Here is a 115,343-nt window from a genome sequence, read left to right as displayed (position 1 = left end):
GCTCCGCGTCCGGTGGCATCATCGCGACCAAGACTACCGCCAAGTGGAATCGGTTTGCCGGTAATGACACCCGGCGTGCGTCGCCGCTGGATGGTGGAATACTCGTCCATCATCCAGCCCATAATCATGGAGTTCGTATAAACATCGGGAGCCGGAATGTCCGTGTCAGGACCAATGAAATCGGCAAGTTGCTGGACGAAGCCTCGGCTGAGTCGTTCCAGTTCCATGCGGGAAAGCTCTTTCGGGTTAACAATCACGCCGCCCTTGCCACCACCAAACGGTATGCCCGCCACCGCACACTTGCACGTCATCCAGAACGCCAGTGCCTTGACCTCGCCAAGATGCACTTGCGGGTGAAAACGAATTCCACCTTTGGTCGGACCACGAGTGTCGTCGTGACGAACACGGTAGCCTTTAAAGATTCGCAGCGATCCGTCGTCCATCCGAACCGGAATGCTGACATACACGACCGACTTCGGATGTTTCAGACGATCCAGAGCTTCGGCGCCAATGTTTGCAAACTGAGCCGCACGGTCGAGCCGCAAAAGTGCGTTCTCGAAGATGTTGTCACGATTCGACATAGCAGCCTTTCAGATTCACGTTGGGTAAACGACACGCAGCCCGCACACCAGGCGCACCTCCGTGAGCTTTGATGCACGAGCCAGTCGATTCTTCACCGCGATGCTCAAGTAGAATCACTTGTGTTGACTGTGCTTCTCGTGATCGCCAGCCATGGTGGCAACCACGAACATGGCATCTTCACCGCACTTGCCGCAGACATGCTTGACTTCCTGATGCTTGCCTTCGCCCTTGCCAGTGCCTTGCACAGTCACCTCCCCGCTACACAACGCACAGGTATGCGTCTGGCCGACCGTCAGCATCTTCACGTGCGATTTGTCGTTGCCGACGGGATGCACGGTGACGATCTTGCACATGCTGCACACCATCGCGATCGAATCGCCGGGCTTAAGTGCTTCTGCCTCGGCCTGCGTTTTGATGTGCGTCATTTTCGTCATCTTCATCACGTGGGCATGGTCGTGTGACTTGCCGTGCGAATCGTGTTTCTGGTCCTGAGCGTGTGCCAGTCCGGTGAATGCGATCGCCATGCCAAGGACGATTGCTCCAACCACACTGACTCCACCGATCAATTTGCTTTTCGTTTGCATAGGGTTCTCCTTTTCTGTTTGGTTCAGTCACTATTTCGTCTGTACGACTCGGCCTTACTTCTATCGCTCCCCAACTAGCGTCTGACGCTGCTCTTTCGTCAGTACGTTGGCCGCTTCACCGACCGAGCGAATGAATGCGATTCGAGTCTCAACTTCGATCTGCGCAATCTGCTTAGCTTTTGCTTCGATCTTTTTAATGTCCGGCTCATCGGCAGCAGTCAGCTTCCACAATTCCTGCTCGGCTTCTGCGATCTCGCGTTCAGCCGTTGAAGTTGCCAGCAGCGATGACTCCTTGATCGAGTTGAGCTTCTTTTGTTGCTCGTCGGTCAGCGTGATGTGTTTAGGATGGTCGAGAAAGAACCCGGTCTGGCCGATGTGATAGACATGCGACGCCCCGGGGAATCCGGGCAAAGCCGAGGGCATATCCATCGCGGCCATTGAGTCGGATGACATGGCGGGGTTCATTCCCATCATCCCCATGCCCATCATTCCTTTCTTGCCTTTCATCCCGGACATCATTCCCATGCCACCCATGCCACCCATGCCATTACCCATCATTCCCATGCCCGACATTTGGCTTTCCGAATCCTGAGGCATGCCTTTCATGCCGCTCATTTTTCCCATACCACCCATCACCTTCATGGATTTCATCTTTGACTGATCGGCAGCGGTGGTTGTGCCGTACTTCTCGCGGTGCTCAGCGGCAAGAGCGGCTTCCAATTCCGCGACCTTTCCCCGCAGTTGTCGCAGCTCCGTTCCAAGATCAGCGGGGGCAGACGTTGAGCCTGCGTCACTATGCTGATGCTTGTCCGAGGACTGCGCACATGCAGGGGAAACCAGCAGGGCAGACGCCAATAAGCCCCACACGAATGCTGTTCTGTTGGGTGTTTTCATGGATAATCCTCCTTTTGATCAGGACTATTGCGTACCGATTCGGGCACGGCAAAACGGTGAATTCAGGCACACCCTCCAATACCCTGACAGGGTATGCTACCCTTATGATTTCAAGCAGTTACGCCAGCGACGCCCGTTTTTGCGGCGCGGCGACGAGCGTGCGTACATTCCTGATGATGCACATGGGTTTTTCGACGGTGGCCAATTCGGCAACCAATGCGCGACTGTCGAATCACAGCCGGTCGAAGACCGCTGCGCTCTCGCGTGACATCAACAATGCTGGAAACTTCGATGCCCTAGTTTCGGATTTCTTCACTCGAAAATCTGAGAATGCTCAGGCGACTGAGCAATGTTCTTCTCGAAAGCACACGTTCGATGCGAATGTCACGGGAGGTCATGCGTTTGGATGAAGCAAGCCAAGAGAACGGAGACACAACGATTCGCGAATCGACTTCGATTGCTTCCACTCAGCAATTGGTCGATGCCTGTCTCGCCGGTGATCGCTGCGCAATGCAGCAGCTTTACGAGCAATGCAGCGACCATGTCTACGGCTTGATGATCCGTATGGTCGGCAGGCAGGATGCCGACGATCTGACGCAGCACGTCTTCCTAACGATGTTTCGCAAGCTGGAGCAATTCAACGGGCAGTCAAAGCTGGAAACGTGGCTGTACCGACTGGCAACCAACGAAGCATTGCAGCACCTTCGTCGATGCAAACGACGTGCTACAGCTCCCCTTGTCGCCGAACCAGAGACAAGCGATCCGGACCGAATCGGTGCAACCGAAGAAGCCGAGCTGCTTGAAACCGCCATATCACGTCTGGAACCGGAGCTCAGAGCCGTGCTGCTCCTTAAAGAACAGCGGGGGCTTTCTTATCAAGAGATCGCTGAATCCGTCGGCATCCCGGAAGGCACTGTTGGTTCGCGACTGAACCGGGCACGAAAAGAGCTTCGCCAAAAGCTAGCGAAGCTCGGTTGGGAATGACTCAGTTGCACGGGCCGGTCAACGGGGCTTTCTACGGCAAAGTGGCCTCGTCTTACGTGAGTGGGAGATCACCGAGGATGGGGCGCGTTTCTCTAACCCTCTCCGCCGTATGGGCAGCCGACCGTGCGTTCAATTTGAGCGATCGTTCCGGCCAGCGTGGCTTCGATACGTGCCAATTGTGTCTCAAACATTAGCAATTCGCGGTAGGTCTCAATTAAAGTGAAGAAGTCGGTTCGCTTGCCACGATAATCGGCGATCGACAACTTGAGCGTGTCTTCGGTTCGCGGAATGATTCGGTCCTCGTAGATTCCTTCCTGCTCAACCAAGGCATCTGCCTGCGCCATCAAGCGGCGAAGTTTACCCTGAATCGCATCACGCTCGGCTTCCAGCCGTTGCGTCGTGCTGCTTGTTCGATGAGATGCCTCGCGGATGCCCGCGTTGATCTTTTCACGCCAGATAGGAAGCGTCACGCCGACAACGAAGCTGATGTTGTCGTGACCATTGGCAACCGGACTAATAACGTTCGTGTCATCGTTGATGATCGAGTAATTTAGGCCAAGGTTGAAATCGGGATACTTCTGAAGGCAGGCAAGTCGCTGCTTTTCTCTGTCTCGTTGAATTTCCCAAGCTAACGCACGAAGTTCCGGACTGCACTGTTCCGCAAGGCCGAGCAGTTCGTCAAGTTGCTTGGGAACATTGGTCAGGCCGATGTCCTGTTGCGTTTCGGGAATCAGCGACACCGGTTGCTGCAACAACGCAGCCAGATCAGCTTGGGCTTGTTTCTTCTGCTTTCGCAAAACGACAAGCTGGTCATCCAGTCGATCCGCTTCGAGTTGTGCTCGAAGCACATCCTGCTGTGTTCCACCACTCTTGTAACGGGCTTCAGCCACTTGGGTCAGATCATCGACCAACTCGCGAGTCTCTTCGATAATTGTGATGGCCCGCGTTGCGAACCAGACTTCGTAGTAGGCCAACCGAACGGATTCGGTGATTTCGCGCTCAATCCGTTGCACCTCCGCCTGAGCCATCTGGACTTCTCGGCTGGCAATCGCAGCCTTCGCACTCAGCTTTTCAGGCCACGGCACGCCCTGCGAAAGCTGGAACTGATGTCCCACGCGACCGCCTGCGGTCTGCAAAGCCTGATCTTGAATAGGCCAGAACGTGTTGTTGAATTTCGGGTCGGGCAGAGCACGTGCCTGCGGAATCACATTCGACGTAGCCGCGACTCGATTGCGAGCTGCCCGAATCTTGGGATGATTAGCCAGTGCTGTGGACACGAAGTAGTTGACGGGCTGCTGAGTGACATGGACATTACTGGCAACGCCCATTGAAATCGGTTCAGCAAGTTCGTCCGAACCATTTTTGACCGCTTCGCCTTCGTCCGTTGTAGCCTCATTCGACGCTTCGTCTACAGCTTCATGATCATCAGTGCCTGAGACCTCACCGCCCTCGGTTTGCAAAGCGAGACGCAACGGTGACGAAATGGCCAGCTCTTCGTCGTATCCAACGGTTTCCACAGGGGATGCTATCTTGGGTGCGGAGTGCTCGGCATCGTCCTGCGCATCAATAACATTCCCACTGTTGGCTACAGCCCGTGGCACTTGCCTTGTGTGCGATAGATCGCTCTGCAAAACGTCACGAGATGTCGCACAGCCACCAACGGAGAATGCCATCACTACCACGAGCAATCGCCGCTTCCGGCTTTTTGCAGATGGATTTGTTTGTCGAACTTCCATGATTTGCTGCTCCGCAAATTACAATAAGGTGGCATTCTTGCCGGTTCTGACAAATTGGACTTGTACCAATCGGCCAAAATTCCGATATACTCCGTATACCGTCACAGGGTATATCATCGGATCGGATTGAAGGAAACTTCCGAACAACTCACATGGCCCGCGTAAACCACATCGCCGTCAATCTTTTACTCATCGTCGTCGTGACAATGCAGCCGAGCTTGGCGTACGTACTTCAGCAGGACTGTTCCGCTGGTGTCGCGACGGGATTTACGTGCCAAGGTTGCGGTTGTTGCGCGGTTCAATCGGAAACAGCGAAGTGCCCCTGTTGCAGCGGTGAAGCGACGAGCGAAGAAGATGAATGCTGTGGACATGGCCGCAAGAATCAGCACCATCTCTCTACTTTTGCCGACGATCCCTTTGAAGGGATGGAGTTGCAGGAAGGTCCCGTTCCCGTAGACAGCGAGCAGCCAACGGGCGAACACGCTTCGCGCATTCAAGTTGCTGCTCTTGCAGCGGCCTGCCATTGCGTGACGGCTCCGAAGCCTTTTGATGCACCTGTGCCTCGCTCTCCCGCTACGGAGCTGCGAGAGGTATTGACGGTCAACATTGCCTGTGTCGTTGATTTTGCAACCTCAGTCCAGCCACCGCTCTCGGGTTCCTTCGAGTTCGCTCGTCGCCCGATTCAGCCTCACTTCTCGCAGATTGCTTTCTGCGTTTGGCGGTTATAGATCCGCTGATCTTGTGGAATTGTGCGCGCTCGTCGTAGCAGACTTCCGCCTCACGAACTGCACTAAAGACCGTTGCCGCTGCACGTATCCGCACGCGACCGAGTCTGCTCAATGCAGCTTTCCTCAACGCAATGAATGCCGCTCGTTGCTGCGCGACAAGGATCGCCGTTGTCCAATCGCGTAACACCGGGTCATCCGCACGATCACTTCGTGTAACGGACACGTACGTCACGAGAATTGCCATGAAACACGACAAAAAACCAGCTCTGGATGATGAGCAGGACGCCGTCAATCCATCAGAAGACCAACACACCGAAGCAGTTTCTGATGCGACGACAGAGGCAGAAAGCTCAGAACCAAAAGACGTTCAAGAACCGCTCGGTGAAAGCAGTCAGGAAAGCAACGCTGACGACGCAGCCGCCCGAACCAACGCTTCAGCGGTACAACGCTCGCCCGCAAAAGTCAAAACCCAGCTTGGCGGTTGGTCATGGCTGACTCGCTTCGGCGTGAAATCGGCGGGAGTTGTTGCCGTCGGAGCGTTGCTGTTGTTTCTGATCGGTGTCGCTCAGCGAACTGAGTGGGTGACGGCTTACGGCTTCTCCGGTTCATCAGGTGAAACCGCCGCTGAATCAGGTGGTGGTGGCCAAGACAAACGCTACATCTGTCCCATGATGTGTACGCCTCCATCGACCGAGCCGGGTCGTTGTCCAGTGTGTGCGATGGAACTTGTCGAAGCAACCAGCAGTGGTGGAGGCGACGGAATCTCTGTCACCATCGAAGCATCGGCTCGCAGGCTGGTCGGGATTCAGACGGCCATGTCCAAGATGGGCGAAATGACGCGAACGATTCGTACGATCGGCTCAATTGATTTTGATGAAAGTCGGCTTTCGACAATTTCAGCCTACATCGACGGACGGCTGGAAAATATGTACGCGGACTACGTTGGCGTGGAAGTCGTAGAAGGTGAAGACCTCGCGTTGATTTACAGTCCCCAACTTTATTCTGCACAAACCGAGTTCGTCACCAGCCTTGAAGGCAGTTCGTCCAAGCGATTCCAGATTGGAGACAGCAACTTACAGGACATGGCTCGCGAAAACCTTAGCGAGCTAGGTATGACCCAAGCGCAAATCGCTTCACTCAAATCGAGTCGCAATCCGCAATCTCGAATTCGTATCAAGTCACCACAAAGCGGAACTGTCATTGAGAAGACGGCGGTTGAAGGTGACTACCTGAAGACAGGCCAAAAGCTGTTTCGCATTGCTGACCTGACGAGCGTGTGGATGATGCTTGATCTGTTTCCCGACGATGCCGCCAACGTGCGGTTCGGCCAGCAAGTCGAAGCGGAAATTCAGTCGATACCGGGAGAAGTGTTTACGGGACGCGTCGCGTTCATCGATCCCACGGTCAACAAGCGTACCCGCACCGTTCGCGTGCGAGTTGAAGTGATGAATTTCGATGGCAAGCTGCGACCGGGCGACTATGCGACCGCCCGCGTTACTGTTCCCGCCGTGCCGATGGACGCGATCTACGATCCGGCATTGGCTGGTAAGTACATCAGCCCCATGCATCCGCAAGTCATTCGCGAACAACCCGGCAAGTGCCCCCTGTGCGCAAGAGACCTTGTGCCGACAAGCCAGCTTGGTTACGCGACCGAGCCGCAGCCAGAGCAACGAGTTGTCACTGTGCCGCGTGATTCAGTCCTGCTGACCGGTGACAATGGAGTGATCTATGTGGAAACCGAACCGGGACGATTTGAGATTCGCCGTGTTTCGGTAGGCTCGATGAACGACGACGAAGCGGTGATTATCGAAGGGCTGGCCGCAGGTGAAACAGTTGCTACCGGTGGCAACTTCCTGATCGACTCACAGATGCAGCTTGCGGGGAACCCCTCGCTGATGGACCCGAGTAAAGCGCCAAGTCATTCACCGGGGCCACTCGAACTTCCCAACAGCCAACCGATCATGCTGGCTGACAATGCGGCCAGCGACTTCGACAAAGCCTACGATGCTTACTTCGAAATCCAATGTGCAATGGCTGCGGACATGACTCCGCCACCGGTTGCGCTCAACACAATGTTGGATTCGCTGTCACGTCTGGAAATGTCTGCCGAGGTGCCCGACGACGCGCAGATGCAACTAGCCAAGTCTCGCAGAGCCGCGTTGCGAATGGATGGCTCGCTGGAGACGGCTCGCGAGGCTTATCGGGCTGTCAGTCATGGCATGCTGCGGGCCGCAATCATCGCTCGCGGACCCAAAACCGCCAAGGCACTCACCCACTACTACTGCCCCATGGTTCCGGGCGGTGGCGGCGACTGGATGCAACCCGGTGGCGAACTTGCCAATCCGTATTGGGGAGATGAAATGCTTCGCTGCGGCGAAGTGGTGAGAGACATGGCGGTCGCTGAGCCTGATTCGGCTCCCTCCATCGCACGAATGCCGAATTAGGAGAAGCACGATGCTAAACATTATCATTCGATTTTGTGTTAAAGAGCCTTGGCTTGTCCTGCTGCTTGCAGTCGGGATGAGTGTCGGTGGCTGGTTTGCCTATCAGGCCGTACCGATTGATGCGATTCCCAACGTCGGTGAAAACCAAGTCATCGTTCTGACGCCTTGGCCCGGACGTTCGCCGAAAGATATCGAGGACCAGGTCACATACCCACTGAGTGTTTCATTGCTGGCTGTTCCCGGTGCGGAATCAGTTCGCGGCAAAAGCATGTTCGGCTACAGCTTTGTGCAGGTGACGTTCAAGGATGAGATCGACTTCTATTGGGCACGAAGTCGCGTCTCAGAACAGCTTGGGACCGCCGCATCGCAATTGCCCGATGGGGTTGTTCCTCAACTGGGACCAGACGCTACCGGTTTAGGGCAAGTCTACTACTACACATTGCAACCACCCAAAGACGGGATGGGTTTGGCCGACCTGCGAAGCATGCAGGACTTCGTTATTAAGTACGAATTGCAGGCAGTCGAAGGTGTCAGCGAAGTCGCCTCCATTGGTGGTTATGTTCGCCAATATCAGATTGAAGTCGATCCCGACAAACTTCGCTTTCACGATGTGCCACTCGATGCGTTGGCGATGGCCATAAAAGGTTCCAACTTGGATGTTGGGGCTAAGACCGTTGAAACGACCGGTATGGAATACATCGTTCGTGGCAAGGGATTCCTTGGGACCGACGGCGATCAGCGAAAAGCAATCCGCGATATCGAGGAAACCGTAATCACTCAGCGTGATGGCGTTCCCGTTCGCGTTCAGGACGTGGCCAAAGTTCAGCTTGGACCGGACTTCCGCCGGGGAGCACTCGACTACAACGGAGCCGAAGCGGTCGGCGGCGTCGTGGTGATGCGTTATGGCGAGAACCCTCGCGTGGTCATTGACCGTGTGAAAGAGAAGATTGCTGCAATCACGCCAGCGCTCAAGGGAGTTACGATTCACGGCGTATATGACCGCACAGGGCTGATCAATGAAACGATGGCAACACTCACGCATGCCCTGCGTGACGAGATTCTGATCACCGCAATCATCATCCTGCTATTCCTGCTGCACATTCGCAGCAGTTTCATCGTCGCAATCTGTCTCCCCGCTGCCGTGCTGATGTCGTTCATCGCGATGCACGTTGTCGGCGTCGAATCGAACATCATGTCGCTAGCGGGAATCGCCATTGCCATCGGAACGATGGTCGATATGGGGATCATTGTTTCGGAGAACATCTACCAGCACCTTGCCGACTGGGAGAAAGAACAGGCTGATGGTGAGGCAATGACTGTTGAGAGTCGCAAGAGCCGCGTTGATGTCGTTTACGAGGCAGCGATCGAAGTTGCTCCAGCGGTTGTCACCGCAGTTGCCACGACCATTGTCAGTTTTCTACCGGTGTTTTTCCTCACAGGCCGTGACTATCGACTCTTCTCCCCACTGGCCTACACCAAGACGTTTGCAATCGCAGCAGCGATGATCACTGCCGTGACGATCGTTCCTGCGATGTCACGACTGATGCTTCGCAGTGCGAAGTACCGGAAGCGAACCGCGTCGGTGGCGGGAGTCAGTTTTGCGGCATTGCTGGGAGCAGCCGCTCACTTCATGTGGGGAGGACGACTTGCCGAGCACTTCGGAATCGACTCATGGATGGTCACTTTTGCCGCAACAATCGTTGGCTTCATCTTTGCATGGCAGTTATTGCGGGAACGCATTCGCCCAATCGAGGAAATTCCGTCCAGCCGATTCGTCCGCTGGCTCTACGCCGCTCGCCTTCGGCAGGCACTCAACCACAAGGTGTTTGCTCTTTCGTTTCCCGCACTGTTGTTAGTCGTTGGCCTCGGGGCATGGATTGGGATGCCAGCAGTGCTGCGGCCAGTTGAAAAGGTCGCCAACGTTTTCGGAGCGGACCTGAATCAGTTTCCCGGCTACGTCGATGCCAAGCACGTTTTCACCGGACTGCAAAGTGATGACTGGATTGCACTGGATGAAGGCAGTTGGTTCTACATGCCGACGCTCTATCCGGCTGCCAGTTTCTCGCAGGCGATGCAGGTGTTGCAGACTCAGGATGTACTGATCGGGCAGATTCCCGAAGTCAAAGATGTGTTGGGGAAAATTGGGCGTGTCGAATCGGCACTCGACCCGGCTCCCGCCGCGATGGTCGAAACCTATGTCATGCTCAAACCGGAAAGCGAGTGGCGTGAAGGCGTCACGCCTCGTGACGTGTGGGATGAGATCAACAAAGTCGCTACGTTGCCCGGTGTGACACCTGCTTCCGCCTTGCAACCAATCGAAGGTCGAGTCGTGATGCTGCAATCGGGGATTAAAGCACCGATGGCCATTCGCGTCTACGGCGACAAGCTCGACACACTGGCAGATGCCGCGATGGATGTTGCCGCCACGCTCAAGACGTCACCGCTGGTCAACGCAGGAACCGTTAACCCCGATATCGTACTCGGCAAACCGTACATCGAATTCACCGTCAACCGCGAGGCGGCATCCCGCTACGGCATGAGTGCTTCGATGGTCAACCAAGTCATCGAGACCGCCCTTGGTGGAATGAACCTGATCAAGACCGTCGAGGGCCGTGAGCGTTATCCGGTTCGACTTCGATACAACAGAGACCTTCGAGAACGAATCGACCAACTCAGCCGATTGCCAGTCGTGACGCACAGCGGAGCTGTTGTTCCGCTTGAGGAACTCGCAACACTAGAGACGACGTGGGGGCCGGGTGCGATCAACAGCGAAAACGGACGCTTAGTTGCTCACGTGTCGTTTATGACTAATGGCGCCAAGGGTGATTTGGAATCGGTCACCGCGATTGAAAAACAACTTCGCGAAGCTCAACTGCTACCGCCATCTGATCCCAACCGGCTTGCTTTACCCGCAGGCTATTCGCTCGAAGCTGTGGGCAGCTTTCGCAACCAAATCGAAGCCAACACGAGGCTCATGTGGATCATTCCCGTTGTCATCATGATCAATCTGCTTCTGATCTACTTCGAGTTTCGCAACCTGCCAATTGCGATGGCAGTCTTCACTGGAATTCCCGTCGCTTTCGCCGGTGGCATGGTGCTCGTGGCATGGATGGAAGTGGAACTGAACACCGCTGTCTGGGTCGGGTTTATCGCTCTGTTCGGATTGGCCGTTGACGACGGCGTTGTAATGGCGACTTACATCCACCAATTGCTAAAGCGACGCAAGGTCAGCAGCGTCGAAGACATTCGCAATACGGTCTATGACGCCGGACTCAAGCGAATTCGACCGTGCGTGATGACTACGGTCACAACACTTGCGGCACTCGTGCCTGTGTTGATTGCAACCGGACGCGGAGCCGACGTGGCTCGTGCGATGGCCATTCCCGTTTTCGGTGGGATGCTGGCTGAACCATTTACGTCCTTCATCGTGCCCACGCTCTATTCCGCTTACTTGGAAACCAAGATGCGCTTCGGATTTAGCGATCCGCTTTGGGAAGGCACAGAAGAAATACCCTCAGACCAACAGGAGGACCTAATGAATGCCGCCTGAAAAACTTTCGACTCATCGTGAAGGAAACATTCCTTCAAGCATCCAAGTGTCTCGGAGGCCCTTGGATCACTTTCACGCTCACACAATTACCGGGAGAACAAGGATGAAAACTCACTCGATCACACAGCTTGTACTGGCAGGGATGCTGATTGCCGCTGCCCCTTTCACAGCCCATGCACAAACTCACCACGAAGCCCACGGTCACAAGCACGCGATGCCGCATCAGGCATCAGCTCCACAGCGTGGCCCCAACGGTGGCACAATGAAGCAGGCTAGTGGCCTGCAATTCGAGACGCTCGTTTCGCAAGGCGGTATCAAGATGTTCGTCTTCGACCGCAGCGGTCAGAGAATTTCCGTTGAACAAGGTCGCGGTGCGGCATCGCTGCGAGTCGAAGGGAACGCCAAACGCTATCGCTACGACCTGTTGCCTGACGGAAAAGGAGCACTGACAGCTCCCGTCAACCTTTCACAAATCGCCGGACAGCAAATCGAAGTTGAAATGCAACTTGTCGGACTGCCGGGCATGGGCAGTCGCCCGCTTACGCTTCAAGAGGTAGCCACGATCCCGGCCAGCCAGCATCAGCTTGCCGCCGCTGCGATTGCACGGCAGAAAATCTGCCCGGTTAGTGGCAAGCCGCTCGGCAGCATGGGACAGCCCGTTGCCGTCGATGTGAATGGACAAACGGTTTATGCCTGTTGCGGTGGCTGTGTGAACGCCATCAAATCCGACCCAGCCAAATACGCGGCGGGCCGACCACAGATAACGGTCGCAACCTCGACAGCCGCCGACGCCGCTGCGATCGCCGCTCAGAAAGTTTGCCCCGTGATGGATGAACCACTCGGGGGCATGGGGACGCCAATCAAAGTCATGGTCGGAGACAAGCCGATCTACTTGTGCTGCAAAGGTTGCATCAAGAAGGTTCAAGCGGAACCCGCCAAATACTTGGCGATGGTTTACGGCAACCAACCTCGAAGCAATTCGATTGCGGCTGCTGGTGAACAAGCTCGGCCCGGCGTCTTCAAAGTCACTGCCGCCGACGCTCCGTTTGTCGCTGCACAGAAGAAGTGTCCCGTGATGGACGAACCACTCAACGCGATGGGCGGACCGTACCGGGTGAACGCCAACGGTAAAGCGATCTACATTTGCTGCCCCGGTTGTGCAAAGAAGATCGCCGCCGAGCCACAAAAATATCTCGACGTGCTGGCTCGACAAGGCGTGAACCCACCTGCTTTGCAAACGCAGAACACAGCGGCTGTTGTTCCGGCAGGAACAAATCAGGTGCGACCCGGTGTATTCGCAGTCACATCGGCGGACGCTCCGTTTGTCGCTGCACAAAAGAAGTGCCCGGTGATGGACGAACCTCTCGATGCGATGGGAGGACCTTACAAAGTCAACGCCAACGGAAAGGCTGTCTACATCTGTTGCCCCGGTTGTGCCAAGAAGATCGCAGCGGAGCCTCAGAAGTACCTTGCGGTTCTTGCTCAGCAAGGAGTCAATGCACCAATCATCAGGTAACGAAATACGGCGGGTTCGCCCGTCGAACGTTTTGCGGGGGCGGTGTCCTGTGGACTCAAGCTTTCGGGCGTGATAAAGCAGCACGCCGTCCCTGCCCTTTTTTACACGACCAACGACAAGGATGTCAGTCATGTCAGTTCAATCACTCCACATCGGGTTCGTTCTCATCGCAGTTTCCCTTCTCAGTGCAAATGGCTGCTCATCACCTCCATGGCGAAAACAGCAAGCTGTGAGTCAACAAGCAAAGGACGCTTACTTAAAACAGGCGGTTGAAAGGGTTCAGTACGACGACGTAGAGACCGACCCGAATGGATTCCAGTCGAAATCTGTTCCGGAATCAAACTACGCTGCTAACCCGCCGGTCTCACGCAGCACAAACAGTGGGTCCGCAAGCTGTTGCCACTAGTGTCCATGCGGAAAGTTGTTTGCAGCATCGCCGGGGCCTCCTCTCAGCGATACGAAGAACGGCTCATTGCTGAATTCTTCACGGGATTGCCGGATGATGGCACCTCACATGCTGGTCAATTCTGCAGCAAGTAACGTCGTATCATCAAAAGGTGGTCGAGATTGACGAAATCTGGCGAGCGCCTTGGAGAAGTCGTCGACGAGCTGTCGGACATCGGTTGCGGACGAGTTTTCCATAACTTGCCGAACCCGCTCAGTACCAAACTGGGTCTCATCTTGATCAAACATCTCTGTCACTCCGTCAGACACCAGTACAATTCTTGTTCCACTTGCAACAGGAACAGTTTCCTCCGCGTAAGTCACGCTCTCATCGACACCCAACAAGAGATCGCTAGCTTGGAGTCGATGCACAGTCTTCCCCGACTCCTGAATAAAAGGATGCTCGTGTCCTGCGTTGGAACAAGTGAGCGTCATCTTTTGGCGGTCGACTAATACGACCACCATCGTGGCGAAATGCCCCTCTATGATGATCTCCGCGTATCGGCGATTGATGCGGTTGAGAATCTCTGCTGGACTGTTCGTTACCTCAACGGCCTCCAAGACCAGGGCTTTGATGACTGTCGCAGCCATTGCCGCCGGTACTCCGTGGCCGGACACATCGGCAAGACACAATAAACACTGATATTCGCCCAGCGGTATCACGTCGTAGTAATCGCCTCCAACATCGTCTGCCGGTTCAAACAACTCAGCAGTGTCGATGCCTCTTACCTTTCCATTGGTCGGACGTAGATTCTGCTGAATGTCACGGGCCTTCTTCATGTGAAGACGTCGGTCTCGGTCTGCCGCCGCCAGCTTCTTGGTCATCGCATTGACCTGTTCCGAGAGGTAACTCAGTTCTTCACAACTGCGTTCTTCCGCTTTAGGGTCCAGATCACCGTCACCAATGCGCCCCAGAGTTGTGACCAGTCGCCGCAGTGGTTTGGTCACGACCCGCCTCAGGACAAGATTGACCATCAAGCCAGCCAACGCACCAGCAAGAAGCACGGCAACAATTTGGCGAAGCAGTTCATGACGAGCATTCCGCAGCACCGACTCTTCTGCCTCAGAGATATAGATCGTGCCAAGAGGCCCCTCAAATTTCGCGACGACCAGTGCATGTGAATCGGATGGCTGGCCACTGCCTCCTCGGGATGCCGCCCGCATAGCTTGAAACATGTCGTGCGAAGCTCGGCCATGAGACTTAGCCTGCATTGAACTTCCCTGCCACTCGACGGCAATGTGATGCCCCGGCGATTCGGTCGTATTCATTCGAGCGCAAACGTCGTCAATCAATTGCTGAATCGATTCATTGCCTCGATTGGCGATTGCATCCACTGACTCGTAAATCGTCTTAGCTTCTTCGACCAACGCGATTCGCTTTTCCTGTTTCGCATCACGGATTCGTAACCCGTGGCCGACGATCAGAAACAGGACGACGACCATCAGCAGCAGTCCGTTGACAGCCAACATCAACTGCCGACGAATTGGTAATCGCTTCCAGAATTCGAGACTCATCAAAAACCGACTCTCCTGATCTCATGGCACATGGTTCCACACCGTTTGATGCACGAGACTTCCGTTTCTTCGTCTTGCCAAGAATTTCAGTCGGAATTGTGGTGGCAATGCGGAGAAGTCATGGTGCATTGCTCCAGAGAGGCCAGATCGTTGGACCATTTGTGGCAACTGGACGAGTAGGCGGAGGCAAAAGTGTCCGGATCAAGCGTCGATTGATAGGAAACAATCGAACGAACCTGATCCGAAAATCGTCTGGCCAGAGACAGGTCTACTTCATCACGAGAAACTCGGCAGATCACGAAGTGCTTCTTGGCATCCTCCAGCATTTGCAGACTCGCGTGCCAGAGTCGTTCTGTCGCTTCAGAATTTACCGGCGACCGATTGGCTTGCACTTCACTGATTGCATGTAAGAGCGATGCCGTTTCCAAACAGAATCGCAGCATGCGACTCATCGCGTATCTTGGCTCGCTGAAACGAAAGTAGTGCAGTGCCGGATAGAAATGATGCGATTCAAGAAGGTCGGCCAGTTTGGATGCCAGGTCGCACAGGTCTTGGTTAAGCAGTGCCCGATCATCACTGGCGAGATGGAGCTGCAAATACGCCAGCGTGTCCCCGGTTCTTCCGGTGCGGTAGTCGATCTCCGACGCGAATTGATTGCGTCTACCAAGGGCGCTATAGACCGAAATGATGTACGCCAAAACCAGCGTAAAAAAGCTGAAGCCAATGGCTGCTGAGGTGATCGTCACCATTCGAGCAAACGCGGTCTTGGGAACTAGGTCGCCGACGCCCAGCGTCGTCACCGAGAATCCTGCGTAGTATATCGCCGTGACAAAGCCTGTTTCCGTTGGCGAGGCATTGGATCCGACAATGCCGACCCCCAATTGTGGCCAAACAATCAGAGTGACACCAAGCAGCAGAAGTGTGGCCCAGACTGTGGCTTGAGTCACAATCAACACCGGTCCGCTCAACAGGAGCAGCCTACTTTTCGGGCCAAGAATACGCCGCGATATGTGGTGATAAATGCGGTAGGTCAACGCCGTGATTGGCCCGGACACCGCACGCGGATACAGCACGGCCATCCAAGTTTCAAAGATACTGGTCGATGTCAGTAGCAGCCCGACAATCGTACACAACAAAGTTCCGAAGCCGCTCAATCAATCACACCGGCGTACTTGCGAAAAAGCTTGATCAGCTCTTCAAGCTTCTGATCGCGGTCTGCATTGTCGTCATTCTTCATAGCTTCCATGACGCAGGTTTTTAGATGATTTTCCAGTACAATTTGTCCGACTTTGGCCAATGCGCCAGTCGCTGCTGAAATCTGCATCAAGACATCAACGCAGTATTCCTCGTCGTCAATCATCCGACCGACCGCCTCAACTTGGCCGCTGATACGCTTGATGCGGTTCAGCACCTTCTTCTTTTCATCGGACTTCAGCATGTTCCCTACCGGTGACACCGTTTTCCTCGTGTTTCGCTTTACAACCATGACACACAGGTAGCGTTCAGCGAACGTCAAATACTAGCGTATTCTTGCGATTGAGGACAGGATTAGCTCTTCATGTTCATCATCGAGTGCTTCGGTGCTGGCTCGTAGTGGTCCGGATCACCGAACCGCCGGACGATTTCCGAAAACACAGCTCCTTTTTTAACCGGCTAGTCAGTTTCCATGACCAAATGGTAGGGATCATCCGGAAGCACCCGCGTAACGGTCATCAGCACCTTCACCGCCATCAGGTAGTTCGAACGCATTCCCTGTACTTCGCCTCGGTTCCAGTAAATCTTTATCTCGTCTTCGCTCATCGACATCCCCATCATCTTTTGCGGGTAGCCGGGCGTGTTGAAACCAGCGACCTGCGGGAGTTCGACCGGCGGTCTGCCGACCAACTGCCCGAGACTGCCGCGAAGCGACATTTCTGCATGTCTCTTTGCGATCTCAGGTATTCGTCCATGAAATCCCCTACGACTTAATTCGCCGGATACCCTCCTTGGGTATAGAGGATTTCGCTCGGTTTAGCAAAATTGTTCGTTCTTGAACGGTAATGCGGGCAGGGAAGTTGGTAACAAATCTGGTCCGCTACACCAACTTGGCAGCTCGCAAACGAAGTGCATTGGCGATGACTGACACACTGCTAAAACTCATCGCAGCAGCAGCAAGCATCGGACTGAGCAGGACGCCGGAGAATGGATACAGCAGCCCAGCTGCCACCGGAACGCCCAGCGCGTTATAGATGAAGGCGAAGAAAAGGTTTTGGCGAATGTTACTCATTGTCTTGCGGCTCAGGTTGTTTGCCGCGGCAACTCCTCGTAGATCACCGCCGACCAGCGTTATTCCAGCTGACTCGATCGCAACTCCGGTTCCCGTTCCCATAGCAATACCAACATTCGATTCCGCCAAGGCTGGGGCGTCATTGATTCCATCACCGGCCATGGCGACCACCTTTCCCTCTTCTTTTAGACGTTTCACAAAGTTGTGTTTGTCTTGTGGTGAAACACCGGCGTGAAATTCATCGATCCCAAGTTTTTCGGCGACAGCTTTCGCGGTCGGTTGTGCGTCACCGGTCAGCATGACAACCTTCAAACCAAGTTCATGCAGTGTTTTCAGAGCTGCAGGCGTGCTTTCTTTGATGGGGTCAGTGATCGCCATGATAGCGGCCAATTTTCCGTCAACGGCAACAAAAATCACAGTCGCCCCTTCGGATTGACGCTGTGTTGCTTGCTCCCGCCCTACATCAACACCAGTAATCGATTCGTTGTCAAGCAAGTCAGCTTTCCCGATTAAGACTTCGTGCCTATCAACGTTCGCGCTAACTCCGCCACCGGTAATGCTGCTGAAATCAGTTGCATCAGCAACCGGCAACTCGTCGTTTTTCGCTCGCCGAACGACGGCTTGGGCCAACGGATGTTCGCTCTGTGCTTCTACGGCGGCAGCCAGCATCAGCACGTCGTCCTCGCTCCAGTCCCCAATGGGCTTGATCTCCGTTAACTCAGGGCGACCCTGTGTGAGAGTTCCAGTCTTATCGACGACTACCGTGTCTACGTTCTCCATCACTTCCAACACTTCAGCGTTTTTGATCAAAACACCTTCTTTCGCACCGCGTCCAACGCCAACCATCACCGACATTGGTGTGGCCAAGCCCAGAGCACAAGGGCAAGCGATAATCAAAACAGCCACCGCCGCGACAAAGGCATGAGCCAAGCGAGGCTCCGGGCCAAACATAGCCCAACCAATGAAGGCAACTATAGAACAGACAATGACCGCCGGCACAAAGTATCGTGAAACAACATCAACCAGTTTTTGAATTGGGGCACGACTTCGTTGAGCCTCCGCAACCATTTGCACAATGCGATGAAGCACGGTATCGCCGCCAACGCCTACCGCTTCCATAACCAACGCACCGGTCTGGTTCAGCGTGCCGCCCGTGATCTCGTCACCCTCACCCTTCTTCACGGGAATTGGCTCACCCGTCAGCATAGACTCGTCGACACTGCTACTACCGCTGACAACCCGTCCGTCCACCGGTACCTTCTCGCCCGGACGCACGCGAAGCCTGTCGCCTTGATGCACGTCCCCAAGGGCAACCTCCTCTTCGCCATCGTCCGTGATGCGATGAGCCGTCTCGGGTGCAAGTTGCATGAGTTCGCGAATTGCCCCGCCAGTCTGCTGCCGAGCACGCAGTTCCAATACCTGTCCCAACAACACCAGCGTGATGATCACCGCCGCAGCCTCAAAATACAGCGGCGGTTTCCCGTTCTCGAAGAACGCTTCGGGTATCATCGCCGGAAACAGCACAACGAACAGGCTGAACAGAAACGCAGCCAACGTTCCCACTGCAATCAACGAGAACATATTGAGGTTCATCGTACGAAACGACCTCACTCCGCGCACCAGCAGCGGCCATCCACACCAGAACACGACCGGAGTTGCCAATGCGAGCTGCGTCCAACCGAAAACCCGATCAGACATCGCTTCAGCGAGATTCAAGCCAACCATTGGTCCCATCGCCAGTACCAGCAAAGGCATTGACAAGACCACTCCGACCCAGAACCGACGTTTCATGTCCCGGTACTGTTGCTCGTCACCTTCATCCGATAGGTCGACGAACTTCGGTTCAAGGTCCATGCCACAGATGGGACAGTCCCCCGGACCAACCTGCTCTATTTCGGTGTGCATCGGACAGGTGTAGATGGCTGTCGGATCGCTGGCGGCCTTCTTAGCGTCGGACTCCTTTTCTTCGTGCGAACAGCAGCTATGTTCGCTATGAGCAACCTCGTGCGGCTTCGATTCCCTCCGGGCAGCTTTCGAGAGCACCGCAGATGGATCATCGTCAAACTTCTGCTGGCAGGATTCGCTGCAAAAGAAGAATCTCTCGCCCTGGTGGCTAGACGACCGCGCTGATTCCGAATCGACCGCCATTCCGCAGACGGGGTCAATTGTTTGAGTGTCCGTTTTTCTCATTTTATCACCCTATGATCTGGCTCATGGCTCTTCTAAAGCTCTGATGCTAATCCTACAGCGGATACCCCTATACGGTATGCCGTTTACACCGAAAAGCCAAGGGCTGAGCGAACGGTTTGCTTAGACGAAACGCTGGTGCTTTGCGTTTTTTTCGCACGAACAGCCGATGAGATTTCGGAGCGAATTAGTCAGCAAACCGTTCTCTGGCTGACGGTAACAGGGCATGATACGGTTAAGCAGAAAAACTTTGCTTTGGAGCTACATGAAACGTTACTTGGCTGGATTACTACTCGGTGTTTTGATCTCGATTGCCCTTCCCCTACTGGTGATCTCCGCTGGTGTTATCAATTTTGCCGCTACAACGCCCCCCAGTGAAGCTGAGGTCGCCATGGCCAAGTTTGCGATCGATCGCTCAATGGCATGGAGAGTCCCCAAGATGTCCAACCCTTTTGCTGGTGATGCGCAAGCCACTGCTTCTGGCTTTCATCACTACTCCGATACATGCCTTGCATGTCATGGCGCTCCTGGTGTTTCACCAAAAGAATTCGCCAAGGGTCTCAATCCTCCAGCACCAAATCTGACAAAATCGCTCGGCCAACGCAGCGATGCTGAACTGTTTTGGATCATCAAGAACGGCTTTCGCATGACCGGAATGCCAGCACTTGGTCCAACACATACTGATGATGACATCTGGAAAATCGTCAGCTTTGTGCGCAGCCTACCCGACCTCTCGGACCAACAGAAAACAATACTCAGGGAATCACTTGGATCAGGTCATAAACACGGAGACTCTGATCACAATTCAAAGCCTAAGGATCATCACGACCATCCTAGCGGCCACGCACACTGACAGCGGCGAGATTTGCAGTCGCTCATTGAAGATCGCTTGCCGAAATGCAAACAGCTAGTTTGGGTAAACACAGCACTCCTTATCGGCCAAACGGCTTGACGATTTTGCGTTTCAAGGGAAGGATTTCAGTTGGCAGCGGAGGCTTGCCAGCTTTTTTCCTAATACGATTTACTTCGCGATGGATCATGAGCAGCTGGCGACGGATCGGCGCATACGGAGCAATCGGCAGCCGATAGAACGCCAATGCAAGTGCCTTGGGTGAATCTCGGCGGGCACGTTCTGCAAACCAGGCTTTTAGCTCAAGATATTGTCGACGCTCCATCGCGACATGTGAATGCCATTTGTCATCGCGGCTGCCGTCTTTCTTTCGACCGCCGGGTCTGTAACTGATCGAGTAACCGGCGTAACGAATGGGCACACGCCGGATGTCGCGGATGAGTTTAGATTCCTCATCAAAGAACTTGTGTTTCCCTTTGGTCGCCATCATGACGAACAACGATTCGTGTCGAATGTACTGGAGATTGGCAAACCCAGATTTTTTGCGTCGTGCCCGAGTGGATTCGGAGATGGCAATTCCGTATTTCTCGATAAGCTTGGTGTCGATGATGGCCGGGTCTTTGTCCCTCGGGATTCTCCCCAACACGTAGAACCAGTAGCCATGCCGCAGATACGAGCATGCTATCTGTTGAACAAATCCATCCACTGAAGTTACAACCGCTCGATACCCGCCCACACTCGAACCTCCTCGCAAGAATAGAAGATGGGAGCCTGATTCATCGGCACAAGCTCCCGCAAAGCCGAAACGCAGTTTTTCAAAGAACGCAGCGAGTACGCGAAGAAAGCATCGCCGGAGTGCATCCTGGCATCAAAGCCAAAGCACTATGGTGAGCTTCATGGCAGGATTCCATTTCAGTTGCCGGAACTACATTCATTGAATTGTGCCCCGCCAATTCATGGAACCACTCACACAAAAAACCTGCGACGGCACCGCCGGAGTCCAAACGCACTCCGAGGTACCGCCGTTGGCTCGCCGCCACAACTGGCCAGTGCTCCCACACTAGCCAACTGTGACCGCTTGGCGCCCTTCCAAGGACCGGCGATTTCAAAAACGAGATCGCCCGTACAGAACTTCAACAGCTACATGCTGCCCGTCAGCCCTTTCGTCGTGACATTGCCGCCAGCACCACCTGATGCGACGTCAACGACCTCCCACTGCCTTGCAGGAAAAATCGCTCAAGCCGAATCCCCGCTCCCGCGAAGAAACCACCTGACTTTCTACTCAGGCCACACTCCCACTCTATGGCTTTTGAAACACCTGGATGACTCATACCCAGGCACCGGTAACCAGCCGGCAACCACAGAGCTTCCTGCGTTAGTCATAACCTCCACCTTGCGATTCACGTCGCTATCCCGCGCAAAACGGGAGGAACGTTGGCCGTATGTTGGTTTGCCAAAACCAGCACAGTTTGCATCATGAACACAGTTCATGACGATTTCTGGGGACCGAACGTAGAAGCATCCCCTTACCCATCGACCAAGGTCTTTCGCAATTCGGCACCGTCTCTCGCAAGATTCACCGGCAAGCCTTTGCAGGCCTTTCATGGTTGAGCTATTCGCAGCCGTGAGATTTGCCCACGGTCTCCGGAGAAAGTCCGCTCCGGTTCGGCCTGTTGCCAGGCTCGAAACTCCCCACGCCGGACAAGTTGAACGAAGTCCGAGACTTCGAACCCCTTGTGCAGGATTACGCATTTTCATCGAAAACACCTCACCTACTTCGGTTTATGACGGCCTAACAAATTACCTACGAAGTAACTCGCTAGGTTTTTCCGCATCGCCCTCGCCCAAGGCGCACGCCTTGAGACAAGATGTCACTGCATCGGATCGAATTGTCGGATTACTCGTTTCTACAATCTGCCGGCTTACGAATGTCGGCAGCAAGAAAACGGATTACTCGACAAAGCCTCCGTCGAACCGGACAAGCACCTCTCGATGCATCCGGCTCTACGGGCCAGTTGCGTAGCAGGTGGTTAACTCCTGCTCTCTTAGGCCAAGTGGTGAGCTTGGCTTTACCAAGTGCAACTGTCTGCTAAAGTCTGTCATGCCCGTCACCACGTGAGAGCTGAATTTGCAGCTCACTTGCAGCAACGCGTTTGACGTAATCAACAGCCACGGAATCAGGGATCCGATCCCAAATCCGCGCAGAAAAAATTACCGTACAGGATGCAATTCGCAAGCAAGAATACACTCGACGGTTCCTGGGAAAATCAGGGCGCCCAAAGCGTGTGCTTGGAATGCTAAACAGTATGCATTGGGGATCAATAGGCAACTGGATTCTGAGAGTGTTGGCAACAAACGCGACGACTACAATCGGTCTCGTGTTATCCACAGGCGAGGGGAGTAGCGCCTGTGGATAACACGACCTAGTAGGTGTCGGTATCGTCACACATTGGATGGCAAAAGACGTGTCGCAGTCGTCGCAGTTCCAGCAAAAAGCGTGTCGGTCCCGTCACGTTTTTTTGATTCACATCAAGAACCGTTTTCCATAACCCACTGAAGTAACTTGGGATTTTGCCCGTTAGGGAAGGGGAGTCGGTGAGTGTACAAAGTACTTGTACAAGAGTACCTGTACAAACAAAGATATTTTGCTTGTAGGGATTTGTTTTTCTTTTTGAATCGGTCATGGGATGGTTGATGAGATCCTAGCCTTTGAATAGCTCACTAATGTGCGTCACTTTGGTGTTACTGGCTGGGGCTTTTGGGGAATCGGCAACACCACCGAAGAGCTCGGTGCGGATTCGGGAAAACAACTTCTCACTGGCCGCATTCATCTCGTGCTTTTGACGCTCTGAACGATTCAGTTCGTGCCACCAGTCAGGTGCTGAGCGATTGCCTTCTGTCGCCTTAGATACGGAATCAACCAAATATGCCATTGGGCTCTTGTGAAAAAACTCATTGCCGAAGCGTTCTTGAGCTGCCTGGGTAATGTCTGCCCATTCAGCCAGAACGCGGGTAGGGAAGCGGTTGATCAATCTCGCCGCCGCCGCATCTTCAAAGCCGATTGCCTGCAGAGTTTCAAATAGAGGGGAGTCTTGCGGGGCCGGTGCGTAACTGTGCTTTTGCTTCTGAGCAAAGTATGGGCCCCGAGAGAGGCGAACGAAGTACTTACCAGGTGAAGTCTTGAATATCTCAACATCAGCCAGCACGTGCAGCTCTACGAGCTTCTTGAGGCATCGGCTGACCTTGGCTTTCATCTCCCGAGTTTGGAGTGAGGAGCTAAATCCAAGCAGATTCACCGCGACATGCTCTAATCGCAATGCGTTGACTCGCGTTCTGCGCGAGAGAATTTTGCTGACAAACAAAAACAGCCGTCTGCTTGCAGCATCCAACTCACGGTAGACGGCTAGGTCAAAGCGAAAGTGCCCTGCCGAGTCCTTGACCATTTCAAAGAAGATCGGGTCCCAGCTGATTCGCCATGCCCGGCAAGACTTCAGGTCGACTGGTAGGCTGTAACTGAAGAAGCGAAAACTGACTCGGCGATGCTCTCCACGCACAGGATCGTAGAATCCGTCATTCAAGTAGGTCACAGCCGACAAGCGTTTGATCGCTTCCGCAAACTGCTTGTATTGGCGCCCGCCACGCTTGCTATTTTGATTGATGACACCAAGTTGTCTTAGAAACCAGTGCGGTGTCGCAAAAAGCTCAGATTCTGGCTCTGGCTGGAGCATTGTCAGGGCAAGCAGGCCCCAAAGGTAGAGTTCATCCGAGGCGGACAATCCCAGTGGACAGAACACGCGAGCTAGGGCAGCTTTTCGAGTCTTGCCATAGCTGTAGAAATACTCGGCATCGTAGACAAGATTTTCGACTAAAGAATTGCGGGAATCGAGTGGGCAGAGGGCATGCTCGACCAGTGAGAGCTGACCGACGCCGGTGGTTCTTTGTTGTTGTTTTTTAAGTTTAGCCATGTCCCCTGCTGATGCACTTTAATCCAGTTAAAGGAAGTAGCATCTTGCAGGCGATTTTGAAACCAGTTTTTTGCCGACCCTTCCGACTAAATGTACCGAGAATTGGAAGCGAATCAGGAACTTACGCGGAATTGCATAATGCAATTCAGTCTGCAGGTGGTAGCGCGTCGACTCCCGAGAAGGAGGTTCATTCGTCAGCGTCAGAGGAGTTGCCTACGGAGGTCCGGGGTTGACGCTTGAGCGTTTGCCTTGTCTAGGCAGAATCGCCACAGGCTGGCCTTGCAAGTTCCTTTTGCGTTTCTAGGTACGTGCTTGAATAACCGTTGATGCGAACCCGGCATGCTTTTGAGTTGCACAAAGTGCGACGCAAACGACACGTACATACTCCCTGGCACCAAGAATTTGCTTGACGACCCTTACCTGCTTATGCCAGCGTATCGAAAGTGATTACGGCAACTTACGCAGAATTGCATAATGCAATTGCCAAGTTGCAAGCCATTTCAAGAGGTACCATGGCCAGCATCACGCTATGCATGATCAATCAAAAGGGAGGATGCGGAAAGAGCTCAACATGCTTTCATCTAGCGGGAGCATTTGCGGCATCGGGCTGTTCCGTTTTGCTAATCGACGCTGATCCGCAAGGTTCACTAAGCCAGGGATTTTTTGGGTCAGAAGTTATCGAGAACTTGCCAGCTGGCAGAACGCTTGCAGCTTTGTTTGATGAAGAGTGTTTTTTTCTCGACCAACAACAGCTCATTCTTCAGACTGACTTCGATGGCATTTCAATTGTCCCCTGCAACCAACATCTTGCCCGGCACAACATTCCAGAGCCGGAAAAAGCAGGCTTGGCACAATACGCTCTGAAAGAATTTCTGGAGCAAAACGACGGTTATGATGTTGTCCTCATCGACTGTCCACCGAACCTCTATCAGTGCAGTTGGAATGCGATGGTTGCCGCTGACTACGTGGTGATCCCGGTCCCTCCCGAAGACTTTGGAACACAAGGGCTGCGCGCAGTTCATCAGGCCATTGATAACGCCAGGAAGCTTAACCCAACGATTCGTCGACTTGGGCACTTGGTGACTCGATACGACAGACGGCTCTTGGTTCACCGCTCTTACGAAGAGCGATTAAGGGAACTCTACAAAGAAATGGTGCTGGACACGATCGTGCCAGAAGCTTCGGCGTTTAAGGTCTCGCTGGCTTGCCGGCAACCAGTGGAATACTACAGTGCGAAGTCAACTGCTGCGGAGAGGACGCGTGACCTTGCAGCAGAGATTGTGACACGGATTGCGGAGAAATCTAAGAAACGGATAGTGGGTGCTTAGGATGGCAAATACGCGAAATACGTTAGAAAAGATACGAAACAAGCTTGATGAGTCGATGGGCATTCGCGGCGTGGATCAAAAGCCACAGTTGAGCCCGGTGCCCAACAGCAAGGACGTAGGGCGACGGGCGCTGCGTAACTTTGGAACAGTAGCCATTGACAGCGTTATCCCCGATCCAGATCAGCCTCGCACCAAATTCAGCGATGACGAAATTCAGCGTCTAGCAAATAGCATCCAGGACAAGGGGCAGTTGCACCCCATTCACGTGCGCTGGTCGGAAGCACACGACAAGTGGATCATTATTTCCGGTGAACGCCGTTATCGGGCAACAAAAGCCGCGGGTCTTCCCAGCATCAACTGCCAGTTTCAGGAGCAAGAGCTAAGCAAGACGGAAATCCTGGAGCAGCAGTTGATTGAAAACTTACTGCGTGAGGATCTCAAGGCGATTGAAGAGGCAAAAGCGTTCGAACAGTTGATGAAACTCAATGGCTGGACTGGAAAAGAGCTAGGCGTTGCGATTCGCGTCAATCCTTCCCGAATCACCAGGTCTCTTTCGCTTCTAAAGCTTCCAGTCGACATTCAGGATCGAGTTGAGTCGGGTGACCTTTCGCCGACGGCTGCATACGAACTATCGAAACTTCCTAACGACGAACAGCGTCGAGCTGCCTTGGCCAGTGGCGAAAGCCTAACGGGATCAACCTCCGTAAAGAAAATGCAAGGCAAGGTTCGGGAACGCAAAGGAAAGTCTGCCCCCAAGCGACGCGGATTGAAGCAGACGTTTTTAACCGAAGATGGCTGGAAGATCACCGTTAGCGCGAACAAGAAAGGCAATTACCACGAGATGGAACAGGCCTTAGAGCAGGCGCTGGATGAGGTTCGTTTGCGAATCCAGAACAACGTTCATCTAGGCTAGTTTGCTCAACTCTACCATTTCGTGGTAATCTCAACTTATGAGAATTGACCATGAATTGGTAAAGCGAGAGTGTCGCCGTCGAGGAATTTCGCTTCAACAACTTCTGTGCGCGGCCGGTGTTAGCTCCAATGCCTACTACTCTCTTGCCAACAAAGAATCGGCAGTTCCACAGAGCATCCTGAAAATTGCTGGAACTCTTGATCTTCCACCCAGTACCTTGCTCTTTGACGAGAAGGCGATTCTTACTCGGCACTTAAAACTACTTGCTCGAGTTGATGCAATTGCCCAGAAGCATCCTGATGTTGATCGCGACACAATTCGGCACACCCTGACCCTCTTGGATGAACCACCAATTAACCGGCTAAGGAGAGCCTTGGAGCTTGGCAGAATCAGACTTCCTAAGTGAATCCGGAACGCTTAACTTTCTTGCGGAACTGGTCGCGGCCGATGTGAAGTTTATGGTCGTTGGTGCCTCTGCAGCGGTTCTTCAAGGCGTTCCCCTCGTAACACAGGACATTGATCTTTGGTTTGCCGAACTTCCGGATCCAAAACTACCAAGCGTGTTATCCAAAATCGGAGGCATCTACGTGCCACCGATGGGGCACAATCCACCAACACTTGCCGGTGATTGCGTTAAGCTTTTTGACATTGTCATTACCTGCCAAGGCTTGGAGAGCTTCGAGATAGAATACGAACGAGCCATTGCAATTGACCTTGGCTCGGTGGTCGTTCCGGTGCTGTCCCTTGCTCGGGTAATTCACAGCAAGAAAGCTGCTGGAAGACAAAAAGATCTTGCAGCAATTCCAGCACTGGAGACGGCCTTGAAGACAATTCTTGAAGAACAACGTCCGAAACTCTGGGCAGACCACCAGCAATCCAAGTTGTAGTTCTTTGTTAGATAGAACTTTACTAAACGATGCAAAACGTGGTACCTCTAATCCATGCTTAGAGAATTTCACGGAATCATCGATGCCACTGGTTTATGTTCGCTCGGACAATCTGCCCCATCGGGTAGGACACACGAGGCGTGCCTTCCATTTTGGGCAGTCCTTGACGAATGCTCAGCAAGCGACATTCTTCACGAACTCGTAGCTGGACGCCGAGAGCGGGCACTCAAGCTTCTTGAAGAGTTCGCGGTCTCGCTTGGCACAGAGCCAAGCAGCTAAGAATTGAAAATACTTATGGTCACCATCGCTATTGCCACTCAGAAATGAAGCAACCTATCTGCGGATACCACCTAGATGACGAAAAGCACTGGGTGGCTGAACTTCACTGTGGGCATTTCCAGCATGTCAGGCATGATCCACCCTTGATTACCCGTGAGTGGGTATTAAACAAGCAAGGACGCGAATCAATGATCGGCTTTGAGCTTGAATGCAAAAAATGCGACGAGGGTGCTCCAAGGGACGTGGACGCCTAGCGCATAAAAAACGCTCGTCCAAATGGGCGAGCGCGGCAAAAAACCAATTTAAAAACTAGTGCATGCTGGAGGCGACAATCGAAAACGTCATGAGCAAGGTGTAGACCACCAAGAACACCACGGCGTTAGCGAGCAATCGCTTTGCGGCACGCAACTCATAGTTCTTAATCTGAGCATTTTGCCATTCCCTTATTTTCCGATGTTTGTCCATTTCTTGTTCCTCCGTTGGTTCTTCTACACACGAACGCGGATGACCAACGGCACCAGCGCACGCCTGCGAAAAAACAAACGAAGGGAAACGGAGATTGGAAACGAAGGAATTCCCCCTTATTTAACGAAGCCGGGGGATGGCCGGAATACGGTGCCTCAATTCTAAGGAGCGGCCCCAGCGGAATCAAACGAAACTCGGCTGCCACCCAACGTTTTGAGTCGGTTTTCCGCGGAATCAATTGTGAACTGCCTGGGGTCATCCAGGCGAATGAACGGTGCGTGATAGGAGAACAATTGCAAATCGTCCCGCGATGTTTGAAACGTGTGCTTTACACCGCGTGAAAACGCCAAAACATCTCCAAGCCCAACCTCGACGTCTCGCATAACGGTGTCATTTGGGTTCGAATGAGCCTGGCATGCAACCTTGAATACCCCCTTTCCGCCAACCACGATGATCACGCGATCTGAGAAATCGTGCGAGTGTACCGGGAGATCATTCACACCTGGCTGAAAATGCAACTTGAGAACAGCGTCATCTCGCGTCTTGCCAAACAGTTGACCTGCATACCACACACCACCTGAGATTTGTGCCACACCCTCAAATGGCGAGAGTAGGTCAATGTCGTAGTCGCGATCCAGCGACAGAAGGTCACGTAGAAACGATTTCGATTCTGATACGCTCTCGCTCAAATTGCCCTTGATACAGGTTTGTTTGGCGAGTCTGCCGGCCCGAATCTCGGCGTTTAGTTGAGCAGTCAACTCGCGACAACGTTGAAACAGTCGACTGAGGGTGGCACTCCAGCACGACACGGAAGACGGATCATTCAGCACAGTGAAAGAATGTTGAGGGAACATCGGATTTTCTGGGTTGTAGTTGGAATTAAAATCCTTTCGTGTTAGCTCCTTTGCATGAAAACGCCCGAAAGCTGTTTGGATTCGAAGGACCGGATCGACATTCTGCTTGAGGAATACCGATCGCTAAACTCCTTGCTGTTGTTTCGACTTACCGCCCTGGACAGACGGTTGCCGCTATTTGCTGGCCTGATCACAGCAAGCTTGGCAACCGTGTTGGCACTGCCGCAAAACTCACAGACAATCATTCTTCTGATCGTGCCGGCAGCTCTCTTGTGGTTGGCACGTACGACCGTCCAGCATGCTCGTGCCAAAGAGGACCACTTGCGTCGCATCGATGAAATCGAGCGGGCCATCAACGAAATTGCGGGCGAGCACCTGCTGATGTTCCAATCGCGACATCCAAGCCGAGGGCGCACACCGGCCGGCAGAACCGGCAACAGCACCGTCGTTGCGACAACTTTTGGAACCCTGTTCATTTTGCTCTTCAGCTTGTTTCTGTTTCTGGAGACTCCCCGTCCGGTTCCGGATTGGATTTACGTCAGCTATTTGGTTCTCGTGATGTTGGGGGTTTCAATCGGTCCAGTGAGGCTCTCCAAGTATCACTACCGGAAACGACCGCCGGAATTGATTCTCCCTAACAATTGACCCTGCGATAAACACTCATAGTGTGTAGATATTTTTGCCACTTATAAGTGTCATGTAAAGCATGGCCAAGAAAGATATTCGCGAAATTGTTGGAAATTCCGTGCGAGAGCTTCGCGAAGAACGAGGCTGGTCCCAGGAGGAACTGGGATTTCGCAGCAGCTTGCACCGAAACTACATCGGCGGGGTGGAGCGAGGAGAACGCAACATCGCGATCGTCAATCTCGCCAAACTGGCTAAGGCTCTGGGAGTCAGCCCAAAGGACCTGCTCCCCTAGCCTCTACACTTCGTCAGGCAAACACCGTCTGGATTGCGGCTAGCTCACTGTCGGGGAATAAGTGTCGATAGCGCCGCCTCATCTCGTCGGTTTGGTGCCCCACCCAGGAATCGATCATGCGTTGATCCACTCCCCGCATGGCACAGTTGCTGACGAACGAATGCCGAAAACAATGCCACCCAGGAACGTTCTTCCAGGGTCCGCTGCCAAAGGTGCGTCGGAAATACCCCCTGGCATCATCAGCGTTTAGGCCAACCGGCTGACCATCCTGAATCTTGCAAAAAGTGAATTGGCCACCGGGATGTTCGGCGAACCATTTGTCCAGGATGTCTCGCAGTTTGGGAGCGATTGGCACGCGTCGAAATGAGCGTTTCCCCCGCATCCTCTTTCGTTCACGCAGGACCATTGACGAATCACTGATGTCGGTAGTCAAGGAACGAAATAGCTCGCTGCGTCGAGCCCCTGTGTAGGCGGCAGTGGCAACCATCGGGTAAATGAACGGATACCGGTCCAATTCCTTGAGGTGCTCAAGCACCTGGTCGATCTCTGACAACGTCAGAAACAGGCAGTCCCAGAGTTCCGCCTCCCGATTCTTGTCGAGATTATTGACCTCAAGTTGCTTTTCAATCTCCTGCCATGTTTGAAATGGTGGCTTTTCCTGCTCCTTGGGAAAACGAAGACCTTTTCTCGGGAACGACCCTTTGATGTGCTTGTTGTCTTTGGCCCATTGCCAAATCATGCCAAGCGTTCCAATCTCCTTGCGAATCGTGCTCCTACCGACTGACTTTCCTCGCTGCCCCGGTTCCTTCGATCGCTTGCTGACGTAGTGCTGCAGCCTTGCAACGCTTAATTGCTCGATTTTGCACGATGCTCCCAAGATACGCTCAAAGTGGCGGCGATGAGTATTGATGCAACTCAGTGTCGTTTGCTCCAGTGCTCCATCTGGAAGGGCCTCCATAAATCGGTCGAACATCGTGCCAAGATCCATTCCGGAATGGGAACGGACGGACCCATTCAGCTTGCCGTCGGAGAGCAGAAAGGTGGCCACATCGGCTCCGCTCGGCATCTGCAAACGACCGCTTTCAACGAGTCGAATATTTTCATCGAGCCGATTCAGCCGATCCTCGGCCTTTGGCCGACTCTTGGTCCTCAGGGACCGCCGGAATTTGGTGCCGCCAAATCGAAAGCGAACGTGGAAGTTTTTGGACTTATCTTGTTCGAGCCAAGACATGAGAAGCTCCTGTGGTTGCTGCGATCGAATATCGATTCGCGGTGCCGGAAAAACCAGCGATGCAACTACAGTGCAAGTCCAATGTTGCCCCGGATTTGCCCCGGGGGGCTCAACGTAAAAGACGGCTAGGAGTCAAAAATGCCGTAAAAAACAAGTCGGGGCGACTAGATTCGAACTAGCGACCTCTACGTCCCGAACGTAGCGCTCTACCAGGCTGAGCCACGCCCCGATGTGGGTTGCGGGGGACGCTCCGGTGTGGATCGCCTCTCGCAAATTGCTTCGCTCGGGATTCCTCGTCTTGCTCGTGCCAGACGGTTCCCGATCGAGGGCGTAATATAACCTCACCCCCGCCCGCTGCAAATACCTAACCGAAAACTCCGCCGATCCACCTTTTTCCGGGTTTCAGGTCTTAAAAACCGGCACAACATTTTCTTGTCTGGCTCCCCGGCACTTCGATCCATTTTTCTGCCCCCTTTTTTCTGTCGTTTGTCCCGGCGGTCGTGGTGCCCCTCGCTGACGCGTCGGGCTGGCATCGCTGCGTTGATTCTCACGCAATGAGTCAATCAACTGGCCGTTGGTGAGTATTTCTGCGTGGGGTCGGTCGGCGGGGTGAGCAGGCCGGTTTGGGCGAAACGGCGGAGCTTTTGCCCGACGACGGCGCGGAGTTGCTCGTGCGTCGGGGTGATGGAGGTCGGCGTGACGGACTGAACCTCTGCCCGGGGCAGGGACGGTTCGGAATCGGGCGCCCCGGACTGCAGGGCGACGCCGTACTGGAGCAGGTCGGCGGTGATCTGGTCGATCGTCGCTTGGCCATCCATCCGCTTGACGATCTCGCGTTCGAAGTCGTCCAAATGAACCGATTCGTGCCTCAGGTTGGTCACCCGGCTGCCCGTCTCCGCTTGCCAGCGAACCAGCGCCGTCGTGCCCGGTGTGGTACCGATTTCCGAACTGCATCCGGCGGGGGTGGCGTAAAGCCCGACGAGGCTGGAGGAGTAGAGTTCCAAAAACGTTTCATACAGTTCCTTCTTGCATTCCTGGACTCCCGGACGCTGCTCGCCGGGGATGGCTTGGCGGGCGACCTCGGTCAACGCGTCGATTGAAATGTCGCTGGGCCAGATCGCTGCCAAGTGACGCAACGCCTCGGCTTGCACCGCGTTGCCGACGGTGAGTGTGCGTCCCGACGCGTGTTCAAAAACCCGGGCAGGCGATTCGGCCGACGTGTCCTCCGGGTCCAACTCCGCCAGCGGAGCGTTGACATATAAGCCCTCCAGACGCTCGGGCTGGATCGCCCGATCGAGCTGGACTTCACGATGACACAGCACTGATTGCCGAAACTTTCGGTTCCGCAAAAAATCCAAGTACTGCTCCATCTGAACCAATCCCGGCGCGATCTTCGACAACGTCTGCCGAGTCTCTTCGGAGTATTCGCTGGGGATCATGCTGCCGAACTGAGCCTCGCACATGAACCGCAACTCATTCGCCTCGGTGCGGGAGACGAATTGGTGAAAGAACAGCGGCTCGTTGTAGTCTTCCAAGTGCTCGTGGTAGATGTAACTGTCTTCGGAACCGCGCACCACAGAAAGCTCTTCGTGCAACAGTTTTTCATAGGCGTCTTGATTCGGCTGGACGGCGGACACGAGAAAGTCGACCAAGGCTCGGGATTGATTGATCTTGGTCTGCGTTTCGTCAAAGCCCGACGCGTGATAGCTCATCATCTCGCGCACCCCACGACGCAGGTACCATCCCGGGTAAGTGTTGTAGCTGATGTAGGCCAGACCGCTTTCGCTGAGATGCTGGCGACAGACGGAGAGGATCTTTGCTTGAACGGCTGGCGGCACCCAGGAATAAACGCCGTGGCAGATGATGTAGTCGAACTCGCCTTCGGAGGCATCAAACTCCAAGATGTCCTGGTGACGCAGGGTGATGTTGTCCAGCGAAAGCGCGTCGATGGCGGGAATCCCCTCGTCGATTTGACGTTTCGATGCATCCAGCCCCAGGAATCGTGACTGGGGGTAACGGGCGGCCATCGGGATCAAGTTTCCGCCGGCGGCACAACCGATCTCCAAGACGCGACATCGCGAAACGTCCGCCGGCTTCATGCCGAACAGATGTGCCAGGGCGGCTAGATTACGTGGGTGGCTGCTGGCGTAGGGATAACTGGCGTAGGGGTATTCGTCGTAGCTGAAGGGTTGGGAAGATTCGGTTGACATGGAGCGGCAGACGAACGGTTCGGGATGTTTCGGGGGATGGCAGAATGATACGGGGCAGAACGATACGGGGCAGAATGATGAGGGGAGAAGAATGCGGCCATCTCGTTGGCGGCGAATGGATGATCCTACCGTGAATGCAAGGAAGGGAAACCGCCTACATCTTCGCCTGAATAGCGGGGTGAGTGGACCGCGTCCGGGAGGAGTGAGTTTGGTAAGAAGATTTCGGGGTAAGAAGATTGTAAAATCCCTCCTCCATCCGTCATGTTCGTCAACCTTTGACACGCTGCGGGGCGTCGCAAACCGATCTTTCGGCAAAAGCATACCTGCGTGATGCGAGCGAGTGGACGACGTGCGGAATCGTCGACAAGAAGATATCGCAATGCACCTGCGTCGCAACGGGCGCACCACGCGACGGGGCTTGAGGCCACAACACAAAACTCTCTGTTCCGCGGCACGATGCCTTTCGGAACACCAATCATTGATTTGAGCAGAACGGATTACCATGCAACCAAATCAGCAACCGTCGTGGCAGGCAGCCGCGAAGAAACGGGGTCACGCGCGACTCGCACGCGACCTACGTCGAGCGGCGATCGTGATCGGGCTGTTGGCACTGACGGTCGTGCTGATTCTTCTGTTGTTCCCCCCGTTCTTTGCACCTCAAACGCACTTGGTGCTGATCGGATCACGCGGCAACGACGCGTTCAACACGCCCCCGATTCCCTTTGTCGCCGAAGACCTGGAGGCGATCGCGTCGATCCGGGAAGCCAAGGTTCGCGATCAGAGTGAAACGCTTCGGTCGGCGCAAGCGGCCAAGAACCTGGCCGGCCGTTTGGCGGAGACCAAGATCAACGCGCGCGACAATTTGATCCTGTACATCAACGCGCACGGCGTGACGGACGACACGTCGGCCTATTTGTTGTGCGACAATTTCGACCTTCGCCAACCCGATCTCGGTCGCATCTCCGTCGCATCGCTGCTTGACCAGGTTCGCCAATCTCCGGCGGCAACGAAATTGATTGTGATCAACGCGGGCACGATCGACTACGACCCGGGACTGGGGGTGGTCGGCAACGAATTTCCGCGGCTGTTGGAAAACGCGGTTCGTCAAACCGGGGACGCCTCGCTTTGGGTCTATTGTTCTCATTCGTCGCTGCAGTACTCGCACGTTTCACGCGCCGCCCGCCGCAGTGTTTTCGGGATGTTTGTCGGCGAGGGGCTGAAAGGGGCTGCGGACCTGGATCACGACCGAACGATCAAGCTGAGTGAATTGGTCGGATTCACGTCGGCCAACGTCGCCAAATGGGTCGCGCAAAGCACCGACCGAGGGGCACGACAGTCTCCTCAGCTGATTTGGGGCGGCGGCCAACCGGGGAAATCCGATCCGGAATTGCTGACGTTGTTCGAGCGAGACTCGACGAAGCACCTGACCGCCGCGTCTTTGATCGTGCCGCTGGATGAAGACGGCGGCAGCAGCGGATCGTCGTCGCGTTCGGGAAGGGTTCGGGGTTTGTTGCGAAGGCAGCAGGTCACCTTGGCTTCCCATCGCATCCCATCCAACGAAACCACCAAGGGGTCCGCCGGCGCCGCAAACGATGTCGCCGGTGGACCGTCGGACCCTGCCGGCCAAGCCGCCTCGGCTGGTGCCGACGACGAATCAGCCAAGGCCGATGGCAACGCAGGATCCAGCGACGCCGCCCCGACCGGGCCCGACACGGGTGCCGATGGCCAAGCAAACGGCTCGGGTCCGATCGGTAGCCAAGACGGGAACACATCCGGGGAAGACGCGTCTGTCAAAACCAAGCAGCTGCTGTCCAAGGCGTGGCAGCAGCGCGACACTGCGTCGTTGGCTTGGTCGGCGGTCGATCCAAGTTTGAGCCCGATCGAGAACAAGCCGCACCTGTGGCGTGAATTGCAGGCCGAACTGTTGGCGTTTGAACAGCAACTGAGCGGCGGCAAGGGATACGATGACGAAAAGATCCTAGTGACGCTGGAAGATTCGTTTCCCTCCAAGCCCACGACGAAACCGGCTGCGTCCCAAACCCCATCGCCGCCATTGAAGTCACTTTTTGGCGGAGCGTCCGAAGAAACGATCGCGCTGCTGTCGACGCTGAACCCCGACCAAGCCCACAGTCTGGCCCTGGCCCGGCTGGCGGCGATGATTCAAGGGGACGAGTTGGACGTTGAGCTGAAAACGTTGCAAGCGTCATTGGAGCAGAACCAGCGAAAGGCGTTTGACGAGTGGTTGAAAACGCGATGGCGTCCGGAGTTTTCTGGCTACATCGAAATGGCCTACCTGAAACGGCTGGCCGAAGATCCGGATCTGGACTGGAGCTTGGTTCAAAACGCTGCGTTGACGACGTTGGCCGGCGAACGCATCGCGGCGTTGGACCTGTTGTCGCCGGGTTGGATGCGATCGGACGTCGAACGGGCCGATCAAGTGCGTTTCTTTGCCGAGCAACTGGTGTTTGATCGCGTCGGTCTGCGGTGGCAACAGCGGTGCGAGGACCTGTTCAAAGACGCGGGGACGATCTACGCCGCAGCCGAGCAGGATTTCGTCGAAATCCGCCGAGCGGAGCGACAGTTGGAAGTCGTATTGGCCAGACTGCCGTCGTATCTGCATTGGCATCGGATGTCGCAGTTCATGCCCGTTGAACGAAGCATGGTTTCTGAAGACCTTTCGACCTTGCTGGATCTGGCGGCTGAACTTTCCGACCTGCTGGATCAACCGGGACAATCCAGTGTGACAACCCTATCGGCAGTGCGCCGACAATTGGAATCCATCCAGTCAAGTGTGGAAGCGACATGTGGCGATGCTTCTGCGGAGCAATTATTAACGCGGACACCGACACCGAGCGATTCGTATCAGGCTGAGTTGTTGCTGCGGACGCCGCTGGTGAGTTCGTCTTTGCGGAGTCAACTGTTGACCGCATCGGATCAGCGCGATCGCGAATTGGCCGCCAACTATGACTTGGCCAACATCGGAATCGACGATGTCGCGACCGCGGCACCGGGCGGTGTGTCTGGAAGTCCGACGGCCGAAGACTGGCGGTACCTGTTCGAGCAAGCCAAGCTGGAAGCACGCTACGTACATCTGTCCCGGATCGACGGTGTCCCGGCAAACGAATTCGCGGCGGTCACGGCGGCACAGGAAGTCGGGGCGGCATTCGAGTCGCTGGAACAAGCCTATCGGTCGATGCAGGCAGACGATTCGGCGTCGAAGAGGGCAGCCGTTAGGCAGACGCATTCGAAGTTCGGAATGGCGTTGCAAGCGTTCTACCGCAGCGCAGCCGAAGTGGAGCGTGCGTTGTCGTCGTGTGCCGTGTCACCGGCGGCATCACGAATGGCCATCCGGTTGTTGCGGATGCTGGATCCACGGGATGCCTGGCAACTCGATCGCGTCGACGTCAACGCGTTGTCATTGGCGCCGCAGCTTCGATCGACGCTGCGATGGCAGGCGAGTCGTTTTGTGCAAGCGTCGACGTATCACACCGGAACAGCCTCGACCGCTTTAGCGGATTGGGCAGACCAGTACCGAACGCAGGCTGAGCTGCTGTGCCGATCGACCGATCCGTCGGACGGCCTGCATCGAATCGCTTTGACGGCTCCCGCACAAGTCGACTTACAATATGGCGATCACGACGAAATCCTGGTCACGATGGACAACCCGAGCGACCGCGAGCTGTCGGTCACGGTTTCACTGGAATATGAAAGCCAACTGATCGACGTCGACCTTGACGCGAGCGCTAAAACTGGGGAATCAGGGTCGACAGCCGATGAGATTCGGCCACGATTCTTTGACACTCCGTCGCAATTCGGAACTCGACGTTCACATCCGATCACGATCGCGGCGGAGAGTTCGATCGCGTTGCCGTTGAAAATTAGCCGCAGAGACGATGCATCGGAAACGACGAAGTTGGTGGTTGACGTTTACCAACCGTCCAAGCTGACACGGTCTGATGTCCAGCCACCGGTTCTGTTGACCCGTCGCTCGATCGACGTGATGTTGCCGGTCGCCGAGGTGTTCGTTCGACGAGGCGATGCGACGTTCGTGTCCGACGTCGGTGGGGTGGAATTGTTGCCGCATCCGAATCGATTGGAAACGTTTCGATTCGGCGTCGTTAACCACGCCTCTCGGTCCAAGGAGATTTCGATGCGTTGTTACGCGTTGGGCGGCAGAGTGACGGGGCGGCTTCCGGCGGACCCCACCACGTTGCTGGCCGGTGCGTTGCCGCTGGCAAGTTTTGACTTGAATGTCCCGGGAGACGGGCAACCCGCGTTCCCGAGTGCTGGCGAAGCCCAGCAGGGCGGCGGAGACGAAACAGCCGCAAAAGCATCGGACGCTGCCAAAGAGGACACGGCGAAAAAGGATGACGCGGCAGCCGAACCGATCAAATCCGTCGACATGCCGCACGGCATGCTGGTCGAATTGAGAGATCGCCAGACCGGACAATCCACGTTCCGATACGTGCGTTTTGCGATCCAACGACCGCGACGATTCGTGGTACCAAGGGTCGGATTCGATACGACCAAACAACAAATCACCATCGAAGTCTCTGCCGCCGATCCGGCACGCTTGCCTGAAGGGGCGCCGGTCCGCGTCGAGTGCCGGCTGGCTGACGACCGATACGGCCGGACCAAAGGCAAGTTGCAGGGCATGATCAGCCGATCCACGCCGACGACGAAGCTGTTTATCGCCACGACGACTCCGCCGCCCCGTGTGGCTCGCGTCTACATCGACGTCGATGGGTATCCGCGATCGTTCATCTTTGATGTCCCTTGCGGCAAACACCTGACGAATGTTCCCGAAGTCACCGATTTGGTTGGCCTGCAGATGACGACGTCGTCCAAGAACGGCGTGCTGGGGGCGACGAAGTCGATTCCCGTGGCCGTCCAAATCGACGCGTCCGTCGGATCGTTCGAGAACGGGCGCGATCATCTGGATCTGGGAATCGACCTGGACGATTCCGGCGTTCCCAACCCTGAAGACAGTGTGACGTTGACGACCGACCGCGGAGTGATGATCGGGTTTGTCAAATCCGCTCCCGACGGCACGATTGAATTGACCAACGCCGTGTCGGACCACTTGATCGATCTGCCGTCAGAGCGGCTGGAAAACCTGTTGATCGATGTCGCGGCCAGCTTGACCGTCAACGACAAAGTTCAATCGGTCCGCAGCATCGAGCTGTTGATCGATACCGCGCCACCAATCGTCGGTCCGATCAATCGGACCGACGGATTGGACTTCGTCGCCGTCAACGGCCAAGTTGATCTGGAGGTCTGGGCGTGGGACGAGGGATCCGACGTCACCAAGGTCGAAGCGGCGTTTGATCTGGAAGGGACGGGCGAGTTTCCCGCCGCGGGAAACATTTTCACGGGCTCGCGGACGTCCGATCGCCAGTGGATGCTGAGCGTCGATTCGGGGCCCGACGCCGGAAAGAAATCGTTGCTGGTGCGTGGCATCGATCGCGTGGGCAACGAAAGTGATCCGGTGTCGATCGACATCGAAGTCGTTTCGGCGACCGAGAGTACGAAGCGGGTGAAGCAGCAAACCGTTGATCTGGTCGGGACGATTCAGTTTCGGCAGCGGAATGTTCCGGAAGTGGAGGTGCGATTGATCGCTGTGCCGGCAGATGATGCGGGCGCTGGAACCGAACCGAGCGAGGCAGCGGCCGAGGCGGGGATGTCGGTGCGGTCGAACGAGAGCGGTGGTTACGTGATTCCGGGGGTTCCGCCGGGCAGCTATCGCCTGGCCGCACGGGCGGTGATTCGCAACCGCGTGCATCGCACGGAGTTGCCGGTGGAAGTCACAGTGGGTCCGCAGCGCACGATGCGGGTAGATGTGACGTTGCCGTAGGACGCCCGGGGGCGCTGCGGGGCAGCGAGGGGAGTCGCCTAAAGGCTAAACACCAACGGCGTTGGGCGTCACGCTTTCCCGAATACCGCTAAGGTAAGGCCGCCCGGACGCTGGCGCGAACCGGCTGATGTCAAGCGATGATCAGCCGTTTGGCGCGAGCCTACGGGCACTCCCTGAAGGAAACGACGCTTAGCTGAGCGGTATTGGGCCGTAGGACGCCCGGGGGCGCTGCATGGCAGCGAGGGGGGTCGCCTAAAGGCTAAACACCAACGGTGTTGGGCGTCACGCTTTCCCGAATACCGCGAAGGTAAGGCCGCCCGGACGCTGGCGCGAACCGGCTGATGTCAAACGATGATCAGCCGTTTGGCGCGAGCCTACGGGCACTCCCTGAAGGAAACGACGCTTAGCTGAGCGGTATTGGGCCGTAGGACGCCCGGGGGCGCTGCATGGCAGCGAGGGGGGTCGCCTAAAGGCTAAACACCAACGGTGTTGGGCGTCACGCTTTCCCGAATACCGCGAAGGTAAGGCCGCCCGGACGCTGGCGCGAACCGGCTGATGTCAAACGATGATCAGCCGTTTGGCGCGAGCCTACGGGCACTCCCTGAAGGAAACGACGCTTAGCTGAGCGGTATTGGGCCGTAGGACGCCCGGGGGCGCTGCATGGCAGCGAGGGGGGTCGCCTAAAGGCTAAACACCAACGGGTGGGGCCGCAAACTTTCTGCAGTTGGCTTAAACGTCACCAACGGAATGACCGATACAAGTGCGTATGCGTGGCTATCGATGCGCCTTTCGAAATCCGTTGAAGAGATCAATGACCAACAGTCGCAACCGCTTTTCGATCGGCGTTTGCTTGATCGCAGTGGCAACTTGCGCCGGCTGTGCGTCGGTTCCCCCGGCGGCGCCTGCGCCGGCAGCCCCGACGTCGGCCCAAGCCGGTGCGACCACGATTGTCGCCGTGGCTGCCCCGGCGGCCCCAGGGATGACGCTGCCGCAGTTCTTGGGCCTGGACTTGGTCTTTGGCGGGATTCGGACGGTCGGCGGGCGTGTCCGCAATCGGTTGGGAACACGTTTCCCGGGTTTGGAGGCAAGACCGCCGATCAAGTCGATCACGGACCCGTCCAACTTGGGCCCCGATGCCAGCCCGGCGGAAAAAGCCGCCGCGGAAGCCAAGATCGAACAAGACAAAGCGCCGCAGAAAGCCAAAGCGATCAAGTTCCTTGCTAAACAAGGATGCGGGAAATGCAATGAGGCTGCCGAGGACGCACTGTTGGCAGCGCTGGACGATTGCAGCGAAGACATTCGGATCGCAACTTTGGATGGTCTGCGCGAAGCCGTGACCGGCAAAGGGGGATGCATTTGTCCGAACAGTTGTTGCAGCCCGAAGCTGCTAAAAAAGCTGTATGAGATTGTCTATGAAAAAGACGACTGCAATGAATTCGTGGAACCGTCACACTATGTGCGTCGCCGAGCCCGTCTGGTGATCTGTGCCTGCAGCGGCGCAACACCAATTGACGGAGGGACCGCGCCGATGGAAGGCCCGACGTCCGTCGATGCAGTTCCCACGCCGGCCGGTGAGGTCACTCCGGCGGTCGCGGCAAACGCCGTGATGCCGGAATCCAAATCGAGTGACGTCGCCGCTCAAGAGGTGGTGCCGAATAACGATGCGACGGCCGATCAAGGCATCGCGGTGGTCGGTCACACCGAAGCGGACGCCACCACAGCCACTGTGACGACGACCGCCGGATTCTTGTTGCCAGAAAGTTTTGATCCGACGCTGCAATCCGATCACGATTCGGTTCGACGCGAGTAACGTTCCCCCACGAGCGACGAGCCCCACGGACGACAAATCCATGTCGACTTCATCCACTCAGCCCGCCGGCAAGGCCAGCCAACCCGATCGCAAGGTCTGGCAGGGCGATCGCGCCGGCGGCGCCGACGTTTTCGGAATCCTGTGGCGGCGCTGGCGGCAGGTGATGTGGGGCGTGCTGTTGCTGGCCGCATTGCTGTTGTTCGCCTGGCTGATTTGGCTGTTGTTGCTCTCCCCCAAACGCACTGCGGTGGTGGTGCTGTCGGCGGCGGAGTACTCGTGGCCGCTGCCGCCGAACGCCTGGGCCAAAGAGGACTTTGGGAAATTGGGCGTCATGGACGGCGAAACGATCACTGTGCGTGGCGATGATGCCCCGATTTTCAAAGCATCCGATTTTTACCAACGCTTGGAGCGAGAGGTAACGCGGGCACAGGGGCAAAGCCGGCGATTGCCGTTGATCGTTTGGGTCAGTCTGCACGGGGTTGCCGATGGCGGTGGCGATTCGATCCGGCTGATCCCACCCAAGGCCTCGGCGACCGATTCCGAGTCGTGGATCGATTTGGACGAACTGCTGGACCGCATCGAGCCGCTGGGCGCGAAACGCAAGACGCTCCTGATCCTCGACTGCAACCGCATGCAGGTCAATTGGAACATCGGCCTGCGGGTGAATCGATTCGCCGACGAGGTCCAAGCCGCGTTTGCCGAACGCGTGGCGAAGGAAAAGACCAAGGTCGATTTGGCGGTGATGTTGTCGGCCGGATCGGACGAAACGGCCCATGTTTCAGCAGATCTGGCGGGATCAGTGTTCGGGCACTTCCTGCAATTGGGACTCGCCGGCGCCGCCGATCAAGTGTCACACCATGGCAACGGCGATGGATGGGTCGACCTTGTCGAGCTTCACCGTTACGTTCAAACTCAGGTCAGTTGGTGGGCACGGCGTAGCCGCGGTGATCGCCAAACGCCCGTCCTGATGAAGGTCCATGCCGATTCGAACTTTCACCTGACGCGGAGTTTGAATCCGGAGCGATTGAACCAGTTGACCGCTCGCCCCACAGTCAGTCGATCTGGGCCGACGATTTCGGATGCCCAGCTTGACTCACTTTGGCGATCTTTGGACGAGCATCGCGAACAACAACTCTATCGCCGCGAACCGATCGCGTTCCGAGACTTGGAACACAGTCTGTTGTGGCTGGAGCAACTGGCGACCGCCGGCAAGGGTTATCAAACCTTGGCCAAGCGGACGTTTAATCGCGTGGTCGGCGAGATCAAGGCGATTGAAACCCGGATGGCCCGATTGCCGCAATCGCCAACCTATTCAAACGCCTATTCGCTGGTCTCGGGCAACCGCCCGCCGCTGCCACGTGCGCTGCGTGTCCACTCGCTGCCGCTGGCGGAGTTTTTCGGCACGCAGGACATGACTTCAAGCGCGCAGCTTCGTGATCGATTGCAAGAGTTTTCCACCCGGCCAAACGCCGGACTGCTTTCGAGCGTTCGGGCAGAATTTGAGGAGCTTGCGACGTCGGACTATCGCAGCACGCAGTTTGCCCGAATGTTAGATCGCTACCAGACGCCACGGTTGTGGCAACAAGCGGACGTGTTGGGCACGTTACTGACGCTGCAAAGTGAGATCGAAGACCGAACGGTCCCGCGTGATGACGATGGGATCCCCGCAGACCTTCGCGTCCATCGTTGGACCCGATGGTTGCTGGCGCCGGCAGACGCATCGCGTCGTATGGCAGAAGACCGCGTGTTTCTGCGTCAGCAAGAGGGCCTGGCCGAAAGTCTTCAAGAAACACAATCGAGCCTCACCGCATCGATGGGCGCGCTGACAACGGCAATCACCGCATCACAAATCAGCGATCGATCGATGGCGCTCGCGCCTTACTACGCACAGTGGATCGCCCACCCGGACCGCGCATCGGATCCCGCGGAAACGAAAGACGACATTGAAAACGTGATCGTGCCGTTGATCGGTGAAACCGAGCGTCTTGCCGCCGAACTCGACGCGATGCCGACCTCGATCGACGACCAAACGGTCGTTCAATCCCTGCGGAGCATCGGTGCGTTGGCGGAGGAAAAAATCCGCCCCACGATCGACAGCCTGCAGGAAAAACTGACCCTGCGGACGCGTGAACTGATCCGCGAAAGTCTGACCAATCAGCTGGAGACGGTCGGAGAGATCCAAGCCGTCTTGTCCGTCCCCTTGGTCAATTGGGAGTCCCGACGTGATCTGCGGACTGCGATGAACGAATTGACCACACGTGTTCACGCCAACCTGGAACCGCCCAGCGACGACGACCAAGCCGATTCGATTCCATCATCTGAACTCGCCTATTCCGCTCGCCTGGAAAGCTGGCAACGGCATCCGCTGGATTTATTGCTCGGCGAGACGACGGGCGGCGCGGGTGATGCCGCCAACACGCCGATCGCATCATTTCTGGATTCTGTCGAGCGTCAGATGCAAGGAATGGGTGTCGAGACGACGTTGTCGGGTCAACGAAACCGATGTGCCACCGAAGCGCGTCGAACGCGAGCCGCCGCATCGATCTGGTTTCCTCGCCCAGCCGACGATCCGATCGCGCTGCTTCGCGACATCGACATCAAGGCGCTGTTGATGTGGCATGCCGAGCGATCCCTGGCTGATTTTTGGGGACCGGCCGGTGGCGAGCGTCCGTTTTACGATCTTGCCGCGACAGACTATCTGGCATCGGTCGCCGAATTGGACCGCCAGGGGATTGATTCGGCGTCCGGCGGTGAACGACTCGTTGAACTTGCCGAGGCCCGATCACAGCTGGAAGCGAGTCGTCAATTCCTTCCTGGCTGGCTGTCGACCACCTCGGCGCGGACAATTCAATTGGATCCCCAGGACGACATCAGGTCATTGCTGGTGATCCGATCCGAACCGGAAAACGCCTTCGCGCCACCGCAGGGAACCGCCGTCGTGTCGGTGCGTAGCGAATCGCAGCGGATTGATTTTGAATCCATCCAACCCTCTGATGCGGTGACGCTGCCCACGTCCAATGCTCACTATCAAGTCGTCTTGCCGGCGGAGGTATCTGGTGCGGGATTGGCGTTGAAAGCACAAGCCGTTTTTCGCGGCCATGAATACGGCAGCCCCTTGAACCTGGAACAACTGGGCGGTGTGAAGATCGATGTCCATCCGCATCGGTACCAGAAAAGCGAAGTCACGCTGAACGGTCCCTGGGACGAGCTGTCAGTCGTGTTTGTCCTGGATTGCTCGGCCAGCATGGCGGAATCGCTCGAAGCGAATGCAGGTGAGGTCGCTTCGCGGATGGAAATCGCCAAGTCGGCGCTGCAAGAAATGCTGTTCGATCTAGGGCTTCGGCGAAACATTCGGGTCGGTGTCCGCGCATTCGGACACCGCTTGGGCTGGAGTGTTGACGAGCCGGTCAGACCACTCACCCGGCCGGATTTTGGCGGACTGATCGATCCTGCATTAACGCCGGAGCGGGATGTCGAAGCGATGCTGGGGTTAAGCGACTTTGACCTCGCAGCGGCTCAATCGTTGGTCCCTGAAATCGGCGGATTGAAACCGTGGGGACAATCGCCGTTGTACCTTTCCGTGATGCAAGCGATTCAAGAGTTTTCGGCGGACGACGCCACGGCCGATCGACACGTCATCGCGATCACCGATGGAGCCAATTACCAATTCATCCCGCCGTCGGCCACCAATTCGTCGCTGACGACCGACAACGACGTCCGCCAGGCTTGGATGCAGACGCCGGTCCCCGTGCACATACTGGGCCTGGGAATGGATCGCTCGCAGCAACAAGATGCCGTCCAGGAATTCGACCGGTTGAGCCGTGATACCGGTGGTCGTTTCCAAGCTTTGGCCAGTTCAACCGACTTGAAACAAGCACTGCGGAACTTGCTGGCGCCGGGGATGTATCGATTGCGATCCTATCAAGACGACCATCGCCCCGACGTGCCGATCACGCTGGGCTCGCCGACACGCGTTGCACCTGCCCCCGAATCGCCCGAGCTGTTCGCGCTGCAATACGAAGGCAGACAGTGGGTGGACGCCGCAGCACAGGAAGCCGCGACGCAACCGCTGGCGATCGAACCGGTGGTCTTGGAAGGTGGCGAAGCGTACCAGTTGTATGTCAACGAAGCGGGCACGGAGATCTATGACTATCCGTACGACGACAACGTCGAAGCCGTGGCAGGGTTGGTGACGTCCCAGGGCGCCGCGACCGATCACGTGATCCGGGTGCATCGCCCGCAGCATCAACCGCCCCATGACGTCGCGTTTCCTGTTTCCTGGCAGCGACGCGATCCCGCCGGTTCGGATGACCGTCCGCTTTGGCGAGCCACACGTCGTCCTTCGGCAGTTTGGATTGAAATTCAACCGGTAGCGGTCGACGGGCAAGAGGTCGGTCAAGCCTACACCTTCTATGACGCGACGTTTGAACCGGGGGAACCGGCCCCGGTGATGAATCTGCTGTCAAGCGATTGGCCGCGCCGAGCGGTGAAGGCACGAGTGCGCGTTTGGTCGCGGCCCGCCGAAGAATCCACCACGATCGAATTGCTTCCGCCGGGGATTGCCGGCGGAGGCAATCAGGCCAGCGATGGAGGCGGAGTAGCGCGGCTGAATCGGGCGATCCCGGTCGACGAGACGTCGGGCGAACCGATCGCCGTTGGATCGGGGATCAGTGTGCGAATCGATCCGTTGGGCACCACGTTTGCCGACGGCGTGGCGCGGCGCAGGTACGTCGTTGAGTTTGCCGACCCCGATATCCCCGTGACATCCATCAAAGTCAGTCTTGATGAATCGATCGATGGACTGCCGATCCGCATCGTGCGACAGTTCGACCCGCTGCGGCGAATGTCGGTGCACACGTTCTACTATCCGACCAAAAACAACGCCCCGGTCCAGCAGATCCGCGTCACGAATCAGACTCATGAAATCGACGGTGCTTGGCAATTGGATCGTGATTGGGTGGAGGTAGGGATTCCCGAGTCAGGCGGCTTGCTGCCGGTGGGGCACTAGGGGTTTACCGTAACTCAAGTCGCGTAGTTGCCGATGCGTTCGGAGAGTCGCCGTGTTCTCCGAGCTCGGCACACGAACATGCAGAGCTTTGTCCCGCGCCGACCTCGGAGAGGACGGCGACTGTCCAGCCCAATCGAAAACGAAGGTGTGGCGCTATACTCGAACTCCGCAGCAGCTCGGTGTTTCAGGTAGTGGACGAGGCGACGAGTCCATTCGTTCCAAGCACGGCCAGGACTCCTCGCGTCGTCCACGACGGATTCGTGGAAGCCTATCCCACTTTTTGCGCGACGACCAAGTGGCTGTCGTAGGACACGACGCTTCGATCATGCATGCGGACGTGCCAGGGACAGTTGTTTTCGGCGATCAGCCGCAAGGATTGAATTGCCTGTGGATGACCGGGGGTAAGAATCTGTCGCAAGATCGATTCGCTGGCACCGCGATCGGGACCACGTTGGGAGTGGCCACCGATCCAGCCTTCGATGGGCGTCGCCGATGACGACCAATCATAGGGCGACGCGATCACGGCCCGGCCGTTCGGTTGGAGGACCGCTCCGAGCGACGAAAGAAACTCCATCGGCGAGTGGACGCAATCCAACACGTTCAGACTGAGTGCGGCGCCGATCGATTCTTCGGCAAACGGCAGCGCGGTGGCGTCGCAGGCCCAAAAGTCGACCCGGTCCGCGCAGCGAAACGAGACTGGAAACTCGCGGCGATCATAAACAATCCCTACGCGACGTCGCGGGTATCGTACCACGCCCTCGCGCAGCGCCCGCGCCGCGACTCGCAACATCGGGAGATTCAAATCGATCCCCAGGACCGGGCGATCGAGTGTTTCGGCAAGCGTGAACGTGCTACGGCCGACGGAACAGCCGACGTCCAACATGCTGTCGGGCCGATCTGATTCCAGGCCCGACAATGCGATCCCGCGGCGCAAAACGCGAAGCATCGATCCCGGGCGGGGATCTCCGGGCGGTTCGTCGGGATCCAGATCGCCGTAGTGGTCCCAGGCGTACGAACTGACGTGCTGGCGGATCGCGTCGAAGACCGAACCATGTCCACCACAATCCCCCAAGACGCTTTCGATCGTTTCGCTCAGATCGGTTCGTTGGCAGACTTGGAACAGATTGTCCGACAGATAGCTGCGGATGTCGCGAATGATCAACGGCACGCCATCGATGATGGGATACTCGCGTTGACAATTCCGATCGCTGCAGTGCAACAGCCCTTCGACGATGTGGTCATCGACTTCTTTGATGACCGTTGCCAGATCAAGCAGATGGAATTGTCCGCGGGCGACGCGGCACACGGGACAGACCGGTTGAAAGGTTTCGAGATGCCGCCGTCGCACGAGACGTCAGCCCCCGATCATCACAGTCGGACATCCCGGCGGCAGGACCTTGCCGACCGGGCTGGGGATCGGGGCGACGCAGCTGCTGTGGGCCGTCATGTCGTTGACTCTGGCAGCCGGCATGCCACCGATCAGCACACTGGAGGATCCCTTGGCGATCATGCCGGGGCCGGCCGGGACACAGCCGGGCAACATGCACGGCAGTGTCGTGTCGGTCACCCGTGCGGCAGGCATGTTTCCGATCATCACGTTGGGCGCGCCTTTGACGATCATCAACGGAAGCGCGGGGTGCGCAACCGGCGTCGGGACCGGAGCTGCGGGATGAATCGGTGCATGACAGTGCGGAGCGTCCTGTTTGACAAGATCGGTCATGCGTGCAGCGGGAGGGGACATGGGGTCAGGCTCGAAGGGATGTCCGCAAGTAAGGAAGGATACTCGGGTAGAGTCTAGCTTGATGTTCGTCCGATTGCCATCGCAGTGGTCAGTCGATCGTAGCTAAGTCAACTTGGTTTTCGAGGTAGTGGACGAGGCGACGAGTCCATTCGGATTGCGCACCGCGAGGACTGCTCACGTCGTCCACTACCGTTTTCACAATTCGTAAGGCGAGAGGGAATACTAGGGATAGTCCTTACGTCCGGTGACTTCGACGAGGTGGTATCCGTGTGCGGTGGCCACCGGGCCGTAGACGCTGCCGATGTCGCCTTCAATGAAAACCGGTTCCAATTCGGGGGCCATGTGTCCGGGTCCGAATTCCCCCAACGATCCACCTTGGCGAGCGGTGGGACATTCCGAATAGGTCTGCGCGAGTTGATCGAAACTGGCCCCCTGCTGCCATTGGGTCATGACCTCATTGGCCAGTTCGGGTGTCGAGACCTGGATGTGGCGGGCTTGAATACGTAGCACGGCGGAAGTCTCCTTGGTGGACGGGTGGAATCGTTGGCTGTGAAAAGACAGGCTGGGAACCGATCCCACGTCGTTAGCGTCCGGCGACACAAAAAATGTTGGGACAGGGCGCGCCCGAAATCATGGGGGTTCCCATGGCGGCTTCGAAGGATGCGGCCATCGTCGCGGCGACCGACAGATCCCCCATGCTTGGCAGCCCGCCCATCTCCATCGCGGACAAGGCGGGTGCCGCGGGCATCGGCGCTTCGGCGGCGGCCGACATCGCCGCGGCGAGTTCGGCGCTGCCCCCGGCTCCGCCGGTCAGTTCCGCCGCCATTGCGGCACTGGCGTCGACGGCCGCTTCCAGGTTGGCTGCCAGCGCCGCGGCGCCGGCTTCCATCGCCGGCAGCGCCATTTCCATCGGCTGACCGCCCATCGCGCCGCTGACGAGTCCGAAATCGGAGAGCCCGGCGCTGACTTCCCCCATTTCGCCGGCGGACATCGCGAGCGGAGGCACTTCCAATCCGCCCGCCATCTCCAGCGCCGCGGCAAACTCACCGGGGGCCGCCGGATTGAACCCCAGCGCGAGGGCGGCGTTGAGTGCACGCGCAGCCAAAGCCAATTCCATCGCGAACGATCCTCCGCCCGCGGCCGACAGCCCGAGTGTGCCGGACATCGCCAGGGAGGCTTCAAGCGCCGCCGCCAAGCTGGCTTCCAACGCGGCCGCCGCACCGGGGGCGGCCATGTCGATTCCCAACGATGATTCGATTGCGGCATTGATGCCCAACGCCATCGGCAGGCCACCGAGCGGCTCCATCGCGGCGCCGAGTGCCCCTCCGAGATCTCCCAGCGCGGGGGCGGCGATGTTGAGCGCCCCGGCGGCAAGCGACAGATCCATCGCCGCACTGGGGCTGGTCATTTCGATCCCCAGGGAAGCGCCGACCTGTGCCATCGATTCCATCGCCAACACGGCTTCCAGCGAAAACGGCGGCAATTCGGCGGACAGCACCGCATCCAGCGCCCCGGAGGCGGCCATCTCGGCGGTCACATTGACCGCCGCGGCGATCCCCGCGGCGGCGGCTAAACCGGCTGCGCCGGCGGGCAACGGCGGCATCTGGATCGCGACGGGCGGGACCTGGATTCCGGCCGCCATCTCGGCAACCTTCGGCATGCAAATACAAAACATGAATCACATCCTTCACAAACTCACGCGTGGCTTCGGACCATCATGGTCTTGTCACCCCAAACTCGCGACAATGCTTCCCAATGCTGGTAGAGTATGAACCAGAAACCCTCGCGCCGGGCCATGATGTGAATGTCGGAGAGTTGTTTTGTCAGAAGAGAGTCAGCTTTTCCACGTCGTCGAAGAATCGGGGAAATTCGAGGTCCTGGATCCCTCCGGCCGCTCGATGATGACCTGCCGCGATACATCGAGCGCGGAACACTACGCGGCATTGCTGAATCAAGCCTACAAACGCGGGTACAAAGACGGCTACCGTGAGGCAAAATCGTTGAAACAATAGCGAAAGTCGCCAACGGCTTTCGGCGGTGTGCCGATGTAACCGAAATCCTTGGCGGCCTGAGTGTTTCCGGGGAGAATCGGCAAACGGGGCGGGCCCGTAAGCTCGCGCCATACGGCTGATCATCGTCCGACATCAGCCGGTTCGCGCCAGCGTCCGGGCTTCTCCCTCGGCCTTTACTTAGCGGTATTGGGCTAAAGCCTAGACACCAACCATTCCTCCCAGCCTGTCCCGTTTTTTTCGGAGTCCGAACGATTGTCTAATTCATTTGAATCCAGTTTTCAGTTCGGCAATGCCGGATCGGCTCGTCAGCTTGATCCCCAAGAACCGATGCGGATCGTGGTGATGGGAAATTTTTCCGGCAGCGCCGACGCTGATGGATCGGTGGCCGAACGCAAGTTCCGGCGCGTGGACATCGACAACTTTGAAGACGTTCTGCAAAAAATCGCCCCGAAGGCGTCAGTCCGAATCGGCGACAGTGCCGATGCGATGATTGAAATCGGCATTAGCGAACTGGACGATTTTCACCCCGACGCACTTTACCGCAACGTGCCGATCTTTCACGAATTGCGTCAATTGCGGAAACGATTGATGGATCCGAATTCGTTCTCGGATGCCGCGGCGGAATTGAACCAGACACTTGCACTTCAAACCGACAGCGAATCCAAAGGCACGGCCCAGGAAACGCCGACGGCACCGGATTCGCCTCCGGCCGCCACCGATGAGAGTGATGCGGACACATTGGAACGCGTGTTGGGGCAATCCGCCAAACGCGTCGACACGTCCGCCGCCAAACCACCACAGGTGGACATCCAAAGTTTGATCAACCAGATCGTCGCCCCTTACATCGAACCGAAACCCGATCCGAGGCAGGACGAGTATGTCAGCCACACCGATTCCGCGATCGCGGGCCAGATGCGGGCGATTCTTCACGACCGATCGTTCCAGCAATTGGAAGCGGCGTGGTTGGGATTGAGTTTCCTGGTGTCTCAGGTGGCACAGTCCGAAGAGGTCCAGGTTTTTCTATGGGACGTGACCAAAGCGGAATTGTTACACGCAGGTGAGTCGGCGTCGGAACAACTGGAAGACTCGCTGCTGTTTCGCCGATTGGTGACCGATCGAGAGCAAGCGACATTCTCGCTGCTCGTCAGTACGGAAACGTTCAGCCACGAATTGAATGATCTGATCTTGCTGACTCGCTTGGGCGCCATCGGGGCGAACTCCGGCGGCCCGGTGCTGGCGGCGGCATCGCCGCAATTGGTCGGCTGTCAGAACTGGACCGACGAGATCCCCAAACCGAACGCCGAAGCGAATCGCCGGGAACAAGACTGGCAGAGCATTCGCACCAGCGCGGCGGCCGCTTGGATCGGCTTGGCCGGCCCCCGGTTTTTGTTGCGGTTGCCCTACGGCGCCTCGACCAGCCCGGTCGACGCATTTGATTTTCAGGAAATCGACGACCCGATCGCGAATCACCAGTCGTTGTTGTGGGGCGCATCCTCCTTGTTCGTGGCAACCTTGCTGGCGACGTCGTACTTGCAATCCGGGTGGCAGATGACGCCGGGAGATCTGCAGGACATCGGAGACTTGCCGGCGCTGACGTACAAGGATGAAGACGGCGAAGTCCATCTGAAGGCCTGTGCCGAAGTCTTTTTATCCGAGCGGGTCGCCGAACAGATTCTCGATCAAGGCGTGATGCCGTTGATGAGTTTTAAGAATCGCAACGTCGCGCGTGTGCTGCGTGTGCAATCGGTCTCGTCTCCAGCGTCGGCGCTTGCCGGCCCCTGGTCCTAGGATGGTGCCTGCTGCAGAGTTGTCGATTACGAACCGATGGATTTACGTGAGATCGAGATTCCTGTTTGCTGGGACGCGCCCCCGCCGAAGATCCTGCGCACGATTGAAATCGCCGATCGATTGCGTGAGACGTTGATGTCGGACGCGTGTGACTCCGACATCCCGGCTTTGGTCAACAGCAACTTTTACATCGCCTACCATGCGCTCAAACACGTACGGGACACGGGAATGGGCGGCGACCTGTCGTTTTGTGAATGGGGCAGCGGACTGGGCGTGGTCACCTGCATCGCGTCGCAGTTGGGATTCAACGCAACAGGAATTGAGATCGAAGGGTCACTTTGTGAGTTCGCCAGAACACTGGCCGACGAGGCCGGTGTCGCCGCCGAATTCATTCAAGCCAGCTACCGTGATCTCCGCCGAGAGGGCACACTGTCCGAGGGGAGACTGTCTGAGGGCACACTGTCTGAGGGCACACTGTCTGACGGGACACTGTCTGGGGGTACCCTGTCCGGCGCGGTGGTCTATGTCTATCCGTGGCCGGCCGAAGAAAGATTTATCGAGTCAGTGTTCCGAGACGTTACCGACGCCGGCTCGGTGTTGATTTCCTATCATGGCGGAACTTCACTCCGTGCGCGTCGAAAACGGTCTTGAGATCAATCAGCGACCTAGAAAAGCTCTCGATTCTCGGTGTCCTCGCAATAGATCTCGTAATTGTCCGCATTATTGACGGCCAAGTCGGGATAGTTTGCCGCGAGGTGCTGACACAATGGTCTGCCGTAACACGCCTGGTTGAAGTCGGGGTGCACGACATCGGCAGTCCCGCAAAGCGCGTGCGAGAGTTCGTGAATCATCACTCCCCCGATATTGTCTTGCCCCGAACCGGACTCCATCGCCTTGGCTCCGGCGTGTGGCCCTTTGGCGTTGGTGCTGAAAAACACGTCGCACAGAAAGATGTGTGGCTTTCCGTCGGCACCGCGAGGAATGGCCCAGGCGAATAAATCTGCCAGGTTATAGCGTCCGTTTGCGGTATCGATGTGCCCTTGAATGTTCCCGACGGCGCCGGGGGTATCGTCGGGCATGCCCACCGTTTTCATCGTACGAAGGTGCAAGACGACTTCGCCGCCACAAACAACGCTGTGGATAGTCTGGAAATTGCGTTTGACGGTGTTGTATCGACCTTGGTCGTACGGTCCGAAACAGAGTTCAAAATAGGCGCGGGCGGCCGATCCCGCCGTTTTTGCTTTGACCAACCACGTCCACGTGCGCGCCATCAACGTATCGGCATGCGTGAGTGAATTCTTCCCGAGCATTCGTTCGCGGCCGTTTAGCCGGGGTCCGGTCGCCTGCATCGACGGTGCGAATTCCGGCCTCACCTCCGTAATCAGTGCATTCCCAACGGCGGGTTGCGAAGACTTTCGCGCGGATCTGGCATAAAGGGTCAGGATGGAGTCGATTCGCTCGTCCAGCTCGCCCTTCTTATCTTTCTTTAGCAATGTCAACTGACGGGAGATCGCGTCTTCGCTGGTCAGTTTCAAATTGACACAGTTCAAAAACGCAGCCGCCCGCACGGCTTTTCGACGATTCGATTCGGCATCTCCTCCGCGGACCCACCAACCGAGGTGAAAGTGCATTGCGATGCCGTCATCGGACTGTCCGTTCTGTCGAATCGCACCTTTGATGTTGTCCACCGTCGCGCCGGAGCATGCATCTCGACTCTTGATGTAGGTCCAGATTTCCTCTGCCCGTTCACTTGCGGTCTTCTTGGACATCGACACTTCCTCAGAGGGCCCGGATTCACCATTGACTGTTCAGTTGGAGACCAACAGAGATCCGCCAACGACTCCGACCGAGCCATCGGCTCATTAGCGGAACCATCACCGGAATAGATCTTATCAGGAATCCCGGTCACCGAGTCGGGGATCGGTTCAATTGGGCCAAAAAACCGACGCGTTACTGAGTTGCGTCTTGCGTCGTCGAATTCGTTTCACGTCGTCTTCTTGAACTCTTTACGGATCTGGTCTCGAATCCAATTCGGTTTGTGGTTCAAGACTTGCGCGATGCCTTTGGCGATTTTTGCCCCCGGAAGGATCTTCAGGCAACTGGGGTGGAAATAGGTTTGCAGCCCACCGCCCCCATATTTCTTTTCCTTGCGTTTGGCCGCCAAGCCACCTTTGACCAATCCCGAGTCGGCGTATTTCCGCATGCTGATTTCGTGACCGTCGTTGGTTCCCTTCCAGGCATAGGCCTGCTCCATGTCGAAGGACACCGGATCATGCCCCTTGACGACGAACATGGCACCGAGTGAGGGCACGCCGTCGAACGGCAGGATCAGTTGTCGCGCAACGATCCGGTGATTGAAGTCCGACGCAAACCGGTAATCGCCGACACGTGGCGGAGAAAACGGGATGCAGAACATGTTTGGAACAAGGTGCGGCACCTGGTACGAAAACCAATGGGTGAACAGGGCGGCATGCCCCGCCCCTTGGCTGTGACCAGTGATCACGATGTTGCTGCCCGGAAACGCCCGCTCCGCTTTGGCGATCGCGGACATCACGCGGTCACGGTAGGATCCAAGGCTGCTTTTGTAACCGCCATGAATCAGGAACCCGGCACCACCATAGTCGGCTTCTTCTTGAACATTGTCGAAGTTGGCTCGCCAATCGACGTTGACCTTCTGGGCGCTGCTAAGCCATCCCGCACCGCCTTCGTTTTTGCCGCCCACCGACCCGCGGAACACGACATAGATCGAATAGGGAGGCAACTGACCGGGATTCTCGAACACCACGACCATCGCCACCAGCGAACTGTCCGTCAGTCCACGCCAGCTTCTACCGAACACCGGGTACTCTTGGATAATCTTTGCCGACCCGGAATCTTTCTCGAGTGCTTTGGTCGTCCGCTTGGAAAGCTCGATCCAAGAAAAGCTTTTCGCATTCGCACGTTCGTAGATCTTGTATGCCAGTGCGATCGCTCGCATCGACGTGACCCGCGGAAGCTCATACGGAATCTTGACCTCAAGGGTCGAACGCATCCGTATCTCAAACCCGGTCTTCGACGGCGGGCACCCGTTGGAGCATTGATAGAAAAACTTCTCGTGAGTTGGCACTCGGTCCAGCCAATCGGCATTCTCTTGATGCTTGCAGTGTTCGCATTTCACATACATTGATGATTTCCCCTATTTGAATCGAAACACAAAGATCGACCGCGACGCAGCGTCCAATCCGATCACAGCGGCAGATTAATCGAATTGATAGTCGAATTCGCCGTCTTTAACCGAGACGTGAACCTTCTTGGCCGGATCACCTTCCATCATGCGGGTCAGGAACTCGCCGCTGATTTGCGGCAACACCGTGTTGGTCAGGATGGCATCGATCATGCGGCCGCCGCTTTCCAATTCCGTGCAGCGGCTGGCGATCAACTTGATCACTTCATCGTCGTATGTGAACGGAATGCCATGGTTGGCTTGCATGCGTTTGGCGATTCGGCCGAGTTGCAGCTTGGCGATCGCGCCGACCATTTCATCGCTGAGCGGATAATAGGGGATCGTGACGATCCGGCCCAACAACGCCGGCGGAAAGACCTTCAACAGCGGCCCACGCAATGCTTTGGCCAGCCCCTCGGGGTCGGGCATCAACTCCGGATCCTTGCACATGTTCATGGTCAGGTCCGTGCCGGCGTTGGTGGTCAGCAGGATCAGCGTGTTCTTGAAATCGATCACACGCCCCTCGCCGTCTTCCATCCAGCCCTTGTCGAAGACCTGGAAGAAGATTTCGTGGACATCGTGGTGAGCTTTTTCCACTTCGTCCAACAACACGACGCTGTAGGGACGTCGTCGCACCGCTTCGGTCAACACGCCGCCTTCGCCGTAGCCGACGTATCCGGGAGGTGCGCCTTTGAGCGTGCTGACGGTGTGGGCTTCTTGGAACTCGCTCATGTTGATCGTGATCACGTTCTGCTCGCCGCCGTACAGAGCTTCGGCCAGTGCGAGCGCCGTTTCGGTTTTCCCGACGCCGGACGGACCGGCCAACATGAACACGCCGATCGGTTTGCCGGGATTGTCCAGGCTGGCCCGGGATGTTTGGATTCGCTTGGCGATCATCTCCAACGCATGCCGCTGGCCGATGATGCGGTCGTTCAAAATGTCAGCGAGTTTCAAGACGGTCGCCAGTTCGTCTTTGACCATCCGGCCGACAGGAATGCCGGTCCAATCCTGGACGACCGATCCGACCGCCTGTTCGTCGACGGTGGGCAGGATCAGCGGGTGTTCGCCTTGCAGCTCCTGAAGTTTCGTTTGTAGATCCTTGAGTTCATCGAGCAGCTTTTGACGGTCCGCATCGGACAACTTGGCTTCGGTCTTGTCGTCGGACGCCTCGGCGGTTTGCACTTTGACCGTTTCGGCTTCCGCATCGGCAGCCTTTTCTAACGGGCTGTCGGTGCCTTCGACCTTGCCGTGGTGACCACGAAGCCGGCTGCGGACATCCAGGATCTTTTCGACCAGCTCTTTTTCGTTGTTCCAACGCTCCTCCAAGCCGCTCAGACGTTCCTGTTCGTAGGCGAGCGCTTCGGTGGCTCGTTTCTGCCGTTCGGTCGTCTCGACGCCGACCAGGTTTTCGTCGGCGATGATTCGTAATTCGGTATTGAGTGCATCGATCCGTTTTCGCGAATCGTCGACTTCCGCCGGGACGGCATGCTGGCTGATGGCGACGCGTGCCGCGGCGGTGTCGAGCAGACTGACCGATTTGTCGGGCAACTGCCGTGCGGGGATGTAGCGGTGGGACAGCTTAACCGCGGCCTCCAGAGCCTCGTCCAGAACTTTGACCTTGTGGTGTTTTTCCAGCGTCGACGTGATCCCACGCATCATCAAGATCGCCCGTTCTTCGCTGGGCTCTTCGACCTGGACGACTTGGAACCGTCGCGTCAGCGCGGGGTCTTTTTCGATGTGCTTTTTGTATTCGGCCCAGGTCGTCGCGGCCACGGTCCGCAGCGTTCCGCGGGCGAGCGCCGGTTTCAGCAAGTTGGCCGCATCGCCGGTTCCCGCGGCCCCGCCGGCGCCGACCAACGTATGGGCTTCGTCGATGAACATGATGATCGGTTTTTCCGACGACTGAACCTCTTCGATCACCTGTTTGAGCCGGTTTTCGAATTCGCCCTTCATGCTGGCACCGGCCTGCAGAAGTCCCACGTCCAATGCACGCAACGTGACATCCTTCAGCGGCGGCGGAACATCGCCGGAAGCAATCTTGAGTGCGAATCCTTCGACGACAGCCGTTTTTCCTACACCGGCTTCACCGGTCAAAATCGGGTTGTTTTGCCGACGGCGCATCAGGATGTCGATGATTTGACGAATCTCTTCGTCGCGTCCGACGATCGGATCGATTTTGCCCTGGCGCGCGTTCTCGGTCAGATCGACGGTGAATTGTTTGAGCGCTTCCTGTTTGCCCATCGCCGCGGGAGGCATCGCGCCGCTGGCTTCGCCCGGAGCGGCGCCGCCGCCGACCTGGAATCCGTCGCTGGCGTGCATCGATTCTTCCGGCGAACCGCTGACGACTTCGCCAAAGCGGTCGGTCAACGTGTCCAGTTTCACCTTTTCGAATTCGGGCGAGATGTCATACAGCGCGTGCGTCAAGCTGCGCGTCTTGAGCATGCCGACCACCAGATGCCCGGTACGCACCTGCGATTCACCGAACATCAGCGTGCCGAAAACCCATCCCCGTTCGACCGCTTCTTCGATGTGGGATGACAAATCTGAAATCGACGTGGATCCCCGCGGCAGTTTGTCCAGCGATTCGGTCATGTCCTTGACCAACTTGGACGGGTTCAGGTTGAACTGCTTGACGATGTGGTGAAGATCCGAGTCTTCCAGTTGCAGGATCTGATTGAACCAGTGAACGAGTTCGACGTAGGGATTGCCGCGCATTTTGCAAAACACGGTGGCACTCTCGATCGACTTGTAACCGACACTGTTGAGTTTTCCAAACAGTGCGGTGCGGCTGATATCGGACACGGTCTTTCTCCTGGGTTGTGAACACGACAGGCGGCAAGCCTATCCCACTGGTGTATTCGATTGATGCACTCAGCTGTGCAACAGTAAGTCTTTCGGGTCCTCTTGGACTCCGGCGGCATCCATCCACATGGTTTGCCCGAGTTTTGCTTCGCCCAATCGCCACGAAGGCGTTTCCTCTTTCTTCAGGACCAGATTCAGATCCCACAGCAATTCTTCGCCGATGTAGTTCTTGACCATCGCGGTCAAACGATGCAGGCTGTCACCGCCGGGAAGCAGACGGGCAAAATCATCCCAACCGACGGGGCCGACGGTGAGGCGGAAGTTCTGCTGGCACTCCCAAACGTGTGATCCGAGAGTGCAGGCGACGCCGACGCTGGAACTGTCGGGATCGTCGCCGAGATGGAAGCGACAGTCCTCTGGAATCTCGGTCCAGCGGCCGACAAACTCGTCGATCTGGCAAGGCACTTTAAAGAAATCTGAAATCATCGCCTCCAGGCCTTCGGGGTTTTTGGCCTGGCAAGCGAATCGGCCGGCGTAAAAAAGCTTTGCCAAATCAGGCAATTCGTCACGATCCTCCAGCGACGGCATCCCGATCCCCATCAGCGAACCGACGTAGACCGAAAACCGATCCGATTCGGGACGATCGAAATGGGCGACCGGCTGCGCGTCTGCCCAGGCCCGATAGAACAACGACAGCATGCGGTGATGGAAGACATCCAGAAACGCGGCAAAGGTCGTGTCGTCGTGGTGCTGGATGCGATCACGGATGTATTCGGTCAAATGCAGCGGCAGGGCGCCGTTGGGACCGCACAGCCCGAAAAAGCGGACGGCCATTTTGTGATAATCATTGCCGCCGGCCCCTCCGCCGAGTTCAAACTCTGACAACGATGAGGGCGCGAAACTGAGCGACGGTTGCTGGGTCAGCCGGACGCGGTCATCGGACAGACGAACGGTGTGACCGAATCGCGGGGAATCGGAAAACATACATTCCAGCAACCGCATCGCTTGATAGAAATCAAACTTGTACGGTTGATCGTTTAGCCGTTGCAACGTCCCGTCTACAGGGCGTGCCGTCGTCCCATCTTCGCGGGCCATCGCGTTACCTCACCTCGCTCGGTCGTTCGAAAAACCGTCTCGGTAAATGAGTTGATTGATACGTACTTGGCAAAGAATTCATTCAGCACGGCCGCCATCAGAAACGCGCCGGTCCCCTCGAATCCGGTTTCGTCCAACGTGAGTGTCAGCTCCAGCCCACGCCCAAAGCTGAGCGGTCCCGTGGAGGGCAAGGGCCGCGTCACGGGCGTGGATTCGATCGACCGGACGGCATCGATCTGCTTCCCCGTCATCACGTTGTTTGTGTCCGAGTAAAGCGAAAGCAGTTCTCGCAGTGCCGTCGCGCCGCCGGTTTTGCTGTTGACCAACGATAGGTAATTCAGCGAAAGGTGATTGATCAGCCGCCACGTCGTTTGCCCCTGCTCGTAACTCTTAGACGGCATCGGCTTGGTCGGGCCGGCCAAACAGCGCACGGATTCAACCGGCGCGCTGACCTCCAGCGTAAAATCGGTCTCGCTGATTCCGACCGGCATTTGCAGCGGCAAATCGCGATTGGTGCAAAGCGTTTCGATCGACAGTTGCCGCAATTCGTGCGAATACGGTGATTCATTGGCGTCGACCAGACTTAGAAACGTCTCGCTGCCGACGTAGCTCGATCGCGGGCCGTACTGCTTGTGCTTGGCCGACAGCACACGTTGGCGTCGCATGACGGTGTAGTACGCCCGGGCGCGATGGTCGGCGGTAAAGTCGCTGAGCGAATAAAAGGGCTTGAACTCTTGTTCGCGGTCATTGCTGGTGCCATAACCGCGCACTTCACCGACTTCGTAGACTTCGAAATCCAGCGGGCGCGTTCGGTCGGGCATGACCTGATATTCCGCCGTTCGGTCGCTCAAGTGAATTCGATCGGCGCGTTTTTCAAACAGATTGATCGCCGGACAACTGAACAGCGAAAAGTGGCTGGCGTCGACACGGTTAGCCAGTTGTGGATCACCGCGCCGAATCAAGATCGCGATTTCGATCGATTCGCTGTCGCATCGCTTGACCGCAGGCCCCAATTCATTGATCTGGGCGAACATGTAACGTTGCGGGAACGAAAAATACTCTTGCAGCAAGCGGTAACCCTGGAAGGATCGCGGGCCGTAAGGCAGCAAGGCCTGGTCGTCGTCAAAACCACGCGGACGAACCTTGGATTTGCCAAAGTGCACGTCCCACGGTGACTGCGATCCACCGCGCCGTACCGCAATCCCAACGGTGCCGGTCATCAACTGTTCATAAATCCGCATCGGGATGTCGGTGGCGCCGCGAATGAACAGCGGCAACTGGTCGATCGGTATCTGATTGAATTTCAAACCCGCGGTGGATTCCAATCGCAGCACCAATGCCGCTTTGACCGACGGATGATCCGGCAATCCCAACGCCGCGACGTCTCGCAAGAAATAGTCTGCCTTGCTCAATTTGATCGGCCACAACGTGACCTCGTCTGCCGTCCGAAAGGTGCAACGGGTCTGTTCGCCCTTGCCCAGCAAGCTGTGCAGCAACGTGTGGCGTGGTAGACGGAAGCCCTCGGCGAGCGTGCCTTCGGTCAGGTCGGGACGAAACTCCACGACCGCCATCGCCGGTTGGGGCGCCAAGTAATGCGGACACACCATCTCCAACAGATGCTGGGTCAATCGAGGAAACTCGGCATCCAGCTTGAGCTGAATTCGCGCCGCCAGCAGGGCGAATCCTTCGAACAAGCGTTCGACGTAGGGATCGGCGCATTCGAAGTCGTCGATCCCCAGGCGGCTGGCAATCTTGGGATACTCAGCCGCAAACTCGGCCCCGGATTCGCGAACGAATTGGAGTTCCTGGTTGTAATAGTGCAGCAAACGCGGATCCATGCGACGCGGCCTCGTTATGCTTCGTGAATGTTGACGGTGCCCGTTTCCAGATCCAGTTCCGAACGTAGGTACAGTCGTTCGGGGAATGGTCGGGACCAGAGTTCGCCTTCGATTTCGAACTGCAACGAATTGGAAAGCGGGGAATCCGGGTCCTTCTCCCCGCGAACCTCAAGCGTCTCGGCCAGAATCCGTGGTTCAAAATCCAGAATGGCCTGGCGAAGAGCACGTTGAACTTCAAAGATCTGCAACCCCGAAACCGTTTTCCCGGTCAAATCGGGGATGCCGTAATTGAGAACCGATTTTTCGACTTCCGGATAGTCGCTCAGATCTTGGTTGGCGGCCAAGTGGCACGTATTCATCAACCAGGCCAGGTCACGCAACACGGCGGCGCGCAACTTGTGAATGGAAAAGACACGTTGCTCGCGTGATTCGTTCTTTGTTCCCGCTTGATCATCGGTCAGACGATCCAGCAACGATGGAAACAGCCGTTCTTGTGAACTGAGGTCTGCCATGGCGGTTACTGATCACCACCGGATTGGTCGGTCGCTTCGGAATCCTCCGGCCCGGCCTCCGCTTCGACGTTCAAAGTAATCTTACGCACGTCAAGCAACGCGTACTCGTCGACGTCGGTGGCCAACATTCGCTGGCCGATCCCGACCGAAATCTCTGCTGCCGCATCACCGAGCGACTGCCAATCGGTCTTGCGGGACAGCCGAATCTGGGAATCCTCCACGGCCTCGGACCCGGGATAGCGCGTCGGAATCATGCCGACCGCATCACCGCCGTTGGCCCAGGTGAAATGCACGGGAGTCCAGACAAAGTCGCGCAGATCGGCGGGGGCTTCGAAATCGATTTGGGCGATTCGGTGAAAGGGGATCCAGTAATACTGGCCATTCAGCAGGGCTTCGAGCACCGGTCCCATCCTGGGATCGGCATCGGCGATCCATTCGAATTCGTGCCGCTGATCGCCAGTGATTTCGAGTGTTCCGGACGTGGCGGGTGCCTGGTCGAAGGCCTCCGAACGCAGATCTTCGGCTTGTTGGTATTTCTGCGTGGCGGAAAGCTTGAGTGCTTCGATCATCAGCGCGAGCCAACGATCGGGTTCGCCGAAAATCAGCGGCGAGGTTTCGCCGGCGAAGACTCGTGCCCGCGTTGCTTCGCATCGGATGGCTTCGCGATAGGCCTGGACCATGGCCAGATTGCCCGGGTCGAGGTCGCCGGCGATTTCCAATTGGGTCTGAGCACTCTCCCATTTGCCCAGAACGGTCAGCATTTGGAACAGAAAGACCCGATACTTTGCGTCCGAGGGGTCTTTTTGAATCGCCTTCTTCAACTCGGCGAAGGCCTCATCCAGTTTACCATCGCGGAGGTACTCTTCGGCGAGCATGATTATTGCGTCCTGGGAGAATCGAGCAGGTTGACCAGCTGGAACGGCGCCGTCGTTGAGCGACGCATGACATCTCGGCTGGCGGAGAATGGTCGGTCGAACGATCACGATCAATCCGATCACGACCCATGGTGTACGACGCGACGCGATCCGGTTCACCGGGCCAATGCCGCCGGGTTGGCACCCGAGCGGCATTGGCCTGCGAATCGGTTGGCAATCAAACCGCAGCGATCAGCTGGAGCTGCCTTTGTTGACCGGGATGTTCCACTTGAACCCTTTGACCGGTCCTCCGGAGCCATCGGCTTTCTGCTCTTTGTACTTCACTTCGACTTCGGCAAAGTTCAGCGAAATGTTTTCGGTCAGTCGGTCTTCGCCGCCCGAACCGCCGGTGCTGACGGAGGTGACGAGCACCTTTTTCATTTCAACGATCATGTACTCCAACGGCTTTTTACCGGCCTTGCGAACGGTCAGCGTGGCTTTGTTGAAGTGATCTCCGTTTGCACAGTAGAGCATCAAGATGGGAGACGCGGCGTCGATCCACTTTGTGACACTGATATCCTGGAAGTTTGCTTTGCCGGCACCGCCGCCACCACCGACGTGGAACGAACCGGATTGGGACATCCCCCAGCTCCAGGCGAGAACATCAATCTCGTCCTTGTGTTTATCGTCTTGAGATTCTCCTTTGATCTCACCTTCAATGTCCAAAAACATATCAACAGCCATCGTAGTTTCCTTTTGCAGTCGAGTGCCAATGTATCTTCATAAGATCGCGAGGCCGCGTGCCTCGCGATCATGCATAACCTACCTATCGCGCGGTCCTCTATCAGCCCCCCCCTTTGCCTGATGGTAATTTCGAGACGAGCCGCAAAGATACCGAAAGACCTTCCAATTGGTAATGCGGACGCAAGAAGAATTTGGAGGTGTAGTAACCGGGATTGCCCTCGACCTCTTCGACCACGACTTCGGCGGCGGCCAATGGTTTGCGAGCTTTGGTTTCCTCGTCCGAGGTGCCCGGACTGCCATCGACATATTGGTTGATCCAGTCTTGCAACCAGATCTGCATGTCCTTTCGTTCTTTAAAGCTGCCGACCTTGTCACGCACGATGCACTTCAGGTAGTGAGCGAAACGGCAGGTCGCAAACAGGTAGGGCAGACGTGCGCCCAAATTGGCGTTGGCGGTCGCATCGGGATCATCATATTCCGCCGGCTGATGCAACGATTGGGCGCCGATGAACGCGGCAAAGTCGGAATTCTTTTTGTGGATCAATGGCATGAAACCATTTTTCGCCAACTCCGCTTCGCGACGATCGCTGATCGCAATTTCCGTCGGGCATTTCATGTCCACGCCGCCGTCGTCGGTCGGGAACGTGTGACAGGGCAACCCTTCGACGGCACCGCCGGATTCGATACCGCGGATCCGTGAGCACCAACCGTACATTTTAAACGATCGCGTGATGTTGGTCGCCATCGCGTAGGCGGCATTGGCCCAGCAATAATTCTCGCTGTTGGCCGCATCGGTGTCTTCTTCGAACGCGAATTCGTCGACGGGGTCCGACGCCGCTCCGTAGGGCAGACGGGACAAGAAACGCGGCATCGCCAAACCGATGTACTTGGAATCTTCCGACTCACGGAGCGATCGCCACGCCGCATACTCGGGCGTTTGAAAGATCTTGGTCAAATCGCGTGGGTTGGTCAACTCTTGCCAACTGTCCATCTGCATCACCGCCGGATCGACTCCGGCGATAAACGGTGCGTGACAGGCAGCGGAGACTTGCGCGATCTCGCCGAGCAGTTCCACGTCCGGCGGGCTGTGGTCGAAGTGGTAATCGCCGACCAGACAACCATAGGGCTCGCCACCGAACTGACCGTACTCCTCTTCGTACATCTTTTTGAAGATGGGGCTTTGGTCCCAGGCGGTGCCTTTGAACTTTTTGAGCGTCTTGTGAAGCTCTTTCTTGGAGATGTTCATCACCCGGATCTTCAACAACTCGTCGGTCTCGGTGTTGTTGACCAGGTGATGCAATCCCCGCCAGGCACCTTCCAGCTTTTGGAAGTCTTGGTGGTGCAGGATCAGATTGATCTGCTCGCTGAGCTTGGAATCGATCTGGGCGATGATCGCTTCGACCGACGCCAGCACGTCGTCAGAGATCAGTGCGGTTTGCGAGAGGGCATGTTCGGCAAGCGTCTGGACGGCGGTTTCCACCGCCTCTTTGGCTTGATCGGATTTGGGGCGGAATTCTTTCTGCAACAGCGAAGAGAACTCACTCATTTCGAGGGTCGCGCCCTCGGCCTGCTGTCCGGATGCGGCTTCGTCAGTACTCATTTTGAATTACTCCTCGTTTGCGGGTGTTTCAGCGTCGCCGCCGTCTGCTTTCGGGGCGGCCGAAAGCGATTGCAGCAGTGCGGGATCTTTGAGCGCTTTGGCGAGCAGGGCTTCGGCCCCGTCCTTGCCGTCCATGTAGGTCAGCAGGTTGGAGAGTTGCTCGCGGGCCTGCAGCAATTTGCTCAGCGAGTCAACCTTGCGAGCGATCGCGGCGGGGGAAAAGTCGTCCATGCTTTCGAACGTCAGGTCGACCGCCATGTTGCCTTCGCCGGTCAACGTGTTGGGCACCTGGAAAGCGACGCGCGGTTTCATCGACTTCATTCGCTCGTCGAAGTTGTCCACATCGATCTCGAGCGCCTTGCGATCGGCCACCGGAGCGAGCGGCTCTTCGGGCTTCCCCGAAAGGTCGGCCAGCACGCCCATCACGAAGGGAAGCTGAACCTTCTTTTCGGCACCGTAGACTTCCACGTCGTATTCGATTTGCACGCGAGGAGCTCGATTCCTCGCGATAAATTTCTGAGCGCTAGCTTTAGCCATCTGTTACTCCTGCGTAAGAATTCGGGCGGGCACTTCCCGCCGCGGTAGGAATTGTAAGGTCACCAGGTTGATGAATCGTCGGCAGCAGCGTCGCTGGAATCGCTGCTGGTATAAGAGGAATCGGAACTCTCCGAGCTGCTTCCACCTAACGCCTCGGCTTGTGACACCGCATCGGGTGCCAAATCACGAAGAATCTCCAGGAAGCTTTTCGAGGCGAGTCGTTGGGCACGGCGGATCAGCAGGGGCAGCGGGCTGGACGGCTCGTTCTCCTCGTAGAAATCGCAAACATCATCCAACGCCTTGATCGCTTCTTTGCGTGACGTGATCTTGCCGTTGACGCGATAGCCCTGTGCCGCCGCGGGGGCAGACGCTGCCGCGGCATCACCCTGCGGGGCGGCGTCGCCGCCGGAACTGTCATCCCAGCTGGAGTCGCCCCAACCCGATTCGTCTTCGCTTTCGGCTTCCGCTTGGTCGGCGTAAACGCCACGCCGTTCGAGCTGCGAGACGACGAACTTGTCCATCTCTTCAAGCAACAACCGTGGCGGAGCAAGACTGACGGCGAAGTTGACACCGACCTGCAGCGTGACAAATTTCTCGATCGCGTCGATATGCTCGGCCGCCGATCGGAGTGCCTCCTCGGTCGCCTGGATCGTTTCGATGTCGGTGTCGCTGAACGCAGCCTCGATCACGGCCAGCGTCGGCCCCTTGGCTCCCGACTCCTCGCCGGCGTCGCCATCCTCGGGCGGGTTTTCGGCGGCTTCGCGGGCGTGTTCGACGTCGCGCAGTGAAAAACGTCCCACGGTGCGTGAGGCGACCAACGGCGCGTCACGCAACTCCTTCAAGATCCCCTGTTCATCGCAGAACGTGATCAACGTGTTCATGCGATAGGTCGGATCGTCGTTGTCTTCGTGGTCCAGCTCGGGATGAACCGTGTCCCAAAACGTTTCCAGATAACTTCGCAGCAAATGCACTGCCTGTGAAAAACCGACCACGCCATCTTGATTCAGCGTGGCCCGCGCCAGGTAGGCGACCACACGCATATCTTTGGTGCGTGACAGCAGCGCTTCGGCGCGCTTTTTGACATCTTTCCAATCCGGCGGTTCCGCCTCGACGATGGTGTCACCGAACTGCTGCTCTTCGCTGCTCTGCGCAGCCCGCTCCATCTCGCCAAACTCCGCATCGTACTCCAAGTCCGGACCGCAGGGTTCGTCATCGGAAATCGGCGCCAGCAGTGTTTCGTGATCCGATAGATCCATCAGCGTATCAAGTTTCCGGAAAGCGAATGAGATGGAATAAAACTGCACCAGAGGTGGTGCCGAACGACGCCGCCACGTCGCGAGAGAGGGTCAATCGCAAAAAGCGTTGAACGTTGGTCTTGGGAACCCTAGAACATCGATAGCGATGTCGTCGTCGACAAGGAATTTTGGCTGCCACGATTTACCCCACCACGGTCGGATGGACGGAAAACACCGGTGATACCGTTCAAGATACAATTCCTACAGTCGTCAATGTGGGGCGGGTGGAAAAAATTTGTCGCGCGAACCTGGTTCCTGCACCGTGCTGCTCTTGAAGCTCTTCCTTCGGCGCACTTATGCCATCGGCTTGAGTCACAGCGCGTCGGTCGTCCCCCAGATTCTCTCCGCCGGTCGATGATGCTTGTCCTTGCGATGCAACCTGTGGGCCATTCATCCCGGCCCCCTTTTCGCAAATCGATGCGTTCCGAAAGTCGCCGTCCTCTCCGAACTCGACGTGCGCGTAAAAGCGAAGCTTTGGCCCGCGCCGACCTCGGAGAGGACGGCGACTGTCCGAACCAATCGAAAACGAAGCTGCGGCGGAAGACTAGAACGTCCAACGCAGATCCAACCGCAACACGCTGCGGTACCAATGCCGCTCGGTCACGCTGGCCCCGCCGCTGATCCCCACTTCGAACAGCCGCCGTCTGTCGCTCACAAATCGCACGCCGGGGTATAGATTGATGATGTTCTCGCCGTCGATGCTTTGAGGGTTGACCGCACCGACTGATTTCTGGCCGGTTAAGATCGACCAGCCGACAATCTCAAAGGTCGGAAGAATGGCGAAGGTGTCACTGTCATACAAAACGTTAGCAAAACCCATACCGTATCTTAATACTGGTCCCGAGAATCCCGGTTCACCGCCGATCGGAAACCAAAGCTTTAACTCGTTGTGGATCAGCGTTCGATCACTCCACTTATAGCGAGCAACAAACCCAGGCTCCATCGACACGTGACCGTTGCCGAGTCCGCGTTTGGCCGATCCGGTGGGCAACTGGTTGCGCAAGACCTGTGTCAGCTGCAACGAATCACCGTCGATCATCACGGTTTTGGTCGTCAGCACCATATCCCCCATTCCCCCTGTATTGCTCAGAATGGTGGGATCGATGAATCGCAGCGGGATTTCAGTGGTCGCCGAAAACTTCTTGCCACCGACTTCGAACGACAAACGGATGTCCTGGTAATCGACCGACGGCTCGAAGGTCAACGGATTGGCAAACTCCGGCCCCTTCTTTCCGATCCGTGACCAAAAGTATTCCACGCGATCGGCGAATTCCCAGTCGCTTGCCGATTCGAATCGCACGCGAAAGTTATTCGACGGTTGCGACGCGTCGATCTCAAACAATGCGAACGGCAATCGCTCGACACCGACGCCAAGATCGCGGCCGCTTTGGCTGCGCATCGCACGAACGGCGTTGTCGAACAGGTTTGCCAGCGGTTTTCGGCGGCGATTGCGAAACGCTTCGAATCGCTCGCTCGCACCGGCGGGCACCCAAACGCGATCGGGCTGAAGATCCTCGGTGATCGGGATGCGGTCGCTTGTGTCGGGAATCGCCGACGGGATCTGCTCTGAAAACGAGGGCGCGGGTGTCGGCAAAATCTCCGCGGCGGGATCATCCGCCAAGTGCACCGTCGGTTTCAGGATCGTTCCCGCAGCGGGGTCCCAGGTCGGGACGGCCGGTTGAAACAAAATCCTTGGCCGCGGGGCATCGGCGACATACGTCGGTTGCGATGCGAGAGGCGCCGGCGCGTTCGTGCTTGCCTCCGGATCCATCTCAGCCACAACGGTCTCGCCCACCGCGACACCACCGGGCAGCAACAGGCCTTCGATCGGCTGCGGATCGTCGATGGTCCACGAGAACGGAGCCTCGGCAGACATCACGCGCTGATTCGTCGGCACCGGCGGATCCTGAGCCGACACCGAACCGAACGCACCGACGGCGAACCCGAACAGCAGCCCAATCAGGGGACGCAACGTGACATGCCGAGGAATCGTCACTGAAATCGTTGAAGTCTCTGGAGGATACGCGAGCAAGAGTCACAGCACGGACCGGCCAACGCGGCGGTGCAATCCATCGACAGGATTGTTCGCCACTGCTGGTCTCTGTCGATTTATCGACCGTTCAGATCCTTACGGTCATGAGAATTGGGTAAGATTTGTCGGTTATTAGCGTCCGTCCGTTTCATTTCCCGCCCGACTTGCGTGCGGATACGGATATTCGGCGGGCGGATGCCGATGACGCCCCGGTCGGGGTTTGTTGATTTAATCAGCCGCACGGCGCTGGCCGCGGGTTCTGCCGCCACACAACCGGGGCTAGCGCCCATCGGCTGACCGTCGGGTTTTTCGTTTCGACTGAATCAACACGCCGGTCGAAAGCCGGAAATGATGGCCCACGAACGGACCACCGCAGTTTCACGTCCGATGCAATGAACGCCGGCTACAGAATTCGGGGTGGTTTTGCGGGATTGACATGACGATGACTGCTGTAGGAGATCCGCCGGCAGACGCGCATAATGGGCGGGCCGCGAGAATTTAGACAGCAAAGGGTCGACTTGATGATGAACAGAGGCGTGACCGTCGTATGAAGAATCCACGCGTGCATTGGTACCAAGGGCTGTTCGTACGGCCACACCATCTCCAGGCAGCCGATCGACATTGGTTGGAACTGTCGCACACGTCCGAAAGCTGGGATCATCCCTATGGATATGGTCTGCACGCCTTCCAATACAGTAAAGACGCGTTGGCGAGCGGGCATTTCCGGGTCGAAGAACTGGACGCCCGCCTCCGCGATGGAACGTTGATTCGCTTGGATGCCGGCCAGGAGCTTGAGGTCGATCTGAAAGCGGCCTTCGACGCCCAGCCGGCCGGCGAGTCGGAAACCTCGCTGATGATCTACGTCGGCGTGCCCAAATTGAACCTGGGCGGTGAAAACGTCACGAGCGATGCGACCAACGGATTCGCGCGTTTCACACGCACCCAATCGACGGTTCCCGATGAAAACGGGCAAGACAGTGGGCAACCGATCGAATTCCGCCGGCTGAACTTGAAACTGATCGTGGGCAGCGACACCGCCGGATACGAAGTGTTGCCGATCGCCCGCGTCCGCAGCGCCAGCGAACGCGAAGTCCAACCGGTGATCGACGAGAACTACATCCCACCGATCCTGGCGACCCACTCCTGGCACTACCTGCGTCGACATTACATCCAAGGGATCCGCGACGTGCTGAGCGGAAACATGGACACGCTTAGCGAACCGGTGCGTCAGTTAAGTGTCGGTCGACACAGTCTGGAACCGGCCGACTCGGGACGCGTTTCGATGCTGGACCGTTTGAACGAAGCCTACAGCACATTGGACGTGATGGGTCCCGCGTTGGGCGTGCACCCGTTCGACGCCTACATGGAACTGGCTCGAATCCTGGGCCGTCTGTCAATCTTCGGCCCCGAACGTCGTGCGATCGAAGTCGAACCGTACGACCACGACAACTTGGGCTTCATCTTCGCCGATATCCGCGAAAAGATCCTGGGCATCCTGTACGCCACCCAGTTCGACGAATACCTGCGCGCCAATTTCGAAGGCCACGGATCGATGATGCAGGCTCGGTTGGGACCGGAATGGTTCGACCCGGACTGGGAGTGGTACCTGGGAGTCGAACGCGGCGGGGCGAGCGAATCGAATTTGCGCGAGCTGTTGGAACGATCACCGGAATGGTACTGGGTGTTCGCCAGCGCCGATCAGGTCGAGAATTTTTTCCACGTCCGCCAGAACGGCCTGGGCCGCGAGATCGTGTCGACAACGATCCCCGACCTGCCGTCGCGTCAGTACTGGACGTATTACAAGGTTTCGCAAGACGAGTACGACTCGCCCGCATGGCCGGAGATTCGCCGCACGCAAACCGTTGCGATGCGAGTGCGAAACTATGACGAACTGACCGGTGCAAGGCATTTGGATGTCGTGACCCCGGACGGCAATCGCGCCCGACTCCGATTCGCCCTATTCGCCATCCGCACGTAAGTCATGACGCCCAGATTTGCCGACGCCATCGATCCGATTCTGATTCACGCGTTTTCTCTGATGGAGCGAATCGATGCGGGAGCGGAAATCGCTCCGGCGGAGGAGAAACGGACGCTGGAAGGGTTATTGCAACAAGCCGACCACCGGCTTGCCGGACACACCCAGGATTGGGATTTGGCCAAGTACGCGCTGGCCACGTGGATCGACGAAATGCTGGTCGATGCGCACATCTGGTCCGGACAACACTGGTGGCGCGACAACGTGTTGGAATGGACGTTGTTCAATTCCAGACGCTGTAACGACTTGTATTACGTCAACGCGACGACGGCACTGAATTCCGGTTCCGATGACGCACTGCAACTGATTTATGTTTGCGTGATGCTGGGTTTTCGAGGCCTGTATCGCGATCCAAAATTGAATCGGATGCTGATCGACAAATACGGATTGGCGACGGACCTGCCGTCCTGGGCCGCCGAATACGGCAATGCCGTCTCTCAGGCGCGACAACGTTGGAACGATTCCACCGCTGGCCAAGAGTGCGAACGAAACCTGGTGCCTGCGGTTCCGCACTGGACCCGCGCCCGACTCGTTTGGCCGTGGCTGCTGACCATCCTACTGGCCGGACTGCTTGCCCTTTCCTTCTTCCACACCTGATGACCGACGTCACGGTGACCGCTAACGATAGTGATCATGTCCAACGAACCGTCGCCCGAAAAAAAGCTCCCGCTGCACCGTCGTTTTTTGCCCACGACGCTGGCCGGAAAATCGGCGACGGTGACGGCACTGGCGCTGGTCGTCATCCTGATCGTCGTTTGGATCTTTCGCCTATTCGGGTCCCAGAGCGTTCGTTTGATCCATGCGGTGTCGCCGCTCCACATCGCGATCGAATTCGCACTGGTGATCCTGATCCCACTGGTGCTCTACTGGGGCATCCGACGCTGGAACCAAGTGATCGAAGGCGAGTTTCCGGATATCGACCGGGCCTGGGAAGCCGGGATCGACGCGCTTCGGGCCAAGGGCGTTTCTCCGTCGGACTACCCAATCTTCTTGATCCTCGGATCGGCCGGCAATGAAACCGAACAGGGGTTGATGGAAGCCCTGGACACCGAATTGTCGGTGCACGGCGTTCCCGACGCCTCGGGTGTCAGCCATGCGTTGCAGTGGTACATGAGCAGCGACGCGATCTATTTGTTCTGTCCCGGTGCCAGTTCGTTGAGCGCGCTGATGGGGCGTTGGTCGCCATCATCAATGAACGTCGCGCCTGGCCGCATCGCGCGCCGCGGAATCAGCGGGGCAGCCGGCGGGGCGAGTTCTGCGGGCAGCAGCCCTCCCTCCGCAGTGCCTGGTGCGGCAACCGGTCTGAACGGGATTCAAAAGATCGAACGCGCCACCCCAGGGACAGCTCCCGCACCGGCGGGCGCGTCAAAGCCGACGCCGCTGAAGAAAGAATCCGCGATGCGTCCGGCACCACAATCCACGCCGCCGGGTCCACAACCATCGCAACCGCAACCCTACCTGGGCACCATCGGGCAGCACGCCCTCGATTCGTCGCCGCAATCGGGCCCGCCGCGTGAAACGGCTGCAATGCCGCGAGCGTCCGCGTTTGACGTGCCGGCACCCAGGCCGCAACCGCGCTCTGAAACACCACGCGCCGAATCGCCGCGCCCCCAATCGACGCCTCCCGCGTCTGGCGGAGCGGCCGGGGATGCCCTGCGGCCGGCACCGCGGTACGAAGGCACGATTTCATTTGACCAATACCCGCCCAGCCAGCCTTCTGCACCTGCCCAACCGACCGGCTCGCCCACTCGCGCCGCCACTGCGGACACGACGCAAGCAACGACGACACAGCCCCGTTCGCTGGGGCGACCTAGTCAGGCTTCAGATTCAACTCCGCAACGAAATGACGACGTAAAGGCATCAACCGGTCCGGCACGCCCCACTCAGCCGCTGACGAGCTCCGCTGCCCCGCTGGCCCTACCCGGCGGTGGCGGTCACAAAAAGATTGCCCTTCCCGCATCGCTCGATACCTCCGATCAAATCCCGCGGCTGCGTTATGTTTGCAAGTTGCTCAAGCGGGCGCGGCGGCCGATGTGCGGCATCAATGGCGCGGTGACGCTGATTCCGTTCGAACTGTCACGCGTCGGCCCGCTGCAACTTTCGGCGATCGCCCAATCGGCCCGCAATGATGTCGAAACGATCCAGCAAACACTGGGCGTTCGATCTCCGGTCACCGCCGTGCTTGTCGGCCTGGAACAAGACAAGGGGTTCACCGAACTCGTTCGTCGGCTGCAGTCGGGATTGCTGTCGCGACGATTGGGAGGACGTTTTGACCTGCGCAGCCGTCCGACGCCGGATGAATTGAACACCCACAGCGACCGCTTGTGTGACGCCTTCGAAGACTGGGTCTACCGATTGTTCAGCCGCGAAGACGGGCTGGCCCAACAACGCGGCAACCGCAAGCTGTACGCGCTCACCTGCAAGATCCGGCACGAACTCAAACCGCGACTCCGCATCGTGCTCGGTCAAGCGTTCGGGTGCGAGTCGAGCGAGCAAGACCTCGACGGCGACAACGACGATTCATTCTTCTTCAGCGGCTGTTATTTCGCGGCCAGCGGGGCGCTCACCGGGCAACCCGCGTTCGTCCGGGGCGTATTCAAAGACAAATTGGTCGACGAACAATCCAAGGTCCAGTGGACGCCCGCATCGCGCCGCAAACAACACCTGCTGACCACCTTTACCATCCTCGGATGGATCATCGCACTCTTGCTGACCGCCCTGCTGGTCGTGCAGAACTTTGTCGTTGATTAAGGAACCACCACGCGCTCGGCAACCTCCTGATCGAATCGTTCATAAGATTTGACCATTCGAATCACCAGGTTCCGCCCAACGACCGATTGTCTCACAGCGGGCAGTGAATCCAAAAACTCGGGCAGCACACGAATTGCTTCGTCGACGTTTCGACGCGCATCGACCTGACGCTGCGAAACAAGCGGAAGAGCCGCATGGATGGACGCGTCGTCGCCGGGATCAAGGAAAAACACGACGCCATAGTGAATGAACCGGTGACCGTCCAAAAACTGCTGCGTCAGAACCTGCAATGTTGCTTCGCCATTCGGTGTCCCGTCAGCGATCAAGGTCGCATCCAGGTCACTCGGTGGCGCATAAGGATTGACGGCTTGCATTGGCGATCCAGACGCACGGCCAACGTTGGTTTCGGAAACTTCACACGACACCGGATCAACCACTAAAAAGTTTCCGGGAGTTCGTTCCTCTAGATCACGATTCAAGCGTTCAAACAACGACGTCCACCGCCCGGTCAACCCGGAATAGACGAACTGCACGCCAATCAGCCCAGCGACGATCGCGGTGATAAACTCAATCCAGCCCGCCGCCCCACCGAGCACTCGGTAGAACGAGAATGCAATGAAAAGCATGCCCAACAATCCCGCCGCGAGGCGAAACGGAACTCGGGTTTTAGAAACGTGCGCTGCGATGTCGAATCCTCTCTTCTCCGATCTGCTTCACCGTGCACAGTCGTCGTGCTTTCTCGCGAATCGGTTCGGGGCCGATCCACGATCATGCTAGCACAACAGTAGCATCCCAATCAAAAAGCAATAGCCGAGCAGACCATAGAATCCCGCCGCAATCGTCACGCCGGGATCGCGCCATACATCATCCGCCAAGCTGGCGAACAGCCAACAGGTCAGTGCCAGTAGCGACATCATTGCGACGAACACGACCATCGGCGCAAACGGTCCGTAGTCTCGCACGTCCGTCGCACTCAGTCCAAGGAACAACGCGACCGCAGCGACGGACAAAAGCAGCGTCCGCAGCGAAACGGTGGCGTAAAACTGAGTCTTTTCAATCACCCGCTCCTCTCGCATTTGCAAACTCCTATTGTCTATTCGACTTTCTCGGATGTTCCCGCACCTTGTTTCAGTTGGCTGGGAAACAGCGTCTGCAGTTTCTTTAGCTTGGGAACGATGTACGACTCGCAATACGGATTGTCGCGGTTGCGGTTGAAGAAATTTTGGTGATCCGCATCGGTGGGATAGAACGTGGCAGAGCGTTCGATCGTCGTGACGATGGGTGATTTGAACGCCTGCTGCCGATTCAATAACCGCTTGTACTCCGACGCGACTTCGCGTTGTTGGTCGGTGTGAGCGAACACGACGCTGCGATATTGCGGTCCGAAGTCCGGCCCCTGCCGATTCTTCGTCGTCGGATCGTGGGTCCGCCAAAACACCTGCAACAGCGTGTCGTAGGAAACGACGTCGGGGTCGTATTCAAATTGAATCACCTCGACATGACCGGTCCGTCCTGTGAGCACCTGTTGGTAGGTCGGATTCTTCGTTCGTCCGCCCATGAATCCCGGGCGGACATTCGAAACTCCTTCGATCCGTTGAAACACCGCCTCCACGCACCAGTAGCACCCGCCGCCGAACGTCGCCGTTTCGCGTTCCGGCTGATCGGCCGAAACCGCTTGTGGAACCACCCAATGCGCGATCAACAGGGTCAACAAAATGAACCTGCCTCGGTTGACCTTCATGATTTGCGTTCTCTTCGATTCGGATTCGACATCTCCACCAATCGCCCTCAACAGTGTATCAGAAGCAGACCAGCAGTCATCGCGAATCCACGCGTGCCTCCAGCAACACGGGCGAACCATGCGCCCTCAACTCCTCATTGACCATCAAGCGAAACCTCTGGTACTGCTTGCCACCGTCGCAGACCTCAGCATACTCATTCCAAGTCCACTCGATCGTCGACGCATCAACCGGTCTATCGAGTCGCTCCTCCAGGCGGGCTTCAAACTCGGAAATCTCTTCAAGCGTGGTTTGAAAGGGGATCAAACTGTTCCCGTGCAAATTACACGTCCATTCGACCATGCAACTCCACTGTGCAGTCGTCATTGACGGAGGACAGCGACTGTGAAGTTCTTCGATTTGCCGCTCGATCCGGCGAGCATAATAGACCTGCCCGCCAAAATGACGCCAGTACGCCGCAACAGCCGCCACTGCAACGGCGATCACGAGTGTGACGATCATCAGCGTCCGCAAGCTAAACCGCATCAGCCAGATTCTCGCTCAGACTTTGGCGTTTGCCCGAACGCCGTCTTCTTAAACTCCGCGAGAGCCTCCGTCTGTCCGGGAAGGTCGATGTGCTCGATGCGAACGATCTTTCCACGCTCGCCGATCTCGACAACCTGTTCACACCGGAACGTCAACCGCTGCCCGCGATGGGTCAGGTGATCGACGAACCGAACTCGAATTTGCCCGTTCAGTTCACGTTCAACGGTGCTCTCATACTCCACGGCATCAAATTGTTTTGCAACATCTCCGTTCCCCTGGTACGACGCCACAATCTCCGCCGGACCGTGGTAGACGCTGCCGCGGCAGTGATATTCGCATCGGTCGGAAATCAGACTCTCGGCGACCGCGTACTTTTCGCGATCAAGTGCCTGAGCAAATTGATCTGCGATTGCGAGAGGATCGCCCGTTGCCATCGACGTTTTCTCATTCTTCATCTGCATTGGTGCGGCCCGGGGACTCGTCAAAGTTGTCCAGCGGCATCGCAACTACAAACCGGTGGCCATCCAGGTCCGTGAAGGCAAAGTCACGCACATCGTAGGGGCGGTCCTCAGGCGGACCTTCGGGTGAGAGTCCGTTACTACAAAGTTCTGAATAGGCCGCGTCCACGTCTTCCACGGAAATGACCAACGTGACGTGGGTCGCTTCCTCGCCATGTTCGCTCAGATGGAGCGTCAATCCATCGCGGCTGACCGACGCGTAGAGCGGAAAATCGGCGTCGAATTGATGTTCCCAATCCTTCGTGAAACCGACACGTTGACAGAAGAATTCGACGCTCTTGCGGGTGTCGCGTACTTTCAGGACCGGAACCCAGGATCGCCAGCGTTTCGTCATCGATCATCGCCTTGCTGTCGTTGATGGTGCAGGGGTCGCCATGCAAAATGTTCCAGTCGTTTCGTTCATTGTTCTTCCCGCAGACAGTCGATTTCTGCCTGAATTCTGGCAGCCGTCGCCAGCATCGTTTCCTCCACGGCTCCCACACCACTTTTCAATCGTGATTCGCCCCATTGTTCCAAGGACCGCAGATTGTCGACACGCTGCTTGCAAATGTCGAGTCGCTCCTGTTTTGATTTCGCCAGATCAAGTTTCGCCTTTAACAAGGCATCCATCGCCGAAATGACCTGATCGTACTCAAATCGGCCGTCCGCGTAACGACGTTTAATCACCTCATAGTGCTGCTGCAAAACATCGTGCCGCTGCTGCATCAACTCCGCAATCTTTTCGGCATGTTGATTCTCGGAACTCTGCTGCGCAGCGGTCCGGTTCATGACGAACCACATTCCAGCAACCGCGATCATGACCGCGGCAATCACCGTCCGTTTCATGGTTCACCTCATTCGTCCGCCGTTGATTGATTTGCAAAGATTCGTTTGCCATTCCGATTGTACCCGTTCAATCAGCGGCCTGCTCCGATCTTTCCATCCCAGACGTCCATGATCTGATCGACGTCGTCGACCCAAATGCCGGGAGGCATGACGAAGAACCGCTGGGGTTCGTGCGGCATCGAATAGTCGATCGCGCAACAAACTAGTGACACGGGCATACGCATTGGTGTCTAGCCTTTAGGTGATTTCCGGTCGCTGCTCGGGACATCGATTGTATGTCTGATGGATTCAGTTCCTATTGTTCCGTGCGTCATCAAAGATCACTCTGCTCGGTTCGCCAACGGCGATCTACAACTTAGCCTCGGGTAAGACCGGATGAGCCCCAGCGAATCCGGGCGTAACCCCAGGCTACGGATGTGTATGCCCTTTGGGCAAGTGCTGCGGAATGAATTCCTCAGCATCGTGAGACAACCTTACGGGCTAACAAAATAAAGCAATCGACGTCCCCGCAGCGACCGTGGGCGGCTAAAGCCTGAACACCAGCATTCTCCGCAGCCCCTTCGACTTTCAAAGCGGAAAACCCGGCGTCTCGGCGACGATCGTCACATCGTCGTCGGCGGCGCAAATCTCACGAATCGCCTCGTGCAGTCGATCCACGTCCGCAGTGGTGTCGACGAATCGGAATCGGCTCCAACTCCATTTCTTTCCACGAGGTGTCAGTACGGTGACGCACAGATCAAGGTCATCCGAATGATCGATTCGCATCCCATAAATCCCGATGCCGCACGAGAACGGCAACCCCGAAACCGTCACCCACCACCCCCAATCTTCGCACACGACTTGCGTTGCCTGGCATCCCTTCCGACCCAACGCATCTCGCAAATACAGTGCGAAAGCCTTTCCATACATGCCCTCATTGACAAGTTCCTCCTCCTCACCGGGCATCACGCCCAGCTTCGGTGATCGAACCCGCAGAAATGAGTTGGAATTGTCGTTGTTGTTCTCGGACGGCATGGACGTATTTTATCTGAACAATGCCGCCGCCGTTGTCGCAATGATCAGGTGCCGAATGCTGAATTGCCGGATCATTCGAGTTCTCGTGAATTGAGAGTGTCTCCTGGATCAAGCGGTGCGACGGGATCACCATCCCGAAGCAACTCGAACCGAGACAAGAAGTGCTCGACGACAGATTCATCGTGATCGTGTTCTGGATAGGAGGCAACAGCGATCAAGGCAACTTCATTGACAATGTAGAAATGTCGCCGGAAAATAATCGGACCGGTGTTAATGATCTGGTGTCGGCCTTCGACCCCAGCACTCTCGATCGGCTCACTCAGGACAACGAACCCGTCCCAGGCCTCGGCAAGTCCGACGGCAGAGCTTTCATACCGGCCCTCGGCCGATTCATTACTTCCCAGATTGGCCGGAAGTGTCGCGATCGCAACCCGAGTGTCGCCGATCCATTGCCCCCATTCACTTACTTGTCCATCAATTTCCAGTCCTCGAATGCTCCAGACGCAGGTCATCGAATCTACGCTACTACGTGCGGGTTAAACTCAAACGGGTTCTCCAATCACAGTCGACCGCAGATCAACCATCGTAGCGTCTAACGATTTAATTCGCAGTGCGATTCGTTTCGACACGAAGCGTCGGAGGGCTGGCAGTCGGGTGAGTTCTGCTCGCGAAACCGTGCACGTAGCTCGGCCCCGCTGTTCCTGACGTGATTCGCTCGACGATCAGTGTCACTGTCGAATCGGAATCTTGCACAAGAAAGCGGGCCAGACGCGGGTCATCCAAGATAAACCGACCCTCTGGTTGCGACTGAGGGATCAGGAGATGACCGAGCAAGACAACCTTTTCGTCATCCAGTTCGTCGGAGTCTTTATAAACGCCATCAAACAGCTCCCAGGAAAGGGTGTCGGAATCCCAATTCGTTTCGTACTCCTCCAAGAGTCCGTAGATCGCGAACGTGGCATCAGGCACAAGCGACGCGTACCCCATCCCCGTCGCTACTCCGTCCAGTCGCAAGTGTGCGTGCAGAATCTCTGCGTCATCCAGTTTTGACAGATCAAACCGCAGGATCGTCTTCCGCTCCCAATGCGGCTCGCCGTCAGCGTGCTTGACGAGCAAGGTGTTGTCGGGACGAGGAAAATCGTTTCCTTCCAACTGTTCCCCTTGTGTGATGTACGCCTCGTCCCCGACGCCATCGGAGGTGCTGATGTAGGAAACTCGACGAGGAGAAGCACTGGCTTCAGGAGTTTGATTTGGGCGAACCTTGTTTCCAACAACTTCAATCTCTTGCTGGGTTGCTTGGATGCTGCTCGCTCCTCTTGCGGTGATCGTACGCCCCGTGCTCAGATGCCGTATGTCGACCTTGCCGTCGATCACATCCAGTTGGGCATTGCCGCTGTCACTGACCGTGACACCAAACTTCGTGCCACGATCGACGATTTCCGCACACGGGGTTTCAACAACAAACCCTTCCCCACCCGGCTCAACCCAGCCGACAACGCGGCCGGAATGAAGCCGGCAGCGGTCACGCGACAAGATCTCCATGTCCACCGGCCCCTCAAGCGTGACAGACACGTTGGGAAATTTCAGCTTCGCAACTCCCGAAATCAGCCGGAGTCGCCCCGCCGGTAAATCCGAATCGAATGACGTGGGCACCGTACTCATCCCCCACTTGCAATTGCTCGCACTCTCAATCCTTGCCACCGCAACCGGCGAACTGGTCGACCGATACACCCAGGCCGTCGTCAAAATCAGCAACAGCGAAGCAGCAAGGGCAATCGCAAGTCGGTTGCCGCGCCAAATCCGCGGAGATTCAATCGGATCGTCGCTCTGAACAAGATGTTTCGAAAATCCATACCACTGCAGCGTCGCGTCTTGCTGGGCATGCTCCAGGTAATCGTCCAGAAACTCCTCCGACGTGGAAAGCAGCTCGCTGAACTGCTTCATTTCCGCCTCCGTCGCCGAACCATCCAGGCACGCATCACGCAGGCGTTTGTATCGTTCTTGATCACTCATGATTCTGCTCAGCTCTTGACTGAAAGTGACTGGTTGACGCACAGGTGAAGCGCTGTGCGGATGCGGCTTAACATTTTATAGACCCCGGCGGGAGTCAGCCCATATTCTTGCGCCATCTCCTCCACCGTCTGCCCCTGCCCGTAACGCTGATCCAAAATCACTCTCTTACGTTTTGAAAGTTTGGTAACGCAACCCGCCAGTGCGTCGGCGCGTCGATCGAGATGGGCCGAATTCTCTTCCTGGCGGCGGGCAATCGCCGAAATCGTCTCTTCCTCGAACAGAACCGGATGTCGTTTCCTTCGCTTGATGAACGCCCGCACTTGGTTCAACGCCACCGTGCAGGCCCAGGCTCGGAAATTGGTCCCGATTTCGAAATTGCTCGACTCACGCCACAAAACGAGATTGGTTTCCTGGAGCACCTCCTCAACATCTTCCTTGTTCAGCAGCAACGAATGGATGTACGTGAACAGATTTCGTTGGTGCTCCGTGAGGAGCTGCACGAATTCGGAGGAGTGTTCTTCGCCCGCTTTCATCACGACATGTTCTGGAGGAGAGTGTTGCATTGAATCTTAGTGCAAAGGGAAGGACACTGATATCACGGCCGCTCGGGGTAGCGTTGAACGCCCGATCGAACCGACGTGACAATATTCAACGGACATCGGGTTCTCGATCAAGCTTCACCAGAAACAGATCTGCCATGCCTTTTGCGGTGGTGATGGATTCAAGGTCGTATTGCACGTTTCCGTCCTCGGTCGCTCCGCCGCCATGGCCTGTCAACTCCAACAACGCATGGGGACTGTCGCGATCCACGTCCACCAGAGCGGTGTAGAGGAGCGATGGCTGGCCCAGTTGCGAGTCGGTCCAATCACCGTTGGGGTCGGCCGGTGCATTGATCTCCACACATAACACGAATCGATTTCCTTTTCCGTATTCCAGATGCTCATCCAGTGCAAACGTGTGGTTCTCCGTCGCTCCGCTGACAGCATCGACCTCGCCGTTCGGATCCACTCCGGTGACGGCGGTGTACTTGTGTCGCCAGATCGGCAGGATCTCGTTTCGCCCCCGTGCTCCACCAAGCCAATCAGGTTTTTCACTGTAGGCAAGTCGGTCCTCCAGGAACAATGTTTCGATCATCGTCCCCGTGGTCGACTCTGCCCAAACAGCCACCGAGGGAACGCCCGAGACGGTTTCACGAAAGTTCAGCAGGACAGCCAACTCTGGTCCACCAGCGTCCTTGGTCGTGCGAACAATCACCCTGCTGTGCGGTGAGGGACGCCCGAAACCGACAAGCGACGACGACCGGAAAATGATCTCTCGATGGCGTGCTTCGTAGCTTTGGTTCATCAGCCACGAGATCGGCTGCCATCCCCACAGGGACGCCCAAGCCAATCCCGCCGACAACGCAACGACAACGGCAAGCGTCGGATAGGACAGTCCGCGGATTCGCGCGGCAAGTACGTTCTTGAAATAGGCAACTCGCGATCCGAGGTGACAAGCAACCAACACCGAAACCACCAGCCCGGAGAAAACGTGGACTCGTGTTGTGGCGATCGAGAACGGCAGTGCAAACGCCATCACGCCCGTCGACAGTAACGTCGCAAACGCACACAGCAAGCCGATGTTGATCACGTGACGCATCACGTCGAAGCAGCCTCAAATCCGATCAGCGTCCTCAATTCATCAATGTGCTGCTGCCCCACTCCCCTGGGTGCCACCTCGTGCTTCTTGCAAAGCGCAGCCGCGTATCCCGTCGCGACTCCCATCTGACCGCAGGTGTTCATGACGCGTGGTCCCGCCAGACCGATGTGCGAACAACTAAAGCACCGCCCCGCCATCATCAGATTTGCGATGTCCTTGGAGTACAGACACCGAAACGGAATGAAGTACTCGCCGCCTGTTTTATAAAACAATGCGGTCGAAAGGAAATCAACGGACTCGCCTTTCAGCACCCGCTGGTAGTGGCTGTCGATTTCTCTTTTTTCGACGACGACGGCATCGTGGAACGTGCGTCGCTCGCTGGCATCCTTCATGGTGTAGATGTAATCGCCCATCAAACGCCGTGATTCTCGCTTTCCGGCGACGTGTGCCACCCACTGCAGACGCCACGTCGCGTTCTTGGGGTGCTGTTTGGCGTTGGAGAACGATCCGTAGATGGCTCGCAACATGTGGTCTCGAATCTGTTCGGCGTCTTTGACCTGATCCAGATCGTTGTCGGAGTACTCCCAGTACCATTCGCCGGCGGTCGCCTCGTGATCTTTCGCGACGGGAAGCGCCCAGGGGACCGGGGGGAAATCTTCGCGGCGGTTCGTTTTCTCTGCGTTCCAAAGTACGGAGGCTCCCATCACACGGTTGTCCGCGACGGTGGGGCTCCACAGGTCTCCGTGCTTGTCCCATCGCTCCCCGAATTCTTGGTGCGATTCACGGCCCTCGCGGTAATCCGCCCCCGCCCAGTAACCCAGCCAGCCGTCCCCGGTCGCGTCAATGAAAACGGGAGCGAGAAACCGGCGGATGATGCCTGTCCGCACGTCTCTTGCCTCCACGCTTTGGATGCGGTCGGCGTTCTTGGAAAGCCCACATGCGACGTGACCGGCGAAAATCTCCGCGCCCGATTCGGCCATCTCGCGTTCACGCTTTTTTTGATCCACCGCCGCAAGATCACTTCCGTTGGGATAGTGCTCGGTGTCGATTCGATTCAGGATCCCAGAACTCGGCCCGTGAATCCCAAGGGTGTGAACGCGAATCTCTTCGCTCGCGTTTCCGCCCAGCAGTGGACGGTCCTGGATCAGCGCAACCTTCAATCCTTGCGATCGGGCCGCCAGAACGGCGCCGCATCCCGACATGCCGCCACCGACCACAACCAGGTCGTAACTTTCCTCGGTGATCTGCAGATTAGACCTGCCGGACAGTTCGTCTTTCCAGCTGGCGAGATCGACCAGATCCTCGTTCGGCAGTCGAGGACTGGGGTCTTTGGAAAGGAAGATCGCATCGCACCGTCCATCAAAACCCGTCAAGTCTTCAAGCCGGACCTCGATCGCACCCGCTTTCTTGATCTCGACCGTTCCACCGGATTGCCAGTGCCACTCGCGACGCTCCGTGCCGAAGGTGGCGGCAAGTTGGTCGCCGTCGATGCGGACTTGAAATCGGCCGGGGGACTCCCAATCGCCGGGGCACCAGTTCCTGGTTCGCACCCAAACATGCCACGTCCCCGGTTGATCGACCTGGACCATCGTCGAGGCGTTGTCGACCGGCTTCCCCATGCCGTGGGCGAGCAGGTAACAACCGCCCATCTGTTGATAATGTTGCGTATCGAGTTTCCAGCCGCCGGGATTTGCGAACGCACTCGCCTCGATCAGAACCCCACGCGAGTAATCATTGCCCAACGCGACGACACGGCCGGGGGCAACGACATAGCCCGGGGCGACGGCAGAAACAATTCCGACGCCCCCAACAACACGCAGGAATTGACGTCGATTTTGAGTCATTGGTCGGCCAGTTTTTTGGTTGGTCAAAACAATCTCCACGGGTATTCGCTGTTTCCCCCGCGCCAGATCGGATCGCGGGTTTCGCTGCATGAGCTTTGGCAGGAAGAAGTACCGTTCGGTACGAAAGCAGTCATCAAAGAGCCGGAGCCGCGTGTTTTTGGACAGAAAAGAATCGAATTTAGCCAATTTTTCATCTTTTCCTCAGATTGTTGTCCAATAAGCGGACCGCAACGCTCTTCAAGCACCACTTCTCGTTCGTCGGCACTATCAAAATTCGGCCGACTTTTTTAACTCTTACAGGGTGGTGAAACACATGCGAACTCGTCCAAGTCGCGCCGCATTCACGCTAGTGGAACTGCTGGTTGTCATTGCAATTATTGGAATCCTTGTCGGGCTGTTGCTTCCAGCGGTCCAAGCGGCTCGGGAAGCGGCGCGCCGAATGTCGTGCGGCAACAACTTCAAACAGATCGGCATCGCGCTGCACAATTATCATGCGACGTTCAAGCAACTCTTGCCCAATGGGACCGGGCCTTGGGACAACTCACGCTACCAGTTGTCGCCCAACGTCGGTCTGCTTCCGTTTCTCGAACAGCAGGCCGTGTGGGACATGATGTCGAATCCGTTGATGCCAGAAGCGGGCGAAACGCCAAGCGGCGGCCGGGTCATGCCCAACGGTGCCTGGCCACCTTTTGGGCCTTATCCCTGGGTGGACCTGAACGAGTATGACCCGTTCCAAACGGAAATCCCGACGATGCGGTGTCCGTCTGATCCTGGCGTCTCGCCCCTCGGTACCGGCATGACGAACTATGCATTCTGTCACGGAGACGCCATCTTGCGAGTCGGTTACCCGCCGTCAAACCAATACCACGACCGTGGCGTCTATCGCGGGATGTTCATGCGAGAACGGCCTCGCAAGTTCCGTGATGTTCTTGACGGATTGTCCAACACGATCGCACTGGCTGAAATCATGACCAACCTGGGCGACCGCCACATCGGCGGCTCGGTCGTCCACCGCGACCAGTTTTCAAACGACGACTCGATGGGCAGGGACACGTCCGTCTGCACCAGTCTTGTTGATCCCGATCGCCCCCAGTTCTTTGAGCAAGGCGTTCAGCTTTGGGACAGCGGCGGAACCTCGCGCGGCGGACGATGGTGGAATTACCACCTGATGATCTCGGGCATGAACACCGTCCTGCCTCCGAACTCTCCGACCTGCGCCATGCAGTGGGGCACGGCCTGGCAGTCGGGGATCTTCAGTGCATCAAGCCATCACCAAGGCGGAGCGCATGCGCTGTTCGCGGACGGTTCGGTTCAATTCATCACCGACTCCATCGAGGCGGGCAATCGGCAAGCCGAGAGTGTCTCGAAGAACCACAACAACATCGGAGCATCCAGCCCCTATGGGCTTTGGGGAGCATTGGGTTCGATCGGCTCAAGCGAAACGATTGAAATGGCGTTCAATCAGTGATTGAGCACTCACCGGACAAACAAGAAACAAATTCACAATGAGGTCATGATGAAACCATTACGAGCAAGAAAATTCGCCTGCATCGCGATTTGCGCCATTGCCACCGCCATCGGCACGATCGGGTGCGACAGGTCCACCGAAGCCAAGAAACTCGACTCCCCAGAGGGGATCGATTGGGAGGCGATCGAAGGCCAAGGGGCACAGATGAACGAACAGCAAAGCGTCGGCGAATAGACGTGAGCATGTGACAGAAACATTCTCCTCGCAAGCGGGGAGAGTGTTTCGGGCGATCAAGGAATGATTGCCGACTTGGTGAGGCACATGAAAGTCTTTCCAGACAACACGAGCCGGTAGCGACTCGTGCTGCCAGACGGGGTCCAGGCAATCGATTCATTTATTCGATTGCTAAGTGGTGCTCGCATATTTCCGGTTCCACTCGTAGTCCAACATCGCATAGACAAAGTCATCCGACCAGCCATCCGATTCCAGATTTGCATCGATGAAGTGCGCTTCTTTTCGCATCCCGACGCGTTCCAGAAGTCGCCAAGAACGCTCGTTTCGGGTGTCCACGCCCGCGCAAACTCGGTGCTAACCTAGACAGTTGAAGGCATAGCCGAGCACTCCGACAACAGCCTCCGTCGCTAATCCCTTTCCAGTATAGGATCGGTTGAATGAGTAGCCGATTTCGGATTGACGATCGTCAGGGCTGACATTGGTCAGTTCGATACAACCAACCAACTCGTCGGAATCTTGCAGAAATGCCGCCAGCATCACCGCAATTCCGGGGGAATCGACATCAATCTGCGACTGCGCATCAATATGCGATTCAATCTGCTCGATTGTCCATGGCCGATAGAAGTTGTAGCGAGCGTTCTCTGCGTCACCATAGATCGCAAAGAGGCCGTCGCGGTCGCCTTGAACCAGGCGACGGATCAACATTCGGTCTGTCTCGATCGGCAGTTGGAAAACGGACACGTTTTAAGTCCACATCCTAGTGGCGGCTTGCGTCGTTGGGACGAAGAAACTCGCCCTCGGGAACCGCATGTCATTGCGACTCAATACCAAAGCACTAACATCATTGACACCAAAAACGTCTGTCAAAGCGAATCCCGTGATCGGCCCTCGTCATTGAGGTTGTGACAAGCAATCGATTGGCATTAGTGGTCGTGCAAGGTCGATCGCGCATCAGAGCATTTCCAGCCTTAGTTGAGCCAACCTCACGGCGAGATTAGAACGCATCCACGCTGACCGTACCAGCGTTTTGCAAATGATTCTGATCGTGAAGGTGTCGCAGCACGATGGCGTTTGGAGTTGTGCCGTGAAATGGAAAATCTGGATCGCTCGCAACCCAGATGACGGTGGGAGAATCCGGCACCGTCAGCAGATCCGTCGGATCGACGTTCCAGTCGACGCCGACCCGGTCCATGAGGTCATCGAAATCCCATGGTTGACGTGCGCGTGCCATGCATGGGGCGAAGTCATCTCGGAGTTCATGCCAGCCTTTCGGCCAAGTATCACCGTTGAAACTCATGTGCCGAACACACATTTGCGCGACCAGTCTCGCGGCGTAGGTACTCTGGGATGCGTCCGCGTTGTGCCGCGCGCGCGAAAGCCCGATCGAGATCGACCATACGCCGAAGACGGCGATCGTCAAGGCAAACATCAGCTGACGCAAACTAAATCGTGGAGTCATCGTTGCGACCTAGGCCGTGATCAAGTGCACGCATGATTTTGGCCTTGCTATCTGGCAAGAACAATTCAGGTTGGCAGCTCGTCGCAGGGGGAGTTGCTGTGAATGGTCGTCATCAATTACAGCCTCCACTACAGCCTCCACGAGGTCCGCGGCGCCGGTACAGCGAAGTGGTTTGGCATCACTTCAATTCTGCCGATAGCTTGCCCCCCTGTGAACGCAGAAACTTCTCCACGCCCTTGTGCTCCCGCGATTTCTTCTTTTTGATTTGTTCCCACATGAAAGTTTTGGCCACTCCGGTGGCATAGTCCAGGGGCGTGTGGCCGGCCTCGTCTACTTCGTTCAAATTCGCCCCCAGCTCCGTGAGGACTTGGACGATCCTTAACTTTCCGGCTTCGGCGGCATGCGTCAATCCTCGCGGGCGTGACCCTTGTTTCACCAGGTAACGGACGATCGGCATCCCGCCGAACCCGTACGACACATGCCAGATTGCGGACCACAGCGGGTTGTCGTTGTCAACGTGGATATCCGCTCCTCGCTCGACCAATAACTTGACCACGTCCAATGACGCGCCACGCTCTGGAGCGAGGAAAAGCGGTGTGTACCCTTCGCCATCGTGCACATCGACCTCCACCCCGTGATCGAGCACGATCTCGGCAAGTTCTGCTGAATCGACTCGAACCGCAGCATGCAGCGCCCGCTCGTACTGATACGAACTGGGGAGTTTCAAGTCGATCACGCCCGGATCATCGCGGGCGATCGCGATCGCTGCCGCGACATCCTCGTCTGCAATCGCCCGAGCAAATCTAGAGTTACTGTCGATCATCATTCAGTCTGCCTGTGATGCCGAAGTGATCGGTCCATCGCCGTCTCGCGGTTGTCAGGTTGATCGCCAGCGGATCGTCGGAACTGGGCGGTCAATAGTCGAATAGCGGCGCGGCCTCTGACCTCGCCCGGCCAGAATTAAGACGACGAAACGCCTCCGCCACGACGGGATGCTCATCGTCAGACATGTCCAACACCTTGTACCAAATACAGCCGAAGAGTCCCTCGTCACCACATTCTTGAAGCACTTCCAGACACGCGGTGGCACAATCAGTGACAAACTGATCATGCATCTGTTCCTGTTCCGCAGCATCAGCGACACCTTCGTACTCCGCACTGAATCGTTCCACAGCCCCTTGCAACGCATCGTTTGCGTCGGCCAAGGGCATCCATGACGGCGTCCATTCAACGGGCGAATACCGACAGTCAAGCGAATCGTTCGCGAGAGTCGATTCCTTTCCGACGGCGTAGACGAAGAAGGCACTTCCGTAGTCGTTCGGAACGGCGAGAGCAAAGCCGTAGTTGTCCTTATCCTTTGCGAGTGTCGCAAGAAGTCGGGTCAACTCGATTTTCAGAGGTCCACGGAGATCGCCGAAAAAGTCAGAAGGCATTTCGCGTGTCAGGTTCTTCTACGGGTAACCAATGGCGATCAATCCCCGCACGGGAGCAACGGGGATCGATTGCGTTTGAGAGCACTGTCAGCCCTCGGGTGGGCCGCTCACAGGACCGAATTAGAGCGGATCGAGGAGGAGCGTGCCAGCTTCTCAGCACCACGCGAATTCGAGCTGGGTGGCGAAAGCCCGATGGGCTGACAGAGTGCTTGCCGGGCCCGTCAGCCCTCGTTGTTATACACAATTCATTCCCCTGATCTGGTTGCATTTGGACCAAAGCTTCGCCAACAACTACTGATGTCGTAGAGTCGTTCCATGCCGCGCATGACCGTATCGGTGCCAGGTTCGTCATGTCGTGGTCGGTCGATGTAGCCGCCAAGCCGAGCGATCATGCGGACGATCTCCTTCAACGTCGGTGGTTTCTTTGGCGGATCTTCCCCGGTGACGATCTTGTATACCGGCTGCCATTCGTCGGCTACGAATACTGCTTCACAGCTGACGTCTGGACATTCGCGACCGATCCGCACGCTGTAGAACGTTCGCCACGCCAAGATCATCGAAACAGCGAGACAACGCTCGAATCGTTCGATCTTTTCAAACCGCTTTGCTTCGATGCGAGTGCCTGATTTGAGAGTTCGGAAGAATACTTCGATCAACCAGCGAATGCAGTAGTAAGACAACACCAGCTCAATCTCTTCCTTGTTCGAAATCGGCATATTGGTCAGCAACAGCCAACTGATAGGCGTATCCCCTTCAGGCGGATCGATCTCGTGAGCCCAAATCGCGTTGACTTTCGTGGGCCGTAGGTGTCGATCGGGCCGATAGGGGGTCTTCAGTGTCAGCGTCGTTGCACGCACCTCGAGTTCGCATTGGCGTGCCTCTCGCGGTTGATTGCGTGCTCGTTTGTCACAGGCTAACTTGGGTTGGTGCGAACGAATCGTTATCGCTTTGGTGTAGCGTACTTTGCTCGCGGCGAGTTTTTCATGCAGATTTCCTGATGGCCGACCGTGCTGATCAACGATCGAACGGTCATAGCAACTGCGAATAATCCACCAAAAGTTCTTTGGAGAATCGGAATTACACTCGATGACTTCAAAAATGTCCGCTTCGCTGTCAGCCACGCAGACAACTTGCGTTTCGGGGTGCTCGCTAGCGATCAACTGTGCTTCGCGGTGGTTTTCAAGCCATCGCAGAGACTCCTTCTCTTCAATCGGCACTTTCTTTCGATCATCGGCTTTTGACGGACCTTCCTCGCGAGTCCAAAGTTCTGCTGCAACGGTTCCTAAGGGCGTGCCGGTGGGAGTGAACGCCATCAGCGGGTGAAGCAACTCGCCGTAGCGTGAACTGCCATCTAGCGGACCGGCCCCTTCTACTTGCGTGTTAGGTTTCGTCAAATCCAGTTCCGTCGTATCGTGAGCCAAGATGACAACTTCTTGCTCAGCAAGACGCTTATAGCAGGCATCTATATGGGGCGCTAAAATGTCCTCAAAGCAGATCGCATCGTTATCAAAAAGTCGGTAGGCTGCCGTTGTTTCGTTGTGTCCTGCGCCGACTGCAGCAGGAATGCTCTTGCTCGGCAAACCAGCCATGGCGGAGAGCACTTCGGCAAGTCGTTCATTTCGTCTCTTGTCGCCAAGATCCACCGTTTCTAATTCGTCAATCACCCATTGGCTCACCATCGCAAACACTCCGTTGCTACCTGTCGTGCACCTGAACTCCCTGTAAGCAACAGTTTGAGCGATTTCGCGAATCAATACATCATCAAAAATTTGTGTATAACAACGAGGGCTGACGCCACCGGCAGACACTCTGCCGGCCCTCCGGGCCTCAGACACATCGCCCGGGCAGCTGGTCCGTTGGATTCAGCAATGACTTTAAAGTCGTCATATCAGTCGTCGGTTTGTCAGCGCACCAGTCAAACGACGAAACCAAATGCGAATCCCAGGAAACAGAGGTCTGAAAATCCCGATGGGGGCTCTTCGAGCGCATCAATCAAACCGGGATGTCAGGCCTAGGATCGCGATGGGAACAGCGGAAAAGAGAGCAACCACGAACGACGCGAAAAACACGAAAGTTGACCCGGCGTTGCCGCCACGCGTCGGGTAGGAGCGCGAACGGCAGACATCACCGAGGACGCGCGAAAGACTCAACCATTGCCAAACCGTTCGACTCGCGTCCTTCGGTGGATGTCATGGTTATCGGGCAGTTTGTGCGAGATTGACTTCATCTATTTCATAGCGGCTTGGTGCGCCAACCGCGTTTCTCTATTCTGCGAAAGTTTGGCTCATGACGCAACGAGTTAACGTACTTGGCTAGCTGCGGAAGTTCAGCATCCTCGTCCTTGCCTTCGTAGGGCGGGATGTAGATCGCATTGCCATAGTTACGTGATACTTTGTGCCGCGTGTCATCAACCATTAAGACGCGATCAAGATCGAATCCACGACGTTTGACCTTCCGAAGATCCTTGATGAAGATCTTCGTCATCATTTCGGGATCCATTCGCTGTACGCAACGGACACGGCTCCAGACGAATTGCCAACTGGTGACGAATCTTGCAAGCATGGACGCGATGCCGTCAACATAGTCCGGCGATGCTGACGACCAGATCGCAACATCAAAGTGTCGAGCGATCGAATCAAAAAACGCTTGCAGATGCGGACGCATGTAAATGTGAAATGGCCCAACCTTGAAGTCGGCATCACGGTGAAGACGCGATTCTGCGCCGTGGATGAGAGTTTCATCCAGATCAAGGATGAGAAGCGGGCGTGTCGTTGAGTCGTCCATGAGCCGTAAGACACGAGAGGAAAGCGTCCGGTTCGCTTGAGATCATCCCGTCCCGATAACGACCGCCGTAACCGGGCACGAACGGAAGGCTTTGATTTCAGTTGCCGCGTGAATGAGTGCTCCGGTTCACGGCTTTGTTATGTCGTGGCGTTTTATGAGCGACTGCCAGCCGCGTTGATCACAAGATAGTTGGTACTCGTCTGGAGATTCAGCTAAGGGAACAAGTGAAATCTTATGCGTTTAGTGACCATATCGTAATAACGACGGCACCGCCCAAAACGCCAATAAGTAGGGACGCACCAATTGCCAAACTGACGGAGTTCGGAGTCACCCGGTTTTCTTTGTCCCTTGCTCGAGTAAGGGTAAAGCACAACAAAAGCAAGAAAAATGGCCCAAAAATGACTAGAGCCGGTAGGAATGGATTATTCATGCGTTTTTCCCAGTGACGGAGGTAAGAACTACAGGTGATTCGGTCAAAGCTTGCAAATATTGGAAGAATTTGACGCGATCAATGAAGCGACATAACATCAGCGATCACCTCGCACACGGACCTTTACGATTGAGATGGCGTGAGCGTGATGACCGAATCGGGTAAAAGTTTGCGTCTCGCAACAATGAGTGTGCTGGGGTGCATCGCCCGGTTCGTGGCGCCGGTCGGCACGCCGGCTTGAAACATCGTCGCGGTTTGCCAATGTACTCGATTCGAATCGCCACGGGAAATTCGAACCTCCCAATCTCCAGTCAGCATTTCAGGCGTCGGTTTTCAGCATTGAAGTCGTCAGGCGTCGGTTTGTCTTCGTCAGCCGAGTCGACCGCGCACCCGTCATACCGTGACATCAAGAGCGAATCCCAGGAAACGGAGGTTCGACGACATCAAGTGGGCCAAATTCGAGCGCACCCGTCAGCAGCATGGACGACAGGCGCCGGACCATCGCAGCCAAGTCTACCGCCGCGAACGACCGCGATCACGTGGCCGCCGCAAACGACTCACCACTTCAACAAACTCAGCTCGGCGGCTCACGTGCATCGTCTGGTTCGCCGTCTGATGGAGGAGACATTGGAAGGGTCATCGATCCATGAATCACAGCAAGTATACGAACCTCGCCAGGCAGTACTTGATGTATGATCCGATATGAGTCGGAGAACACTTCGCGAATGTCATTGCGTCCGTATTCGGGAACAACGGATCCGGAGTACGGGAAATCAATGAGTTGTGGCTCGGGGCGAGCGAAAATTCGTTCGGCAACCGCAGAAGCGAACTCTGGAGAGGATTGAGCGATGTAGTCGTGGACACCAATCAATTGATCCGTCGCCCTTTCGGTCCAGCGGAGCTTCATTTGGATGCGTTCGCTTTAGCCACATCCAGCCGTTTGCGCACATCTGACGTTTCAAGAAGCCGCCCAGCCTCAGCGTCTGCCAACCCAAGTTCGACTTGTTGACGGACAAAAAGGTGATACTGCACACGCTCCCACGTCACGTCGTCAGGAAGACCCTGAAGAATTGACGAAGCGGCTTGTTTTACGGTTTCTGGTTCACTTTGCATCTTTTTCGCTCGCCGTTAAGTGTCGGTTGACATTTTAGCGTGCGGTTGGTGGGGAGGCAATCAATGCTACCCCCTGTCGGCGAACGACGGCGGTAACGGGGCCGCCGCCAACAATCTATTATTTCGAAACCCGCGTCATCGGCGGCTCCCGTTCACCGCTTGGTTCCCCGCAATTCTAGCGTTGGCCTTCGTGGGCAGCCACCATTTCGCGAGCGGTCGGGAACCAGTACGACTCAATCCAGTCCTCGCCAAGTGGTGCGATTCGCTCGACGTTCCAGCTGGCGTCACGCATCGAATAAAGCATTGAGTCTGCTGCTACGGCGTTGGTCGAGTGTATGAGTGCAGGAGCGATTGGTTGGCGTGTCACCAAGAACGCAGCGACATCACGGCCATCACCCGGATCCGGGTCATCAGGCGAGTCGGCAAACAGATCGTGGTCGAGGCAGACGAGGTCAGGAATGCGATCGAGAGAGGAATACCCGGCGATGAAATCAGGCGCCGATCGATATACGCCCAGCGTCGCCTCGGGATGATACAGAGCCAAAACAGCACGAAACCGCGAAATGCGATCCAGGTCGTCTTCTAGCATCACGAGAAAGTTCACGATGAGCGGGCAGTCTCTTCAGTCGGGGAACATCAGCGATCACCTCGCACACGGACCTTTACGATTGAGATGGCGTGAGCGTGATGACCGAATCGGGTAAAAGTTTGCGTCTCGCAACAATGAGTGTGCTGGGGTGCATCGCCCGGTTCGTGGCGCCGGTCGGCACGCCGGCTTGAAACATCGTCGCGGTTTGCCAATGTACTCGATTCGAATCGCCACGGGAAATTCGAACCTCCCAATCTCCAGTCAGCATTTCAGGCGTCGGTTTTCAGCATTGAAGTCGTCAGGCGTCGGTTTGTCTTCGTCAGCCGAGTCGACCGCGCACCCGTCATACCGTGACATCAAGAGCGAATCCCAGGAAACGGAGGTTCGACGACATCAAGTGGGCCAAATTCGAGCGCACCCGTCAGCAGCATGGACGACAGGCGCCGGACCATCGCAGCCAAGTCTACTGCCGCGAACGCCGGACATCACCGAGCACGCGCGGTGGACCAGCCACTTCAAAAATCTCGACTCGCGTGCTTCGGTGCATGTCATTGTTCCCCGATCTCCGGGATCAACCAACCGGCTTCGGTCAGTATGCCGTTTGGTCCCACGGCACGTTCTGGATTGGCCTCAGACCAACGGTACACGTCCGCAATAAACTCACGCCCCGCGTGTGTGTCAGCATAATGCACAGCCGCCGCGCGGTCGATTCGTGCAAGCATGCGAAAAGCAACTGAACGAGCGGAATGCTCGCCTGTCGGGTCGCGTCGTGTGTCGTTCAACGTCAGGTCAACAAGAAGACCGATGGTTGCGGCAGGTGGCGTGCCTAGGTCAGCGAGTCCCCAAATCCCCCCGATTGCACGCTCTACGTTTCGGTGCAAGGCAAGCCGTTTAATCCAATCGAATACTCGTTTGTGGAGGCGGTCGTCACCGTCGTAGCCTATCGAATGGACAATCCGTCCAGATGCGCGTGCGGCGTAGAACGTGATCCAGTGTTCAAGTTCAGGCAATTCGCCATCGATATCGATCTCATCGCAGATTTCGAGAAGTCGACAAAGGTGGACGCTCGCTTCCGGTCCAGCGTTCATCAATTGAACCGCAGCCCACCATTGCGATCGACGGTCAGTCGACGTGAGACGCGATGCAAACCATTCAGCGTCCATCATTCATTCGGGGAACGTTGGCGATCAGCGGGCGGCGACCCAAGATCATCCATTTGCAAAAACGATGCCGCCGCTCCGTTGCATCGCATTGTTCCACACCTGTCATTCCCAGGCCTCAAGCAACCGCCTCAGGTCCGAAATTGTTCACGATCATGATCCGAACGAGCATCTCTGCGGCCTTCAAAGTAACCACATCCGTTTCCTCTCCATCGTTTAGCTCGTCACGCAGTGTTTCCGCAGGTTTTCCCTTTCGCCATGCTTCGAGCACCGATTGCTCAGTGGGAGCATCACCAAAAACAGCGCAAACGGCATCCGTATACGCGTCCGCAGGTTCGCCCGGGAAAGGCCATGCGGGAACAATGTCGCTGATGCATTGTGAAATGTCGCACGCCATATGATGAATGATGTCGTCGGGTGACATTGCTAACGAGAATCCATGACTCGTGTGTGTCGAAGTTCGATTGTGGAACATCAGCGATCACCTCGCACACGGACCTTTACGATTGAGATGGCGTGAGCGTGATGACCGAATCGGGTAAAAGTTTGCGTCTCGCAACAATGAGTGTGCTGGGGTGCATCGCCCGGTTCGTGGCGCCGGTCGGCACGCCGGCTTGAAACATCGTCGCGGTTTGCCAATGTACTCGATTCGAATCGCCACGGGAAATTCGAACCTCCCAATCTCCAGTCAGCATTTCAGGCGTCGGTTTTCAGCATTGAAGTCGTCAGGCGTCGGTTTGTCTTCGTCAGCCGAGTCGACCGCGCACCCGTCATACCGTGACATCAAGAGCGAATCCCAGGAAACGGAGGTTCGACGACATCAAGTGGGCCAAATTCGAGCGCACCCGTCAGCAGCATGGACGACAGGCGCCGGACCATCGCAGCCAAGTCTACTGCCGCGAACGACGGAATTCACGGGGAACGGTCGGAAGGCATGCAAGCAGACCATTGAACACGACTCCCGTTCTCCCGTGCAATTCATGGTTCTGCTCGTCTCTTCCGTCGGCGCACTCGGTAGGCGTTGTTCCTGCCTGCTAGTCTGTGGAATCGCGTCTTCGAGTGGCTAAAAGCATCCAGCAAAACAAAACCAGGTTTGGGATCATCAGGTAAAGGACGAGCGGCCACAGCGTGACGTTTGAAACCCCAGTCAATTGAACGTCGTAGATTCCGCCATTCGCTGTTGCCATCGCGATCCGGAGCAAGATGTACCCCGCCATCATAAGTAACAACGGAAGCAACAGGAGAATCATGTTCAGGATGACGATGTTTCGTAGCCACCTGGGTCTGCGGTCGGTCACATCGTCAGACGATTTTGGAGCGACATACGGATTAGTGGCGGAACGGTTCATTTCCTCTGTCGATCCAATATCAAAAGTAGGGTATCGCGTTCGGCAAGCCGATACTTCATGAGCAGAACGGCAGCCGTCACCGGGGACGGCGAGTTGATTTTCCATTTGTAAACGCGCGACGCCGTCCTCCGGTGCACGGCATTGTTCCCCGCTGCTCTAGGCTTCGGACGCGTTAAGTCCCATTCTATTCGCGAGCGGTCCAATCACGGAAATGATCTTGATTCGCGACGCCATAGTAACATTTACGACTACGTGCTTCGGGTTCTGCTCGATCACAAAAGGACGATCTTCTTCTGGTTCTGGGAAAGCAGCGTCGATAGCATCCAAGAGCGGCTGTTGAGGGAATGGATCAGTCAAGGCGTCGCCAGCATCGTGTAGGATCGCATCCGCCGCCTTACCAACCTTGATCTTCCGTTTGCGGCGGGCTGCCGGATCAGCCAGATCCGAGTTCCACTTCCAGATTACGAGATTCGCTGTCATTTCGATGTGTCAGTAAGAGATGACAGCAGAGATCGTCGTGGACGAATCTGCGGGTCGGGAGCGTTTCGGTTCATCGGCATGACGATGGTGTCGAGAACGGTTTGTCTTTGGTCGGGGAACGACCGCCGTTCACCGCGGCACGGCGAACGACATTGTGTTTTCGATTGACGCGGACTCCGTGCCTGCGTGTGCAACGGATGGTTCACGCGTCCGGTCACGACGACAGTTCGAACCATCGCCGCTGTTTGCCAATGTACTCGATTAAAATCGCCACGGGAAATTCGGTATCCCAATCTGCGGTCAGTATCTCGGGCGTGGGATTGGTTCGGATCGTACTCAATCGGCTATTGAGTAGCCGCTCCTGAGAACCCTATTGGAACGCCGAGTGATCCGTTGAAATCCTCGGGGCATGGAAGTTTGAGCCCTTCCTTGTCGAGCCATGTGGCAAACGAATCGGTGGCAGACGAATGAATCCTGCTAGGTCTGCCGCCTGCTATTGGCGCTCTCCCATTCGTCTGCCAATCATTCGTCTGCCACATCTCCCACTTCGGGTGCATCAATCAAACCGTGGATGAATGTGAAACCATAGACGTCACGAAGGGACACAGAGAAAAGGTGGGCCGTCGCTGCCGGGCGTCGGTTAGCAGTGTGAACGGCAGCCGTCACCGAGCCGCCGGAGACACGCTCTCCATTGGCAAACCGCGTGATCGGCGGCTTCGTGTGCACGGCATTGTTATTCGAATCTTCATTCTCGCCCTGGAAGCACCCATCCGTCGTTTTTCCAGTCGATCCCATCATCGGCAACGCGAGGAAACAGAAGAATAGCGAGTCGTGGCCCGCGAACTTCGTAGACACCAGCGCAGCAATCACAGCCCGCAACCACCCTGCATTCTGCATTTTCCGAATACCATCGCTCAGCCCAGTCCTTGACCGAGGGTTTGTTTGGAGCGGGATGATGCCACATTCGTGCAGTCTGGTGCTGCATCAGGTAGTGACAGACGCCCATCGTTACAAGAACGAAAACGCAAGCGGCAATCAGGGCCAAGCGGCGGACGGATTTTGGAAACAATGGTCTCATTGGGGACAAGTGCCAAGTCTGCAATTCCAGTCGATGAACGGCCTGTGGTCACCGCGTCGGCGCGATGGACCGGAACTCAAAAACAAACTCGACTCGCCGACTGCGGTGCACCACTTGGTTCACGCGGATCGACCACGACGACAGCTTGAGCCATCGTCGCTGATGGCCAATGTACTCGATCGGAATGGCCAAGGGAAATCGAGCGTCCCAATCTGCGGTCAGCACTTCGGGTGTCGGTTGTCAGCGTTGCAATCGTCAGGCGTCGGTTTGTCATCGTCTGCCGAGTCGACCGCGCACCGCTCGAACGATGACGTCAGGAGCGAATCCCAAGAAATAGAGGTCTGATGAAATCCGATGAGCGCAATTCGAGCGCACCAATCGCAGTCGGGATGTCAGGCGTTGGACCAGAATGCGCATAGCGGAGAAGAGATTTGTCCACGAATCACTCGAATGACACGAATCGTAGTGACTGGCGTGTCACGCGTCGGTTGGAAGCGTGAACGGCACGGATCACCGAGTGCCGGGAGTTGAGTTTCCATTCGTGCAAAGTATCCACCGGCACTTCGGTGCATCCGATGGTTCCCCGCATTGCAGAGGAGAAACGTCAACCACCTCGATTGACGGGTACCCAATCATATCGAGCGCAACGGTCGCCGGCAATTCCGTAGCGGTCACGGCCTAAATCGCGCGCGACATCTTGGAACCGAAATCATCGTAGCCGAGGGATCGAAAGAAGCATTTTGCAGAGTGGTTGAATCCCCAAACATCAAGAACAATTCTGCCCAAATCATGCGATGCCGCAATCAATTCACAGTCGGCGATAAGCGACCGCCCATAGCCTCCTCGCCGACATTCAGGCTCCACCTCTATTTGAGCAATGTGTCCGTATCGTCGTGCGTGTGTAAACATTGTTTCCGGTTTCGTCTCGATGAGGAACAGAACGTGCCCTACGACTGTGCCATCGTACTCAGCAACACGCACGATCGTATTAGAGCGTGAAAGCAACTCGGACAAATGCGAAATTGCGTCGCTAACGTCGAACTGTCGGTAGATGTCGGGGTAAGCGCGCACATGTGTCGATTGAAGCCGCACCATCGCAGCCGCCAAGGACGGTATGTCTGACTCGTTTGCGTCACGGATCATGCAACAGTTCGTCGGGGAACGGTAGACATCACGGGGGACGGACGAAAGATTCTCCACTTCAAAAACCGCGCGAGCCGTCCTCCCGTGCATGTCATGGTTCCCCGCTTCCGCTAGTTTGCACTGAACGTCAGTCGGAATCTCATTGTAGCACGAGAATTCAATGCCAGTCCGCACCACAGGTGAAGCATTGTTGCGATTCAGCAGTTCGCAATGCAGTTCCGCACTTGGGACAGGGAGGTCCATCAGAAGGAAATGAACGTGCCGTACCATCGGCGACCGCTTTTCGATGTGCGACTTCATCCTGCTGAATCACAATGCCGCTTTCAAGTCGCCAGCAGTCGTAGCAATCACTTGGTACAGATTCACCAAATGGCGTGTCAGGATAGTGATCGGCGTACCATTGCTTCAAATCAGTCGCCCCGACGTTCAGGTGCGTCCGTCGACCACATTTCGGGCAAATAGCATATGGCATTAGCTATGCGTGTTTGAACATGTGAGCTCTACGACTATCAGCCGGGGAACGATGAATTCTTGGCAGTCCGACTGCCGTGATTTACTCATCTTATCAGCAGTCGGACTGCCGATAATGGAAACCACCCGATTTGACCAGGCGTTCTGGCGAAGGGGCATCGTTCGGTTGGATCTGAGCAGTTGTTTTCCGCGCGACCGGACGTCAGGGAAACGCGTACTTCAGGGAAACAAAGACTGGGATGCGGAAGCGACGCCTACGGATCGCTGGACCATTGAGTTTGCCGGCGTGGGGGCGGCAAGTGGTTTGGGGATGCCTTCAACCGAACAGGTTCGTCATTGCGATCGATGCCGTGGTCTGAAATTGGCGTTCGGTCGGCTGCTCGTCTTTGATCAGGCCGCTGGCGCCCATGATGTAGCGGGTGTCGGCGTAGTAGTCGAAAAAATACGTTTCCTTCTCGCCGCGGAACACGATCCCTGACGGCTGGCCGTCTCCATGTCGACTGGCGACGAAGTACGTGTTCTTGCCGAGTCTCTTGTGGGTGTTGGACCGGTTGAATCCGTGGTCGTGCAGGAACTGCGCCGCCAAGGCGGCGTTGGGAAAGTCGTCGGCCAGCTGGTCTTCGATCGCGCCGGCACGCTCCTTCACCGGGCTTCCTTTGACGGGGTACCAATCGGCGAAGCGAAAATCCGACTCCGGCCGGTGCGGCGTACAGGACTTGCCTCGCAATAGCGTTCGGTTGAGGGGCTGGTACTGAATCAAAAACTCGCCGAGTTTGAATTTGACGAGGAACACCCTCAGCGCCTTCTCGGTGTCGTCGCTGGCGGGCGTGCTGATCACGTATTCGCCTTCGTCGATCTCGGCGACCTGGCTGCGGCGATAGCCGAGAGATTCAAGCAGCTCAACCGTCGGCTCATAACGCTCCTCCGCCGGAAAGCCGTCGATCACCATCACAAAGGCCCCCAACTCGTCAAAGCCGTCGGCAACGTATCGGTCGTATTGGATTTTAAGCATGGTCGGTCAGTGGAGTTGAATAGATGGATGGTGCGGCGAGTTTTCGAGAAAAGTGAAGGCCATCGAGCGACAGCCAAGTACAACCATCATACACCCACGGGCTGCCGATCCTTCCCGTCTATTTTTTGTTAACCGGGGGAGATTTTCATTCATGTTTGGGAGCGGCGTTTGAAGGCGCGTCTCGGTGGCGGGAACGGGGAGTGTCGGCGAGAGTCAGGTAAGAAGGTTTTGGGGGTGAGAAAATGATGAATCGCACCCTCGTTCGACTTGGCCAATTTTCCTACCTCCGCAATCTTCTCACCTCTTCTACCGCCACAGTGTAACGTCTCGTTTTTTTTACTCCTTTCCTCGGCCGCCTGGACCACAAGCCGATCAGTGCCCACGGATGGCAGCGCGAACCCACGGATCCCCGGCCGCACAACATCCGTGGGTTCGCGCTGCCATCAGTGGGCGTTTCGATTTCCCGAGACTTCCACCCCGAATGCAGTACTTCAATAAAAAAGGTACGACGTCCACCGGTGAGAGTCGCGGAAGCGAGGTGCGAAATTCTTTGCGGCTCGTTGTTTTATTGGCCCGTGGGGCGAGCAGGGAGCACAGCAGATCCAGCCGTTTGCGTTTCGGGTTACTTTGGAAAAGGACTCACTCGCTTGCGCTTCGGGCTTGTACGGAAAGCGCAAGTTTAAAACGAAAGCTTAAAACGCACGTGTCGTGTCTAGGATGGCGACGCTGACAACGGAGGTGGCGTGTTTATATCTGGGAGAGGCCAAGGGGAGCGAAATTCTTGGCGAATTCCGCTACGGGGTTGTTTCCGCCGGGTGCCGTCGCGGGCAGGGCTAGAAGGTGCGATCCGAAGGGGATTCGACCGGGACGTCGGGGTCATTGCGGCGGGTGATGGAGGATTCGCCTGCCAGTTCGCGTTCGATGATCGCGTTGATTTCGCTCTCGCCCAGAATCGATTCTTCAACCGCAATCACCTCGCTGGGTTGTGGCGTTGCCGGTTTGGCGTCTCCCTGTTGCTTGTCGCCGCCGAAGGGGACTTTGGCCAAGTCGACGACGGAACGGACGATTTGTCTGCCCGGGGCGGACGAACGGTGGTGGGATGACGACGCGTGGGTTTCGGTCAAGTGGATGTTGAAGTACTCCAACAAGGCACCCATTTCAAAATTCAAATTCTTGGTCGCCAGCGCGTATTGCACGCGGGCACGATTGGCGTCGCTGGCCGCTTCGGCATAGCGTTGTTCGGAATCCAGCAAAGCGTTGAAGTCGAACTGACGCACCGGCGCCTGGGCTTCACCGGCCAGGATTTCATACTGTTCCCGCGCCGCGTTTTCACGATTCAGCGCCGTCCGCAAGATCGCAAACGCACGGTCACTCTCCGCCATCGCGTTGCTCAATCCGTAAACAACTTGCCGCTCCAACTCAGTCAGCAGCGCGCGTTCACGGGCCAACCGCAGCTGGGCATTTCTGACCGCCGAATGCGCCTGCCGGAAACCGACCGGATAGGAAAGACTGAGCCCCATCAACCACTCGTGCGTTCCCGTGCTGGTCGGCGTCCCGTTGGCGGTGATGTTGTGATCGAACCAGCTTTCCCCCAACGCCCGATAACGGTAGCGACCGACGGCATCGAGTCGTGGCAACAGAAAATTGCGGCTGGCGGTCAATTCGTAACGACGACGATCGACATTCAGCCGTTGGCGCCGCAGCTCGGTCCGCCGTGAAATTGCGTTGGCCACGATGTCGTTCCAGTCATAGGTGACCGGTGCATCGGCGGGCGCGCTGGTGGGATGGATCAATCGGCCGTCATTGATCGGCAATCCCATGATCAACCGCAAACGCCGCTCGTTGGAATAAACGCCCCCGGTCCCCTGGAACGTCCCGCCACTGCTGCCGTTGAAGGTCCGCGTACCGACGACCAGTCGACCGGCCAAGGAGTTCTGAACGTCCTGCTCGAAACGAAAGTACTGTTCCTTGGCTTGGGCCAACTTGTCGTCTTCGGCACCCGGCAACCCCTGCCGCGCCTTGAGCAACAAGTACGTGTTCAAGCTGCGGTCCCGGGCCTGTTGTTTGACCTTCAAGTCGGCATAGGCGAAGTACAAGTCCCAGTAGGCGTTTTCCACGTCACTCAGGTAGTCGCGCAGCGCGATTTCCAATTGGGCCACCGTCACGTCAGCGTTTAGCCGGGCGATCACCACACCGTTGTAGACGCCTGGCGTGGCGTTGGGACCGGCGATGCGATTGAAATGGACGCCGCGGCCTTGCAGCAGCGGGTGCCGGACCTCGCCTTCGAAGTTCCAGTTCCACGCGGTGTCGTCCAGCAAGTTGCGATCGGAATTGTTCAGGTCCGCGTCGAAGTTGTGTCGCAGGGTGAACAGGGCGCCCGAGACGGTCTGTTTGCTGAGGCTGGTTTCCAGGCGGGTGAGTTGCTGTTGGTAGAAGTTTTCGCCGCCGCCGGAAAACTCGTTGTTCAAAACCCGGTCGTTGTCTTCGTGGAACAGGTCGCCGTTGACCTGGGCATCAAATTCGCTGAGCGCCGCTTCTACCCCGCCGGTCGGATCGGTCGTCTGGATCGCGGGTCCGTAGATCGTCGAGGTCAATCCGGGCGTTTGAATCACACGTGCCCCCAAGTCGCGGAGCACCGTCGAATTGGCCAGCGCGATCTGAACCGCTTGATCGTTCGTCAGATCCCAAGGCTCCGGAGGAGTCCCAGCCGGCAGCGAACTGTCGCGAATCGAGAACGGCGTGTTCGACGACATCTGCGCATCGCTCTGGATGATCTCATCCACGCTGGGCTGGGCGATCGTCACCTCGGCCAACAGACTGGACACGGCCGACGACGGAACGGCAACCCGGGTCGCGCAACCGACCAAAGTCAGCAAGGCAATCGCTGAACAGCTGTAAAAGAAGGTGCTGTTACGCGTCATCGGGCGTCTGATTCTTTCCGTAGCGTTTGCGAAGACTTACGTGGTACGATGGTAGCCCCAAGCCGTAGATCGGCATCGTGACGGCCGAAATAGACGCTGTTTTCGGCAAAGACGCCATTTTTGATACATTCCGAACAAGCTCCCCAAGCTTCCTATTTGACGTAAAGGTCGGCAACCATTGGCAGATAGTGTGACGTCATCCCCCGAAGATTGCGGCGAAGAGTGGGGCGAGATCGAGCAGTTTGTTGCTGAGGTTTCCGAGCTTTCCCAGTCCGCCGTCTCGTTGGACGAATTTGCCAGCGAAGCCCTCGACCGAACCGTCGAAATGCTGGGCGCGGACGGCGGAACGGTCTGGATGGTCGACGATGACGGAGAATTCCAACCGCTTTGTTACGCCGGAACGGACGATGGATTAACGGTCCAGTCGCGGAGCCGCAGTGAACATCACACGCGGTTGCGCCAAACGATCGCCGAAAGCGGCCAGCCGCAATCGGCCACGATCCCCGCCGCTCGAACAGGGGACTCGCCGAATCGTTCCAGCAGCGCGTCAGACTTTTACCTCTGTACCGGCGCCCCCGTCCGCGTGGATCGTGAAGTGACCGGCGTGATCGAAGTGGTTCAATCGCCACCGCAAAGCGACGCCGCACGCATCGGCAGCGAACGCTTGCTAGCAATCGTGGGCGATCTCGCGAGCGATTTTTTGCGGCGTCAGCAATTGAAGGATCTTCGCGCTTCGGTCGATCGATGGCGTCAGTACGAGGCGTTGTGTCAGCGAGCCCACGCGAGTCTGGACGTTCGCGACACGGCGTTTCAATTGGTCAACGACGGACGTTGGTTCATCGGCTGTGATCGGGCCAGTTTGCTGATTCCCAAGGGCGAGCAATTGGTGGCCGTCGCGATCAGCGGAGTCGACACGTTGGATCGGCGTTCAGACCTTGTGCGTTTGATGGAAGCGCTTGCCCGATCGCTCGCGCCGTCGCGGCAGTGGTTGCGGTACCGGGGCCAGAAGGAACCGCTGCCACCCCAGTTGGAACAACCGCTGAGCGAGTTTGCCGACCAGTCCCACTCGCAATCGATCGACGTAGTGCCTTTGTTGGCGCCGTCGGTTTCGACATCCGCTGGTCCATCGGATGCGCCCGAGTCCCTGGTCGGCATGTTGGTTTTGGAGAAGTTTGACGCGACGATCGATGCGGCGTGGGAAGAGCGTGTGACCCGAATCGCCAATCTGTGCAGCAGCGCGCTGCGGAACGCGAACGACTATGAATCGTTGCCCTTGTTGTCGCTGGCGCGATGGTTGAGGCGCGCGGTCGGCTATGGGGAATTGCAACGACGCAAACTAACGATCGGCGGCATCGCCGCGGTGCTGGTGATCGTTGCGTTGCAATTGATTCCGGCCACCCATTACGTCGAAGCGGAAGGGGAAGCACAGCCGGTGGTCCGCCGAAACATCTATGCTGCGGCCGATGGCGAGGTGGTCGAGGTGCTCGGCGATCACGACGCCCCCGTCTCCGCTGATCAGGTCGTCGTCGTGCTCCGCAGCCGAGAACTGGACTTGGAATCGGAACGGCTGCAGGGCGAATACCAAACGATCGAAAAACGATTGTTGGCGATCGCATCGGCCCGCGTTCAATCCGTCGCCGACAATTCATCGGGGCGATTCCCCGGCCAATTGGCGGCCGAAGAACAGGAATTGAAGCAACAATTGTCGAGTCTTCAAACACAGATCGCTCTGGTTCGGAAACAGCAACAACAATTGCAGGCGCGAAGTCCGATCGACGGCCGGATTCTGACCTGGAATCCGCAACAGCTGTTATCGGATCGCCCCGTCCAGCGAGGCCAGTTGTTGGTCAGCGTGGCGGATTTGGGAGGCCCTTGGGAGTTGGAGTTGTCGGTTCCCGATCGCGGTATCGGTCATGTAATTTCCGCCCAGAACAAACGTGACGAACCCTTGGAGGTATCGTTCACACTCGCGACCGGAGGTGCGCCGACGTATCGCGGTTCTGTCGCACAGATCGCCGGCCGCACCGAAGTGTTGGACGGGCAACAAGCGTCGACTCGCGTCCTGGTTTCGGTCCCGGGCGACGCGGTACAGATGCTGCGACCGGGCGTGTCGATCAAAGCCAAATTTGATTGCGGGACTCAATCACTGGGGTACGTTTGGTTTCACGAGATCTATGAAACGGTACGCGGATGGATCCTGTTTTGAGAAAGCCGCGTTTTGAACTCAGGGAACCAACAATGAAAAACATCCAGGCGACGACGATCGCTTCCCCAAGTACGACGCCTCTTTCGGGCCGTCACGCTGCTCCCAGTACGACGGCCCTTCCGGGCGGTCGTCGGCAAGCCCCGCCCCGGCGGCCTCGCTGGACAGCGTCACGCCGCACGAGGACCACCGTGGATCGTCATTCAAACGTAGCTACCTTCACCAGAAGGTGGATCGCCGCGGGTTTCCACGCTCTGGCGAGCGTAGCTACGTGGGCGTGGCGTGGTCCGGCGAGAGCGAGAGCCGGATCTCCAATCGTGCACCTGGCATTTTGCTGCCTGTTCATCACACTGCCGGCCGCGATCGCATCGGGCAAAACGATCGACGTCGATTCCGTCCTGATCCGATTGATCGACGAGGTCGACGTTCCCGCCCGGGCGGCCGGGGCGTTGGCCGCCGTGCATGTCTCCGAGGGAACCGTTGTCGAGAAGGGACAATTGCTGGCACAAATCGACGACACCGAAGCACAACTGGATCACAAACGGGCGGCGTACGAACTGGACATCGCGACACGTGACGCGGAAAACGACGTCGCGATTCGATCGGCCATGAAGGCGCGGGACTATTCACAGAAACAATTCGAACGGCTCTTTCGTGCCAACGTCGATCGACCACGAAGCGTCTCCGAATCGGAACTCGAAAAAGCTCGCCTGGATGCCGAACAAGACGCTTTCGAAGTCGAAAAAGCACACAGTGAGCTGGAAAACGCCAGGACACGAAAAAGCTTAACCGCCAACGCACTCGCGATGGCCGAACGCAACATCGAAGTGCGGCGGATCGTGGCGCCGCAAAGTGGTGAGATCGCCGAGGTGTTGCATGCGGCGGGCGAGTGGGTCACGCCCGGCGAAAAGATCTTTCGGATCGTGAGCATCAAACGGCTGCGCGCTGAGGGTTTTGTGCAGGCCGATCAAGTGACCCGCGACTTGAAAGGGGCCCCCGTGACGGTTGTCTTGCGGGATGAGCGCGGACAACGGCAATCATTTTCCGGAACCGTCGTGTTTGTCAGCCGCGAGATCGACCCGGTCAACGGTCAGGTACGAATCTGGGCCGAAGTCGACAATCCCGACGGGCGGTTGCAACCGGGGCATCGCGCCGGGATGTCGATCACGTTGGATTGATTGTTTGATTGACCGGAGACGAGCGACGTGTCACGAACCGACCAGACGACCGATAGCGATTCCGAAGACGATGGTGCATCATCATCGCCTTCGGAGAATCGTTTAAGACTGCGACGTCGGTTGGACTTGGAGATCTTTCCGCAACGCCGACGTGGCCACAACGTCTGGGTGATCAAGGATCCGCTGTCGCTGCGGTACTTTCAGTTTCGCGAGGAAGAGTACGCGATCTTGCAGTGGTTGGACGGCCGCACCAGTTTGCAGCGGATCAAGCAACGCTTTGAGCAACGATTCGCGCCGCAACGGATGACGCAACAGCGGCTGCACTGGTTCGTCGCCAACCTGCATCGCAACGGATTGGTGCTGTCCGATGCGCCGGGCCAAGGCACTCCCTTGCGCGCCCGATTTGAACGCCAGCGCTGGTCTGCTTGGACCAGCGCGTTTGCTAATCCCTTGGCGATTCGGTTCCGCGGGTTTGATCCCGAACGATTCCTTTGCTGGTTGTACCCCAAGCTGCGTTGGGTGTTCACGTGGTGGTGTTCGGCGGTGTGCTTGATGCTTGTCGCAACCGCCTTGATGCTTCTGGCAACCGAGTTTGAATCATTGCGACAGCGGTTGCCAGAGATGAATGCCTTGCTCAGCCCCGGCAACTTGATCGTGTTGGCCGTGGCGATGGCGGCGACCAAACTGCTGCACGAACTCGCTCACGCGTTGACGTGCAAACACTACGGCGCCCGCTGCCATGAATTGGGCGTGATGCTGCTGGTGTTGACGCCGTGTTTGTACTGCAACGTCACCGATGCGTGGAAGCTGCCCAGCCGCTACCGGCGGATGGCGATCAGCGCCGCTGGGATCATCGTCGAGATTGTGTTGGCGGCGATTTGTACGATCTTGTGGTTTTCCAGCCAACCGGGGCTGTTCAATACGATGTGCTTGAACGTGATGATCGTCTGTTCGGTCGGCACGGTGTTGCTGAACGGCAATCCGCTGCTGCGGTATGACGGCTATTATCTGTTGTCCGACTTTCTGGACATGCCGAACCTTTGGCAGGACTCGCGACAGGCCGCGCGTCGTTTGGTATCGCGTGTGTTCACCGGGATTGATCCGGGCGGTAGCGTGTCGATGCAATCGCGTCGCGGGGTGAATCTTGTTTACGCGTTTGCTTCGATGACCTATCGTGCGGTGGTGATGGTTTCGATCCTATTTCTGGTGTACCGAATCTGCAAACCGATCGGATTGGCCTTCATCGCCCAGGTCTTGGCCGTCGTTTTGATTGCCGCGTTACTTTCGACTCCGCTAACCGCTGGATGGAGGATCATGACCAACCCTGCTGTGCGTCGACGGGTCAAGACCGGCCGCTTGATTGCGTCGAGTGTCGTGACGACGCTGATCGTGGCCGCGTGTTTTTTGATCCCACTTCCGTGCCGGATTGCGGCGCCGATGATGATCGAGCCTCGGCAGGCGCGTCGGGTCTATGTGTCGGTGCCGGGCAGACTGACCCAAGCGGTTGCGGTCGGGACGAAGGTGACCGCCGGCCAGCCGTTGGCGACCTTGGAGAACATCGATGTCCGCCGCGAATTGGAACGTGTGCAAGGCCAGCTGCGGCAACAGCAACTGAGGGTCAAGAACCTGGAATCGTTGCGTGGCAATGACGAAGCGTTGGCGTCGCAATTGCCCGCCGCCCGAGAGATTCTTGCGGATCTGCAGCGACGGCTGCAGCAACTACGCAAAGACGAACAGGCGTTGGTGCTGACCGCCCCGGTCGACGGCACGGTGTTGGCCCCGCCGACGCTGGCGAACCAAGCGGCGGCCCAGACATCAAGCGAATTGGAATTGCCGCGTTGGAGCGGCACGCCGATGGACCCGAGCAATCGCGGCAGCACGTTGGAGCGGAAGACGCTGTATTGTCTGGTCGGCCAGGAAAACGCGTTCGAAGCGGCGGTCTACATCGACCAATCGGACCTGCAATTCGTGCGCGAAAACCAACGCGTCAAGATGCGGCTGGACATCGCCGGCGGCGAAGTCGTCAACGGCACAGTGACGGAGATCTCCAGGGTCAATCTCGAAAGCGTGCCGAGTGAATTGGCGGTGGACCAGCAGATTTCCAACCGAATCGATTCGTCGGGTGTTTTGCGACCGCAGACGACATCGTACAAGGCACACGTCACGTTGGATTCGACCGATGTGCCGCTGTTGATCGGGGCCCGCGGACGGGCAAAGATCATCGTGCAAGGTCAGCCGCTCAGCCAGCGAGTGTATCGCGTGCTCTCGCGGACCTTCAAATCCGTCATTTGATCAACCGCTTCAGCGGCGGCGTGTGATAGCCGCTGCGAACACAGTTGCAGGGCGGATCGATGGCCGCCGACACCGGCAACACGCCGGCTTTCAAGGCAAAGTGCAGCCCCGAATGAAGCGCGGGCGCGCGGCAGAGTGGACCGCGTATCGCGCCGTAGCGTTCCAAACGGTTGTCTTCAAAGTACAGCGGCTTGTGGCAAAACGATGCCCCACCCCAGAAATCTCGCATGTTCAAATCGGCCCGGTGAAGCATGACCAGCTGCGGAATCGGTTCCTTTTGGGCAAGCCCGCTGGTGTCGCCGGGAAGATCGGCCTCGGCGACCAACTCGTTGGAAAATGATCCGATCCCGCGTGGGCGGATGTCCAACCAAGCCCCGCCCGATTGCGGCGGGTAGTCGACGGATTGATTCTCGACTGCCTCGGGCACCAGTGGAATCTCTCCCAAGTCCAACACATCACTTTCAATCAGCTCGGGTTGCCCGTCGTCAAACTGATCGATCGATCCGCGCGGCGTGTTGTCGGGCACGGGCAACAGCGATGGCGGCGGCGCTAATGGCACCGGTTGGACCAACGTCGGCTCCTCGACTTGCCCCTCGACGGGATTGTCGTCCGAGGGACTTGGCAGCGATTCGAATTGCTCGACTTGCAACGGTCGGGGGCGTCGATGGAGTGCGGCCAACGTGACTCGTGAATCTTCATCGCGAGGCATCGCGTCGGAATCGGCGGGATTGCTAATCAGAATCCGGGGGGCAACACGTACGATGGTTGCGGACGGGTCGGTGGTGGTCGGCCCATGACCGCTGGAACGCCAGAGGCATGGCACGCCTTCTTGGGCGACCAGCGGTGTGGCCGTCAACACGACCGCGGCGGTGGCGAGTCTTGCGGCGGTGGCGAGTCTTGCCGGGGACGCGGCGTTCGATGTAGCGACACTCGCCAGAGCGTGGAAAACGTCGGGAACCCATCTGCTGGCGAAGCGAGCGACGTTCGACCGGTTGTCAGAATCAGTCATCACCTGTCACGTTCCCAAGGGTTGATGCACGGGCAAGAAAACCAGCCGCTCCGATCGGTGGGCCGCCGCCGGCGGCCGCGGTGGATGGAGGACAGAGTTTCTTGAGCTTGATATCGATTCGTCGCCGGTTGTCCTTGCTCTGCAGTTTGTGACGGCGGTCGATCAATCAGGCAGGACCGCTACATCCCGATCAAATCCATTAGATGACCAGAATCGCGGCACAAGCAGATCGAGATCCGGCAATCCTTGAGAATCTGATCCGTTTGTTCCGAAATTACACGGGGACGGTTGCGCAAGCGTCGGTGTTTTTGACGGTGATTCAAAGGCGATGTGTTAAGATTTGAAGGTTGCGTCGATCGTCGCATTGCAATCGCTTTTTTCGACTATTCCTGTCGCGCCATCATGAAACTCTCCCATTGGATCCAGCAGCTCGCCGGCGCTCGCTTGCCGGTGCGTCGGAGACGCAAGGAGCGACGGAGAAACGATCTGGTTGCCGAATTGAACGTCACGCGGCTGGAGACACGACGTGTGCTGAACGGCGATGGATTGGTGATCGACGCCGGCGCCGACGCCAACGACGGACACGCCGATGCGTTTCATCTGACGTTCGATCAGGACCAGCTGCACGTTAGCGTCAACGGGGAACGCGTCAACAGTGTGTCGATCGACCAAGCCGACACGATCACGGTCCAAGGCTCCAGCGACGACGATTCGCTGGTCGTGGACCTCGGTGACGGTTCGCTGGCGGGGCAGCAGATTCGATTTGACGGGGGTGAAGGTCGCGATCACGTTCGTCTGGTCACCGCCGAACACATCCAGTCCCTGATTCATTCGATCAATGCCCCGGGGGCGATCGAATCGGAAGTGCGATCGGATTCCGGCACTGCAAACCTGCAATTGGTCGGCATCGAAGACCTGAGCCAGGATTTGAATGTGGAGCGAATGACCGTCCAGTTGGGAGACGATGTCGACCGAGCCGCAATCGATCGTATCGATAGCCCGGGTGTCAGTCAGATTCAGGTTTGGCACACGTCCGAATCAGCTGCCGAAACGCAATCGCCGTTCACGCTGTCGCTGGAAGCACCCGACGAGGAGTTGCGAATCGTTTCGGATGTCGACGATGAATCCGACGGGCAGCAGGTCGAAGTCCGCGGGCTTGCGGATTCGTTCGCCGCAAGCTTTGTCTTTCAAGGCGACCAGAACGATTCGATCGTGTTTGCGGGCGAAACCGATCTCGGCGGCGGTGACTTGAACGTGACGGCGGGCCATGCGCATTTCGAATCCGCCATCCGCACGGACCATGCCGCGATCGAAGTTACCGCGACCGAAGAGTTGTCGCTAGCTGAATCGGGCAGCATCACGAACCACGGAGGAACGGTTCGGTTGTCGGGGCCAGCGATCGACGTGGCGGGATCGATCGAAGCCTCAGCGGGATTTGTTTCCATCGACAGCGGTGATCAAGGCGTCTCGATCGTCCGCGGTCTGATCGATGTGTCATCCGTTGACGCAGACGGACAAGGCGGGGTCGTCCATGTTCTGGGAATGCACGTCGGTTTGTTCGACGCGGCGCGGATCGACGCCTCAGGACCCGCCGGCGGCGGAACGGTCTTGATCGGCGGTGATTATCAAGGCAAGGGATCGGTCGGCAATGCAAACGTCACGTACGTGTCGCAACAGTCCATCGTACGCGCCGACGCAATTGACAGCGGGCGCGGCGGGAAAGTGATTGTTTGGGCCGACCACACGACACGCGTGCACGGGACGATCACCGCGCGCGGTGGCAACGCACAAGGAGACGGCGGGCTGATCGAAACGTCCGGAAAGGCGTCGTTGGACGTCCGGTCCAGCTGGATCGATGCCAGCGCCACGGCCGGTGCCGCCGGGACATGGCTGCTGGACCCGTACAACGTCACGATTTCCAACGGCAATACCCAAACCAACATCGACACCGCAGCCGGCGTGTTTTCCCCCAACGCGGCTGGTGCGGAAATCGGTGACGACCACATCAACGCAGCGCTCGACGCGGGGACCAGCGTCACGATCACCACCGATGCCGGCGGCGGCGGGGTTCAAAGCGGACGTATCCGGCTCGAATCCGACGCCGACATCGTGCTTTCGACCGCGGTCACGGTCACGTTAAGTTTGGTGGCGGCCGGAGACATCGATCTGCAAGGCACGATCACGACAGCGACGGGCACGCTGAATGTGGAATTGATCGCCAATGATAACAGCGGGACCCAAGGCGACATATTCACCGCCGCCGGCGACGTTCGTGTGCGTGATGCGGTCACGACCGGAGGCGGCACGTTCACGTCCTCCGGCGTCGACTTCGACAACGACAGTGGCAGCGGTTTAATCACGACCGATGGCGGCCTGGTCACCCTGAACCATACAGGAAACGTCACTGTTGCCGCGGCGATCAATGCGGGCACGGGGGACGTGGACATCACGACGACCGGCGGCAACATCAACGGTGGCGGCATCGTCACGGCGGCGACGTTGACCTTGGACGCAAGTGGTGCGATCGGAAACAACACAACCTTCAACAGCGATGTGGACACCCTGGACTTGACCACCGGCGGGGCGGCCGGTGCCGGGAACATCACGTTGGTCGAAGCCGACGGGGCGAGTCTATCGTTCGCAACCGCCGCCACGGCACAGTCGGTCGATGTCACAGTGACCAGCGGAGACTTGACGATCGACGCTGCATCGGGCGACGGCAATGACAACGTCACGTTGACGACGGTCGGTGGGAATCTGGACGGCGGAGCAACGGTGACGGCCGACATGTTGACACTGGACGCTAGTGGCGGGATCGGCGTCGGAACCACCTTTGACTCCGACGCCGCGACATTGGCGTTGACAAGTGCCGGAGTCGCCGCAGCAGGCAACATCACGATCGTCCAAGCCGATGCGGCAAGTCTTTCCATCACCACCCACACATCCGCCCAAACGGTCGACGTGACGTTCACCACCGGCGACTTGACCGTCAATTCAGCCTTCGGGGATGGCAATGACAATATCAACCTGACCGCTTCCGACGGTGATGTGCTCGGCGGCGCGACGGTGACCGCCGACACGTTGACGGTCAACGCCAGCGGAGGCATTGGGATCGGAACCGCGCTCTCGACCGATGCCAACAGCTTGGACCTAACGACCGCCGGCATCGCTGGGGCGGGCAACATCGCCGTGATTCAAGACAATGTCGCCGACGTGATGATCAGCACCGATGCGTCGGCACAGACCATCAGTGTGACACTCGTTGGCGGGGACTTGACCATCGGTGCCGCACTCGGCGACGTCAACGACAATCTGACCTTCATCGCATCAGGCGGTGACATCGTCGGCGGTGGCACGGTGACGGCCAACACCTTGACACTTGACGCCAACGGTGGCATCGGCATCGGGACCGCCGTCACCGCCAACGCCGCCACTTACAGCCTGACCAGCGGCGGTGCCGGCGCGGCTGGGAATATCACACTGATTGATGCGGGTGCACTGAACACCAGCCAAATCACCACTTTGTCGACCACCGGAGCCGCGCAAACGATCAGCCTGACCGCGACGGTCGGCGATCTGGTCCTCGACGGAGCGATTGGCGATCCTGCCGATGACTTGATCCTGATCGCTATCGCAGGCGACATCGTCGGCGGTGCGGGAACGGCAACCGCGGCAACCTTGACCCTCGACGCCAGCGGCGGGATCGGCATCGGAACCGCGGTCAGCACCAACGCCACCACCTACAATTTGGTCACCGCCGGTGTCGGAAACGCCGGGAACATCGCGTTGGTTGACACGGGCAGTTTCATCACCAATGAAATCAACACGCTGACCACAGACGGCAGCATCCAAACCGTCAGCCTGACCGCCACCACGGGCAATTTGACCATCGGAACCGCAATCGGAGAGGCGGCCGACAACCTGACCCTGATTGCGACCGCCGGCAACATCGTCGGCGGAGCGACCGCCACGGCTGCAATCCTGACGCTCCAGGCCGGCGGAGGGATCGGCATCGGGACCGCGGTCACCGCTGACGCGACCGGCTACAGTTTGACCACGGCGGGCAGTGGAGCTGCGGGAGACATCTCGCTGATTGATGTGGGTGCTCTCAACACCAATCAGATCTCGACGTTAACAACCGACGGAACAACGCAAACCATCAGCCTGACCGCATCGACCGGCGACTTGACTGCGGGCGGTGCGATCGGCGACGCCGCCGACAACTTGACGTTGATTTCCAGCGCCGGAGATGTCGTCGGCGGGGCGACGGTGACTGCCGCGACGCTGACGATCAATGCGGCCGGTGGCATCGGCATCGGAACGACGTTCAACTCCGATGCTGCGACGCTGGCACTGACCAGCGGTGGACTCGCCGCGGCGGGCAACATCACCATCATCGAAGCCGATGCGGCGAACCTTTCCATCGCCACGGATGCGTCGGCGCAAACGGTCGACGTGACGATCACCAGCGGCGACTTGACCGTCAGCGGAGCGATCGGTGACGTCAACGACGACGTCAACCTGACCGCGTCGGGCGGTGACGTCGTCGGTGGTGCGTTGGTCACCGCTGACACGTTGACGGTCGACGCCAGCGGTGGCATCGGGATTGGAACGGCGCTTTCCACCGATGCCAACACACTGGATCTGACAACCGCCGGGGTCAACGCCGCGGGCGACATTACCGTCACCCAAGCCGACGCGGCCAGCTTGATGGTCAGCACCGATGCCTCGGGGCAAACCATCAGCGTCACGCTCTCGACCGGCGACTTCACCGTCGGCGGCGCCCTCGGTGACGGCAACGACAGCTTGACCTTCATCGCTTCGACCGGCGACATCGTCGGCGGCGGAACCGTGACTGCCAACGCCTTGACGCTCCAGGCCAGCGGCGGCATCGGCATCGGAACCGCCGTCACCGCCAACGCGGCCACCTACAGCCTGACCAGCGGCGGTACCGGCGCGGCCGGAAACATTACCCTCATTGACACCGGCGCCCTGGACACCAGTCAAATCACCACGCTGTCGACCGCCGGGTCGGCGCAGACGATCCGATTGACCGCGACGACGGGCGACTTGACCCTCGGCGGATCGCTCGGCGATTCGGGAGATGATCTGATCCTGACCGCTTTGGACGGTGACATCGTCGGCGGTGCGGGAACGGCAACGGCGGCAGCGTTGACGCTCGACGCCAGCGGTGGGATCGGGATCGGAACGGCGGTTACCGCCGACGCGGCGACCTACAGCCTGACCACGGCCGGTGTCGGTATCGCCGGCAACATTGCATTGATCGATGCCGGGGCTCTCAACACCAACCAAATCGCATCCCTGACGACCGATGCTTCGGCGCAGCTCGTCAGCCTGACCGCGTCGGGCGGCAACCTGACGATCGGAACCGCGATCGGTGACACGGTCGACAACCTGACCCTGATTGCGGCTTCTGGGAACATCGTCGGCGGTGCGACCGCGACGGCTGCAACCTTGACGCTCAGCGCCGTTGGCGGGATCGGGATCGGGACGGCCGTGACCGCTGACGCGGCCAGCTACAGTTTGACGACGACGGGCACGGGCACCGCGGGCGACATCAGGCTGATCGATACCGGTGCGCTGAACACCGATCAGATCACGCTCGCAACCGACGGAACCACGCAAACGATCAGCCTGACCGCATCGACCGGCGACTTGACCGCAGGCAGTGCGATCGGCGACGCCGCCGACAATCTGACGCTGGTCTCCAGCGCCGGAGATGTCGTCGGCGGGGCGAGCGTGACCGCGGCGACGCTGACCATCAATGCGGCCGGCGGCATCGGCATCGGAACGGCATTCAATTCCGACGCCGCGACGCTGGCACTGACCAGCGGCGGACTCGCCGCGGCAGGCAACATCACCCTCATCGAAGCCGATGCGGCCAACCTTTCCATCGCCACGGATGCGTCGGCGCAAACGGTCGACGTGACCATCACCACCGGCGACTTGACCGTAAACGGAGCGATCGGCGACGCAAACGACGACGTCAACCTGACCGCGTCGGGCGGTGACGTCGTCGGTGGAGCGACCGTGACGGCCGACACGTTGACGGTGGTCGCCAGCGGAGGCATCGGAATCGGAACGGCGCTTTCCACCGATGCCAACACGCTGGATCTGACAACCGCCGGTGTCAACACCGCAGGCGACATCACCGTCATCCAAGCAGACGCAGCCAGCTTGATGGTCAGCACCGATGCGTCGGGGCAAACCATCAGCGTCACGCTCTCGACCGGCGACTTCACCGTCGGCGGCGCCCTCGGTGACGGCAACGACAGTTTGACCTTCATCGCTTCGGCCGGCGACATCGTCGGCGGCGGCACCGTGACCGCCAATGCGTTGACGCTCAACGCTAGCGGTGGGATCGGGATCGGAACCGCCGTCACCGCCAACGCAACGAGCTACAGCCTGACCAGCGGCGGTGCCGGCACGGCCGGAAACATCACTCTCATTGACACCGGCGCCCTGGACACCAGCCAAATCACCACGCTGTCGACTGCCGGGTCGGCGCAAACAATCAGCCTGACCGCGACCACGGGTGATTTGACCGTCGGTGGATCGA

Annotated in this window: 89 protein-coding genes and 1 tRNA gene (2 of these 90 only partly in view); 28 read left to right on the top strand and 62 right to left on the bottom strand. The window is 57.3% G+C overall.

Annotated features, from left to right (window positions below):
- The 3 genes from Mal15_RS26825 to Mal15_RS26815 form a co-directional block, all read right to left on the bottom strand.
- Positions 1-581, bottom strand: partial view of a Glu/Leu/Phe/Val family dehydrogenase gene (locus Mal15_RS26825; protein WP_147870574.1) — the start only. Its footprint begins 769 nt before the window's first position; 581 of the gene's 1,350 nt are visible here — the first part of the coding sequence; its start codon is at positions 579-581; the stop codon falls past the left edge of the window.
- A 114-nt stretch (positions 582-695) separates the two neighbouring features.
- Entirely contained in the window at positions 696-1,166 is a 471-nt protein-coding gene (locus Mal15_RS26820; RefSeq protein ID WP_147870573.1) for a hypothetical protein, read from the bottom strand.
- Positions 1,167-1,226: 60 nt separating this feature from the next.
- Positions 1,227-2,060 carry a Spy/CpxP family protein refolding chaperone gene (locus Mal15_RS26815; protein WP_147870572.1) on the bottom strand — a complete coding sequence of 278 codons (834 nt, stop codon included), beginning with the start codon at positions 2,058-2,060 and terminating at the stop codon, positions 1,227-1,229.
- Between the two features lie 104 nt (positions 2,061-2,164).
- Between Mal15_RS26815 and Mal15_RS26810 the strand changes: the two genes are divergently transcribed.
- Both Mal15_RS26810 and Mal15_RS26805 read left to right on the top strand, forming a co-directional pair.
- Positions 2,165-2,470: a hypothetical protein gene (locus tag Mal15_RS26810; RefSeq protein WP_147870571.1), complete on the top strand. Its 306-nt coding sequence runs from the start codon at positions 2,165-2,167 to the stop codon at positions 2,468-2,470.
- Positions 2,436-3,044 (top strand): RNA polymerase sigma factor, encoded by a 609-nt coding sequence (locus tag Mal15_RS26805; RefSeq protein WP_233903046.1) that lies wholly within the window; start codon positions 2,436-2,438, stop codon positions 3,042-3,044. Before Mal15_RS26810 ends, Mal15_RS26805 begins: the two co-directional genes overlap by 35 nt.
- A gap of 92 nt (positions 3,045-3,136) precedes the next feature.
- Here Mal15_RS26805 and Mal15_RS26800 read toward each other — a convergent pair whose 3' ends face one another.
- On the bottom strand, positions 3,137-4,780 hold the full coding sequence (locus Mal15_RS26800) for a TolC family protein (protein ID WP_147870569.1): 1,644 nt from the start codon (positions 4,778-4,780) through the stop codon (positions 3,137-3,139).
- Positions 4,781-4,932: 152 nt separating this feature from the next.
- Here Mal15_RS26800 and Mal15_RS26795 point away from each other — a divergent pair, with 152 nt between their 5' ends.
- From Mal15_RS26795 to Mal15_RS34765, 4 genes are all read left to right on the top strand, one after another.
- Positions 4,933-5,508, top strand: coding sequence for a hypothetical protein (locus Mal15_RS26795; protein WP_147870568.1), 576 nt, complete (start codon positions 4,933-4,935; stop codon positions 5,506-5,508).
- A gap of 242 nt (positions 5,509-5,750) precedes the next feature.
- Positions 5,751-7,952 (top strand): efflux RND transporter periplasmic adaptor subunit, encoded by a 2,202-nt coding sequence (locus Mal15_RS26790; RefSeq protein WP_147870567.1) that lies wholly within the window; start codon positions 5,751-5,753, stop codon positions 7,950-7,952.
- A 10-nt stretch (positions 7,953-7,962) separates the two neighbouring features.
- Complete coding sequence (locus Mal15_RS26785) at positions 7,963-11,502, top strand: efflux RND transporter permease subunit (protein WP_147870566.1); 3,540 nt, start codon at positions 7,963-7,965, stop codon at positions 11,500-11,502.
- Positions 11,503-11,605: 103 nt separating this feature from the next.
- Positions 11,606-13,018, top strand: coding sequence for a hypothetical protein (locus tag Mal15_RS34765; RefSeq protein WP_233903045.1), 1,413 nt, complete (start codon positions 11,606-11,608; stop codon positions 13,016-13,018).
- Between the two features lie 510 nt (positions 13,019-13,528).
- Here the strand turns inward: Mal15_RS34765 and Mal15_RS26775 are convergent.
- The 5 genes from Mal15_RS26775 to Mal15_RS26755 all read right to left on the bottom strand — a co-directional run bounded on the left by Mal15_RS26775 (position 13,529) and on the right by Mal15_RS26755 (position 19,433).
- Positions 13,529-14,977 carry a PP2C family protein-serine/threonine phosphatase gene (locus Mal15_RS26775; RefSeq protein WP_147870565.1) on the bottom strand — a complete coding sequence of 483 codons (1,449 nt, stop codon included), beginning with the start codon at positions 14,975-14,977 and terminating at the stop codon, positions 13,529-13,531.
- A gap of 86 nt (positions 14,978-15,063) precedes the next feature.
- Entirely contained in the window at positions 15,064-16,056 is a 993-nt protein-coding gene (locus Mal15_RS26770) for a potassium channel family protein (RefSeq protein WP_147870564.1), read from the bottom strand.
- A gap of 71 nt (positions 16,057-16,127) precedes the next feature.
- Entirely contained in the window at positions 16,128-16,415 is a 288-nt protein-coding gene (locus Mal15_RS26765) for a metal-sensitive transcriptional regulator (RefSeq protein WP_147870563.1), read from the bottom strand.
- Between the two features lie 215 nt (positions 16,416-16,630).
- Positions 16,631-16,888 (bottom strand): hypothetical protein, encoded by a 258-nt coding sequence (locus Mal15_RS34760; protein ID WP_233903044.1) that lies wholly within the window; start codon positions 16,886-16,888, stop codon positions 16,631-16,633.
- 163 nt (positions 16,889-17,051) lie between these two features.
- Positions 17,052-19,433 (bottom strand): heavy metal translocating P-type ATPase, encoded by a 2,382-nt coding sequence (locus Mal15_RS26755; protein ID WP_147870562.1) that lies wholly within the window; start codon positions 19,431-19,433, stop codon positions 17,052-17,054.
- Positions 19,434-19,695: 262 nt separating this feature from the next.
- On the opposite strand from Mal15_RS26755, the gene Mal15_RS26750 reads away from it, so the two are divergent.
- Positions 19,696-20,283 carry a c-type cytochrome gene (locus Mal15_RS26750; RefSeq protein ID WP_167547075.1) on the top strand — a complete coding sequence of 196 codons (588 nt, stop codon included), beginning with the start codon at positions 19,696-19,698 and terminating at the stop codon, positions 20,281-20,283.
- A gap of 79 nt (positions 20,284-20,362) precedes the next feature.
- Here Mal15_RS26750 and Mal15_RS26745 read toward each other — a convergent pair whose 3' ends face one another.
- Both Mal15_RS26745 and Mal15_RS26740 read right to left on the bottom strand, forming a co-directional pair.
- Complete coding sequence (locus Mal15_RS26745) at positions 20,363-20,986, bottom strand: hypothetical protein (RefSeq protein ID WP_147870560.1); 624 nt, start codon at positions 20,984-20,986, stop codon at positions 20,363-20,365.
- Positions 20,987-22,982: 1,996 nt separating this feature from the next.
- On the bottom strand, positions 22,983-24,245 hold the full coding sequence (locus Mal15_RS26740) for a hypothetical protein (RefSeq protein ID WP_147870559.1): 1,263 nt from the start codon (positions 24,243-24,245) through the stop codon (positions 22,983-22,985).
- Positions 24,246-24,688: 443 nt separating this feature from the next.
- On the opposite strand from Mal15_RS26740, the gene Mal15_RS26735 reads away from it, so the two are divergent.
- From Mal15_RS26735 to Mal15_RS26720, 4 genes are all read left to right on the top strand, one after another.
- A complete protein-coding gene (locus Mal15_RS26735; protein WP_147870558.1) occupies positions 24,689-25,573 on the top strand; it encodes a ParA family protein in 885 nt (294 codons plus the stop codon).
- A gap of 1 nt (position 25,574) precedes the next feature.
- Positions 25,575-26,486 carry a ParB/RepB/Spo0J family partition protein gene (locus Mal15_RS26730; RefSeq protein ID WP_147870557.1) on the top strand — a complete coding sequence of 304 codons (912 nt, stop codon included), beginning with the start codon at positions 25,575-25,577 and terminating at the stop codon, positions 26,484-26,486.
- Positions 26,487-26,866: 380 nt separating this feature from the next.
- Entirely contained in the window at positions 26,867-27,373 is a 507-nt protein-coding gene (locus Mal15_RS26725; protein WP_147870556.1) for a hypothetical protein, read from the top strand.
- A 323-nt stretch (positions 27,374-27,696) separates the two neighbouring features.
- Positions 27,697-27,906 carry a DUF3565 domain-containing protein gene (locus Mal15_RS26720; protein WP_147870555.1) on the top strand — a complete coding sequence of 70 codons (210 nt, stop codon included), beginning with the start codon at positions 27,697-27,699 and terminating at the stop codon, positions 27,904-27,906.
- A 55-nt stretch (positions 27,907-27,961) separates the two neighbouring features.
- Here Mal15_RS26720 and Mal15_RS34260 read toward each other — a convergent pair whose 3' ends face one another.
- Positions 27,962-28,117, bottom strand: a complete 156-nt coding sequence (locus Mal15_RS34260) for a hypothetical protein (RefSeq protein ID WP_167547073.1) — start codon at positions 28,115-28,117, stop codon at positions 27,962-27,964.
- A 161-nt stretch (positions 28,118-28,278) separates the two neighbouring features.
- Positions 28,279-28,971: a cupin domain-containing protein gene (locus Mal15_RS26715; RefSeq protein WP_147870554.1), complete on the bottom strand. Its 693-nt coding sequence runs from the start codon at positions 28,969-28,971 to the stop codon at positions 28,279-28,281.
- A gap of 132 nt (positions 28,972-29,103) precedes the next feature.
- Here Mal15_RS26715 and Mal15_RS26710 point away from each other — a divergent pair, with 132 nt between their 5' ends.
- Positions 29,104-29,616, top strand: coding sequence for a hypothetical protein (locus Mal15_RS26710; protein ID WP_147870553.1), 513 nt, complete (start codon positions 29,104-29,106; stop codon positions 29,614-29,616).
- A gap of 61 nt (positions 29,617-29,677) precedes the next feature.
- On the top strand, positions 29,678-29,890 hold the full coding sequence (locus Mal15_RS26705; protein WP_147870552.1) for a helix-turn-helix domain-containing protein: 213 nt from the start codon (positions 29,678-29,680) through the stop codon (positions 29,888-29,890).
- A 13-nt stretch (positions 29,891-29,903) separates the two neighbouring features.
- On the opposite strand, the gene Mal15_RS26700 is transcribed toward Mal15_RS26705, so the two are convergent.
- The 3 genes from Mal15_RS26700 to Mal15_RS26690 form a co-directional block, all read right to left on the bottom strand.
- The gene (locus Mal15_RS26700; protein WP_167547072.1) at positions 29,904-30,878 is read right to left on the bottom strand and encodes a tyrosine-type recombinase/integrase; all 975 of its coding nucleotides are present in this window, start codon (positions 30,876-30,878) and stop codon (positions 29,904-29,906) included.
- A gap of 398 nt (positions 30,879-31,276) precedes the next feature.
- A tRNA-Pro gene (locus Mal15_RS26695) sits at positions 31,277-31,350 on the bottom strand.
- A 334-nt stretch (positions 31,351-31,684) separates the two neighbouring features.
- Entirely contained in the window at positions 31,685-33,331 is a 1,647-nt protein-coding gene (locus Mal15_RS26690; RefSeq protein WP_167547071.1) for a methyltransferase regulatory domain-containing protein, read from the bottom strand.
- 502 nt (positions 33,332-33,833) lie between these two features.
- Here Mal15_RS26690 and Mal15_RS26685 point away from each other — a divergent pair.
- The 3 genes from Mal15_RS26685 (at position 33,834) to Mal15_RS26675 (ending at position 46,003) form a co-directional block, all read left to right on the top strand.
- Complete coding sequence (locus tag Mal15_RS26685) at positions 33,834-39,185, top strand: carboxypeptidase-like regulatory domain-containing protein (RefSeq protein ID WP_147870549.1); 5,352 nt, start codon at positions 33,834-33,836, stop codon at positions 39,183-39,185.
- Between the two features lie 811 nt (positions 39,186-39,996).
- On the top strand, positions 39,997-40,995 hold the full coding sequence (locus Mal15_RS26680; RefSeq protein ID WP_147870548.1) for a hypothetical protein: 999 nt from the start codon (positions 39,997-39,999) through the stop codon (positions 40,993-40,995).
- 40 nt (positions 40,996-41,035) lie between these two features.
- Positions 41,036-46,003 carry a vWA domain-containing protein gene (locus Mal15_RS26675; protein WP_147870547.1) on the top strand — a complete coding sequence of 1,656 codons (4,968 nt, stop codon included), beginning with the start codon at positions 41,036-41,038 and terminating at the stop codon, positions 46,001-46,003.
- A 268-nt stretch (positions 46,004-46,271) separates the two neighbouring features.
- Here the strand turns inward: Mal15_RS26675 and Mal15_RS26670 are convergent, their stop codons facing one another.
- From Mal15_RS26670 to Mal15_RS26655, 4 genes are all read right to left on the bottom strand, one after another.
- The gene (locus Mal15_RS26670; RefSeq protein ID WP_147870546.1) at positions 46,272-47,309 is read right to left on the bottom strand and encodes a methyltransferase domain-containing protein; all 1,038 of its coding nucleotides are present in this window, start codon (positions 47,307-47,309) and stop codon (positions 46,272-46,274) included.
- Between the two features lie 48 nt (positions 47,310-47,357).
- Positions 47,358-47,744, bottom strand: a complete 387-nt coding sequence (locus tag Mal15_RS26665) for a PAAR domain-containing protein (protein WP_147870545.1) — start codon at positions 47,742-47,744, stop codon at positions 47,358-47,360.
- 222 nt (positions 47,745-47,966) lie between these two features.
- Entirely contained in the window at positions 47,967-48,254 is a 288-nt protein-coding gene (locus tag Mal15_RS26660) for a peptidylprolyl isomerase (protein WP_147870544.1), read from the bottom strand.
- A 73-nt stretch (positions 48,255-48,327) separates the two neighbouring features.
- A complete protein-coding gene (locus Mal15_RS26655; protein WP_147870543.1) occupies positions 48,328-49,419 on the bottom strand; it encodes a hypothetical protein in 1,092 nt (363 codons plus the stop codon).
- Positions 49,420-49,564: 145 nt separating this feature from the next.
- Here Mal15_RS26655 and Mal15_RS26650 point away from each other — a divergent pair, with 145 nt between their 5' ends.
- From Mal15_RS26650 to Mal15_RS34255, 3 genes are all read left to right on the top strand, one after another.
- Complete coding sequence (locus tag Mal15_RS26650) at positions 49,565-49,756, top strand: hypothetical protein (RefSeq protein ID WP_147870542.1); 192 nt, start codon at positions 49,565-49,567, stop codon at positions 49,754-49,756.
- A 252-nt stretch (positions 49,757-50,008) separates the two neighbouring features.
- Positions 50,009-51,544 (top strand): type VI secretion system contractile sheath domain-containing protein, encoded by a 1,536-nt coding sequence (locus tag Mal15_RS26645; protein ID WP_147870541.1) that lies wholly within the window; start codon positions 50,009-50,011, stop codon positions 51,542-51,544.
- Positions 51,545-51,580: 36 nt separating this feature from the next.
- Positions 51,581-52,195 (top strand): class I SAM-dependent methyltransferase, encoded by a 615-nt coding sequence (locus Mal15_RS34255; RefSeq protein WP_167547070.1) that lies wholly within the window; start codon positions 51,581-51,583, stop codon positions 52,193-52,195.
- Between the two features lie 14 nt (positions 52,196-52,209).
- On the opposite strand, the gene Mal15_RS26635 is transcribed toward Mal15_RS34255, so the two are convergent.
- The 12 genes from Mal15_RS26635 to Mal15_RS26580 all read right to left on the bottom strand — a co-directional run bounded on the left by Mal15_RS26635 (position 52,210) and on the right by Mal15_RS26580 (position 67,995).
- Positions 52,210-53,313, bottom strand: coding sequence for a M35 family metallo-endopeptidase (locus Mal15_RS26635; RefSeq protein WP_147870540.1), 1,104 nt, complete (start codon positions 53,311-53,313; stop codon positions 52,210-52,212).
- 215 nt (positions 53,314-53,528) lie between these two features.
- Complete coding sequence (locus Mal15_RS26630) at positions 53,529-54,575, bottom strand: lipase family protein (RefSeq protein ID WP_167547069.1); 1,047 nt, start codon at positions 54,573-54,575, stop codon at positions 53,529-53,531.
- Between the two features lie 207 nt (positions 54,576-54,782).
- On the bottom strand, positions 54,783-57,548 hold the full coding sequence (gene tssH, locus Mal15_RS26625; protein WP_147870538.1) for a type VI secretion system ATPase TssH: 2,766 nt from the start codon (positions 57,546-57,548) through the stop codon (positions 54,783-54,785).
- Between the two features lie 69 nt (positions 57,549-57,617).
- Complete coding sequence (gene tssG, locus Mal15_RS26620) at positions 57,618-58,643, bottom strand: type VI secretion system baseplate subunit TssG (RefSeq protein ID WP_147870537.1); 1,026 nt, start codon at positions 58,641-58,643, stop codon at positions 57,618-57,620.
- On the bottom strand, positions 58,607-60,481 hold the full coding sequence (tssF, locus tag Mal15_RS26615; RefSeq protein ID WP_147870536.1) for a type VI secretion system baseplate subunit TssF: 1,875 nt from the start codon (positions 60,479-60,481) through the stop codon (positions 58,607-58,609). The genes tssG and tssF overlap by 37 nt, the downstream gene beginning before the upstream one ends.
- Before the next feature lie 14 nt (positions 60,482-60,495).
- Positions 60,496-60,993: a type VI secretion system baseplate subunit TssE gene (tssE, locus tag Mal15_RS26610; protein WP_147870535.1), complete on the bottom strand. Its 498-nt coding sequence runs from the start codon at positions 60,991-60,993 to the stop codon at positions 60,496-60,498.
- 5 nt (positions 60,994-60,998) lie between these two features.
- Positions 60,999-61,868 carry a type VI secretion system accessory protein TagJ gene (locus Mal15_RS26605; RefSeq protein ID WP_147870534.1) on the bottom strand — a complete coding sequence of 290 codons (870 nt, stop codon included), beginning with the start codon at positions 61,866-61,868 and terminating at the stop codon, positions 60,999-61,001.
- Positions 61,869-62,099: 231 nt separating this feature from the next.
- Positions 62,100-62,591: an Hcp family type VI secretion system effector gene (locus tag Mal15_RS26600; protein ID WP_147870533.1), complete on the bottom strand. Its 492-nt coding sequence runs from the start codon at positions 62,589-62,591 to the stop codon at positions 62,100-62,102.
- A gap of 100 nt (positions 62,592-62,691) precedes the next feature.
- Entirely contained in the window at positions 62,692-64,191 is a 1,500-nt protein-coding gene (gene tssC, locus Mal15_RS26595) for a type VI secretion system contractile sheath large subunit (RefSeq protein ID WP_147870532.1), read from the bottom strand.
- A 6-nt stretch (positions 64,192-64,197) separates the two neighbouring features.
- The gene (gene tssB, locus Mal15_RS26590) at positions 64,198-64,728 is read right to left on the bottom strand and encodes a type VI secretion system contractile sheath small subunit (RefSeq protein WP_147870531.1); all 531 of its coding nucleotides are present in this window, start codon (positions 64,726-64,728) and stop codon (positions 64,198-64,200) included.
- 59 nt (positions 64,729-64,787) lie between these two features.
- The gene (tssA, locus tag Mal15_RS26585; protein ID WP_147870530.1) at positions 64,788-65,984 is read right to left on the bottom strand and encodes a type VI secretion system protein TssA; all 1,197 of its coding nucleotides are present in this window, start codon (positions 65,982-65,984) and stop codon (positions 64,788-64,790) included.
- Between the two features lie 583 nt (positions 65,985-66,567).
- Positions 66,568-67,995: a hypothetical protein gene (locus Mal15_RS26580; protein ID WP_147870529.1), complete on the bottom strand. Its 1,428-nt coding sequence runs from the start codon at positions 67,993-67,995 to the stop codon at positions 66,568-66,570.
- A gap of 607 nt (positions 67,996-68,602) precedes the next feature.
- Between Mal15_RS26580 and tssK the strand changes: the two genes are divergently transcribed.
- Genes tssK through Mal15_RS26565 form a run of 3 tightly spaced genes read left to right on the top strand, consistent with a single transcriptional unit; the run spans position 68,603 to position 72,841 of the window.
- Positions 68,603-70,033, top strand: coding sequence for a type VI secretion system baseplate subunit TssK (gene tssK, locus Mal15_RS26575; RefSeq protein ID WP_147870528.1), 1,431 nt, complete (start codon positions 68,603-68,605; stop codon positions 70,031-70,033).
- A gap of 3 nt (positions 70,034-70,036) precedes the next feature.
- On the top strand, positions 70,037-70,687 hold the full coding sequence (locus Mal15_RS26570) for a DotU family type IV/VI secretion system protein (protein ID WP_147870527.1): 651 nt from the start codon (positions 70,037-70,039) through the stop codon (positions 70,685-70,687).
- 36 nt (positions 70,688-70,723) lie between these two features.
- Positions 70,724-72,841 (top strand): type VI secretion protein IcmF/TssM N-terminal domain-containing protein, encoded by a 2,118-nt coding sequence (locus Mal15_RS26565; RefSeq protein WP_147870526.1) that lies wholly within the window; start codon positions 70,724-70,726, stop codon positions 72,839-72,841.
- On the opposite strand, the gene Mal15_RS26560 is transcribed toward Mal15_RS26565, so the two are convergent.
- The 13 genes from Mal15_RS26560 to Mal15_RS26500 form a co-directional block, all read right to left on the bottom strand.
- Positions 72,838-73,467: a hypothetical protein gene (locus Mal15_RS26560; protein ID WP_147870525.1), complete on the bottom strand. Its 630-nt coding sequence runs from the start codon at positions 73,465-73,467 to the stop codon at positions 72,838-72,840. The genes Mal15_RS26565 and Mal15_RS26560 overlap by 4 nt on opposite strands.
- Before the next feature lie 147 nt (positions 73,468-73,614).
- Positions 73,615-73,917, bottom strand: coding sequence for a hypothetical protein (locus tag Mal15_RS26555; protein WP_147870524.1), 303 nt, complete (start codon positions 73,915-73,917; stop codon positions 73,615-73,617).
- A gap of 17 nt (positions 73,918-73,934) precedes the next feature.
- On the bottom strand, positions 73,935-74,582 hold the full coding sequence (msrA, locus tag Mal15_RS26550) for a peptide-methionine (S)-S-oxide reductase MsrA (protein WP_147870523.1): 648 nt from the start codon (positions 74,580-74,582) through the stop codon (positions 73,935-73,937).
- A gap of 76 nt (positions 74,583-74,658) precedes the next feature.
- Entirely contained in the window at positions 74,659-75,105 is a 447-nt protein-coding gene (locus tag Mal15_RS26545; RefSeq protein WP_147870522.1) for a hypothetical protein, read from the bottom strand.
- Positions 75,105-75,566, bottom strand: coding sequence for a hypothetical protein (locus Mal15_RS26540; protein WP_147870521.1), 462 nt, complete (start codon positions 75,564-75,566; stop codon positions 75,105-75,107). The genes Mal15_RS26545 and Mal15_RS26540 overlap by 1 nt, the downstream gene beginning before the upstream one ends.
- Complete coding sequence (locus Mal15_RS26535; protein WP_147870520.1) at positions 75,550-75,957, bottom strand: glyoxalase superfamily protein; 408 nt, start codon at positions 75,955-75,957, stop codon at positions 75,550-75,552. The genes Mal15_RS26540 and Mal15_RS26535 overlap by 17 nt, the downstream gene beginning before the upstream one ends.
- Before the next feature lie 65 nt (positions 75,958-76,022).
- The gene (locus tag Mal15_RS26530; RefSeq protein ID WP_147870519.1) at positions 76,023-76,448 is read right to left on the bottom strand and encodes a hypothetical protein; all 426 of its coding nucleotides are present in this window, start codon (positions 76,446-76,448) and stop codon (positions 76,023-76,025) included.
- Between the two features lie 567 nt (positions 76,449-77,015).
- A complete protein-coding gene (locus Mal15_RS26525; protein ID WP_147870518.1) occupies positions 77,016-77,462 on the bottom strand; it encodes a hypothetical protein in 447 nt (148 codons plus the stop codon).
- Between the two features lie 71 nt (positions 77,463-77,533).
- A complete protein-coding gene (locus Mal15_RS26520) occupies positions 77,534-77,974 on the bottom strand; it encodes a hypothetical protein (protein WP_147870517.1) in 441 nt (146 codons plus the stop codon).
- Between the two features lie 88 nt (positions 77,975-78,062).
- Positions 78,063-79,475, bottom strand: a complete 1,413-nt coding sequence (locus Mal15_RS26515) for a FecR domain-containing protein (protein WP_147870516.1) — start codon at positions 79,473-79,475, stop codon at positions 78,063-78,065.
- An 8-nt stretch (positions 79,476-79,483) separates the two neighbouring features.
- Positions 79,484-80,038: a sigma-70 family RNA polymerase sigma factor gene (locus Mal15_RS26510; RefSeq protein ID WP_147870515.1), complete on the bottom strand. Its 555-nt coding sequence runs from the start codon at positions 80,036-80,038 to the stop codon at positions 79,484-79,486.
- 85 nt (positions 80,039-80,123) lie between these two features.
- Positions 80,124-81,113, bottom strand: a complete 990-nt coding sequence (locus tag Mal15_RS26505) for a hypothetical protein (RefSeq protein WP_147870514.1) — start codon at positions 81,111-81,113, stop codon at positions 80,124-80,126.
- Positions 81,113-82,957, bottom strand: a complete 1,845-nt coding sequence (locus Mal15_RS26500) for an FAD-dependent oxidoreductase (protein ID WP_147870513.1) — start codon at positions 82,955-82,957, stop codon at positions 81,113-81,115. Before Mal15_RS26500 ends, Mal15_RS26505 begins: the two co-directional genes overlap by 1 nt.
- Before the next feature lie 313 nt (positions 82,958-83,270).
- On the opposite strand from Mal15_RS26500, the gene Mal15_RS26495 reads away from it, so the two are divergent.
- The gene (locus Mal15_RS26495) at positions 83,271-84,425 is read left to right on the top strand and encodes a DUF1559 domain-containing protein (RefSeq protein ID WP_147870512.1); all 1,155 of its coding nucleotides are present in this window, start codon (positions 83,271-83,273) and stop codon (positions 84,423-84,425) included.
- Positions 84,426-84,473: 48 nt separating this feature from the next.
- On the top strand, positions 84,474-84,659 hold the full coding sequence (locus Mal15_RS26490) for a hypothetical protein (protein ID WP_147870511.1): 186 nt from the start codon (positions 84,474-84,476) through the stop codon (positions 84,657-84,659).
- Positions 84,660-85,013: 354 nt separating this feature from the next.
- Here the strand turns inward: Mal15_RS26490 and Mal15_RS26485 are convergent, their stop codons facing one another.
- The 16 genes from Mal15_RS26485 to Mal15_RS26410 all read right to left on the bottom strand — a co-directional run bounded on the left by Mal15_RS26485 (position 85,014) and on the right by Mal15_RS26410 (position 102,081).
- Complete coding sequence (locus Mal15_RS26485; RefSeq protein ID WP_147870510.1) at positions 85,014-85,364, bottom strand: GNAT family N-acetyltransferase; 351 nt, start codon at positions 85,362-85,364, stop codon at positions 85,014-85,016.
- 289 nt (positions 85,365-85,653) lie between these two features.
- A complete protein-coding gene (locus tag Mal15_RS26480) occupies positions 85,654-86,118 on the bottom strand; it encodes a hypothetical protein (RefSeq protein ID WP_147870509.1) in 465 nt (154 codons plus the stop codon).
- Between the two features lie 178 nt (positions 86,119-86,296).
- A complete protein-coding gene (locus Mal15_RS26475; RefSeq protein WP_147870508.1) occupies positions 86,297-86,944 on the bottom strand; it encodes an ankyrin repeat domain-containing protein in 648 nt (215 codons plus the stop codon).
- Between the two features lie 88 nt (positions 86,945-87,032).
- Complete coding sequence (locus Mal15_RS26470; protein ID WP_167547065.1) at positions 87,033-87,503, bottom strand: DUF4303 domain-containing protein; 471 nt, start codon at positions 87,501-87,503, stop codon at positions 87,033-87,035.
- A 293-nt stretch (positions 87,504-87,796) separates the two neighbouring features.
- The gene (locus Mal15_RS26465; protein ID WP_147870506.1) at positions 87,797-89,230 is read right to left on the bottom strand and encodes an IS4 family transposase; all 1,434 of its coding nucleotides are present in this window, start codon (positions 89,228-89,230) and stop codon (positions 87,797-87,799) included.
- 553 nt (positions 89,231-89,783) lie between these two features.
- Complete coding sequence (locus Mal15_RS26460) at positions 89,784-90,335, bottom strand: HAD family hydrolase (RefSeq protein WP_147870505.1); 552 nt, start codon at positions 90,333-90,335, stop codon at positions 89,784-89,786.
- A gap of 1,004 nt (positions 90,336-91,339) precedes the next feature.
- Positions 91,340-91,672 (bottom strand): type II toxin-antitoxin system RelE/ParE family toxin, encoded by a 333-nt coding sequence (locus Mal15_RS26455; RefSeq protein WP_147870504.1) that lies wholly within the window; start codon positions 91,670-91,672, stop codon positions 91,340-91,342.
- Positions 91,669-91,878: a hypothetical protein gene (locus Mal15_RS26450; RefSeq protein WP_147870503.1), complete on the bottom strand. Its 210-nt coding sequence runs from the start codon at positions 91,876-91,878 to the stop codon at positions 91,669-91,671. The genes Mal15_RS26455 and Mal15_RS26450 overlap by 4 nt, the downstream gene beginning before the upstream one ends.
- Positions 91,879-92,053: 175 nt before the next feature.
- On the bottom strand, positions 92,054-92,482 hold the full coding sequence (locus Mal15_RS26445) for a cyclic-phosphate processing receiver domain-containing protein (protein WP_147870502.1): 429 nt from the start codon (positions 92,480-92,482) through the stop codon (positions 92,054-92,056).
- Positions 92,483-93,015: 533 nt separating this feature from the next.
- Complete coding sequence (locus Mal15_RS26440; protein ID WP_233903042.1) at positions 93,016-93,633, bottom strand: hypothetical protein; 618 nt, start codon at positions 93,631-93,633, stop codon at positions 93,016-93,018.
- Positions 93,634-93,745: 112 nt separating this feature from the next.
- The gene (locus Mal15_RS26435; RefSeq protein ID WP_147870500.1) at positions 93,746-94,051 is read right to left on the bottom strand and encodes a hypothetical protein; all 306 of its coding nucleotides are present in this window, start codon (positions 94,049-94,051) and stop codon (positions 93,746-93,748) included.
- Between the two features lie 1,081 nt (positions 94,052-95,132).
- A complete protein-coding gene (locus Mal15_RS26430; RefSeq protein ID WP_147870499.1) occupies positions 95,133-95,456 on the bottom strand; it encodes a hypothetical protein in 324 nt (107 codons plus the stop codon).
- A 522-nt stretch (positions 95,457-95,978) separates the two neighbouring features.
- A complete protein-coding gene (locus tag Mal15_RS26425) occupies positions 95,979-96,326 on the bottom strand; it encodes a hypothetical protein (protein WP_147870498.1) in 348 nt (115 codons plus the stop codon).
- Positions 96,327-97,212: 886 nt separating this feature from the next.
- Complete coding sequence (locus tag Mal15_RS34245) at positions 97,213-97,677, bottom strand: GNAT family N-acetyltransferase (protein WP_167547064.1); 465 nt, start codon at positions 97,675-97,677, stop codon at positions 97,213-97,215.
- Between the two features lie 787 nt (positions 97,678-98,464).
- Positions 98,465-99,160, bottom strand: a complete 696-nt coding sequence (locus tag Mal15_RS26415) for a hypothetical protein (RefSeq protein ID WP_147870496.1) — start codon at positions 99,158-99,160, stop codon at positions 98,465-98,467.
- 833 nt (positions 99,161-99,993) lie between these two features.
- On the bottom strand, positions 99,994-102,081 hold the full coding sequence (locus tag Mal15_RS26410) for a TolC family protein (RefSeq protein WP_147870495.1): 2,088 nt from the start codon (positions 102,079-102,081) through the stop codon (positions 99,994-99,996).
- Between the two features lie 190 nt (positions 102,082-102,271).
- Here Mal15_RS26410 and Mal15_RS26405 point away from each other — a divergent pair, with 190 nt between their 5' ends.
- The 3 genes from Mal15_RS26405 to Mal15_RS26395 all read left to right on the top strand — a co-directional run bounded on the left by Mal15_RS26405 (position 102,272) and on the right by Mal15_RS26395 (position 107,754).
- The gene (locus Mal15_RS26405) at positions 102,272-104,287 is read left to right on the top strand and encodes a GAF domain-containing protein (protein WP_167547063.1); all 2,016 of its coding nucleotides are present in this window, start codon (positions 102,272-102,274) and stop codon (positions 104,285-104,287) included.
- A 314-nt stretch (positions 104,288-104,601) separates the two neighbouring features.
- Positions 104,602-105,462, top strand: a complete 861-nt coding sequence (locus tag Mal15_RS26400) for an efflux RND transporter periplasmic adaptor subunit (protein ID WP_167547062.1) — start codon at positions 104,602-104,604, stop codon at positions 105,460-105,462.
- 27 nt (positions 105,463-105,489) lie between these two features.
- Complete coding sequence (locus Mal15_RS26395) at positions 105,490-107,754, top strand: site-2 protease family protein (RefSeq protein ID WP_147870492.1); 2,265 nt, start codon at positions 105,490-105,492, stop codon at positions 107,752-107,754.
- Here Mal15_RS26395 and Mal15_RS26390 read toward each other — a convergent pair.
- Positions 107,747-108,763 carry a hypothetical protein gene (locus tag Mal15_RS26390; protein WP_147870491.1) on the bottom strand — a complete coding sequence of 339 codons (1,017 nt, stop codon included), beginning with the start codon at positions 108,761-108,763 and terminating at the stop codon, positions 107,747-107,749. The two genes, Mal15_RS26395 and Mal15_RS26390, sit on opposite strands and share 8 nt — an antisense overlap.
- Positions 108,764-109,165: 402 nt before the next feature.
- Here Mal15_RS26390 and Mal15_RS26385 point away from each other — a divergent pair, with 402 nt between their 5' ends.
- Positions 109,166-115,343, top strand: partial view of an S-layer family protein gene (locus Mal15_RS26385; protein ID WP_147870490.1) — the 5' end (the start) only. It continues 7,934 nt past the right edge of the window; 6,178 of the gene's 14,112 nt are visible here — the first part of the coding sequence; the start codon lies at positions 109,166-109,168; the stop codon falls past the right edge of the window.

Source organism: Stieleria maiorica, assembly GCF_008035925.1.
In the GTDB taxonomy this organism is placed as follows: Bacteria; Planctomycetota; Planctomycetia; order Pirellulales; family Pirellulaceae; genus Stieleria; species Stieleria maiorica.
This window is presented reverse-complemented; position numbering and strand designations above follow the sequence as displayed.

Excerpts from the sequence above, each read along its gene's own strand:
- tssG (WP_147870537.1), bottom strand. The coding sequence starts at position 58,643 with ATGGCCCGCGAAGATGGGACGACGGCACGCCCTGTAGACGGGACGTTG.
- Mal15_RS34760 (WP_233903044.1), bottom strand. The coding sequence starts at position 16,888 with ATGTCGCTTCGCGGCAGTCTCGGGCAGTTGGTCGGCAGACCGCCGGTC.
- Mal15_RS26430 (WP_147870499.1), bottom strand. The coding sequence starts at position 95,456 with ATGACAGCGAATCTCGTAATCTGGAAGTGGAACTCGGATCTGGCTGAT.
- Mal15_RS26450 (WP_147870503.1), bottom strand. The coding sequence starts at position 91,878 with ATGCAAAGTGAACCAGAAACCGTAAAACAAGCCGCTTCGTCAATTCTT.
- tssC (WP_147870532.1), bottom strand. The coding sequence starts at position 64,191 with ATGAGTACTGACGAAGCCGCATCCGGACAGCAGGCCGAGGGCGCGACC.
- Mal15_RS26555 (WP_147870524.1), bottom strand. The coding sequence starts at position 73,917 with ATGCGAGAGGAGCGGGTGATTGAAAAGACTCAGTTTTACGCCACCGTT.
- Mal15_RS26785 (WP_147870566.1), top strand. The coding sequence starts at position 7,963 with ATGCTAAACATTATCATTCGATTTTGTGTTAAAGAGCCTTGGCTTGTC.
- Mal15_RS26755 (WP_147870562.1), bottom strand. The coding sequence starts at position 19,433 with ATGAGAAAAACGGACACTCAAACAATTGACCCCGTCTGCGGAATGGCG.
- Mal15_RS26810 (WP_147870571.1), top strand. The coding sequence starts at position 2,165 with ATGATTTCAAGCAGTTACGCCAGCGACGCCCGTTTTTGCGGCGCGGCG.
- Mal15_RS26675 (WP_147870547.1), top strand. The coding sequence starts at position 41,036 with ATGTCGACTTCATCCACTCAGCCCGCCGGCAAGGCCAGCCAACCCGAT.
- Mal15_RS26410 (WP_147870495.1), bottom strand. The coding sequence starts at position 102,081 with ATGACGCGTAACAGCACCTTCTTTTACAGCTGTTCAGCGATTGCCTTG.
- Mal15_RS26570 (WP_147870527.1), top strand. The coding sequence starts at position 70,037 with ATGACGCCCAGATTTGCCGACGCCATCGATCCGATTCTGATTCACGCG.
- Mal15_RS26495 (WP_147870512.1), top strand. The coding sequence starts at position 83,271 with ATGCGAACTCGTCCAAGTCGCGCCGCATTCACGCTAGTGGAACTGCTG.
- Mal15_RS26730 (WP_147870557.1), top strand. The coding sequence starts at position 25,575 with ATGGCAAATACGCGAAATACGTTAGAAAAGATACGAAACAAGCTTGAT.
- Mal15_RS26680 (WP_147870548.1), top strand. The coding sequence starts at position 39,997 with ATGACCAACAGTCGCAACCGCTTTTCGATCGGCGTTTGCTTGATCGCA.
- Mal15_RS26775 (WP_147870565.1), bottom strand. The coding sequence starts at position 14,977 with ATGAGTCTCGAATTCTGGAAGCGATTACCAATTCGTCGGCAGTTGATG.
- Mal15_RS26510 (WP_147870515.1), bottom strand. The coding sequence starts at position 80,038 with ATGCAACACTCTCCTCCAGAACATGTCGTGATGAAAGCGGGCGAAGAA.
- Mal15_RS26655 (WP_147870543.1), bottom strand. The coding sequence starts at position 49,419 with ATGTTTTGTATTTGCATGCCGAAGGTTGCCGAGATGGCGGCCGGAATC.
- Mal15_RS26705 (WP_147870552.1), top strand. The coding sequence starts at position 29,678 with ATGGCCAAGAAAGATATTCGCGAAATTGTTGGAAATTCCGTGCGAGAG.
- Mal15_RS26540 (WP_147870521.1), bottom strand. The coding sequence starts at position 75,566 with ATGCAGATGAAGAATGAGAAAACGTCGATGGCAACGGGCGATCCTCTC.
- Mal15_RS26770 (WP_147870564.1), bottom strand. The coding sequence starts at position 16,056 with ATGGCCGTGCTGTATCCGCGTGCGGTGTCCGGGCCAATCACGGCGTTG.
- tssK (WP_147870528.1), top strand. The coding sequence starts at position 68,603 with ATGAAGAATCCACGCGTGCATTGGTACCAAGGGCTGTTCGTACGGCCA.
- Mal15_RS26800 (WP_147870569.1), bottom strand. The coding sequence starts at position 4,780 with ATGGAAGTTCGACAAACAAATCCATCTGCAAAAAGCCGGAAGCGGCGA.
- Mal15_RS26515 (WP_147870516.1), bottom strand. The coding sequence starts at position 79,475 with ATGAGTGATCAAGAACGATACAAACGCCTGCGTGATGCGTGCCTGGAT.
- Mal15_RS26635 (WP_147870540.1), bottom strand. The coding sequence starts at position 53,313 with ATGTCCAAGAAGACCGCAAGTGAACGGGCAGAGGAAATCTGGACCTAC.
- Mal15_RS26805 (WP_233903046.1), top strand. The coding sequence starts at position 2,436 with ATGCGAATGTCACGGGAGGTCATGCGTTTGGATGAAGCAAGCCAAGAG.
- Mal15_RS26560 (WP_147870525.1), bottom strand. The coding sequence starts at position 73,467 with ATGCTTTTCATTGCATTCTCGTTCTACCGAGTGCTCGGTGGGGCGGCG.
- Mal15_RS26630 (WP_167547069.1), bottom strand. The coding sequence starts at position 54,575 with ATGCGTTCGACCCTTGAGGTCAAGATTCCGTATGAGCTTCCGCGGGTC.
- Mal15_RS26530 (WP_147870519.1), bottom strand. The coding sequence starts at position 76,448 with ATGAAACGGACGGTGATTGCCGCGGTCATGATCGCGGTTGCTGGAATG.
- Mal15_RS26440 (WP_233903042.1), bottom strand. The coding sequence starts at position 93,633 with ATGATGGACGCTGAATGGTTTGCATCGCGTCTCACGTCGACTGACCGT.
- Mal15_RS26740 (WP_147870559.1), bottom strand. The coding sequence starts at position 24,245 with ATGGCTAAACTTAAAAAACAACAACAAAGAACCACCGGCGTCGGTCAG.
- Mal15_RS26535 (WP_147870520.1), bottom strand. The coding sequence starts at position 75,957 with ATGACGAAACGCTGGCGATCCTGGGTTCCGGTCCTGAAAGTACGCGAC.
- Mal15_RS26715 (WP_147870554.1), bottom strand. The coding sequence starts at position 28,971 with ATGTTCCCTCAACATTCTTTCACTGTGCTGAATGATCCGTCTTCCGTG.
- Mal15_RS26490 (WP_147870511.1), top strand. The coding sequence starts at position 84,474 with ATGAAACCATTACGAGCAAGAAAATTCGCCTGCATCGCGATTTGCGCC.
- Mal15_RS26455 (WP_147870504.1), bottom strand. The coding sequence starts at position 91,672 with ATGAAGCTCCGCTGGACCGAAAGGGCGACGGATCAATTGATTGGTGTC.
- Mal15_RS26460 (WP_147870505.1), bottom strand. The coding sequence starts at position 90,335 with ATGGACGACTCAACGACACGCCCGCTTCTCATCCTTGATCTGGATGAA.
- Mal15_RS26565 (WP_147870526.1), top strand. The coding sequence starts at position 70,724 with ATGTCCAACGAACCGTCGCCCGAAAAAAAGCTCCCGCTGCACCGTCGT.
- Mal15_RS26465 (WP_147870506.1), bottom strand. The coding sequence starts at position 89,230 with ATGGTGAGCCAATGGGTGATTGACGAATTAGAAACGGTGGATCTTGGC.
- Mal15_RS26820 (WP_147870573.1), bottom strand. The coding sequence starts at position 1,166 with ATGCAAACGAAAAGCAAATTGATCGGTGGAGTCAGTGTGGTTGGAGCA.
- Mal15_RS26520 (WP_147870517.1), bottom strand. The coding sequence starts at position 77,974 with ATGACCTGCGTCTGGAGCATTCGAGGACTGGAAATTGATGGACAAGTA.
- Mal15_RS26600 (WP_147870533.1), bottom strand. The coding sequence starts at position 62,591 with ATGGCTGTTGATATGTTTTTGGACATTGAAGGTGAGATCAAAGGAGAA.
- tssE (WP_147870535.1), bottom strand. The coding sequence starts at position 60,993 with ATGGCAGACCTCAGTTCACAAGAACGGCTGTTTCCATCGTTGCTGGAT.
- Mal15_RS26795 (WP_147870568.1), top strand. The coding sequence starts at position 4,933 with ATGGCCCGCGTAAACCACATCGCCGTCAATCTTTTACTCATCGTCGTC.
- msrA (WP_147870523.1), bottom strand. The coding sequence starts at position 74,582 with ATGAAGGTCAACCGAGGCAGGTTCATTTTGTTGACCCTGTTGATCGCG.
- Mal15_RS26545 (WP_147870522.1), bottom strand. The coding sequence starts at position 75,105 with ATGCGGTTTAGCTTGCGGACGCTGATGATCGTCACACTCGTGATCGCC.
- Mal15_RS26765 (WP_147870563.1), bottom strand. The coding sequence starts at position 16,415 with ATGCTGAAGTCCGATGAAAAGAAGAAGGTGCTGAACCGCATCAAGCGT.
- Mal15_RS26505 (WP_147870514.1), bottom strand. The coding sequence starts at position 81,113 with ATGCGTCACGTGATCAACATCGGCTTGCTGTGTGCGTTTGCGACGTTA.
- Mal15_RS26435 (WP_147870500.1), bottom strand. The coding sequence starts at position 94,051 with ATGTCACCCGACGACATCATTCATCATATGGCGTGCGACATTTCACAA.
- Mal15_RS26700 (WP_167547072.1), bottom strand. The coding sequence starts at position 30,878 with ATGGATCTTGGCACGATGTTCGACCGATTTATGGAGGCCCTTCCAGAT.
- Mal15_RS34765 (WP_233903045.1), top strand. The coding sequence starts at position 11,606 with ATGAAAACTCACTCGATCACACAGCTTGTACTGGCAGGGATGCTGATT.
- Mal15_RS26415 (WP_147870496.1), bottom strand. The coding sequence starts at position 99,160 with ATGCTTAAAATCCAATACGACCGATACGTTGCCGACGGCTTTGACGAG.
- Mal15_RS26475 (WP_147870508.1), bottom strand. The coding sequence starts at position 86,944 with ATGATGATCGACAGTAACTCTAGATTTGCTCGGGCGATTGCAGACGAG.
- Mal15_RS26685 (WP_147870549.1), top strand. The coding sequence starts at position 33,834 with ATGCAACCAAATCAGCAACCGTCGTGGCAGGCAGCCGCGAAGAAACGG.
- Mal15_RS26815 (WP_147870572.1), bottom strand. The coding sequence starts at position 2,060 with ATGAAAACACCCAACAGAACAGCATTCGTGTGGGGCTTATTGGCGTCT.
- Mal15_RS26605 (WP_147870534.1), bottom strand. The coding sequence starts at position 61,868 with ATGCTCGCCGAAGAGTACCTCCGCGATGGTAAACTGGATGAGGCCTTC.
- Mal15_RS26665 (WP_147870545.1), bottom strand. The coding sequence starts at position 47,744 with ATGTCCCCTCCCGCTGCACGCATGACCGATCTTGTCAAACAGGACGCT.
- Mal15_RS34260 (WP_167547073.1), bottom strand. The coding sequence starts at position 28,117 with ATGGACAAACATCGGAAAATAAGGGAATGGCAAAATGCTCAGATTAAG.
- Mal15_RS34245 (WP_167547064.1), bottom strand. The coding sequence starts at position 97,677 with ATGATCCGTGACGCAAACGAGTCAGACATACCGTCCTTGGCGGCTGCG.
- Mal15_RS26690 (WP_167547071.1), bottom strand. The coding sequence starts at position 33,331 with ATGTCAACCGAATCTTCCCAACCCTTCAGCTACGACGAATACCCCTAC.
- Mal15_RS34255 (WP_167547070.1), top strand. The coding sequence starts at position 51,581 with ATGGATTTACGTGAGATCGAGATTCCTGTTTGCTGGGACGCGCCCCCG.
- Mal15_RS26790 (WP_147870567.1), top strand. The coding sequence starts at position 5,751 with ATGAAACACGACAAAAAACCAGCTCTGGATGATGAGCAGGACGCCGTC.
- tssB (WP_147870531.1), bottom strand. The coding sequence starts at position 64,728 with ATGGCTAAAGCTAGCGCTCAGAAATTTATCGCGAGGAATCGAGCTCCT.
- Mal15_RS26390 (WP_147870491.1), bottom strand. The coding sequence starts at position 108,763 with ATGACTGATTCTGACAACCGGTCGAACGTCGCTCGCTTCGCCAGCAGA.
- Mal15_RS26525 (WP_147870518.1), bottom strand. The coding sequence starts at position 77,462 with ATGCCGTCCGAGAACAACAACGACAATTCCAACTCATTTCTGCGGGTT.
- Mal15_RS26480 (WP_147870509.1), bottom strand. The coding sequence starts at position 86,118 with ATGACTCCACGATTTAGTTTGCGTCAGCTGATGTTTGCCTTGACGATC.
- tssF (WP_147870536.1), bottom strand. The coding sequence starts at position 60,481 with ATGGATCCGCGTTTGCTGCACTATTACAACCAGGAACTCCAATTCGTT.
- Mal15_RS26500 (WP_147870513.1), bottom strand. The coding sequence starts at position 82,957 with ATGACTCAAAATCGACGTCAATTCCTGCGTGTTGTTGGGGGCGTCGGA.
- Mal15_RS26720 (WP_147870555.1), top strand. The coding sequence starts at position 27,697 with ATGAAGCAACCTATCTGCGGATACCACCTAGATGACGAAAAGCACTGG.
- Mal15_RS26750 (WP_167547075.1), top strand. The coding sequence starts at position 19,696 with ATGAAACGTTACTTGGCTGGATTACTACTCGGTGTTTTGATCTCGATT.
- Mal15_RS26485 (WP_147870510.1), bottom strand. The coding sequence starts at position 85,364 with ATGTTGATCCGTCGCCTGGTTCAAGGCGACCGCGACGGCCTCTTTGCG.
- tssA (WP_147870530.1), bottom strand. The coding sequence starts at position 65,984 with ATGGATCTATCGGATCACGAAACACTGCTGGCGCCGATTTCCGATGAC.